Raw genomic sequence first — 115343 nt, 5'->3', positions numbered from 1 at the left:
GCAGAAATTTGCGGTGGAGCCAGTTTTTTGTCGCGCACGGACACCCATGCGTCGCCATTGTCGGCTTTGGAAATGGAGTAAGGCATCAGGCCGATGTCTTTCTGCACTTCTTTTTCTTCGAACTTGCGGCCGATCAAACGCTTGACCGCGAACAGTGTGTTTTTAGGGTTGGTCACAGCCTGGCGTTTGGCGGATGCGCCAACCAGGATTTCGCCGTCTTCTTGATAAGCAATAATGGAAGGCGTAGTACGTGCACCTTCTGCATTTTCTATCACTTTTGGCTGACCGCCTTCCATGATAGCAACGCAAGAATTGGTAGTACCCAAATCAATACCAATCATTTTTCCCATGATAATTCCCTCAGAATGTAGATTTTTTTGTCAATGTTGGTGAGCTGGCTGCATTTTTATGCGAAATCCTGCTCGTCTGTTTCGGATATAAGGTAAAAAAAGCGTTTTTCAAGCGAATTACGCGCTTTTTTTTACGTTTTTCTTACTTTCCTTGCGCTACTGTCACTAAAGCTGGGCGCAGCAGACGATCGGCAATGGTGTAACCTTTTTGCAATACAGTAACGACTGTATTAGCATCCTGCTCTGCAGGGACCATGGAGATAGCCTGATGCTTCATAGGATCCAACTTATCGCCCTGTACAGGATTGACTTCGGTCAAACGATTCTTCTCAAATGCAGAACTCAACTGTTTCAAGGTCATTTCCACGCCTTCTTTCAGCGCTTCTATGGAGGGTGTGTCAATCTTCAGGGCCATTTCCAGGCTATCCTTCACTGGCACCATGGCTTCAGCAAAGCCTTCGATCGCAAATTTGTGCGCCTTGCTGATATCTTCCTGGGCACGGCGGCGGATGTTTTCACCCTCCGCTTTGGCTCGCATGAAAGAATCTTGCAGTTCTTGCACTTTAGCTTCCAGCTTGGCAATTACTTCCTGCGCAGTCTCTTGCGCAGGCACGGCTGCCTCTGGCGCTGATGTCTGCACAGTTTCTGGTTGCGCAATATTCTCTGCCTGGATGTCCGGCGTGACGGCTTCTTTTATTTCTACTTTTTCCGCCTGCTGGCTTTCTTGCTCTTGCATTCTTACTCTCCCGATCAAAACATACATTACCCCTGCATCTGGGGATATATCCCTACTATTTCAAGGCTTAATCTTCAAAATTTTATGGAACTATCCACTTAAACTATTGTCAACTAAATAAAAATGCAACTCCCATTAATAATTTTGCTATAAACACAAACATTTCGTAACAAAACAGGAACAATTTAATACTGAAATCGCGGGAGGCCCATCCTAAACTAGATTTCAAGGAACACCGCCTAAAGGAGTTACCATCATGAAACTCTCACTTATCTCCCTCGCCCTGCTTGCGTATACTATTGTCACTGTCACCTTAATATGTCTGACACAAGGTGGAGTACTGGCATCCTGATCAAGGTTTTCAGATCGCCAATCGAAATTGCTTTTTTAATATAATCAGGACTTACGCAAAATTGTCCCAGCAAGGCTATCGCTTTAGGAAACATCCCTTGCAAGGGATGTTCGTTTCGTTGGCGGACAACATGTTGTCCGAAACCCCAACTACACCTATCGCTTTAAAAACCACCCTTGCAAGGGTGGTTCGTTGCGTCGGCAGACAATTTATTGTCTGAAACCCCGACTACACCGTAGCGACGAAGACAGTACTTTAGTACGGCTAGGAGCTAACAACGCAGCTGGGGCGGTTTTGCGTAAGCCTTAATAATTTAGCAAATTATTATCAACAACTTCCCTATAGTGCGTACGATGACTTGAAAGCCACTTTGTACGCTTTCGATTTTCTGGCTATTTCCCAGATATGGGTACATATCTGGGAATATCCAAGATAAAGCAGCAGATAAAGTCGTCGCAGCAACGAAATCACCCTCTTCTCAAGTAAAATCGCCTGTTCAAAGCAATTTAGCGATTATTTCAGGAGTGAGGCATGATTTTTGTCACAGGAGGTGCAGGTTTCATCGGCGCCAATTTTGTTCTCGACTGGCTGGCCCAGTCCGATGAGCCTGTCCTCAATTACGACAAGCTGACCTACGCCGGCAATCTGAACAATCTCACCAGTCTCAACCATGACAAGCGTCATGTGTTCATCAAAGGTGACATTAATGATAATGCCCAGTTATTAGCTTTGTTTTTTGAATACCAGCCAAGAGCGATATTGCATTTTGCCGCGGAAAGCCATGTAGACCGTTCCATCCATGGCCCGGCAGCTTTTGTCACCACCAATGTCAATGGCACCTTCAACCTGCTGGAAGCGGCGCGCAGTTACTGGATGACGCTTGAGGGCGAAGCCAAAACCGATTTCCGCTTTCTGCATGTATCAACGGATGAGGTGTATGGCACCCTGGAGAAGGATGATCCCGCCTTCAGCGAAACCACGGCCTACGCGCCGAACAGCCCGTACTCGGCCACCAAGGCCGCGTCGGACCACATGGTGCGCGCCTATCATCACACTTATGGCCTGCCGGTATTGACGACCAATTGCTCGAATAATTACGGCCCCTATCACTTCCCGGAAAAGCTGATCCCCCTGATCATTGCCAATGCCCGCGCCGGCAAAGACTTGCCCGTGTATGGCGATGGTTTGCAGGTGCGCGACTGGCTGTATGTCAAGGATCATTGCACGGCCATACGCCGCGTGCTGGAAGCCGGCAAACCCGGTGAAACCTATAATGTCGGCGGCTGGAACGAGCAAACCAATATCAGCGTCGTGCACACCCTGTGCGACCTGCTTGATGAATTGCAGCCCAAGGCGCAAGGCAGTTACCGGGACCAGATCAAGCACATTACCGACAGGCCGGGGCATGACCGCCGTTATGCCATTGACGCCAGGAAGATAGAAAAAGAACTGGGCTGGAAGCCGCAGGAGACCTTTAGCACGGGTTTAAGAAAAACCGTGGAATGGTATCTGGCCAACGATGCCTGGACCAAACAAGTGCAGTCCGGCGAATACCTGAAATGGGTCGCCATGCAATATGAAGATGAGGATGAAGTATGAGCCACGTACCGGCACGCAAGGGTATTATTCTGGCCGGGGGTTCAGGCACCCGCCTGTATCCGGTCACTCAAGCAATTTCCAAGCAGTTACTGCCTGTGTATGACAAACCCATGATTTATTACCCGCTAACGTCGCTGATGCTGGCGGGCATACGGGATATCCTGATCATATCCACACCGCAGGATACGCCGCGTTTTTCCGAGCTGCTCGGTGACGGCAGGCAATGGGGCATCAATCTCAGCTATGCCATACAACCCTCGCCAGACGGACTGGCGCAGGCCTTCATCATCGGCCGCAGCTTTGTCGGCAATGCCAATACGGCACTGATCCTGGGTGACAACATCTATTACGGCCATGATTTCGAGCCGCAATTGCGGGCAGCCGACGCCAAGCAGGAAGGCGCCACCGTCTTTGCCTACCATGTGCAGGACCCGGAACGGTATGGCGTCGTTGAATTCAATGAAGCGCGCCAGGCCATCAGCATAGAAGAAAAACCAAAGTCGCCGAAATCGAATTACGCGGTCACCGGCCTGTATTTCTATGACAGACAGGTCTGCGACATTGCCGCCAGTATCAAACCATCTGCCCGTGGCGAACTCGAAATTACCGATGTCAATAATGAATACCTGAAGCAGGGCACGCTCAACGTCGAACTGATGGGCCGTGGCATGGCCTGGCTCGATACCGGCACCCATGAATCCTTGCTCGATGCCGGCCAGTTCATTGCTACCATAGAAAAACGCCAGGGCCTGAAAGTCGCCTGTCCTGAAGAAATTGCCTATCGCCGCAACTATATCAGCGATGCCGACCTGGAAAAGCTGGCCCAGCCTTTAAAGAAAAATGAATATGGCCAGTATTTATTGCAACTCTTGAACAAGAAAGCGTATTGATCAATGAATGTATTGGAAACCAGTCTGGCAGATGTGTTGATACTGGAACCGAAAGTCTTCGGTGATGACCGTGGCTTTTTCTATGAAAGTTTCAATGCCCGCACTTTTGCCGGATTGACTGGCATGGATGTTCATTTTGTACAGGACAATCATTCCAAGTCAGCCAAAAATGTCTTGCGCGGCCTGCATTACCAGATACAGCAAAGCCAGGGCAAACTGGTCCGCGTCATCGCTGGCGAGGTATTTGATGTGGTCGTCGATCTGCGCAAGTCTTCGCCGACTTTTGGCAAATCTGCGGCTGTCGTCCTCTCTGGCGAAAACAAGCGCCAGTTGTGGATACCACCGGGCTTTGCCCATGGTTTCCTGGTCACCAGCGACAGTGCAGAATTTCTGTACAAGACCACGGATTACTGGGCGCCCGAGCATGAACGCTGCCTGTTGTGGAACGATCCTGCGCTAGACATTAACTGGCCCTTGCAGGACACACCTCTGTTGTCCGGCAAGGACCAGTTGGGCAAGCTGCTGGTGGATGCTGAGGTTTTTGCATGAGGATATTATTGACAGGCACGAACGGGCAATTAGGCAATGCCTTGTTGTCGCACTTGCCTGAAGCAGCCAAGATATATGCGCCGACCAGGGCAGAAATGGACCTGGGCAAGGCAGCAGAGATACGTCAGTGCATACAGCAATTCCGTCCCGACCTGATCATCAATCCGGCCGCCTACACGGCTGTCGACCTGGCCGAAAAAGAGATTGAGCAGGCGCAGGCCATCAATGCCACTGCGCCAGCCATCATGGCCGAAGAAGCATGCAAACTTGGCGCCGGGCTGATCCATTACTCAACCGATTATGTGTATGCCGGTGACAAGCAGGATAAAGATGGTGACTGGCAGGCATATGTCGAGAGCGATGCTACTGCTCCGCTGAATGTCTATGGCCAGACCAAGCTGGCGGGTGAGCAGGCGATTATTGTCAGCGGGTGCCGGCATCTGATCTTGCGCACCAGCTGGGTGTATTCGCTGCACGGCAAGAATTTTTTCCTGACCATGCTGAAACTCGCGCGTGAACGCGAGCAATTGCGTATCGTCAATGACCAGTGGGGCACGCCGAATGCTGCCGCATGGCTGGCCCGGGCCAGTGGCGACATCGTCGGACAATTGTTGCAAAACGGAAATAAGACTGACTGGTGGTCAACACTGGGCGGTATCTATCATCTGAGTGCAAGCGGTAAAACCAGCTGGTTTGAATTTGCTTCTGCCATTGTCAGACTGGCAGACCAGCAAGGCAAACTGGGCAAGCCGTCGCCAGAGATGCTTGGCATACCCGCCAGTGAATATCCGACACCGGCAAGAAGACCACATAACTCTTTGCTCAGCACACAAAAATTGCAAGCTGCCTTCGGCCTTGTCATACCGGACTGGCAAACCTGCCTGCAGGCGACCATGGATACTGTGCCACCCTGCACCAATCAACAAACTCAAGCTCAAGGTCAGACGAATTGAAACTGCAAATGATACCCTTGCGCGTACTCGGCGACGAACGCGGCAGCCTGGTTGCTGTTGAAGCCAATCAGGACATCCCTTTTGCGATAGCCAGGGTTTACTATATTTTCGGCACGAAGGAAGGCGTGGAACGCGGCTTTCATGCGCACAAGACCTTACAGCAGGTCGCCGTTGCCGTACGCGGTTCCTGCACCATGGTATTCGATGATGGCAAAGAGCGTGTAGAGCTGGAACTTGACGGCCCGTCCAAGGGTGTCTATATAGGCACAGGCATCTGGCATGAAATGAAAAATTTCACCGAGGATTGCGTGCTGCTGGTGTTTGCCGACCAGCATTATGATGAGGCCGATTATTTGCGCAAGTATGACGATTTTTTGAAGTTCATCGAAGCGGACTGACATCAGTCAATCCGGAAAAGACCTCTCACCACAGAGGCACAGAGACGCAGAGGCGATCAAGAGAAAACCTCATGAGAAAATAAGCAACGCCCCTGTGTCTCAGTGCCATCCTTCTGACACGTGAAATAAGTGAATGGAAAACATGAAACCTATACCTTACCTGGAACTCAAACCTCAGCATCAGGATTTGCGGGCGGAATTGACGCAGGCATTTACTGACGTACTCGACAGCGGCTGGTTCATCCAGGGCAAACAGCTCGAAGCCTTTGAAGCAGAATATGCAAGCTATTGCGGCAGCCAGCATTGCGTAGGCGTAGGCAATGGCATGGATGCCCTGCACCTGATCCTGCGTGCCTATGGCATAGGTGAAGGTGATGAAGTCATCGTGCCTTCCAATACCTATATCGCCAGCTGGCTGGCCGTGTCGTATGCAGGTGCTACACCCGTAGCGGTCGAACCTGACCTGCCTACCTATAATATAGACCCGCAAAAAATCGCCGCCGCCATCACACCGCGCACCAAGGCCATCATGGTGGTGCACCTGTATGGTCAGATGGTGGATATGGACCCGGTGCTAGCCATCGCCCGCGAGCATGGGCTGAAAGTCATCGAAGATGCAGCGCAATCGCATGGCGCAACATACAAGGGCCGTATCTCGGGCGGTATTGGTGACGCTGCCGGTCATAGTTTTTATCCTGGCAAAAACCTTGGTGCATTGGGTGATGCCGGTGCAGTGACCACCAATGATGCAGAGCTGGCGCAAAAGCTCAGGGTCTTGCGCAATTATGGCTCGCAAATCAAATACCACAATGAAGTCAAGGGCTATAACTCACGCCTTGATGAATTGCAGGCCGCACTGCTGCGCGTCAAGCTTGGCAGGCTCGATGGCTGGAATGTACAGCGTCGCGCCCTGGCGCAGCAATACCAGGAGGGTCTGAAGGATTTGCCCGGCCTGGTGCTGCCTTTTGTGCCTGAGTGGTCACAACCGGTCTGGCATATCTACCCGGTACGCCATGCGCAGCGTGACGCCTTGCAAAAACACCTGCAGCAGGCAGGCGTAGGTACCCTGGTGCACTACCCTATTCCGCCACATTTGCAGGCTGCCTATGCTGAGCTCAATTTGCCTGCCGGCAGCTTCCCGCTGTCGGAACAGATACACCGCGAAATCCTGAGCCTGCCGCTGGACCCATATCTGGCGACGGAAGATGTGAGCCGCGTCATTGCTGCCGTCCGCGACTTCATCGCGCAAACCGCCTGAGCATGACACTGGTACGTACCAGCCTGTTGAATGCCATTGCCGTCATGGTCAGGATGCTGACCATGCTGGGTTTGAACAAGTTGCTGGCCGTGTATGTTGGCCCCGGCGGCTATGCCGTGATAGGTCAGTTCCAGAATGCCATCACCATGATACTGTCATTTGCCAGCGGCGCCATCGGTACCGGTGTGACCAAGTACACGGCAGAACATGGTGATGATGAAGCACAGCAGCACAAGGTCTGGGCCAGTGCCGGCCGCATCTCGCTACTCTGTTCGCTGGCTGCTTCCCTGCTCATCGCTGCATTCCACCGGCAACTGGCTATCATCCTGTTGCAGGACATACAGTATGCCAGCGTGTTTTTATGGCTGGCCGGCAGCCTGCTGCTGTTTGTCCTGAACAGTCTGCTGCTGGCCATGCTCAATGGCAAAAAAGCCGTCGGCCTTTATGTCGCAGCCAATATTGCCACCAGCATCGTCGCTCTGCTGGCAACCTGGCTGCTGGCCAGCGCCTGGGGCCTGTATGGCGCGCTGGTGGCACTGGCGGTCAATCAATCGGTAGTGGCTTTTATCAGTCTGGCAATGTGCCTGCGTACCAGGTGGTTCAGGTTCGGCCTGTTGCTGGCAAAACCCGATGCCGTCATGCTGCGCAAGCTGGCAGCCTATGCATTGATGGCTATTGTCACCGCCGTCGTCGTGCCCTTGAGCCAGGTACTGATACGCAATCACCTGGTACAGGATTTTGGCTGGCAGCAAGCCGGCTACTGGCAAGCCGTCACCCGCATCAGTGATATTTACCTGATGCTGATCACCACCACACTGACAGTGTATTATCTGCCCCGCCTGGCCGAAATCAGGGAAGCAGCCGAACTGAAGCAGGAAATCAACCGGGTCTATCGCTTCGTACTGCCGCTGACCGCCGTCGGCGCCGTCATAGTCTACCTGTTACGCGACCTCATGCTGTGGCTGGTGTTCACCGAAGAATTCCGCCCCATGCTAGATTTGCTGGCCTGGCAACTGCTTGGCGACCTGATCAAGACCGGCAGCTGGGTACTGGGCTTCGTCATGCTGGGCCGCGCATTGACCAAACCCTATGTGATTACCGAAATTGTCTTCAGCCTGTCGCTGTATGCCCTGACGATGTGGCTGACGCCGCTATGCGGCCTCAAGGGTGCCGTGATCGCTTTCTGTATTAATTATGTGTTGTACTGGGCCTGCATTGCCTGGATACTGAAAAAATATGTCTACCGCTGATACCCAACAATTCATTCAACGCAGCATGGACCGCGTCCTGGCGGCCGGAGATCTTGACACCTGCATACGCCGCGCCCGTGTGCTGGGTGAATTGTTATGGAAGAATTGTGTAGGCCAGTACGCACTGACTGAGCTGGAACATACCCTGCTACAGCGCTTCCGGTACCTGTTTACCGCACCACGGACTGCGGGAAAAAAGGCCACTTACCTGCATGTGATGACGCAGTCCTACACCAGCGCCGGCCATACCCGCGTGGTGGAGCATTTGCTGGAAAGTACTGCATTACAGGACAGTGCCGTGCTGATTACTGAAAAAGCGCCGCCTGCAACCTGGGCAAAACTCAGCACGCCTGCCCACCCCTGCATCTGCCTGCCAAAGATTGCCAACCGTCAGCAAAAAATCCAGCAACTGCTCAATCTGTTCAGCCAGTACAAGATACTGGTCCTGCATATCCACCCCTATGACATTGATGCGGTGATTGCTGCCGGTCTGGCCAGAGAGCTTTGCGGCAATACCATCTATATGTACAACCATGCCGACCATGTATTTTCATACGGCCATGGCATGGCGGACGTAGTGCTGGAACTCAGCTGCTTTGGCTGGGAGCTGAGCAAACTACGCGGCACACATGAAAAATGCGTGTTTGCCGGCATCCCGCTGAAACTGCCAGCCACTGCGGCTGAACGCAGCGACAATGGCCGGGGCCATATCACCAGCGCCGGTTCAGCCTATAAATATAAACCAGGGGGTGACTATTCTTTCCCGGCCTTTGCCGTACGCCTGCAAAAACGCACAGGCCGCCACCTGATGATCATCGGCCCCAATATCAGGACCAACTGGTGGTGGTGGAAACCTGCCTTGCAAATGGGCAAGCAGGCGACATTCCATAAACGCATGGTGTACCAGGATTATCTGCAATGCATGCAACAGGCCAGCGTCTATGTAGACAGTTTCCCGCTGACCGGCGGCACTGCCTTCCCTGAAATGGCGATCAAGGGTTTGCCCAGCTTTGGCATATTGACCGGTGCGCACGGTTATTCACCGGCTGATCAGTTCAAATCCGCCAGCCAGGAAGCCCTGCTCGATGACCTCAGCAATTACCTGAAAGAAGGTACCAGACCTGCGCTGGACCAGGCCAGTATCCTGCAAGAGATACGCGATGCCCATGCTGTAGAGCAGGTGGCAAGCCGTATCAGCCATGCAGAAATAGCGAATGATCAAGAAAAACAGGTACCCTGGCATAATCCGGCACCTATAAACTGTGATTTCTATGAGAAAATCTGGAAGACAGGAAAATTGTTTACGCCCACACTCCATAATCTGCCAGACTGGAAACTGGGGATATTGTTTTTAAGATACTGGATACAAAGCCGCCAGGCTCCAACAGCCAGGCCAGGCACCTAATTTATGATACATGTCGCAATAGTCAGCCACGGCCACGAGAACCTGCTTATCGCAAGCGGTATGGGTGGTCTGCGCGACGCCGGCGCGAATATGCATGTCTGGATCAAGGACAACCGCCCTTCATCTCTCTTGAAGGCGTATTGCCTGCAACATGGTCTGTCCTACACCGACGAACAGCCGGGCCTGGGCTTTGGCGAAAACAATAACTACCTGTTTGACCTGATCAGCAATAGCGTCGGTTTTGATGAAGGCGACACCTTCATCGTGATGAACCCTGACATCACCACCACTCCGGCGACCATACTGACACTGGTTGAGAACATGCGGCGTGACGACTTCCCGATTGCGACCATCAACCTCTACCGCGACGAGCAGCACCAGCATATTGATGCCAACATAAGGCGCTTCCCGAATGTGATTTCCTTGCTGCGCATGGTGGCGGTGCGCTCACTGTCCGAGCCATATGACAAGAAGAACATGACTGAGGCCTGTCATGTGGACTGGGCGTCCGGTGCCTTTCTGGCTTTTGATGCAGCGCACTATCGAACACTGCAAGGCTTTGATACACGCTACTTCATGTATTTTGAAGATGTCGATATCTGCTACCGCTCTTACCAGTTGCTGGGCAAGGGCATACGCTTTTATCCGAAACTCGACGCCACCCATACGGCAGCCCACAAGAACCGTAACCTGGTGTCACGTCATGCCAGCTGGTTCTTCCGCAGCTTCCTCAAATTTTTGTCGCGCCGCTATTTTGTCTACGACAGGCGGACAAACCTGCCTGCATCCGATTAAACAATGAAACAACAGATTTTGTTGACGGGCGCCAGCGGCTTTGTCGGCCAGGCTTTGGCCCAGGCTTGCCTGGCCAGCCATGCCGATCTGATTTGTCCCACCCGCAAACCACTGAACTGGCAAGCCGCCCAGATGCACAATCCCCTGATCACCGGGCTGGATGCCGACACCGACTGGTCAGCATACTTGCCGGGGATTGATATCGTCATGCACTGTGCTGCCCGTGTCCATGTCATGCGAGAGACGGCAAGCGATCCCTTGCAACTGTTCCGTCAGGTGAATGTCGATGGCAGTCTGAACCTGGCACGCCAGGCCGCCGCCGCCGGCGTCAAGCAATTCATTTACCTGAGTTCGGTCAAGGTCAATGGTGAAGCAACAGAAAACGGTTATGCCTTTGCCGCCAATGATGTCGTGCTGCCGCAGGATGCCTATGGTATTTCCAAGCACGAAGCAGAAATGGCGCTACTCAAACTGGGCAAGGACAGCGGCATGAGCGTCACCATCATCCGTCCTCCGCTGGTGTACGGCCCCGGTGTCAAGGCCAACTTCCTGAGCATGCTGCGCGGTGTCCAGCGTGGCCTGCCCTTGCCGCTGGCCAGCATACGCAACCAGCGCAGCTTTGTGTACCTTGGTAACCTGGTCAGCCTGGTCATGCATGTACGCCTGATGGAAAAAGCCCGCAACCAGGTTTTCATGGTGTCGGACGGGCGCGACCTGTCGACACCGCAACTGCTGCGCCTGTGCGCCCAGGCCATGCAAGTCAGGGCCAGGTTGTGGCCATTTCCACCGGCCTTGCTGAACCTGGCGGCAAAACTGCTGGGCAGGCAAAGTGTTGCTGACCGGCTATGTCAGTCGCTGCAGGTCGATATCAGCAAGACCCGGAATATGCTGGGCTGGTCGCCCGCCTTTACCGTAGAGCAGGGCTTGCAGGCGACTGTTGACGCAATCAGCCACACGTTACAGCCATGAATAAGTCAGTAATCACTTCGTATTTTAGTAAGCGCCATGTTAAAACGCCTTTTTGATTTCAGCCTTGCCCTGTTCGCCAGCCTGATCCTGCTGCTGCCCCTGCTCATCGTCGCCATCTGTGTCAAGCTGACTTCACGCGGGCCTATCGTTTACTGGTCTGACCGCGTTGGCCGCAACAATGCCATTTTCAAGATGCCAAAGTTTCGCAGCATGCTGATCGAAACACCGGCAGTGGCCACTCACTTGCTGGCCAATCCGGATCAATACCTGACACCCATCGGTTCTTTTTTGCGCAAATCCAGTCTCGATGAATTACCGCAATTGTGGAGCATACTGACTGGCGACATGAGCTTTGTCGGCCCGCGTCCAGCCCTGTACAATCAGGATGACCTGATTGCCCTGCGCACTGAAAAGCAAGTGCATACTATTCCACCCGGCCTGACAGGCTGGGCCCAAATCAATGGCCGGGATGAATTACCGATACCGGTCAAGGTGGACCTTGATGCGTATTACCTGCAACACCAGTCTTTCATGCTGGACTTGCGCATCCTGTTCCTGACCTTTTACAAAGTAGTACGCCGTGACGGCATTACCCATTAAGCGAGGCGGGCAACCATGATGCAATCCCTGCTCAATCTGCCGCGCCTGCAAAAACAGGTGCTGGCTGCGGTGGCAGACCTGATCTGCCTGCCACTGACTTTTATCGTGGCGATCTGGCTGCGCTATGAAACCTTTAATGCCAGCCTGTTCAATCATTACTTCTGGCTCATCGTTTCTGTACCGTTGATAGCCATACCAGTATTCATACGCATAGGCCTGTACCGTGCCGTGATCCGCTTCATCGACCAGAAAATCATCAGCGTGGTCGTCTTTGGCGTCACCCTGTCCGTGCTGTTCATGGCTTTTGTCGCCGTGATGCTGCATATCACCCCGCTGTCGCGTGCGGTATTCGGCTTTTTCTGGGCAGGCTCCATCCTCTACGTTGGCGCCAGCCGCTTTTTGGCCAGGGCCTGGCTGTTGCAGGCCGACATGGCTGAGAATGCAATCCGTATCGCTATCTACGGAGCGGGCAAGGCCGGCGCGCAGCTGGCTACAGCCCTGCGTGCCGGTGGCGAATATGTCTGCATTGCCTTCATTGATGACAACAAATCAGTGCAGGGTTCGACCATAGGCGGCGTCAAGGTCTTTGCCCCTGAAGTGCTGAAAGACCTGGCTGAGCGACACGACATACGTGAAATCTTACTGGCCATGCCCAGCATCAGCAAGACCCGGCAAAAACAGGTACTCGATAACCTGGAACCCCTGAAACTCAGGATCAAGGTCACGCCTTCAATACAAAGCCTGGTCAATGGCGAATTGCGCGTGCAGGACATCCGCGAAGTCGAGATCGAAGATTTGCTCGGTCGCGACCAGGTAGAACCTGATACCCGCCTGCTGTCCATCTGCATCACCGGCAAACGCGTGATGGTAACTGGGGCAGGTGGCTCCATCGGTTCGGAGCTGTGCCGTCAGATTTTGCGCCAGCGCCCGGCCAGACTGGTCTTGCTGGAGATGTCGGAATACGCCCTGTATGCGATCGAACAGGAATTGTCCGGCTTGCGCCAGCAATTGAAACTCGAGGTGGAAATCCTGCCCTTCCTTGGTTCCATACTCGACAGCGCCAAGCTGGACCGCATCTTCAGCACCTGCGAAGTTGAAACCCTGTATCACGCCGCAGCCTACAAGCATGTACCGCTGGTCGAACACAATCCGGCAGAAGGCATACGCAATAATGTGTTTGGCACACTATCCGTCGCCCAGGCGGCGATGACTGCCAGGGTCAAGAATTTCGTACTGATTTCCACCGACAAGGCGGTTCGCCCGACCAATGTCATGGGCGCCACCAAGCGTCTGGCTGAACTGATCTTGCAGGCTTGTGCTCGCCGTCAGCAACATACCCGCTTTTGCATGGTGCGCTTTGGCAATGTGCTCGGCTCATCCGGCTCGGTCGTGCCGCTGTTCCGCAAGCAGATCATGGCAGGTGGGCCAATCACCCTGACCCACCCTGAAATCACCCGCTACTTCATGACCATCCCCGAAGCCGCGCAACTGGTCTTGCAGGCCGGGGCCATGGGCGAAGGTGGTGACGTATTCGTCCTGGACATGGGCGAGCCGGTTCGCATCATTGATCTGGCGCGCCGCATGGTGCATTTGAGCGGACTGGAAGTCAAATCAGAAACCACGCCCGACGGCACCATAGAAATCCAGCATGTAGGCCTGCGCCCCGGCGAAAAACTGTATGAAGAATTATTGATAGGCGACAATGTGGAAGGCACTTCCCACCCGCTCATCATGCGTGCCCAGGAAAGCGAATTACCCTGGGAGCAACTGCAAGCCCTGCTGCAAGACTTGCAGGCTGCCTGCACGGCCTTTGATTATCCGCAAATCCGTGCCCTGCTGCTGCAAATAGTGGCAGAATATGAGCCACAATGCGGCATAGAAGACCTGATCTGGCAAGCCCAGCAAGTCAACACAGAAAATCAGGCAGCCCCTGGCCTGCTCCATTAAGCATACGCATAAATCAGCAAGAATTATATTGAACTGGAAAAAACCATGTCCCTACTCTCCCCCAGCATATTCAAAGCCTACGACATACGCGGCATCATCGGCAAAACCCTGGACGCTGAAGTCGCCCACCTGATAGGCCAGGCATTTGGCAGCGCCGCAATCGCCAAAGGTGAAAAAGCCGTGGTCATCGGCCGTGACGGTCGCCTGTCCGGCCCCGACCTGATCAGCGCCCTGGCCAAGGGCTTGCAATCAACCGGCGTGGATGTCATCGACCTCGGCGTGGTGGTCACCCCCATGGTGTACTTCGGCACCAATGTGCTGGGCGCGGCATCCGGCATCATGGTGACCGGCAGTCACAATCCACCCGACTACAACGGCTTCAAGATGGTGCTGGCGGGTGAAGCGATTTATGGTGACGCCATCCAAGCGCTGTACCAGGCCATTTTGAACAAGGATTTCAAACAGGGTAGCGGCAGCTACCGCACACATGACATCAAGGCGACCTACCTTGAGCGCATCATCAGCGATGTCAAAATCGCCCGCCCGCTGAAAATTGCGGTCGATTGCGGCAATGGCGTAGCCGGCGCTTATGCGGCCGACCTCTACCGCGGCATGGGTTGCGAAGTCATAGAACTGTTCTGTGAAGTCGACGGTACCTTCCCCAACCATCACCCAGACCCTGCGCACCCGGAAAACCTGCAAGACCTGATACACTGCCTGCAAACCACCGATGCAGAGATAGGCCTGGCCTTTGATGGCGATGGTGACCGCCTTGGTGTCGTCACCAAGGACGGCAATATCATCTACCCTGACCGTCAGTTGATGCTGTTCGCCGAAGACGTATTGACACGCAACCCCGGCGCGCAGATTCTGTATGACGTCAAATGCACACGCCATATCGCCCCGTGGGTCAAGGCACGCGGCGGTGTGCCGCTGATGTGGAAAACCGGCCACTCCCTGGTCAAGGCCAAGCTGCGCGAAACCGGCTCACCACTCGGTGGCGAAATGAGCGGCCACATCTTCTTCAAAGACCGCTGGTATGGTTTTGATGACGGCCTGTACGCTGGTGCGCGACTGCTTGAAATCATCAGCCGCGTGGCCGACATGAGTGCCACCCTGAACAGCCTGCCTCAGTCAGCCTCAACGCCGGAACTGCAACTGCAACTGGCCGAAGGCGAAAACTTCAAGATCATCGCCGCCATGCAGGCTAATGCCAGCTTCCCAGGTTCTGACGAAATCATCACCATCGACGGCCTGCGTGTTGAATACCCGGACGGCTTTGGCCTGGCACGTTCATCGAACACTACCCCTGTCATCGTCATGCGCTTTGAAGCAGAAAACCCGGAAGCCCTGGCACGCATACAGGACGCGATGAAACAAGCCGTGCTGGCTGTCAAGCCAGATGCTGTCCTGCCATATTAAATTTAATTTAAACCCAAAACATAAAAGCTCACCACAGAAGCACGGAGACACAGAAGAGCACAGAGAAAAACTAAAAGCGTGAAGAGTGCTGACCAAGCACTTTCACTCCAAAAGATTTTCTCTTGCTTTTCTCTGTGACTCTGTGTCTCTGTGGTGAGATTTTCGGTCTTACTACTATCGTGAAAATCCTGCTAGTTCGTGTCTCGTCCCTGGGCGATGTTTTGCACAATATGCCCATCGTCGACGACTTGCGTCGTCACTTCCCTGATGCGCGCATAGACTGGGTCGTGGAAGAAGCCTATGTGCAGCTGGTGCGCCTCAATCCCGGTGTCAGCAACATCTACCCTTTCGCCCTGCGCCGCTGGCGCAAGAGCCTGGGGCAGGCATCCACACGACAAGAAATTAAAAACTTCTTCCGCCAGTTAAGGCAAGAGCAATACGACCTGATACTCGACACCCAGGGTTTGCTGAAAACCGGCATCATCATGGGACTGGCGCACAAGACCAGAAGTGGTAAAAAAGTCGGCCTGGCCAATGGCACCGAGGGTTCGGGTTATGAAGGCATTTCCAGAATATTCCACGACACCAGCGTACCGGTAGACAAGCGCACCCACGCCGTCCTGCGCGGCCGCCTGGTCGCCGCTGTTGCTGGCGGCTATACCGTCGATAGCCCTGCCAGCTTTGGCCTGCAGGCGCCGGACATACCGGCAGAACAGCGCACCTGGTTACCTGCAACACCCTACGCCGTATTCTTCCATGGCACCGCAGGCGCCGCCAAGAAATGGCCGCGCGAGCACTGGCAGGCGATTGCTGCCGAATTGAAAAACTACGGATTACCCATACTGCTGCCCTGGGGCAGTTCCGCAGAAAAAGCCGAAGCAGAAGCCATGGCCGCCGTCATGCCCAATGCCAGCGTCTTGCCTGCACTCTCCATGCAGGCAGCAACTTTGCTCGCACAAAAAGCACGCCTTGCCATCGGTGTCGATACCGGGCTGACCCACATAGCCGCTGCCTATGAAACCCCGACCATAGAAATCTATTGCGCTTCGCCGCGCTGGAAGACTGAGGGGAACTGGTCGGACAGGATTATTAATCTTGGAGATAGTGGGGTGCCTGCGACAGTGGATGAGGTTCGAGGGGCGATGAGAACCTTAATGAGAGCAACTGGCGCATAGCAACATGTCTAGTGGCTAAGTGTAACTCCGTGCCTTTAGCAACGTCATTCCAGCGTGGTGTTAGCTGGAATCCAGTGACGTTCGTATCATATCGCATAAAGTAGCAATTCATGCTCGTGCAAATTACGAACTAGATTTTCAAATACCTTCGTAAGTTATTTACGACCACAGGCCGGGGGTAGCCCGGCAGCTACATTCTTTTCTTGTCTCGCCAAGAAAAGAATGCAAAAGAAGGCGACCGAGGCGTCGCTGCCCCCTGCGGGTGTCCCCTTTGCTGCAAGTCAAAAAATGGGAAATGCCCGAAACTCGCTACGCTCAAACAACGGTCATTTCTTAATCCATTTTCTGCCTCGCAGCAAAGGCATCGACACATCGGAACAGCAAAAAGCCAACAACAATGCAGCCAAGATTCATGCTTTCAAAGCATACTCAGTAACAACGTCCAGGCGCAGTACATTAATTTAATGTCTGGCAAATTTAGCTTGGTGCCGCAAAAGAATTGGCCGTATGAAAGGGCTGATCGAAAACATATAATCAGGGTTTTCAATATCAGCTTCAGACTTTTCAACGCTGGACCAATACCAGACAAGATAAATATGTATCTCTATATCTTGTTCAATCAAATCCAGAAAATGCTTCCAGCCTGCACTATTCAAAAAAGTCTGGCCTTCATCCAGTGCATTCCAAAATGACTGGAAAAGCATGGCTGCAAGCGTGAATTTTTCATCGTCGCTCAATTCCCCACTATCATACGCCGCAAGAAATTCATTGATTCTATTTGCATCAGCAACCTGATATTCCCAATCCTGCATGTCCCTGGTATTGGGTAAATTGAAGCGACTGGCGAGAGCATCAATGGCCGCTCTGGTAGGGAAGCGGTAAAGATGATTGAGATCGTCGTACATAGATTTAATCTGACCTAATCATTTGCAGACTGGATTGCCTACGTCGTCCAGTCTGATCAGGATTGTTGTCTCAAACCACTTCCTCAAATCTCCAACTTCCCAAACGACTTCACCAAATCATCCAGTGCCTTCAGTTGTGCCAAAAATGGTTCCAGTTTGTCCAGCGGCAAGGCGCTAGGGCCATCGCATTTAGCTTGCGCCGGATCAGGATGCGCTTCGAGGAACAGGCCTGCCAGACCAGTCGCCATGCCGGCGCGGGCCAGTTCGACGATCTGTTCGCGGCGGCCGCCGGATGCGGCTGCGCCTGATTCGCGTTGCTGCAGGGCATGGGTGACGTCAAAGATGACGGGGATGTCGTTGGTAACTTTTTTCATCACGGCAAAACCGAGCATGTCGACGACCAGGTTGTCGTAGCCAAAGCAGGTGCCGCGATCACAGAGTATCAGTTGCTTGTTGCCTGCTTCATGGAATTTTTCGACGATATTCTGTACCTGTGAAGGGCTCAGGAACTGTGGCTTCTTGATATTGATCACGCGACCGGTTTTAGCCAGTGCCACTACCAGGTCAGTCTGGCGCGCCAGAAAGGCCGGCAGTTGCAGCACATCGACGATTTCCGCCACTTGCGCGGCTTGCCATGGCTCGTGCACGTCTGTGATCAGCGGTACACCGAATTCAGTCTTGACGGCTTCAAAAATCTTCAAACCTTCTTCCAGGCCAGGGCCACGGTAGGAATGAATGGACGAACGGTTAGCCTTGTCAAAGCTGGCCTTGAACACATAGGGTATGCCCAGCTTGCTGGTGACGCGTACATATTCTTCGGCGACACGCAAGGCCATGTCTTTGGATTCAAGTACATTCATGCCACCAAACAAGACGAAAGGCTTGTGGTTGTCGACATGAATTTGCGGGGTGATGGATACGGTATTCAAGGGTATTCCTGTTCAGTAAAAATGAGGTCGTGTCTGTGTTCAAAGTGATCCTGGACTCATGCAACCCAGCGCAAATAATCTTGCCACTGCGGGTCAAATTCTGAGCTGATCTCAAATTCAATTTGCGAAAAACTGTCTGCCAGTTTTTGCGCCTTGCCAAGGGCAGCCGGGCTGTCGCTGACTTGCCAGCTCATGCTGCGCAGATTGCCGTGCAGGGTGATCTGGGTCGATATACCCTCCTGGGTTTGTGTCAGCAGGGTTTCCAGCTGGTCTTCGAATTCCCTGACCTTTTCCAGTTCATCGCTGTTGCTTATTTCTGCCTGCACTTCGAGTCGCCACAGCATGTCGGCACGGCCAACCAGGGCCATGGCTGATTCATTGCGCTGTACGAACAGCTTGTCGTCCGGGTCGGTATTGCTGACCAGTTCAAAACCTGCCCATTCATTGTCGCCGGTAGGGAAAATGGCGGTATGTTTAAGATCCTCACGCCAGAATGCGTCAAGCACCGCCGGGAACTGCGTCAGGCTGGTCGTCTGTTGACCTGTCTCTTCCTCCATGAATTCCACAGGGCCTATCTTGATGGCAAAGTCATATTCGCCGATGGCATGGTCCAGTAGTATGAAGGACATGTGTTTGGCATGATCTACAAAATCCTGAGGTATCGGTTTGCCAAACCAGAGTTGCAGGCCCACCCGGCCAGCATCGGCATAATGAGCAACCAGGATGTCTGCCGTACCCAGTGAGAAATCACCCATGGTCATGGAAAAACCTTCAGTATCGGTACGCGCCCTGAAAGCGACAACTTGTGCAAACAAATCCAGTTTGGGTGCGCTTTGCACCAGTTCCATGACCTCCTGAAAATGTTCAACAGAGCCATGTGCGGTAATGATCAGGTCATAGCGACCAGCATTCCCTTCGCTATGGTGTTGCAGCAACTCTGCAGCCACGTCGGGAAAATGCGGCTGCAGAATAGCGTTGATACCCTCCATCGCATCGTGGACTTCCTGCTTTGCCAGTTGCGGCTCAGCCTTGCTGAGTTCTTGCCAGAATATACTGGTGCTCATGAGTGTGCTTTCATGGTTGACTGTGCTCTATTGACAGATTGACATGGAATTGAAGGCGTAAATTTACCTAGCATAGCATTTTAAGAGGAATTTCTTGCGTAATAGACCTTAAGCTGCCCTTAAGTAGCCCTTAATTAGCCCTTAAGAAACATGCGCGCTGATATTGAAATTGCAAATACCTGCCCTGTCAATCAAGCCTGTTGATTCGGAAAGCATGCATGGGAAAATATTAAATTAACACCACAAATGTTATATTGATATTATTCTGCACATTTTAACCGCAAAAGCCCCCTAAAACCGTATGGTCTGCAAGCTGGCTTTGGTAAAATAGCGGGCTGAGAACTTATGCAGTAAATACGTAGTAAATTTCCTGGCGGAAAGTCGTTGCCCGACTCTCGCAGGCAAACGCGCCACCCTTCAACCTTGCCAATTCCATATCACGATGCAATTCAACCGACTCAGTGACCTGATCGCAGCAAACCAGCTCCAGGGCAAACGTGTTTTCATCCGCGCCGACTTGAACGTTCCCCAGGACGATGACGGCAATATCACCGAAGATACCCGTATCCGCGCCTCGGTGCCAGCGATACAGCAGGCTTTGCAGGCAGGTGCTGCGGTGATGGTCACTTCACATCTGGGCCGCCCGACTGAAGGTGAATTCAAGGCAGAAGACAGCCTGGCACCAGTTGCCAAGCGTTTGTCCGAACTGTTGGGTGTTGCGGTAGAACTGAAACAGAACTGGGTCGATGGCGTAGAAGTGGCGGCTGGCCAGGTGGTCTTGCTGGAAAACTGCCGCGTCAACAAGGGCGAAAAGAAAAACGATGATGCGCTGGCGCAAAAAATGGCAGCGCTGTGCGACGTGTATGTGAATGACGCCTTTGGTACTGCCCACCGTGCAGAAGCAACGACCCACGGCATCGCCAAGTTTGCTTCTGTGGCATGCGCTGGCCCGCTGTTGTCGGCTGAGCTGGATGCACTCGGCAAGGCGCTGGGCCAGCCTGCGCGCCCGCTGGTGGCGATTGTTGCCGGTTCCAAGGTATCAAGCAAACTGACTATTTTGAAATCACTGGCAGACAAGGTCGATAACCTCATCGTTGGCGGCGGCATTGCCAATACTTTCATGCTGGCATCTGGCCTCAAGATAGGCAAGTCCCTGGCAGAAGCTGACCTGGTGGAAGAAGCCAAAGCCATTATCGACATGATGGCCAAGCGTGGTGCGTCTGTACCTATCCCTACTGATGTAGTCTGCGCCAAGGAATTCGCACCAACCGCAGTGGCTACTGTCAAGGCCGTGGTTGATGTGCAGGACGATGACATGATTTTGGACATTGGCCCGGCGACAGCAGCCTTGCTGGCAGAGCAGATCAAGCAGTCTGGCACCATCGTCTGGAATGGCCCTGTCGGCGTATTTGAGTTCGACCAGTTCGGCAACGGCACCAAGGTGCTGGCGCAGGCGATTGCTGATTCAGCAGGCTTCTCGATTGCTGGCGGTGGCGATACTTTGGCCGCAATTGCCAAGTACAACATCGCCGACAAGGTAGGTTATATCTCCACAGGCGGCGGCGCTTTCCTCGAATTTTTGGAAGGCAAAACCCTGCCAGCAGTAGAAATTCTGTTGCAACGCGCAGTGAAGTAAATCAAGGCTTTTCATTTGCAGAGCTAAGAATTACAAAGTAAGTTTGAGTGGCAACGATTATTTTTGCTTGAGTTTTGCGTTGATACTTTGACGAATAATAAAACCAAACATGTGAGCGTTGCATAAGTGTAGCGAGCGACACTAGTTTGACGAATTTGAACTGCGGAAGCGCAGTCGTACTTGAGTACGACGAGCATCGCAGGCTCAAAATTGTGTCGCGCAGTAGCTTAGGCAACGCTCGCAAATAATATCTATTTTCAGGAGACCAGATGTCACGTGCCACCAAGATTGTTGCTACCATAGGCCCCGCTTCCAATGACCTGGCTACGCTCAAGCGTATGATCCATGCCGGGGTGAATGTGGTGAGGTTGAACTTTTCGCATGGCAAGGCGCAGGATCATATAGACCGGGCCACCATGGTGCGCCAGGCAGCAGCAGAGTGTGGCCGCGAAATCGCCATCATGGCTGATTTGCAGGGCCCTAAAATCCGCATCGGCAAATTTGAAAATTCCCGCATCAATCTCGACAACGGTGACAAGTTCATTCTCGATGCAGACTGCACGCTGGGCAACCAGGAACGTGTCGGACTTGATTACAAAGCCTTGCCACGTGATGTTAAAACTGGCGATCTGCTGTTGTTGAATGACGGCCTCATCGTGCTCGTCGTTGAAAAAGTCGTCGGCAATGAAATCCATACTGTCACAAAAATAGGTGGCGAACTCTCGAACAACAAGGGCATCAATCGCCAGGGCGGTGGCCTGACAGCACCGGCGCTGACCGGCAAGGACATGGAAGATATCAAGACCGCGATGTCTTTTCAGGCCGATTATGTGGCCGTGTCTTTCCCCAAAAATGCAACTGACATGGAAATGGCAAGGCAACTCTCGAATATCGCGGGTGAGCCTTATAACCACAAGCCCATGATGATCGCCAAGATAGAACGTGCAGAGGCGATACCGCTGCTGCAAGAGATACTGGATGCATCCGACGGTATCATGGTTGCCCGTGGCGATCTGGCTGTGGAAGTTGGCAATGCTGCCGTACCTGCCCTGCAAAAACGCATGATCAAGATGGCGCGTGCTTCCAACAAGGTCGCCATTACAGCCACCCAGATGATGGAATCCATGATCGTCAATGCCGTGCCTACCCGTGCTGAAGTGTCCGACGTGGCCAATGCGGTACTTGACGGCACGGATGCCGTCATGACTTCGGCAGAAACGGCATCCGGCAAATACCCGATAGAAACCGTGGAAGCGATGTCGCTGATCTGCCTGGAAGCTGAAAAATTCCAGGAAAACAAGCTCGATGCCGACTTCTTGAATATGACCTTTACCCGTATCGACCAGTCCATCGCCTATGGCGCGCTGTTCACAGCCCACCATCTGGGTGTGAAAGCCATCGTGGCCCTGACAGAATCGGGTTCCACTGCCTTGTGGATGAGCCGCCACAGTGTTGATGTGCCCCTGTTTGCACTGACACCGAGTGTGGCTACCCAGCGCAAGGCGGCGCTGTACCGCAATGTCCAGACCTTCAACCTGCCTTACTCCGCCGACCGCGAAGTGGTGTTGAAGGCTGCTGAAACCGTCTTGCTGGAACATGATGTCGTTGACAAAGGTGACATGATCGTCGTCACCTGGGGTGAACCCATGGGCCAGGTGGGCGGCACCAATGCCATGAAGATTGTCAGAGTAGGTGAAAACTGAACATGGCAAGGACAAAGATTTTTTTATAAAGCAATCTGGAGTTAATTATGCCACTCGTATCCATGCGTCAATTGCTGGACCACGCCGCCGAAAACGGCTACGGTCTGCCAGCTTTCAACGTCAACAACCTGGAGCAAGTCACCGCCATCATGCAGGCCGCCGATGAAGTGGGCGCACCTGTCATCATGCAGGCGTCTGCCGGTGCCCGCAAATATGCTGGCGAAGCCTTCCTGCGTCACCTGATCGAAGCGGCGGTAGAAGCTTACCCGCATATTCCTGTCGTCATGCATCAGGACCATGGCCAGTCGCCTGCAGTCTGTATGGCAGCCATCAAATCCGGCTTCACTTCGGTGATGATGGATGGTTCTTTGATGGAGGATGGCAAGAGCGTCGCCAGCTATGAATACAATGTCGAAGTGTCACGTGAAGTGGTCAAGTTTGCCCACTCCATCGGCGTCACGGTAGAAGCGGAACTGGGCGTACTCGGTTCCCTCGAAACCATGATGGGCGACAAGGAAGACGGCCACGGTGCCGACGGTAAAATGACGCGCGAACAATTGCTGACTGACGTGCAGCAGGCTGCCGACTTCGTCAAGCAGACACAGTGCGACGCATTGGCGATTGCGATTGGTACTTCCCACGGTGCCTACAAGTTCTCACGCAAGCCTACCGGTGACATCCTGGCAATCGACCGCATCAAAGAGATTCATCAACGTATACCTAACACACACCTGGTGATGCACGGTTCGTCTTCTGTACCGCAAGAACTGCTGGATGAAATCCGTCAGTTCGGTGGCGACATGAAAGAAACCTATGGCGTGCCTGTGGAAGAAATCGTCATCGGCATCCAGAACGGCGTGCGCAAGATCAACATCGACACCGACATCCGTCTGGCGATGACAGGCGCGATCCGTCGCTACATGTTTGAGAACCCATCCAAGTTTGATCCACGCGATTATTTGAAACCAGCACGCGAAGCAGCGAAGCTGGTCTGCAAGGCACGTTATCTGTCCTTCGGCTGCGAAGGACAGGCAGGCAAAATCAAGCCTATGCCTTTGGAAAAAGTGGCAGAGCAATACAAGAAAGGCGCTTTGGCGCAGATCGTAAATTAATGTAGTTTGTGCCGTCATTCTGGCGTTTGCCAGAATGACGGATTGCAGGGTTTAGACAAAATTGTTTTGTGCGTGTCCGGTGAGTCACCGTGATATTCCCTCCCCTTCAAGGGGAAGGGGCAAACAAGCAACTCATCAACAATTTTGTGTAAACCCTATCTGACGAAATAAAGAAATCCCTCATGACTACGCAAATCAATTCCACTCTGCATTCCCTGCCTTTGCTGGGCCGTGGCAAGGTACGTGACAATTACGCTGTCGGCGACGACAAATTGCTCATCGTCACCAGCGACCGCCTGTCCGCCTTCGATGTCATCATGAATGAACCGATACCTGACAAAGGCCGCGTGCTGAACCAGATGGCAAACTTCTGGTTTGAAAAACTCGGCCACATCGTGCCTAACCACCTGACCGGCATCGCGCCAGAATCCGTGGTGGCAGCAGATGAAGTGGCACAAGTCAAAGGCCGTGCAGTTGTCGCCAAACGCCTGAAACCCATCATGGTTGAAGCCGTGGTACGTGGCTACATCATCGGCTCTGGCTGGAAAGATTATCAAGAGACAGGCGCAATCTGCGGCATACAATTGCCAGCAGGCTTGCCACAGGCAGCCAAGTTGCCAGCGCCTATCTTCACCCCTGCTGCCAAGGCAGAAATGGGTGAGCATGACGAAAACATCAGCTATGCAGAAACCGAACAACGCATAGGCGCAGAACTGGCCGCCAAAATCCGCGACATCAGCATACAGCTCTACACCGAAGCCGCAGAATACGCCGCCACCCGCGGCATCATCATCGCCGACACCAAGTTTGAATTTGGCCTCGATGACAATGGCGTACTGCATTTGATGGATGAAGTGTTGACTGCCGATTCTTCCCGCTTCTGGCCTGCGGATTCTTATGCTACCGGCATCTCGCCACCGTCTTTTGACAAACAGTTTGTGCGTGATTACCTAGAAACCATCACCAGCTGGAAAAAGACGGCACCAGCACCAGCCCTGCCGGATGAAGTCGTGCAAAAAACTGCCGCCAAATACCGCGAAGCGCTGGAACGCCTGACTGGTGAAAGCCTGAAGGACTGATGATGACTACGAATAATAAAGTTGTCGTCGGCGTCGTCATGGGCTCATCCTCAGACTGGGATGTCATGCAAAACGCCGTCGCCATCCTCAAGGAATTTGGCATAGGCTTTGAAGCCAAGGTTGTCTCTGCCCACCGCATGCCCGATGAAATGTTTAGCTATGCAGAAACCGCCCGCGAGCGTGGCCTGCGCGCCATCATCGCCGGTGCCGGTGGTGCCGCCCATTTGCCAGGCATGATCGCCGCCAAGACTATCGTGCCGGTACTGGGTGTGCCTGTGCCATCCAAATATCTGCGTGGCGAAGATTCATTGCTGTCCATCGTGCAAATGCCCAAGGGCATACCGGTATCGACCTTTGCAATAGGCGAGGCAGGCGCAGCCAATGCAGCGCTGGCCGCGATTGCGATGTTGGCGACGACCGATAATGCATTGGCAGCCAGATTGATCGAGTTCCGCGAAAAGCAAACGCAAGTTGCACGCGATATGGTGTTGCCGGTTTAGTTTTCGTTATTTGAGGCAGGCTTCGCAGGTTGGGTTAATCTCGTAGGTTGGGCTACGCCTTATCAGCCCAACACTCGACGTTTAAATAAGGTATACGCTTATTGAGGTCCGGCCCAATCTACGCTCAGCTTCAACCTACAAGATAAGCCACATCAACACCCGTACCACCTTTGCCTCACCCACCCGGCAAAAACAAGCCAAGTTTGAACACATTCACTACCATGAACAATCATCCACAGCCACGCCAGCCATTGCTACCCAACACCCCCGCCAGTTGCCTCGGCATCATGGGTGGTGGCCAACTGGGCCGCATGTTTGCACAAGCCGCGCAAGCCATGGGTTACCAGGTTGCCGTGCTGGAGCCAGAAGCCGGCTGCCCCACTGCGCAAGTTGTGGGCCAGCATATCCAGGCCGGCTATGAAAACCACCCCGGCCTGATGGCACTGGCAAAGGCCAGCAAAGCCATCACCACCGAGTTTGAAAACGTCCCGGCAGAAAGTTTAAAGCTGCTGGCGCAAACCAGTTTTGTCGCTCCGGCTGCTGCCTGCGTCTCCATTGCGCAAGACCGCCTTGCAGAAAAACATTTCTTCACCCGCTGTGGCGCGACCACGCATGTGTACCCGGCACCGCATTGGGGTATCACCAGTCAGGATGATGTGGCCAAGGTCAGCGACGATCTCTTGCCCGGCATTTTGAAAACCGTGCGCATGGGTTATGACGGCAAAGGCCAGGTCCGTGTGCGTGACCGCGCAGAACTTGCCGCTGCCTTTGCAGGAATGAACGGCCAGACCTGCGTGCTCGAAAAAATGCTGTCACTGGCCTACGAAGTGTCCGTCCTCGTTGCCCGTGGTGTTGATGGTGAAGCAGTCGTTTACCCGATTGCAGAAAACGTCCACCGTGACGGCATCCTGTTTACCACCATCGCCCCCAGCACCCATGTGTCGGCAGATGTCGCCAGCAAGGCGCAGGCGGCTGCACTGCACATCATTGCCGAGATGGGCTATGTAGGCGTGCTGTGCATAGAATTTTTTGTGTTGAAAGACGGTAGCCTGGTCGTCAATGAAATGGCGCCGCGCCCGCACAATAGCGGCCATTACACGATAGACGCCTGCATCACCAGCCAGTTTGAGCAGCAGGTGCGTGCGCTGGCGCAATTGCCGCTGGGCGACGTGCGCCAGCATTCACCAGCCGCCATGCTCAATATCCTCGGCGACATCTGGTATGAAGGCGACACCGACACCATGCGCGAACCCGCATGGGACAAGGTACTGGCCCTGCCGGGCGCCCACCTGCACCTGTACGGCAAGGCAGAAGCCCGCCGCGCCCGCAAGATGGGCCACGTTACTTTCACTGCGCCGACCATGGCAGAAGCCCAGAGCAATCTCGGCAAAGCCTGCTCCATCCTCGGCATTGCTGCACCGGAGTGGGCATGAAGCCAGTCGCCTGTACCCCCTGCGCCATTGCCGAAGCGGCAGAAGCACTGGAACGCGGGCTGCTGGTCGCCTTCCCGACTGAGACCGTCTATGGTCTCGGTGCTGATGCCGAGAACCCTAAGGCAGTCGCCAACATCTACGCCGCCAAGGGCAGACCATCGAATCATCCCGTCATCGTCCACGTCGCCCCTGGTGCTGACATAAGCTATTGGGCCAAGGACATCCCGGCAGAGGCGCAGCAGCTCATAGATGCCTTCTGGCCTGGCCCACTGACCCTGATCTTGAAGCGTGCTGACCATATCCCAGATGCAGTCTCAGGCGGGCAAGACACCGTGGGCATACGCTGCCCATCGCACCCCGTCGCACAAGAACTCTTGCGCGCCTTCAAAGGCGGCAAAGGTGGTGTCGCTGCACCATCAGCCAACAAATTCGGCCACGTCAGCCCCACCATGGCAGCGCATGTGGAAGAAGAATTCGAGCAAGAGATACAACCCGGCGGCCTCATTGCCCACATACTCGACGGCGGCCAGAGCGATGTCGGCATAGAATCGACGATTGTTGACCTCAGCCGCCTCGCCACCAACGGCCCCGTGCTGCTGCGCCCCGGCCATATCACGGTCGCCCAAATGGCCGCCGTGCTGGGCACAACACCCGCAGCACCAGACGCCGCCGCCCCACGCGCTTCCGGCACGCTGGATGCTCACTATGCACCGCATACACCAGTGATTTTGGTTGAAGCCGCCGAGCTCGACGACACCGTCAACCGCCTGCACGCCAAAAACAAAAAGCTCGCCCTCATGAGCTACCAGGCCCATCCTGCCATCCATGCAGAAGCTTGGCGCCACCTGCCCGCCGACCCGGTAGGCTACGCCCACGACCTCTATGCAGGCCTGCGTGAACTCGACCATGCCAACGCTGATCTGATCCTGGTAGAAGCCCTGCCACAAGACAAAGACTGGCAAGGCGTGAACGACCGCCTGCGCCGCGCGGCGTTTGATTCGCGGGATATATTACAAGCCTTACTTGACAATGCCTGATCAGAAAAAAGCCAGCCAGCTAGCCCAGGAAGGCCTGGCTCATTGGGAAAAAGCCGAGCTGGGACTTGCAACACAAAAAACAGAAGAAGCCATCGCTGTTGCTGACCAAAATCATTGGGCCACGTCTGATTATCATGGTCAGTTGGCAGGCATTTATGCTCAGGCAGGCCGAAACGACAAAGCGCGGCTCCACTATGAAAAAGCACTATTCCTTCAATTGCGTGCTGGTGAACAAGAAGGCGGTATTGCCATCATCGTAGGCAGATATTTTCTGGCAATGCACTTGCTGAAAATGGGGCTCGAAAATGAAGCATTGGACGCACTACAGCCTTCATTACGCGCCGCTCCTACCCATTGGCTGAACGGCGTTGCCAATGCTCACATTCTATACACACTGCGTAGATTTACAGAGGCAAAAGCAGCAGCACAATTGGCCATAGCGCATGCACCTTCGCCAGAAAAAGTGGAGCAATTGAGGGACGATTTGAATGCGATGCTTGAAGATACTTCATGCGCAGCAGGCGGCTAGGTAGACAGCAGGGTGCGTTTTAACGCACCGATTTAGTATTGCTACTTTTTTCGTTTTACCATCACAACTGGTGCGTTACAACGCACACTACAACTTTTATGGTTGATGCAATCGCTCACGTCTTTCTTCGTCTTCTGGTGTCTATCCTTACTGGAGCGGCTGCAATGGCATTCGTCATGTTGTCCGGCTTTTTTGGAGGTGGTGGTGGCGGAGGCATTTTCTTTGCGTGCTCACTGACGCTTATTTTGCTGGGTTGGTCACTATTACCCGCGATCAGGGTAGCTCGTGTATTGGCGATTCTGATGGGCCTTGCCTGGATATGCCTGGGTGTATCCTTTGCTTTTTTTGGCGCTCCGTCCGTCAAGGGCTGGTTGTTGGCACCGTGGCTGCTGGCAACGCTTTGCAATCTGGCCTGGCTGAAAAAAGACCCGCCCAAATATTGGAAGGACAGCCAGCAGTGTGCGTCATAACGCGTCGATTTTTGCATTGCCACTTTTTTCGTTTTACTATCACAACTGGTGCGTTGCATCGCATACGTGCTGCACAGACTATTCGCGGCTGAAGCCGCTCCTACAGCCAGTAGGGTGCGTTTTAACGCACCGATTTTTTGTCACCACTATCTTCGTTTTACCATCAAAACTGGTGCGTTGTAACGCACCCTACTTGCTGATTTTACCGTGGCAGAGCAAGTCGTCAATGCCTTTGTTGCACGCGTCAAAACCCGTTCTGTTCTGGCCATGTCTCCCATCATTGTCATGCATCCGCTCGGTAAGCCTGAAAGCGGCTTTACCCAGGTCGAGGGACGGGCTTTTCGTGAACTGGCGTTTGGCGCTGGTGCGTACAAAGTCGTACTCTGGTACGGCGGCGAACTGACTGATCAGGAAATACTGTCCGGCCAATATCCTTCCCATGGGCGCGTTCTTGAGTGATGTGATTGGTCATGCAAGCCATTGCGATTAACCTGTGCAAAAAAATCTACACCACTCATCCCACTCATCCATTCACCATGCCAGCGCTATTCCCTTGCACGCGATTTTCCAATTGCAATTGCATGTCCCCAATCACAAATTGATGCATGGTCTTGATCACTTTTTCTATGAAGTAGGATGAAATGCGCCTGGGGAATATGCGGTTTTCATAATAGGTCACCATATTGACGATGCTGTGCTCACCGTCAAGCTGTTCCACTTCTATATAGCCGCCCCGCAGCTTGATGGTGTGCTGGTAGCGTATGCTTTGTTCGATAATCTCAAACTCTATGCGGTGTTGATCGACAATGTTCGTGATCCTTTTGGTGAGGTAACCGCCATCGCTGTATTTGCAGCGGCAGGTATCACCAACTGCTGCGTACTTGCCTTCGACCTCCTGCGGCACAGGCAGGCTTAATCTGAGCAGCCACGAAGCCTGTTTTTTGACGTGCTCATAAAAGCCGACTTTTTGCCAGACATCGGCCTTGCTTGCAGCGATGCGTATGCTGGTCACTGCGCTGCTGGTGGTTTGCTGTGTCATGATCTATCTCGCTTTATGTTGAATAGCTACTGTTGAACTTCAAAATCACTGCTTCATTTACACGGGGGAATGGGCGGCAAATAATGCTATGCAGCCCACAGTCCTTACTTCGACGACCTTGTATCGTTTGCTCAGTTCTGTCTTCAACTGCTGCGCCGAATCCTGAGCACCATTGATGACCCTGAGTTGATGCAGAAGAAAATAGACGAGGCGGCTCAGCATGGTTTTGTGAATGCCCTGGTTTAATATGGTGTAGCCAAATACCTTTGCACCAGGCTTCATCAGTGGTTTGATAGAGTCAAACACCACTCCTTTTTGCGTCATGTCGCCAGGTATGCAATGCAAGAGTCCCCCGAGCGCAATTGAATCAAATTGGGCAGCGGTAGTCTTGATTGGCTCAAGCGCATTGCAGCGGTAAGTTTCTGGTTCAAAGCGGTCTATCCTCGCGGCGGTGTAATCGAGGCAGTTTTGCTGCAGATCAAATAAGCCTATGCGCACCTCGCCGGGCAGGTAGCCGCAGCGGTCAAGAAAGTAGCCGGTGCCAACTCCTATATCCGCATGATTTGGCGACATCATGAGGCTGTACAGATCGGCGAAGTGCTCGCCACCGCAGCGCCAGACATAAGGTGCCAGCACCTTGTAAATCAAGAAGTCGTAGCACCGTAGAAAAAAAACGCTATAAATTCGTGCGCCGTCCTCCGGTGTTCTACTGGAAATGATGCTACTGTTCATGGGCCGCCTCTGATATGGATGGTATGGGTAAAGGTGATATAGGCTGTATGCCGCTGAGTGCATCGACATCCCGGAATCACCATCCATACTTTGCAATTGGCGTGCCACGGCAGTGACTTTTTTAAGTCGCTGTTTTTAAAGGGTATTTGTTTTTTTGACTGAGGCTTGACTGTAAAGTATCTGTACACTGAGGATGGAATCCCTATCAAGTAGCTTTACATCTGGGTGGAAATCTTTTTCCTGAACGGTTTTGGTCAGTGGTCGGGTGCTTTATAACGCACCTACATGCTGAACCACTGCTCAACTGCCTGCAAGGCGTGAGTATTCGAAGGGATAAATGCATGGCTAGCCGGAACAGGTATCGCTTGTGCCTGCGGCGATGGCACCGCCTCATCCGCCGCAACCATGCCATCATGCGGAAAGCCAAATCCAAAGAACACAGCAAAAGCACCCAGCCATGGCCAGGTGCCATAGATGTGCGCACAGGGAATATCGAGCAAGGGGACTTTGCTCATGCGCTCGTCATCCGCCGCAAACTGGCCGCATTCACCCGTCATGACCTGGTAGATTTTCCAGTCACGCAATCTGCTGGCGAGCCGCATGGCGCGCAAGGGGGAGGCGAGCAAGACCGCGCGTGCTGGCTGCAACTGATGCTCTCTTAACTGCGCATTGAGACTGCGCAGCAGTACACCGCCAAAGGAATAGCCTATTGCGTGATAGGCTCCCTTGCCACCTACGGCTGACAGAAAGACATACAGGTCCTTCTTGATGTCATCAAGGGATTGTGATGCAACCTTGTAGTCAAAGCAGAATACGGTGTAGCCGCGCTGTTCAAAATAGCGGACAAACTTGCCACGCATGTAGCGCTTGCCGCCAACGCCATCGATAAAGACAATCTGACGGGTACCGCTATGCATAAAAACACTCCAACAAGACTGAAAATACACTTCACCAGCAGCATCCTGGGTACTGATGCCGTCTGCGTAGCCTGAACCTGATGCAGCGTAATAGTACGCTCGTCACTTAACACCAGACACCTTGATCAAAGTTGTTGCTCGTCACTGTACTAAAATTTTAAGGCAGTCTCCGCCATCTTTACCGTGCATAATACAAAACAGTTTTGCAGTCTGAATAAAAAGTAAAGCACCTTAACACCAGCCCATATGCCCGTCACCCCTTTTCACTTCGGCCTTGGTGCTGCCTTGAAGGCAGCAGCGCCACGGCACATCAGTTTTTTGTCTTTTGCAGCCGTCAATGTATTCATTGATGTGGAATCTTTTTATAACCTGATGCATGCGCGTTTTCCTGTGCATGCTTTCTTTCATACTTATATAGGTGCGCCCCTGATGGCGATGCTGACGATCCTGCTGTTTTTGCTGGCGCGCTGGTGTGCCAGACGTTTTTCGTTAATCAATTTCTATCACTGGCAGCAGTTGAGTTTATTGCAGGTCAGTCTTGGCGCCTTGCTTGGTGCATGGTCACATGTGCTGCTTGACAGCATCATGCATGCTGATATCCGGCCTTTGCATCCGTTCAGCAATGAGAATATGCTGTATGAAATCATTCCGCTGCTGCATCTGCATCTCATTTGCGTACTGCTCGGCGTGCTGGGTTTGCTGGGTGTTTATGTGCGACGGGCCGATGAAGTGTGACCTGCCGTTATGGCCAGATGCTGGCATGGTTTTCCACCATGAACAGGCAATGGCAAGGTCTTAAGAAGAGCGCCAGCTTATTGGTAAATCCATGTCAGAGCCTGCTAACGATCTTACCTTGCACTGCGTTTTATATTGGGACTTACGCAAAATCGCCCCAACAAGGCGCTGCGACGAAGACATTACTTTATTAGTACGGCTAGGAGCTGCAACGCAGCTGGGGCGATTTTGCCTAAGTCCTATATATTAATACGTCCCCGATGACGCTCACTCGCGACTGATCGAGAACAGGCCCTTACAACAAGGCAATATTTTTATCACAACAAAAGTAAAATATTTATTGTAGAATAAATATCCATATCTCCATCAACTCTTGTGCATGGGCGAAATATGAGGAATAAACCGCAGTTTGGCATTGTCCATTTGTTGACCGTGGCCAGCATTCTGATAAGTCTTTCCCTGTTATCGGCCTCTGCCAACGCACAAGAAGCTGCCGAGGAAGCGGCCTATATCACCCAGGCCAACCTGCATTGCGAAGAACTTGATGTCAGCGTCGAGACTTATTGCAAGCCGGACGAACGCCTTGATGCAGCCTGTTTTTTGCAAAAAGTCAGGCTACGCCTGACCAGCACGGGCAAGTTCACCGAAAAGTTGTATTTGTACGAAGACTATCTGAAAGACCGTTCGCTGATTACACAACTGGCCTGTGTAAAGGGAAAAAGCAAAAACAAGGTAGTCCTGAGTTCAACCAACCTCGGTAACTGCAAGGTTTGCGAATGGGCGGATTATTTTTCTGAGACTGGTGTTTTTCTCGGATCTGACCGCGAAAAATTCGGGGCGACAAACTTCAAACCCAGGGCACTGCCCGGCAATTTCTATCAGAAATACGGTTTTGTGCTGGATGACAATGGACGTTTCACTGAAATTGAAAAAGTATCGGTAAAGCGCACGCAGCGCGAGGGGAAATGACATGACAGGCAAACCCAGGAAACCGCACAACTTCAGCCATAATGGCGACCCCTTGACGGCTACGTCCCTTGGTGACAGCCGTGCCTGGGGCGATGCAAATGAGCATGTGAAGTTTGAAGTACAGAAAGAAATCGTACAGCAGGCTGGCAAGGCTAATCTGTCACAGAAGGATACAGCCAACCTGCTGGCGCTCGCTGAAGTGGAATCCGGCTTTAATCCTGATGCAGCGACGACTTCGCGCAAGTCTTCAGCATCCGGTGTGTTTGCCATCACCGACAGCACGGCAAAAGATACAGCAGAAAGGTTGAGCGGCAGCAAGCGCATAGGTGGTTATGAGGTCGCAGGTACTTATGACAGATTCAATACTGCATCCAATGTTTCTTATGGCATTGCCGTCTACCTGGATAAAAAGAAGGTCGCCGGTTCTGACGATGTCGGTGATATCTACAAGGCCTGGAATACCAATCCTGCTGAATACAATAAATTGCTGACCCGTCTGGACAAGCATGCGACGCAATATGAGAAAGACCTGACAAACAAGGTCTGGGATGGTCCGGGACCTGCTGCACCACCGGATAAAGCCAGCAAACCTGCCGCAACGGATACACCGGCAAAGACAGGCCCTGCTGCCATAAAACCCATGACTGAGCCCCCAAAAACTGTGGCTGATATTTTGTCCGCCCTGTCTGCACTCAAAGCACCGACTTCAGAAGGTGCGACTGTTTTGGGACCATTGACGGGCAGCGATTCACCGTCGAGCCGCGTGTTGAACCGGGCGCAAGAACCTGTGGTGAAAACGGCAAATAAACCACTATAAAGACGGTCTTATTGCCGCACCACCAGCGGCTTGATTGATGTCAGTGAGAGTGTTTCGCCAGAAAACTTGCTCTAGCTGCCCAGATCGACTTCGAACGCGGGTACACCTGGGCGTATATTATTCTTAAGAGCCCACAAACCTTCAAAGTAGTGATGGTCTTCGTCTTTCAAATGCGCATATGCCTGTCTGTGCAGTGACCATAATATTTCAGCATTCGACAATTGATGTGATCCGTCACCAATGGCAACTACCGCCTTGACATCCAGCCAGTTTGAGTCTGGCTGTTGTACCGAATATTGATAAACGATGTCAAGTTGCCTGTAAGGCGTGATGTCTGTCAGAAAATGTCGCTCAAATGCAAAGTGAATATCTTTACTGTACTGCCCGACAGCTTCAACCAGTAACTCAGGAGAGGAAGGTGGCGGTTCTGAGAATGACCACGCAATATTACTCATCAGGTGTTTGTGTACTTGCATTTCCGTGGGGCGCAAATAGTTGAAACAGACCACAATAATAAACACGGAAGTAACCAGGCCCCACAAGGCCAGCCTGGCAATTGTGGGGTAAGCTTTATGCTTTGTGAGATTCAACTTATGCCTGGAATCAGTTGACTGAAGACTCATCAAGATTCAATCAGGCTATTGGCGTACTTGACGGCCATCATTTATAAACCACCTTCATCACCAGAATAAAACTCGCCAGCACCAGGGTAATCAGGTTGGCGATAATGATGGGGGCGGCGTTGAGCATCAGGCCATAGATCAGCCAGAGCAGCACGCCAGTGACCAGGATGATGTACATGACCAGGGAGACGCCTTCTGCGCGTTTGCGGCGCCAGGTCAGCCAGGCCTGGGGAATGAAGGCGGTTGTCGTCAGGCAGGCGGCAAGATAGCCGATCAGGTCTACAGTCAGTGGAAAACTCATCGCAGGCAATTATTTATTGGGTGGCAGCAGGAACTGGCCAGAGTGAAAGACCAAAGGCGGCTGCGGGGTGAACTCACAATGCTCCACTTCGCCGACAAAGATGACGTGATCGCCTTCCGGGTAACGGCTGCGGTTATGGCATTCAAACCAGGCCGAGGCGCCCGTCAGTATGGGGTGACCGGTGCGCGAAAGTGTATAGTCCACACCTTCAAAACGGTTGGTCTTGCGGCTGGCAAATTGTTCTGCCAGCCAGGCTTGCTCACTTGATAGTACGTTGACAACATAGTGCGAATTGCCGGTGAAAACGGGCAGGCTGTTGGCCCTGGTGCCCAGGCTCCAGAGTATCAGGGGCGGGTCCAGCGAGACAGAGTTGAAGGAGGAGGCAGTCAAACCCAGGAACGTGCCGCTCTCCAGCCGGGTGGTAATGACGGTGACGCCGGTAGCAAATTGTGACAGGGCGTCCCGGAAGTGGCGGGTATCAAAATCGCGCTGTTCAGAGCGGGGTGAGCGGGTGTGCATTGGTTTCCATCGTTCTTTTTTTGTCATTATCCCAGATTTTGCTGCATTCCGGCTTGTCCGGCCTAGTTTCACTGCTATGCTTTAGCAAGACGCTGACTGTGTTAAACTTGCGGGCTTGCCGGTTTTTGGTATATCAACGGTAAGTAGTTGATTTCCTTGAATTTAATTGTGTAAAGGTATGTCTATGCTGCTGGCTTTACGCCGTGTGACGCTGCTGCTTGTGTTGACCATGCTGGCAACGACAAGTTTGCCTGGTTTTGCGCAAATCCCGTCGGAACGTAATTTCCCGCCTAATACCAAGCGCGGAGTCCTGAACATGTCGCAATATCCGGACGTACTGATTGATGGCAAAGCCAGAAATGTCGCGCCCGGCCTGCGCATTTACGATGATGAAAATCTGTTCGTCCTGCCAACTTACATTACTGGCAACTACGTCATCATCAACTATGTGGAAGACAGTTTTGGTGATGTATCTAAAATCTGGATTTTGACTGACGCTGAACGTAAAAAGGTATTACCACCGGTTGAAGAGTGGAAACCACAGAAGTTCAAGAATTCGACACCGTAAGTGATATACCTATAGGTAGAACTTACGCAAAATTGTCCCGGCAAGGCGATGCGACGAAGACCGTACTTTAGCACGCGGCTCCTAGGAGAGGAGTTGCAACGCAGCTGGGGCGATTTTGCGTAAGTTCTAATAGAAAGCACTTGCTCAGGGCTACTGAAGCAAGAGTAGCTGCAGTCCCCTTAGCAAGTAGAAGATTATGCAAAAAAAAGTATTTATCAAAACCTTTGGTTGCCAGATGAACGAGTACGACTCGGACAAGATGGCTGATGTCTTGAATGCCAATGAAGGCATGATCAAGACGGACACACCTGAAGATGCAGACGTGATCCTGCTCAACACCTGCAGTGTGCGAGAGAAGGCGTCTGAAAAAGTATTCTCTGACCTGGGCCGCCTGCGTGAATTGAAGCGTAACAAGCCTGATCTGCTGATCGGTGTCGGCGGCTGCGTGGCATCGCAGGAAGGCGAAGCCATCATCAAGCGTGCGCCCTATGTGGATGTGGTATTTGGCCCGCAAACCCTGCACCGCTTGCCGCAACTGATCAATGCACGACGTGATTCAGGCCGTTCGCAAGTCGATATCAGCTTCCCTGAAATCGAGAAGTTTGACCATATGCCACCCGCCCGTGTCGAAGGTGCGAGCGCCTATGTATCCATCATGGAAGGTTGCAGCAAGTATTGCAGTTATTGCGTGGTGCCTTACACCCGTGGCGAAGAAGTGTCGCGCCGGTTTGAAGATGTGCTGGCCGAAGTGGCAGGCCTGGCTGAACAGGGTGTCAAGGAAATCACGCTATTGGGACAGAACGTCAATGCCTACCGCGGCCTGATGGAAGATGGCGAAATCGCCGACTTTGCCCTGCTGATCGAATATATTGCCGAATTCCCGCAGATAGAGCGCATACGCTTTGTCACCAGCCACCCAAAAGAATTTACCCAGCGCCTGATCGACTGCTATGCCAAGGTGCCCAAGCTGGTCAATCACCTGTACCTGCCGGCGCAACACGGTTCTGACCGCATCCTGTCGGCGATGAAGCGCGGCTATACCGCCATCGAATACAAGTCGGTGCTGCGCCGCCTGAAGCAGGTGCGTCCGGATATTGCGGTATCATCAGACTTTATCGTCGGCTTCCCTGGTGAAACCGATGAAGACTTCAATGCACTGATGAAACTGATCGATGACATCGGCTTTGATAACAGTTTCAGCTTCATCTTCAGCCCGCGCCCTGGCACACCAGCGGCCAACCTGGAAGACGACACCCCGGCAGAATTGAAGCTGCGCCGTTTGCAGCATTTGCAGGCTGTCATCGACGCCAATACCAAAAAGTACAGTAACGCCATGATAGGTACTGTGCAACGCATCCTGGTGGATGGCCCATCAGTCAAGAACCCGGCGGAATTGCAGGGTCGTACAGAAAACAATCGCGTCGTCAATTTTGCAGGCCCCAAAGAGCTGATCGGTACCCTGGTCGATACCCGTATTACCGAATCCTATAACTATTCCTTGCGCGGCGAACTAGTCGAAGAGGCAGTGACAGCATAATGGCAAAAACACCGGTGCCGGTGGCACACTTCATCCCTCAGCCCTTGGACAACACCCGCCTGGCGCACCTGTGCGGGCCACTGGATGAGAACCTGCGGCAGATTTCGTCAGCACTCGATGTGACGATATTCCGCCGTGGTGAGAAATTTATTGTCAGCGGCCACAATGCCGACAAGGCGATAGAGATACTTGAGCATTTTTATGGCCTGGCAAAAAAAGTCATTTCCATCGATGAAGTGCAACTGGCCCTGGTGGAGCAACGTACCAGCAAAAACCTGAAGTCAGGCAAGGCCGAGATCGATGAACTGGCTGGTGCTGTCGCCATCGATGCAGAACTGCCGGAAGATGCCGACATAGAAAGCCCGCTGCTGAAAACCCGCCGCAGCGACCTGCGCGGGCGTACGCCGCATCAAAACCATTACATCAAGGCCATACTTGAGCATGACATCAGCTTTGGCATAGGTCCTGCCGGTACCGGCAAGACTTACCTCGCCGTCGCCTGCGCCGTTGATGCACTGGAGCGTGACGCCGTCAAACGCATTGTGCTGACACGCCCGGCCGTGGAAGCGGGGGAACGCCTGGGCTTTTTGCCTGGCGACCTGACGCAAAAGGTAGATCCTTACCTGCGTCCCCTGTATGACGCCCTGTATGACCTGCTCGGCTTTGACCGCACACAAAAGATGTTCGAAAAGCAGATCATCGAAATCGCACCACTGGCATATATGCGTGGCCGGACATTGAACCATGCCTTTGTGATTCTTGATGAAGCGCAGAACACGACACCAGAGCAGATGAAGATGTTCCTGACGCGCATTGGTTTTGGCAGCAAGGCGGTCATCACGGGCGATGTTACCCAGATTGACTTGCAGCGCAACCAGAAGAGTGGCCTGGTCGACGCCTGCCAGGTGCTGGAAGGCGTACGCGGCATTGCCTTTGCCCGCTTTGGCAGCGTTGACGTAGTACGTCACCCGCTGGTGGCGCGTATTGTCGACGCCTATGAAACCGCCAACGCCAATGCAACTGCCAATAGTGCAGCGATCGGCCTGTTAAAACCTGCAACTCCCTTAAGCACTGCTCATCATGGCCGTAAAAAGTAAGTCTGAACCCAAACACAAACTGACGCTGTCAGTGCAATATGCAGATAAACGCCTGCAGGAATTGCTGACCCGGCCGCTGATACGCAAAACCGTGCAGGCTGCGCTGTTCTTCCCTGCTGAAATCACCTTGCGCTTTGTCGATGCAGAAGAGGGGCAGGTACTCAACCACGACTACCGTGGCAAGGACTACGCCACCAATGTGCTGACCTTTGCCTATACCGAAGATGAAGATGCCGAAGTGACCCAGGCAGACATCATCCTGTGTACCGATGTACTGGAAAAAGAAGCGGCAGAACAGAAGAAAACCGTACTCGAGCACGCACAGCACCTGATCGTGCATGGCGTTTTGCATGCGCAAGGTTATGATCATGAAGAAGATGATGAAGCCGAAGAGATGGAAGCGCTGGAGATAGAGATACTGGCAGGCTTGGGGCTGGAAAATCCTTACCGGGAAACCTGATTGCAATCCAGCTCAGCATCAAGAGCGCCCCATCGGTGATAGTGGTTACGCAAATTTGATCACGCATCAATTTACCCCATACCTGTACCGATCTCCAACATGCCCTTCCGCTTGAAGAGGAAGGGGTATAAACCCTGGATAGATAACGATACCAGAGATTGACCATGGCCAAAATCGAAACACGTGGCAGACGTATTACCATGGGTGGACGCACCGTCATTGCGCACGGCTTGCATACCCATTTCGTGCAGGACATTTACTATTATGCGATGACCTCTACCTGGCCGGTTTTCTTTGCCGGTGTGGGCGCGGTTTTTCTGGCGCTGAATGTCTGTTTTGCCAGCCTGTTCATGCTCGGTGCCAATCCCATTGGCAACTTGCAACCGAACAGTTTTCTTGGTGCTTTTTTCTTCAGCGTAGAAACGCTGGCCACGGTTGGCTATGGTGACATGCATCCGCAAACCGTATATGGGCACAGCGTGGCAACGCTGGAAATTTTTGTCGGCATGGCCAGTGTCGCCCTGATTACCGGTGTCATGTTTGCCCGCTTTTCACGACCACGTTCCAGCATCGTTTTTGCACAGCATCCGGTCAGTCACATCGCGGATGGCAAGCGTGTATTGCTGATACGCATGGCCAATGCCCGCATGAATATCATCAGCGAAGCCTCAGCCAGACTCAGACTGATGCGTGATGAAAATTCAGCCACCCTGGGCAATTTCCGCAAGATCGTCGACATGAAGCTGGAGAGGGATCAGCACCCCCTCTTCGTCCTGGGCTGGACCGTCATCCATGTGATCGATGAAAGCAGCCCCTTGTTTGGTCTGGACAGTGAGGCATTAAAAAAAATCAATGCCTCACTGATACTGAGCATAGAAGGTGTCGACGAGACCACCAACCAGCCGCAAAGGGCGCGCCAGTATTACCCTTGCAGCGAAATACACTGGAACCACCGCTACGTCGACGTGTTTGAAAACGAGCTGGATGAACAGCAAATTCAGCACATTCACTATTCTCGCTTCCATGAATCAGAAGAAATCAAGGACGTGGCTATCGACCAGGTGAATAAAGCAGTTGCATGAAGATGATCATGCAGACGCAATCAGGCAAGGACAACATCCCTCATGACAGCAGACACTACCGCCATCAACCAGATGATGGATCAGTTTGATGGTCACCACAGCGTCTGGCTGTTCGGTTACGGCTCCCTGATTTACAAAACCGACTTCCCCTACCTGGAACGCCGTCCAGCCAGTATCGCCGACTGGACGCGCCGTTTCTGGCAGGGTTCGCACGACCACCGTGGTACACCGGAAGCACCGGGCCGCGTGGTAACCCTTATTGCAGAGCCCGGCGCCACCTGCCATGGCATGGCTTATCTGGTGACGCCGGAGGTATTCTCTCATCTGGATCACAGGGAGAAGAATGGTTATCTGCGGCTGGCCATTCCCATCATGTTTGAAGATGGTGACAGTGTAGAAGGTTTGGTCTACATCGCCACACCGGACAACACGGCTTTCCTGGGGCCCGCCTCCGAACAGGAAATCGCACGCCACATTGCCCGTTCAACCGGTCCCAGCGGATCCAATAGTGATTACCTCAACCATCTGGCCAGCGCCCTGCGTGAACGAGGCTGGCATGACCAGCATGTGTTCGACATCGAACGCCATCTGGCAGCATTGCGCCGTCACACCTGATGACGGTGATGGGATGGGCGAGGAAACCTGTTATCCGACATCATTGTCATCGCCGCGCCATCTACAATCACAGACGAGTTGCACAACCTGACCAGCATGGCCCGCACCCGCACAGCGTGCGGGGTGAATGGATCAGAAGTGCAGCAGGACCAGGGCGGCCAGAGCCGGCGCTGCCTGTACGTATAGGATGCGGCGGCTGACAGAATAAGCGCCATAGGCGCCGGCCACGATGACGCAGGTGAGGAAAAAAATCTTTACGTGAAAGCCCTCGTACCCTCCCATCAGCAAGCCCCAGACAAGGCCGGCCGCCAGGAAACCGTTATACAGCCCCTGGTTGGCCGCCAGTACCTTGGTGATTTCTGCTTTTTCCGGCGTGTTGCGGAAGGTGCGCAAGCCCATGGGTTTGTCCCAGAGGAACATCTCCAGTACCAGAAAGTAGATATGCAGGGCGGCGACGATGCCGGTGATGATATTGGCGACGAGTAGCATGATTCCCCTTGTTGTGTTTGTTGTGTTTGTTGTGTTTGTTGTGTTTGTTGTGTTTGTTGTGTTTGTTGTGTTTGTTGTGTTTGTTGCATTGGCCCTGCCCAACCATTACAGGCAGGGACTACACCATACTGTAAGTGACATCGAGGTCTTTTTACAGTGTTGAAAGTGACACATTTGTCACTTTCAACGGGGCAAGCCAGGATCGACAGCAATCCCCCTCACCAGTGGGCCTTAACATGGGTCCATGACAGGGTAATGACCTACACTACAATATTGCAAAAACAATCACATTCCCTTGTTGCGGTGCTGCTATTTTTACAAAGCCCTCTTCAAAATTTGGGCAACGCAGCACATTTGTTGTATTCTGTAGGATTGAAACAACGGCGTTACGCCCATTATGCAAGAGCACTCTAGTAAGGTCAGGCCAACTGACCTTAAACCCCACAGGTCATTGTTTGAACGCTTGACCGCCCTGATTTCACCCGAACCTGAAAACCGCGCAGAACTGCTCGAAGTTCTGCACGAAGCACAAGAACGCAACCTGATCGATGCCGATGCACTGGCGATGATAGAGGGAGTGTTCCAGGTATCTGACCTTTGCGCACGCGATATCATGGTGCCGCGCGCGCAAATGGACGTCATTGATATTTCCAACCCCATAGAAGAATGGATGCCGGAAGTGCTGGAAACAGCGCACTCACGCTTCCCTGCCGTTGATGGTGACCGTGACAAGGTGGTGGGTATCTTGCTGGCCAAGGATTTGCTTCGTTATTACGCATCCGAGGCCTTTGATGTGCGCGAAATGCTGCGTCCCGTCATTTATATCCCGGAATCAAAACGCCTCAACATCCTGCTGCGCGATTTCCGTGCCAACCGCAACCATATCGCCATGGTGGTTGATGAATACGGCGGCGTGTCCGGCCTGATCACGATAGAAGACGTGCTTGAGCAGATTGTCGGCGACATCGAAGATGAATATGACTTCGAGGAAGAAGAAGACAATATCCTCCCGCTGGAAAGCAAGGGTAATGGCAAGCGCTGGCGCATCAAGGGCCAGACTGATCTTGAACAGTTCAACAACACCCTGGGCACCACCCTGGCGTCCGACCATGCAGAAACCATAGGCGCCTATGTGGCCGACTATATGGGTGAGCTGCCACATATGGGCGACGAGTTCTCGATAGGCAATCTGTACTTTGAAGTCTTGCGTGCCGATGCGCGCGAGGTGCAAATGCTGCTGCTGGAACAAAGACCGACTGTGCGTGCCGATGAATAAGGCAGCTGGTTTGCTGTCGTCCCTGTCCTTTCGTTCTTCCCTGCTGCTGATGCTGGTGGCAGGGGGATTGAACTTTCTTTCTTTTGCCCCTTTTCAATTCTGGCCGGTACAAGTCATCGGCATGGCCTTGTTGTTCACCCTGTTGCTGCGTGAAGGCAATACCTCTTTCAGCCGCAGGCAATCGGGCTGGCTGGCCTGGACGTATAGCCTGGGCTGGTTAAGCGGCTGCGTCAGCTGGCTGGTGTATGCGATGTCAGTATTTGGTGGCCTGCCCTGGATATTGTCTGCGCTGGCATTGCTGTTTTTGACGGGTGCCCTGTCCCTGTATTTTGCGGTAGCTGCCTATATAACGCACAGTTTGCGTCAGCGCTGGAAGCTGTCCGCCACGATGACCGGTTTGCTGCTCTTGCCGGCACTGTTCACCGTGGCAGAGTGGTTGCGCATCTGGCTGCTGACCGGTTTTCCCTGGTCGATATCAGGTTATGCCCATACGCACAGCACACTGGCTGGCTATGCCCCAGTCATCGGTGTGCTGGGCCTGTGCTGGATCAGCGCCCTGCTTTCGGTCGCGCTGGCCCTGCTGCCACACCCTACGGTTAATCGCCAAAAAAAAATCAGCCTGGCCGTGTTGCTGCTGGCGGTCTTTCTTGGCGGGCTAGCCCTGCAACAGGTGGAATGGACCAGACCGCAAGGTGAAGCCATACAGGTGCGGCTCTTGCAAGGCAATGTGGCTCAGGACATGAAGTTTGACCAGGATCACCTGAATGACTCGCTGGCGCTGTATCACGACATGGTGATGGCAGCACCGGCTGACTTGATCGTGACACCGGAGACAGCCTTGCCCATGCTGTCATCGCAATTGCCGCCCGACTACCTGCCTGCGCTCAACACCTACATGATGGACAATAACAGCACCCTGATACTGGGTCTGGGTGTGCATGATGGGGGCGACCGGTATTCCAACAGCGTGCTCGGTTTTTCACGCCAGTATGGCAATCAACCCTATCGCTATGACAAGCACCATCTGGTACCTTTTGGTGAATTCATCCCCCCCGGGTTTCGCTGGTTTGTGAAGCTGATGTCCATCCCCATGGGTGAATTTTCTACCAGTGGACCCATACAGCCAGCGATGAAAGTGGCGGGCCAGTGGGTGATGCCGAATATCTGTTATGAAGATTTGTTCGGCGAAGAAATTGCTGCACAATTGTCGGCACAGCATGCGGCCGGCCAGCCGGTCGCCAGCATTTTGCTGAATGTGTCCAACCTGGCCTGGTACGGCAATTCTTTCGCCATACCTCAGCACTTGCAAATCTCGCAGATGCGGGTAATGGAAACCGGCAGGCCCATGCTGCGTTCCACCAATACCGGTGCAACAGCTTACATAATCCCCGGTGGCAAGGTCGAAGCACTGCTGCCAGAAAACAGACGCGATACCCTGAGCGTGAAAGTACAGGGCCGCACTGGTCTGACGCCTTACATACTGGTTGGTAACTGGGGCGTGCTGGGCCTCATAGGCCTGAGCCTGATGCTGGCGTTTTTTCGCGGACGTACACAAAACCGGCCGGAACGCATCTAGTCTGCAAGCAGAATGACTTTTGCCAGCTGCCTGATACGCTCATCCATCAATGCGGCATCGACCTGGGCATAGCCGAGTATCAAACCATTGCCAGCAGCTTTGCCAGACTCTGCGGCATGGGCGCTCAATGCCTGGGCAACTATGCCCAGTTCATGTGCTCTGGTACTGATCAGGCTGTCTGGTACCTCTGACGTCAGTGCCAGGCTCAGGTGCATGCCGGTGCTGGCCCCCTGTATCTGGCCTGCAGACCCCGCATGCCGTTCCAGTGCTGCCACCATCGCATCACGTCTTTGCCTGTACAGTCTGCGCATGCGGCGCAAGTGGCTGGCGAACTGGCCATTGCGGATGAATTCTGCCAGGGCCAGTTGATCCACAGCGCGGCCACGCGGTGCCGCCCGCTCCAGAAAATCATGCAATGCTGCCACCAGGTTTCTGGGCACCACCATAAAGCCAATACGCAAAGCAGGGAACATGGTCTTGCTGAAAGTACCCAGGTACAGCACAGGTGCATCCGCTGCCAGGCCCTGCATGGCGGGCAAAGGCGGGCCGTCATGCCTGAATTCGCTGTCGTAGTCATCTTCTATGATCAGTGCACCACAAGCCCTGGCCTGCTCTATCAGGGTCATACGCCGTACCAGGCTGAGCACATGGCCCAGCGGATACTGGTGAGAAGGAGTGACATAAATCAGCCTGGGCGGGTAGTCTTGCCAGTCGCTGGCAGCCGTGGCAATGCCATCCTGATCCACATGGATGCCGCGTATCCGTAGTTGGGCAGCAGTAAACGCCGTCCTGGCGCCGTGATAGCCGGGGTTTTCCATCCAGACCTGCTGGCCGGCATCGGCGAATACCTGGGTGCATATGCCCAGGCTGGCCTGGGTGCCATCGGTAATGAAGACCTGTTCAACATCGCAGAGTACACCACGTGACACACGCAGGTAATCTGCGATAGCGGCACGCAGAGGCAGTTCTCCTGCCGATTCGCCATAGTTGAGCTGCTGCGCCCCCATCCTGCGCCAGGCCCTGGCCTGCAAATGCCGCCATGGCCCAAGCGGAAATGCATCGAGTGCCGGCACACCCGGTGCAAAGGCATGCATCGACGTCGTGTCGAGCAAGGGCGCATTAATACGGCTGCGCTGCGACAGCAGCGGTGTAGTTGCCACGACTGGCGCTCCGGTCTTTGCTCGCTTCAGCTCCACCTGCGCTACGACGGTGCCGCGCTTGTCGGCGTCGACATAGCCCTCCGTAGCCAGTTGTTCGTAGGCATACAGTACAGTATTGCGTGCCAGCGTCAATTCAGCAGCAAGCAGGCGGCTTGCCGGCAGGCGCGTGCCGGCAGCCAGTTTTCCACTCCTGATGGCAGTACGCAGGCATTCATGCAACAGACGTTGGCGTGACCATGCCAGTCGTTTGTGCTCATCAGAAAAATGTTCAAACAATAATGCGTAATCCATCATGCACAGTTTATTTTTGGCCCTAAAATAATTGATGATCCTGGATCTTTCTAAAGAGCCAGTCATCAATTATAGTCCGCCTCGCTATCACTTTCGAGGACCAGGAACATGAATACCAGGAGCGCACCCAGCGACCGTACCCGCATTCGCCGGCTGGCGGAGCTTGCCAGCTATGAGCAGGCCAGCCTGCATGCAGTCATCGACGCTGCCCATCTTTGCCACATTGCCTTTGATGATGGCAAGGGCACGCATTGCATACCGACCGCCTGCTGGCGACAAGACGATTATCTGTATATCCACGGCTCTAATGGCGGTCGTCTGACCAGGTTATTGACCAGCGGTGTGCAAGCCTGTATCACCATCACTCATCTCGATGGCCTAGTGCTGGCCCGTTCAGCTTTCAACCATGCCATGAATTATCGTTCGGCCATGATCTATGGCTGCTTTGAGCGGGTCACGGATGAAGCTGACAAGCATCAGGCCCTGGCCCTGTTCATGGAAAAACTGGCCCCTGGCAGGCAGACTCAGGTCAGACCCGGCAGCATCAAGGAAATGGCAGCCACCACTGTCATGCGTATCGCCCTGGATGAGGCTGCTGTCAAAATACGTACTGGCGGCCCGGTTGATGATGCCGAGGACATGGATATCCCCGCCTGGGCCGGGGTCCTGCCCCTGGTGTTGACGCCTGCCACACCAGTCGCTGACGAGTATTGCCGTGTAGAAGCACCGGATTACGTGCGTAACTGGGCGCGCTGACTTTGCATGGAAAAAAGAGCCTTCACTCCAGCTACAAACCCAACCTGATATAGGTGAATACGGCCATGCCAAAAAATATGGTCTGCAACATGTTCTTGCGTACCAAAAAGAAAGCCGTTGCCAGCAAACCCGCCAGCAGGCGCGGGTTGTCCAGGCTGACTTCCACCTGGCCGTTGGCAAGCAGCAGATCAGGTACGATGATCGCCGCCAGGGCGCAGGCGGGGGCATAGCGCAATGCTTCCTGCGCCCGCTTGGGCAGGTTGATATGATGGCCGACCAGCCAGAAGCCGCTACGGGCAATGAAGGTAGCAAGGGTCAGCAGGATGATGACGAGCCAGATTTCCCAATCGCTCATGATGGCTCCCTTTCCTGGCATTTGCCGGATGTGGCTGGTTCCGTTTTTACTGCAGTTTTTTTACCTTCCAAAAACTCTTCCAGCATCATGGCCGTACCCATGCCCAGCAAGACCGCCAGCAGCAGTCCGAGTTTGTAGGGCAGGTTAACTGCGAGCAAGGCACAGATGCCCGCCACCACTACACCGGCAAAAGCAGCACGATTGATGATCAGTGGCAGCATGATGCACAGGATGGCCAGGGTACCGGCAAAGCCCAGCCCCCAGCTGGTCGGTACCTGGCTGCCAAGCAGGATGCCAATCACAGAACCGCTTTGCCAGGCTACCCAGTTAGGGAAGACCAGGGCCTTGAGGTACGCCAGCTTGCCTTTTTCTTCAGCAAACTCTGGGTAACGCTGCATGAACAGGCCGACCGAGATATCACCAGTCAAAAAACCGAGCCAGGCGCGGGTACGCCAGGGCAGATGCGAAAAATGCGGCGCCAGGATGGCGGAAAAAATCAGGAAGCGCAGGTTCACCACCAATGCCGTGGCAAAAATCACCCAGGCCGGTGCATGTGCAGCAATCAGGGGAAGCGAAGCCAGTTGGGCTGATCCGGCAAACACCAGCAGGGTCATGCCGAGGGCCTGCGTCAGTGTCAGGCCGGCCTTGATCATGGCGATACCTACCACCAGTCCCCAGGCGCCCACACCAAACCAGGTGGGTGCACCTACTCTCAAACCTTCCTTGAACGCGGCCTTGTCTGATTCAAATGACATGAGAGTGTGGAGAGAGCGGGAAAGTGCACTATTGTAACTGGGAAAGGAAAAATCTGCCCGCGCTGCCTGTTTCATGGGCAGTTTGACAAATGTATTGCGCCCTGTCCGGCATCGACAAGATGCTTATAGAGGGCTAAAACAGCCCAGCCACCCGAGAATCCGTTAAAATCTCGAAGGCAATTATTCATTGGAAGGACTGTACCGGCCAGAACCCTGCCCGCACCGCTTCCAGCACCAACTTTTTTACCGGAGTCAGCATGTCTACACCCGCCAGCACCACCAATAACGTCGTCGAACTGCAAGCCAAGGATTTGCCCGCACACTGCCCTAACCCGGCCATGCCCCTGTGGTCTTCGCACCCGCGCGTTTATCTGGACCTGTCCCATGGCGGTTCAGCCACCTGCTCGTATTGCGGCACCCAATACAAGCTCGCACCCGGCGTCGAGCTCAAAGCGCATTAATTTTTACTGACACCATCATGCCCGCCAAAAAGCAATTGATAGGCAGTGCCGACGAAGTCGAGGCTGCCTTTTACGATGCCATGAGCCGTGCCGACCTGGACGGCATGATGGCCCTGTGGGCTGAAGACGAAGAAATCGTCTGCATACACCCTGGTGCCGCCAGGCTGATCGGCCACGCAGCCATACGCAGCTCATGGGAAAGCATTTTTGAGCGCGGCAGTGTCAACATCCGGCCAGTGCAATTGCATGCCACCCACAATATGCTGACGGCAGTCCATAGCGTCATCGAAGAATTCCAGCGCACGGCAGATGGCAAGCAGGATGTGCATATCCTCGCTACCAATGTCTATGTAAAAACACCGCATGGCTGGCGCATTACCATGCACCATACTTCTGTAGCATCAGGCAAGGCGCCGCTGGACATGTTTAAAGCCAGCGTTTTGCACTGAACCTGCACTGACGAAGAGTCAATGAAATACATTTCACCACGCTGGTTGCCCGGCGGCCATCTGCAAACCATCTACCCGGCGCTGTTCATCGACAAGCCGCTGACACCATTGCGGCGGGAACGCTGGACCACACCGGATGCAGACTTTGTTGACGTTGATTTTCTCGATGGTGAAACTGGTAAACCCTTTGTCGTACTCTTCCATGGCCTGGAAGGTTCCAGCGACAGCCACTATGCGCGCGCCATGATGGCGGCCCTGCGTGAACGTGGCTGGTCAGGCGCGATACCGCATTTTCGCGGCTGCTCCGGCGAACTCAACCAGGCGCCGCGCTTTTACCATTCTGGCGACGCGCAGGAAATAGGCTGGATCATCGCCCGCCTGCATGCAGCTCACCAGCAAAAAAATCCGGGCAGTAAATTCTACGCAGCCGGTGTTTCTCTTGGCGGCAACGCCCTGCTGCGCTGGCTCGGTGAATCACAACACCAGGCAGAAATTATCAACGCGGCCTGTGCGGTATCCGCACCACTGGACCTGGCACAGGGCGGTGCGTCGCTGGGCAGCGGTTTCAACATGATCTACACGCGCATGTTTCTGAAGACGCTGAAGCCCAAGTGCCTGCAAAAACTCGACCAGTTCCCCGGCCTGTTCAATCGTGATGCCATGCTCAATGCCAGGGATTTGTACGAATTCGATAATGTCGTCACCGCACCACTGCATGGTTATCTCGATACCGATGATTACTGGCATCGCGCCAGCGCCAAGCATATACTGCACGATATCACGGTACCAACCCTAGTATTGAATGCCAGGAACGACCCTTTCCTGCCCGGCCGGCATCTGCCGGCACAAGCAGCCGATTGCGTCACACTGGAATACCCGGAACACGGTGGCCACGTCGGCTTTGCCACTGGCGGCATACCTGGCAAGCTGGACTGGCTGCCGCAAAAGATACTGCACTTTTTCGAGGCGAATAGCTGATGGATGAGATCGTCAAGGCAGCCATGGCCAAATGGCCAAATGTGCCACATTGCTATGGCTGGCTGGCGCTTGATGCCCGTGGAAACTGGCGCATGCGCGACGAACGCTGTCAGGCCCTGGGGCTGACAGGCGATATCATCCGCCACCCCACCCTGCTGGCCTTCATTGCCCGCAACTATACCTGCAGCGACGATGGCTGCTGGTATTTCCAGAATGGCCCGCAGCGCGTCTATGTCGACCTGGCAGCCACGCCATTCATCGCCCATACAACTGCCACTGGCAGCTTTGCCCTGCATCACACAGAACAGGACTTTGTCCCGGAACTGGTTTTTATGGACCGGCAAGGACACCTGCTTCTCAGCAGTGGCAACACTCTAGCCCAACTCGATGACCGAGACCTGACAGAATGCCTGACCTGGCTCAGCCTCGATCACGTTACTGCCAGTGCAGAAGACCTGCTGATGTGGCTGGACGATACCAACAATACTGGCAAACTGCAACTGCAACCACCTGGTACACATGGCTTATGCCTGGATGTACAGCGTTGTGAAGAACATCAACTGATGCATGAGTTCGGCTATGTCGCAAGGCCGCGACTGGAAACAGTGAAGCAGTAATCAACAGGCTGCCCCCCATGCGCAGGTCGCCAGACTGTTCCACTGATACAGAGGTTCTTTTCGCCGTAAGAATGTCACTTAGATAAACTCCGCATCGCTTGTCGTCCGAAGGCCACATCCCGTCACTTGAACATCGCCACATCACCATTTATCTTTCATATGGGATATGCTGTAAGCCAATGATGCCACATTGAATATAGATAGTCAGGCCATGGAAAATATCCTGCTTGTTGATGACGACCCACTAACACTGGCTCTACTGGCAACTACCCTGCGACAGGCAGGCTACACTGTTGTCACAGCGGTATCCGGCCTGGAGGCCCTGGTTGCGGCAGAAAGGGAAGCACCAGATCTTGCCATGCTTGATATTGACCTGCCTGATATGTCCGGCCTGGAGCTGGCCATCAAGCTCAGAGACTTGCAGGGCTTGCCATTCATGTTCCTCTCAGCAATCAGTGACGCTCATATTGTGGAAACAGCGGTCGAATATGGTGCCGTAGGCTACATGGTCAAACCAGTAGACATTTCCAGCCTCATGGCAACATTAAAAGCCAGTCTGGCCCGTGCGGAAGAGATCAAAAGACTGAGGAAAACCGAATCCCATCTGACCAATGCGCTCGCAACCGGCAGGGAAATCAGCATAGCTACTGGTGTCTTGATGGCACACTATCGAACTGACAGGCACACTGCATTTGACATCATGCGCAGCCAGGCAAGGTCGCAACGTAAAACCATCAGGGAAATTGCCAATGCTGTACTGAGTGCGGAAGAAACTATCAATCAGTTTCACACAGCGATTCAAGCCAAAAAGAAAAACGTTTGAGGATATTTCTCAATTGGCGCTACTGCGGCAAACACGCCGATGACGGAAATCTTTGAGAGCGAGCACAAACGCAAACATGCCATGCAGCCTGGCATGTCAATGTCATATTGACACAGTAAATAGAAAATGTTCTGGCTATCGTTAAATCTTGTCTCATGTTTCCACATGGCAATAAAGGTCAGGTAAAATCAAACCTGAAGTAATACGCTGCCACAACAGCATCACTGACAACCTCCTGCTCTGTTGTCCCTGATTTTCTTCGCTCTCCTGGAAGGCTGCCTTTACGCTGCATTTTCACGGTTCTCGTGGCCATTACCCGCCATATTCGTATTCTTTTTGAAATCCATTCTCATTTCAAGCGATCAGCTAATGCCTTGTGCAACTGGTCAAAGGAGCAAATATGAAAATTTCTGACATTACACAAACTACAAACCTCCCACATGGCGTACCAAATCTCGTTTATGGTGATTTCCTGATCTTCATGCTCGCCAGCGAAGCTTATGCTATCAATATCAAGTCCGTCAGAGAATTACGCGGAGAAGTATCACTGACCCAGATCGCAGGTTCACCGGACTATGTGCGCGGCGTTGCCAGCTTACGCGGCAGCGTTATTCCGTTTGTCGATTTGTGTCACTGCTTTAAGCTTGCAGGTGATTCAACACCCAGAACAGCCATTATTCTCGATACAGAACAGGGTCCAATGGGACTCTTGGCAGGCCAAATCCACGAAGTTGTACAAATCATGCGAGCCGATGTGCTCCCCTTCGCATGTAAAACAGATACTCAGCACATTCTGGGACTAGTCACGATGCAAGACAGGCTGGTCACGATACTGGATCTGAATACCCTTCTTGCTAGTCTTGAATACGAGAAATGCTACCAGACCGCAGGTTTATTAAATTAGTAGAAGGCACACCACACTAACACCAAAACAGTGCACGCCGACACCCAAAAGCATAAGAATCCAGATGGCGATCATGACAGGAAACTGCCGCGAACAGCCACAAGCAATCAGGTCATTAGCTTGCCGGCAAAGTCGGCTGCTTTGGCAAGGCAAGCAGTTTTCTTGCTCATGTCCAAGTATGACTCACTGGTTTGATCATCCATTTTCACCTATAGTTAAAATTGAAAATTAAGCAATTTTTCAGCACAAGGAGAAGCCATGACTACCAATATACTGATTGTGGACGACAGCGCGCTCAATCTCGTCCTGCTAACTTCACTTGCAGAATCTTTGCCAGATAGCACAGTCAGTGCATTTGAAGATCCGGTACTGGCATTGGCAGCCTGCCGTGACCGCGAGCATGACCTGATACTGGTTGACTATATGATGCCTGAAATCAACGGCCACGATTTTATTGAATTGGTCAGAAAACTGCCAGGTTACCAGGACATCCCTATCATCATGGTAACAACAGAAGATGAAAAAGATGTCCGGACCCGCGCTTTGCAGTTGGGGGCGACTGAATTCCTGGCCAAGCCAATTGATGTTACCGAATGTCGCATTCGCATGCGCAATCTGCTCAACCTGCGTCATGCCCAGGTCCTGCTTAAGGACAAAGCCAAATTGCTAGAGTATGAAGTCGAGCAGGCAACTGGCGCCCTGATAGACAGAGAGCATGAACTCATCGCCCGGCTTTCGCGGGCTGCAGAGTTCCGCGACCCGGAAACAGGCGGTCACATCAATCGTATGGCCCATTACTCCAGGCTGATAGCCGAGCAACTGGGTCTGGACAAACACTTTCAGGAACTGCTGCTTGAGGCGGCCCCCATGCATGACATTGGAAAAATCGGCATACCTGACCATATCCTGCTCAAGCCTGGCAAATTGACAGCAGAAGAACTCGCCATCATGCGTCGACATCCTGTAATCGGCGCCAGCATACTGGCAGGCAGTAATGCACCCGTCATCAAACTGGGGGAAGAGATCGCCCTCACTCATCATGAAAAGTTTGATGGCAATGGTTACCCTAACGGTTTGCGTGGTAAAGATATTCCCTGGTCTGGCCGTATTGTCGCAGTGGCCGATGTTTTCGACGCACTGTCGACGGAAAGGCCTTACAAGCATGCTTGGCCCATGGAGGACGCAAAGGCATTCCTACTGCAAAATGCGGGGACGCATTTTTGCCCCGACTGCGTGCGTGCGTTTGTCTCAGCCTGGGACCAGGTGCTCGACATACATCTCCGTTTCAACGACGATGTGATCATCCAGGAAGAGAGCACGTTGACAAAAGCCTGAACCCACTGGCTATGTTTTGTTTCGGGGAGTTATGATGGAGCAAGCACAAAAACGCATACGTCGTCAGTTAATCGTCCTGTTCACTTTTATCATCGCTCTGATCTGGGGTCTGGCGTTGTATGAAGTGGAACGCAATTATCGAAGCCAGGTCAATGATGTCAAATTCAGCACCAATGCGCAGGCCCAGCTTTTTGCTGAATATGCGCTGTCGACCATCAAACGCATTGATGAACTGTTGCTGGACATCCGGGATGACTGGGATGGTGACTGGCAACAGTTTGCCGATGTGGTCAACAAGCGCCAAGGCATCGTTCAGGACATCAGTTTTCAGATTGCCATCATCAATCAGGATGGCATCATGGAGTTTTCTAATCTGGCCAAACCCAATGACAGGGTTGATCTAAGCAAACGTGAACATTTCCTTGTACACCAGCGCCAGCCTGAACTTGACCGGCTTTATATCAGCAATCCGGTCTTGGGCAAGGTATCGCGCAAATGGTCTTTACAGTTTACACGTCCCATCCAGCGTTCAGGAAAATTTGCCGGTGTGATCGTGCTATCGATCGACCCTAATCTGCTCACAGCCATAACACTTAAATTCAACAATCCGCCAGGCAGTGTCGTTACTGTCTTGCGCGATAGCGGCGTGATCATGGCTCGTTCGCCGGACTCGTTACAATACTTGGGAAAAACCATCGACACCCAGCAATTATTTACCTCGCCAGAAGCAAGCACCGGCAACATTCAACGTATCGCCCAGACTGATGGCACTGAGCGCATGTATGGCTACAGAAGGCTAAAGGAGTACCAATTAACCTTCCTGGTCGGCGAACCGATTGGCGTAGTGACCGCTGCATTTCGCACCCACAGAAATAATGTATTTTTACTGGCACTTGTTGTCAGCCTGAGCATCATGTTGCTGTTCTGGTTGTTATTCAGAGCGCAGAATAAAGTAATAACGACCCAGGTCAAGCTCAAGGAAAGAGAAAAAACCCTGCGTAACTCGCAGGAAGTTGGCCGCATTGGCAGTTATGCGCTGGATTTGCAGTCCCACCGATTTACCTGCTCAGACATGCTCCTCTCGCTCTTTGGTTTGTCTCATAACCCTGAAATAAACATGAGGACCTGGCTGCGCCTGCTTTCCAAACAACAAAGAAAAGAAGTGTATCAAAGAATTTTAGATAAACTGGCAACAGAGTACAGATTCGATCAGGAATTCAAGATTGTCCGGCCCAGCGACGGATCGACGTGCTGGATCGCCGCTTTTGGCCAGCTCGACAAGGGGGCGACAGGGAAACCTTCTCGTATTGTCGGTGTAGTCCAGGACATTACCGAACGCAAACAGCATGAAAAAGAGTTGCTGCAAGCCAAGGAAATGGCTGAGTCGGCCAATGTCGCAAAAAGTCTCTTTCTGGCTTCCATGTCACATGAAATACGGACCCCCATGAATGGCATTATCGGCATGACCGATCTGACCCTGGAAACCGAGCTCGATACAGAGCAACAACGTTATCTCGGTCTGATCAAATCGTCCGCTAATTCCTTGATGACCATCATTGATGACATCCTGGATTCTTCCAAGATAGAAGCTGGCAAACTGTCACTGGAACATATCGATTTTGATTTGCGTGCAGTGCTCGCCGAGGCGATCAAGACTTTGGCAATCCAGGCAGAGAAAAAAGGGCTTGAACTGATAGCTGACATTGAATGCGGTCTCGATAAGAAACTGAATGGAGACCCAATCAGGTTGCGTCAGATACTCTTCAATATCGTAGGTAATGCGATCAAGTTCACCAGCGCAGGCGAAATCGTCATCAAGGTCAGTTATGAGAAAATTTCCGGTCAGGACATCAATCTGCATTTCAAGGTGACTGATACCGGCATAGGCATACCAGAAAACAAGCAGCAAAGTATTTTTGAATTGTTTTCACAAGCTGACAACTCTGTCACCCGCAAATTCGGTGGTACAGGTCTTGGTTTGTCAATTTCTTCACGCCTCGTTGAAATGATGGAGGGGAAGATATGGGTAGAAAGTCAGATTGGTCGCGGTAGCACCTTTCATTTTACAGTCAAGATGATTGTCAGCGACACGCCTGCTGCCATTCTCCCTGTCATGCCGCTTACCATCATCCCCAAAACCATCGTGATCGATGACAATATCGCCAACCTACAGTTCCTGGCTGATATTCTGATGAATTGGGGATTTGCCCCTCATTGCGTAGAGAACGCCGAACAAGGCCTGGCTGAGATACAAAATGCGTCAGCCATAGGCCAGCCTTACGGCCTGCTGATCATTGATGCCCACATGCCGGGCCTAAATGGTTATGATTTCGTACAGGCCTTAAAAAATAGAGACAACATTCGCATACCCTCCACATTGCTGCTGACCAGGGCCTCAGTACCTGGCGAGTCAGAGCGCTGCATGCAGCTAGGTATCAGGCACAGTTTGCCGAAACCCGTCACTCCCATTGAATTGCGACAGGCTATACGGCAGGCAACCGGGGAAAGCCAGGAACCAGATCAGGATGTTGTCAGGCAGGCTGGACTACAGAGATCAAATCGATCCCTGAGCCTGATGCTGGTTGAGGACAATGTCATCAATCAGCAAGTAGCAATGCGCTGGCTGAATGCCGCGGGACATGCAGTGCTACTATGTGAGAATGGACGCCAGGCTATTGATGCACTCAAAACCAACGAGGTAGACATCATATTAATGGACATGCAGATGCCCGTCATGGACGGTATAGAAGCGACCAAATTGATTCGTGCAAAAGAAGCGGGAACAGGGAAGCATGTACCCATCATTGCGATGACTGCCAATGTCATGCCCGGAGACAAGGAAAAATGTCTGCAGGCCGGCATGGATGCCTACATCTCCAAGCCAATACAACGTGAAACCCTGTTCACTACCCTGGCAGAGGTAATGGGCAAGTACGCTACAGAAGCAACAACAGCACTGACTACCGATGGCAATGAGCTCGTTCAGTCATCGCAATTCGACTATGCGCATGCCCTGAAAAAAACGGATGAAGAAATCATGAATATTATTGGCAAGCTTGCACTAAGCAATATTCCCGAGCATATCAAAGGATTAAGAGCCGCCCTGGCATCTGGTGAGCATAAAACAGCGTTGAGAACCGCACATACATTGAGGGGAATGGTCGGTTATTTTGGCGCCAAGCCATTAGTAGACCAAATTATGTCGATTGAATTTCTGTTGAAAGAAGATAAAAGAGAAATGGCTAGTGCCCAGTTGCCTTTGCTACTGGTTGAAGAACATCATTTCATTGCCGCCTTGAAATCAAGTCTGGATGCTTGAACAAGTGCGCAAATAGGCATATACCAGATGGACCAGTTCCTGCTTGCGCGCCAGGGCCTCCATTTCCCCCTGCCTTGCAGCATCATGAACGGCGCCCTCGATGGCGGCCGCCAGCGTACGTGCGATGATTTCATTTCTTCCCGGCTTTTCGCCTTTATTCACTGAAGCGATGAAACTGGTATAGAGTCCCAGATACTCTGCCAGAAAAGCAGCGTCGGCAGATTGTGATTCTGCCCGTAGTGGCGCATCTTCCAGCAAAGCCCGGTGCAGGGCCGGTTGGGAAGCATGTACGGCAAACATGCCATCGACAAGTTGCTCTATGCGCTTCTTGAGTGAGACACGTCCGCTGGTCAGTGCACGCAACACGTCAAGCACTTCGTCAAAATGCTTCTGCCTGATGGCCTCGATCAGTGAAAACTTGTCCGGGAAGTATTGATACAAAGACCCTATGCTGACCCCGGCCACTTCGGCAACATGGTTGGTGGTGAAACCCTGCCACCCCAACCGTCCCAGAACATGAGCACCGGCTGTGACGATGGCTTCTACAGTCGCACGCGAACGCGCCTGCCGCGGGGCTCTGCGTCTGACAGCAGGCCTGGCCTGAACGCGAGTAGACATGACCATGTACAGAATCCAGAATATGAGCTTATTACTCATATTTTACAGAGAAAGCCATATGTCGTCATTACCTGTGTTTTCCCGCGAAGTCCGCCTCAAAAGCAGGCCTGTCGGCTTGCCGCTGGCGGGACATTTTGAAGTAATTGATACCCCAGTACCTGTACCCGCCCAGGGCGAAGTCCTGATACGCAATCTGTATTCCAGAGTATCAGCCTCGCTACGCATGATGATCAGCGAAGGCGCAAGCGATGTGGAAGGTGTGCCCTTCCCTTGCCTGCAAGACGGTGCCACCCTGGCAGAGGAAGCACTGGGAGAAGTCGTCTCTGCCCCGCCTGACTGCGGCTTGCTGCCAGGGCATCTGGTCCTGCATTTTGCCGGATGGCGTGACTACAGCGTGCTGTCGCCAACAGCCTGTACGCTGATCAGGCAAAACTTGCCGGACCCGGCCGCCCACCTGAGCCATGGTTGGACAGCCTATGCAGCATTGACACGTGGAGTACAAATTCGCGCTGGCGACACAGTACTGATCACCAGTGCAGCAGGGGCAATCGGTTCCATGGCCGGGCAGATCGCCAGGGCCCTGGGCGCTGGCCGGGTCATCGGCAGTACCAGTTCGGCAGACAAGGCAAAACGCCTGACAGGCGAATTAGGCTACGATGCCATAGTCTTGCGTGGAGCAAGAGAATCATTTCTTACCCAACTGGGCAAGGCTGCCCCGGATGGTATCGATGTCGTCCTCGACAGCGTCGGTGGCGAGCAGCTACAGGCTGCTCTTGCCCTTGCCAATCCGGGTGCGCACATCCTGGTTACAGGAGCCTTGTCAGGGCAACTGGCCAGTCAGGGTAGCGGCAGGGTCGCCCCGGTAGAACTCGATTCATTCCAGATACTGCTCAAGAAAATCAGGCTGCAAGGCTATAGCGCAGACGATGATGTCGATGCCCGCACTGACTGGAACAGGCATTTTGTGGCCTGGCAAAAAGAAGATCGTATCTGCTTCCCGCATGTACTCATTGCAGGCTTGCAGAATGGCCCCCTGGCCATACAGAACATCGCAGACGGGAAATATTTTGGCACCGTGCTGATCAGGCACTAGGCGATCAGGGTTACTGATGTTATTGGCTGCGGCAATCTGCAAGGCCCTGCTCTACTTCTGTGTCACCCGCTTGCTCATACCTTCGAATGAATCATGTGACGCCCATTCCATCTATCACTGCTCAGACCAAACCCCGTCATCCCACCAGCCCAAAGCCAGTAACGTCGGAATGTCATAGCTATCATCTTCATTTCCCAGATACAACCTCAGTCCCAGTGATTCTGCCATGGCAAGATTATAAGCTTTAAACGCTGCCAGCAAATCCTCATGTACACTTTGCGGATACACACTGAAACAGACGAGTTGCTCTGCCTCGTCAATCGCCAGCAATTGCCGTGCCACGACTTTGCCTTTGGCATTGCGGGCATACAATACCTGCTTGTTGGCGTCGAGCAGGCAAGCAACAGCAGAATAAGCGCACAGGCCGCCAGCACCCAGGCAACTGCCGACATAACTGCCCAGCATTAGTATCTCGAAGGGATCATGCTCAAACGCCAGCGTCAGTTCGTCATTGCCCAGTTGCACCGTATGACGCAAACCTGTACTCCACAATGAAGCGGCCACACGCGGATGTGCGGCATACCATGCCTGGTTCAATGGATGATCAAGATAAGATAAGGACTGACCTTTGCCGGCTTGCTTCAGGAATTTTCTCAAACCCTTGCGATTACTGTCTGTCTGGCTATCCAGCCCTGCCAGCAGGCGCAGGGCATGGCGGGCAGAGACAGAGTAGTCGCGCAACTGAAAAGGTGCATCAATCGTTTTCCATATGGCGTTTTCAAATGCCTGCAAACGTACAGCAGGCAGGCGTGACAACGCCAGCTTGCAGTGTCGCCTTATCTGCACTGCTGACAAATGTTCACTGCCTTCAAAATAGGCGCGCAAGCGGCGTGGCAAAGGACTGTCAAGACCGGCTTCGCTACTCATGCGCAATAAAAGGCGACATGCCTCTTCCACTTGCATACCCTGCCAGTCCAGCGTGAACCAGTCCGTCTTTAGCTGACCTGCCATGAATTGTCTGCGCCTTTCATAGCTCAGGCAACCAAGCAACTGTACGCTGTGCCACAGGCGATCAGTTGCCAGTTGCATGGCCTCAAAAGCAATTGCTGGCGCTGCTGTACTGAATATGCAAAAACCGTAGACCAGGAGCCCGGTATCATCCTGACGTCGACAGGCGCGTTCAAGCGAGAGCCAGATACGTAAATCCAGGTCAGGCAATTGTGCTCGATGCGCCGGCGAAAGCGGCTCTATCATATTGATAAGAGTATAGCTGTAGTCGGCCGTGGCAGAAAACGGTGGCCGGCACAACCTGACCATCAACGGCAAGACATCCTGAAGCGCCGACTCCAGCTGGGCAAAATCATCCCAGCCATCAATGAAATGTTTCCACATTCCAGCCATTTTTTCTTGCCAATCCGCCTGAAGGGTAATCAGGATGGCATGGAATGCCGGAAAGACTTTCAGGTACACTCGCCAGTTATCCAGCAATCTGATTTTTTCATCTTCGTAGGAAAAGAAATGATAACTGAGATTAATCAGGGTATCTGCAGCCTGATTGCTTAAAGCTTCCCAGCTGATTTCACGGAGGAAACCGGCAAACCCGGGGAGTTCACCGCAAAACTGCCATAGCGTGACAGCGGTGCCTCCACCAGCCAGATCGCTTGCGCGCATGATGATATCTATTGGCACATCATCTGCATCAAAGCTGGTTCTCAGCCGCCACTCGTCTCGTTCAATACTACCCCGCATTTCGGCGACCTCGCAACCATGCAAGCTGTAGGCTGCGCTGACCTGACGCCCCAGATTATCCAGCACGATGTCTACATACAGAGCAAAGCGTTCGTCATTTTCTGTCAGTGCATCGAGTCTTTGCATCTGTTCTGCAGAGAACAGTGACGGTGCGTGCAGATAGCAGCGACGCTTGAGCAAGGCGCGCAAGTACGCAAGTTGCCGTGCCGGTCGTAATTGCATGAGCAGGTTCGCCCAGGGAAATTGCTGCGTGGCGACAGCGCATAGTCTGGCCAACAAGCACTGTTTCTCTGGACTTCCGTCCCACTCCAGAGCGCGCCAAAGCGTCAACCAGTCTAGCATCAGCGTATAAGGTTGATGCCGCAAATGCCATAAAAAATAACGACGGAATCCCACAGGAAAAGCTGGCAGGTCCTGCTCTGTCACCTGCCAGGCATGCGCCAGAAAAGCGGCTGTCGTCCTCGCCTTGCAATGCAAGAGCGGAGCACCATTCTGATCTAATGCGGGCAATGTGGAAAAGTCATGACGGACAAAAAAACTATCCAGCAGGCGCTGATCCAATAGCAGAGCACACAGATCCAGTTCGGCTTGTGCCGGTTTCGGTGGCTGGAATTTTGTCCCTCTGAAAGCACGCGGGTGCGCAGCAGTGGCAACTGGCCTCTTTGCAGGCGCCCGCCGTGGCGTGGCGAGAGCAACACCTGTACTGGCGATATCCGGTATGCTGCACCAGAACACACGCCAGAATGCGGGCCAGGCTGCTTTCAGGTCCCGGGCGTTGCGCAGGGTTTGCCAATCTGCCTGCAAGCCCCTTGCAAGGGCAAAAACCGTGCAATCAAGATCAGGCAGACTCACTCGTCTGAGTGTGGACTCAATCCCTGTGTCCCGCTCATCCGCTAGCAAGGCAATGATGCCGTCAACCTGACGTATCAGGCCGACCAATACAGCGTTTGACGGGTTAATTGTGGGTGATGGAAATCTATCTTTCTTTGTCTGATTCATTCTGTTTCACGATACGGCTTAATGTACCGGGCAACTTACCGGTACAAGAATGAAAGCAGTTGCTCAATGCTTCCGCGTATTTTTCGTACCAATGAAACAGCGCTTATTTCTTGTGTTCTTTATACACGCGCAACAATTCGCTGACGAGGATACCATCTATGGTCATGCCTTCGACATCAAGATTCTGCATTCTTGCATGCCTGAAAGAGACTGTATCGAATCTGCTTCCCTGGAAGTCGACATTGGAAAAATCGCAGGCTGCCAGCATTACTTCATTGAAATTGGAACGTGACAGGTCTTCCCGGTTGAAATTCCTGCCCAACAGTGTTTTGTTCTCTTCCATGAAGGTCCCCTGCTTTCATGATTTAGCAATGTGAACCCCATTATAAATCGGCAAAGGGTAGTCAGCCATGAATGAGCGTCCTTCGAAGTTCACTCTTCTTGAAGAGCCAGGGCATGCCAGTTTCTTTCCGGAAGCAGATCAATTGACCAGCATTCATTACTTACCTTTTGGTGCCGACGCTTTTTTCCTGACCAGGCTTACCCAGTCTCTCTCGTCATGCATCCCCAGGACATTGACTGTTTTTGCCAGCATGTCATAGATAGCCCAAGGCGGAGCACGCCTGTTCTGTGGCCATTCCACTTGTGCACATTGAAAACATACATCAAGCTTGCTCGTCAGCTTACCTGCGTGATAAAAACTGAAGCTGTGATGGGGATCGGAGATGCATGCAGAAAAAGCGTCCTGTGTTTCATCAGCCATGGCAAGGGCATCTGTCAGGAATTTCTCTTTTTCTTGCGCAGTCAAAGCATGCTTGTGATAAATGATTTCAGTATGCTGTGCTGATGCAGGTGAATCAGGATATGCCTGTATGAAATCCATCTCAGACGAATGTTCGGTCACAATGATTTTATCCGATTGCTCTATCGCACGGATCAAATCGGCCTTATAAGCAGCGCCCGATTTAGCCTCTGTTTCTTTTCGGAAGCAGGCAGTCAATGAACTGGTAGCGAACAGCAGAACAAGCAGTAAAGTCAATTGCCTGAATTTGCCTGCCAATAACAAGGTACTCGCCATCAACGCCGCTTCTTCTCTTCTGCCAGCTGTTCCTTGTGCTTTTCTTTCCATTCGCGCTCACGGGCGTCAATCTGCGCCAGTTCGAAATACTGGGCGTCTTTTTCGCGGCGGGCGATGTCAAGCTGTTGCAGAGCAGCGGCCAGGTTGCCCTGTATGCCATAGGCTTCGGCCAGGGCCAGGTGCTGGGCAGCCTGCTTGCCCTGAGCGTCGTAGACTTTGGCCAGCAGGTTGTACAGTTGTGGCTCCTGACGGTACATGACGATCTGGTCACGCAAGAACACCCCGGCTTTTTCTTCTTTCTTGTCGGCCAGCAGGGCTTCGGCATATTGCAGGGCGACACCGCGTGACAGGGGCAGGTCACGCATGGCTTTTTCTGCCTCTTTGACAGCAGCATCGGTTTGTTTGTCACCAATCAGGATGTCGATGGACAGGTCTGCATACATATTGCTATAGCCGAGCAGACCACGGTAGGCAGTCGATTGCTCAAGTTGTTTGCGCGATTGCTCGAGCAGACTGCGTGCTTTTGCAAAATCAAGGCGTTTATAGGCGATAAAGGCCTGACCATATTTTGCAGTGATCTGGTCTTCGAGCTTGCCTGTCCTGGCCTGATTGTCAAAGAAGGTCGTTGCATCCATCAGGCCTTGCACTGTGCTGTCCTGCAAAACCCTGACCCTGGCTTTGGTCAGCAAAAATTCTATACTGTCGGCATGCTGGCGATAGCGCTCATCAACCAGGCGCGACTGGATATCGGCTATCCTTTCACTGGTCAGTGGATGGCTGCGCAAATATGGGGGCAGGTTATCAGTGTAGTTGCGGGTGGAATTTTGCAGGCGGCCAAAAAAACTGACCATGCCATTGGGATCAAAGCCTGAATCACGCAGAATCTGGAAGCCGACACGATCTGCTTCGCGCTCTGCATCGCGACCAAAATTCAGTTGCTTCTGTATCGCCAGACCTTGCCCGCCCGTTGCCAGCGCCATTGCTGCATCAGGGCTGGAGCGTGCTGCCAGCACGGCCAGTGCCAGGGCAGCCAGCGGAATGAAGGCATCATTCTTTTGATTGCTCAAGGCGCGGGCGATATGACGCTGGGCAACATGGCCTATCTCATGGCCCATGACCGAGGCCAGTTCGGATTCAGACTGGGCTGCCAGGATCAAGCCTGAATGAAAGCCAATAAAACCACCGGGAAAAGCAAAGGCATTGAGCACCGGGTCGCGCACGGCAAAAAATTCAAAGTTGTAACTGGCTTCACCACGTGCATCAGGACGGGTTTCCAGCATCTTGTTGCCCAGACGGTTCAGGTATTCGGAAACTGGGGCATCATCCATGTAATCAGGATCTCGCCTTACCACGCTCATGATCTGCTCACCGAGCTTGCGCTCAGCCAGCGGTGACAAGTCTTCCCTGGAAGTATCGCCCAGAGTGGGCAGATTCTGCGCCAGTACCTGGCCAGACGACAGTTGCGCACTCCCCAAACCGGCCAGCAGGGCTACCGCCAGACGAACAGTGTGCAGCCGAAAAGTACGACGCAGCGGATTCACAATGCTATGATACTTGGACACGGATAGCTTCCTTATTTCTATACTTTTCGTCTTTGCAGACTGGTCTTTTCAGACAAGTCTTTTTACACCTGATTTTCACTATGATTTTTACTTCACAATGAGCACAGATACTAGCAGGCCAGACCCGGCAACAGGCCTTAGCCATTTTGACGCAGGTGGCCAGGCACATATGGTGGATGTAGGCACAAAAAACAATAGCCATCGCACCGCCGTCGCCCGTGGCCACATCCGCATGCAACCATCCACCCTGGCCATCATCGAGCAGGGTACTGCAAAAAAAGGCGACGTCATCGGCATAGCCCGCGTTGCCGCCATCATGGCGGCCAAACGCACCAGCGACCTGATCCCGCTCTGTCACCCGCTGGCACTGACCCGTGTTACTGTTGATTTTAGCACCGATGCCACCAGCAATACGGTTACTTGCCAGGCCCAGGTTGAAACAGTCGGTAAAACCGGTGTCGAGATGGAAGCCCTTACCGCAGTGCAAGTTGGCCTATTGACCATTTACGACATGTGCAAGGCAGTAGACCGCGGCATGGTGATGACAGATATCCGTGTCATGGAAAAACATGGCGGCAAGTCAGGCGACTGGGTGGCAGATATTGATAAGGCACAGGCGTGATACTAACGGACGGTAACAGCAATACATCAGCCATATCTCCCCTATAGCAGGATATGGTTCAGATGAATTCTATAGACGTGAATTGCCTTGCATCATGCAATTTCTGACAGAACATCATTTACAGCCTGGTATCTGATTGATGGCTATGTCTATCCGGATGGTGATAGCGGGCTCGGCCCGGGCCTGCATCTGTGTCATGACTGGATGCTGGAGTCGCCATGCCAAACAGTCGAATCAACAGGCATGCTAAGGCGCATCACGCGGCGGCATGGTCAAAAAGATAGTTTTATAGCGTTCATCCTGTGCGGCCTTGGCTTTCCAGTAATCATAGTATTCCGGATAAAAGATGGGGTGCAGTCTTTGCAGGGTCAGCATAGTGTGTTCGGCTTTTTGGGACTGGCCATTGAGGACATAGATTTCAGCCTGGGCATTGAGGATGTGGACAAAGCCAAAACGCTTGCTCCAGGTTTCCACATAAGCAATGTCTTCTGCCGACATTCCTTCAACCGGCTTGATACGTGTCAGTTTGAAGTATTCAAAAAATTGCGGGAACAGGGTGTACTCTGGCTTTTGCAAGAGTTCTTCCATTGGCCGGTAACCTTGCTGGACATTACGCAAGATCTTGAAGCCAACAATGACGCGCTGGTAATCCAGTGTGACTGCTGCAATTAGTGCACATACCAGGGCAAACCCGGCAAGTACGGCAGCAGGGTTGACAACAGTGCCCGTTGACGGCCAGCGCATCTGATGCACCATGCCCATCAGGACACCCACAGGCAGCAGAACAAAACCATACCAGAGCGGGAACTCCACCATACTATGTACGCCAACAGCAAAAAAACTCAGTGTGGCAAATTGCAGCACCAGTTTTTTTTGCGGCTTGAAGCAGGTCTGGTAGAACCACCAGGCCAGACCGCCCATGATGAGCAGAGCTGCTGGAATGCCAAGTTCTGCAGCCAGGTTCAATGGCAGATTATGAGCATGTTCAGCATAGGTGCTCGAAGCAAATTGAGCAGCGATACCAACCTGCCCGACGCCGTAACCAAACCAGCCAACACCAAACAGGGGGTGATCCTTCGCCAGTTGCCAAGCGGTTTGCCACAATACAGTGCGCTCTGACCGGCCACCAATATGATCAGCAACAGAACCGCCAGAAAAACCAATGGCCTGACTGATCTGCGGCAAGAATATAGTAAGCAGGGCATACAGTATGACCAGGCCAACCATGATCAGCGCACCGCTACGTTTATAGTGCCCGAGCTTGCTCACGGTATAAAGGAAAAACAACGGCACCAGTATCCAGCCTATGCGCGACTGTGTCAGCACAATGCCCCATAACAGCAGTGCCGCCAGGCCGATACAAAACCAGCTTGGCATTCTCTTGCTACGATAAAAAAACCAAACTGATGACAGAGCAAAAAAATACAGTAAAGCCAACTGATTCGGTTGCGCCACATTGGCATAAGGGCGCATGGCGGCATGTGGGTCTTTCGCGATGTACATGACCAGCGGTGTCGCATTCAGTCCCAGTATCTGTACATGCTGGAAGAGCAATGAAGTGACGGCCGCCAGCAGATTGGCCAGGGCAAATGCGTTCACCGCTCGTTCAGGCCCATCCCTGGTCAGAGCCAGGCTGGCGCCAAACACGATCGCCACGCCAAACATCAACAGATACATGACAGGGAAAGCTGTCATCATCGCTGGTTGTATCAAACCTGCCAGCGTCTGGGCCACGATCATGAGCACAATACCCAACGGCAGGAGCAGTAAAACCGGAAAACTCAGACGGGCTTCACTCGATGAGGTAATCGTATCTTGCACGAGCACCTGCGGATGCTGTGCTGGGCGGCTCACGACAAAATAAGCCAGCGCTGCAGCCAGACCCAGGAAAACGATTAATTCGTGATAAAAAGTCCTGTAAGGATGAATGTGATAAGGATGCACATAGCTGAAAAAAATCGCTACAGCAAAAATGATTAACGCCAGCTTGCCTTCCTTGTCGGATGCCATTCGGGTACATTTCAAAAAAATGCCTGAGTCAGTTTAACTAACATGCTCAGGCTGGTAAGCTTACATCTTCAGGTTAAGCGGCATGATGCCTATATAGGCAGCCGTTTTTGCATCGATGACGACAGGGAAGATGGACACACGTATTTTTATAGGTTGGTATTTGCATTTCTTCTCATCACAATCGTGTGACTTCAGCCATTCCTGGATGGCGGATTTCTGGTTTTCGTTGTCTTTTTCGAGAGCGTCAAAATCCTGGGCTTTTTTCAATAATTGCTCACGCATGTCTTCATAGGGAATGTGCAAGGACGGCATGTGCCCTTTGCCTCCACCAACTGTTGCCATACCGGCCACCATACTGATATCAGCTTGCTCTGTTGGCTCTTTGGTGCCAACCAATTTTGGCCCCCACCAAGGCAGGGTAGTCTTGCCTTTAGCCAGATTACCATCAGTAATTTCAGATGCCTGCACGACCTGGAAAGAGTCACCCAAAGCTGCGATATAGGCTGGACGCGCTTCAAGCAAAGTACTGCAACCGTAGATGAATGCCGATACCTGGACTATGGCGATAACAGCCAGATCCAGCACCAGGTATTTCTTTTTGGGGTTGAACACCACCAGCGTCAACGCCGGACCAAGGACAACATCGATACCAACAATGAGGAAAAAGATTTCATAACCGCCGATTGCGCTTAGCATGGGCGTTGGATACCACATATACCAGCACAACAGCAGCAAAATCAAGCCAACCGTACAACTGAGTAAAAAATGGGTTGCACTGGCGCGATAGCGTGATATTGTTGTTTTCATAGCGTTGACAAATGATAAGAAAGAAAAAAACGAAAAACCTGATATGCAGCTTTCACCACAGGAGAAACATTCGCCACTTGGTCTGGCGATTCTGTAGATACCACTACACCAAGTGTTTTTCAACCCAATCAAAGAAATTCACACGTATTTTAATAAGCTTCGCCTGCTTGATCAAGATAGCAAGTTTTTGCTTCCCCTGATTCTGGAGCGGTCAAAATCAGGTTTTGTCACAATATTAACGATACAACATATTATCATTTACGTACACATTGCTTACACCGAGCAAAACAACATTTTAAAAACAAGCCGTCATGAACTGGGTATAAAAAACACTGAACGCTATCTTCAAAACCGCACCTCGTCTTAATGACAACCTAATGACTCGGCTGCCTGTGCCTGCCTGAAATAACGGGCGTAGCCACAGGCATCTTCGCCATAAAGATCTTTCTTTCCCTGATCAACCCCGGACTGCAACAGGAAACTGATCACCTGCAACTGGTTATACTGAGCAGCCAACATCAAAGGCGTAGAACCGCGCCCGCCGGCAAAACCTTCATTCATTTCCAGTCCGCGCTGCTGGAAGTAGCGCAGTGATTTGAGAGAGCCTTTATATGCCGCGTAGTGCACTGGTGTCCACACCTGGTTAGCGGCCTTGTGCAAGTCAGCATCGGCATCGGCCAACGCCTGCACAATGTCGACTGCATCATGATTGATGGCGGCAAACAACGCCGTTCTGCCGCCATTGCCATCTGTACCCACCGGCGTGGCAGCATTGATGCTTGCCCCTTTTTCTATCAACAGTCTGACCTTGGCCAGGTTAGGTTCGTCAGCTGCCTGTATCAATAAACTACTTCCTCCCTCATCGACGGCGTTGACGTCGTCGCCCTTATCGAGCCGGGCGCGCAATTGTTCTATGGACTCCATGGCCTGAGCCGATGTACCGGCATATTCAGCAGCCTGTTTGTCGTGCTCCATAGAACCACTTGCAGCATCAAAAACAAAGTAAGCCCCAACGGCGATCAGCGCAAAGAAAAAAACATATGAAAAAAACAGCCGTCGTCTTTGCCCTGCCTTATTTACCGGCACTTGCGGCAAGGCATAAATGGACTTTTCAGCAGATGGCCGCCGTGACAGCGCATCCACATCAACCTGCTCACCAAGACCCTGTTGTACCGGCAGATGGAATTCTCTTTCTACCCCCAGTGCCTTGATGACCAGCCGCCAGACGATTTCGAGCTTGGGGTCATCCAGCGGACCTGCGCCAGGTAATTTCCCGGGAAGGTCAATGCTCAAATCAAGCTGCCTGCTACCCTGCGGTATCAGTTTGTCCAGCAAGACATGGGACCACAGAGTCTTGGTGCTGGTGTCTTCTCCACGTCGGTCTTCATGCTGGCAAATCATCTCTACATGGACGGGATAGGATTCTTCCCTGGTTTGCATATGCTCACCCAGCGGCAAGGCAAAACGCAATCGTACAGCCAGTCCCTGCATGCCGGTCTTTGGCGGCCTTGCCATCCACAATGCAAGCCCGCCCAGACGTTTGTTCAGATAGGCCGTATGTAAGGCGAGCCCTATTAGCAACACCCCGACTGCCGGGAAGAGCAAGATCAACAATGTCAAAGGAATGCCTTTGCTTGCATTACCGGTCAGCACAACATAGGCCATGGGAAAGCACAGAAGGTTCCAGACCAAAGCAAATCCGCCCAGTGCCATACTGGCGCTGCTTATCGGTTTGAACTCCAGCCAACCCTCCGCATTGATCTGTTGGCGCAACATGGCGTCCACATCTTCCTTTTTTTGAGGCCGCCAGATAAACCAGAGTGCAGCAAACCCGCCTATGCCCACCAATGGGAACAAGGTCGCGAAAGGGATAAGGAAAATGAGACGATTCAAGCGCACCTGCCTGTCATAGACGGCATACGCAGGTTCCTGCGGGTCCATCCATACAGTGACACTTTGCTGACTGGATCTTGCCTGCATCAGTGCACGATGAATCTGCTGATGATAGTCACTGAGATTATCACTACTGTCACCCGCAATATTGATGCGCTTGCTGCGGTAGGATTTGCCCTTGTATTGATAGCTGAATTCAGCTTCCGCTTGCCAGGTGGTGCTGTCATCATGATGTTCGTGCAGTTCCAGCTTGTCGACTGTGGCCTGTACTGCCACCAGTTCACCAGAACGCCACCAGCCGTAAACCGCCTTGCACATGGGTCTGACACCACCTGCGTAGCCGGCAAGACTGAAACCTATTGCAAACACCAGGGCAAACAGGCTGGCACCAATTTTAGAACTTATATTTTTTATTTTTGTCATGGCTGCAATGTAGCAAACGATTTTGTGCAACGCAACATATCTTGATCAGCGACACTCCAAAAATACAACAGCTTGATGTACGCATCATGACAAAAAAAGCCAGCCCTTGCATGCAGGAACTGGTCGCATCCTGAAACATGATTTTACTACCTGCCTTTGACTGCTGCCTGATCAGCCAGGCTGATCCTGCTTCTGACGGTTACCGTTCACAGAGCATCAGCCTGGGCGGCATTGGTCTTAAGTATCTTTTGGGAAATGCCATGCAATAACAGGAGCAGACAGGGCTAAAAACAGGTAATGACATGCCACAATTGACAGAGCCGCCTGCCTGTCAGACCGGGGACAGACAAACGGCTATCATTCAGTTTTCAATGCAGATACCTACACGATCAGGCAAATGCCTGGCTCAAGATGCCCAGACCAGGTAATCAATACCATTCTGTATCTCTCCGATGACCTGTGCCTGGTTTTCCTGGCTTTCACAAAAACTGGCCAATGCCCCTGCGGGTGATATCAGGCCCTTGTTAAGCTGATTCGACCAGTATTCAAAACCTGCCTGATCGGGCAAGCGATGCAAGACATTCTGGTAAAAATTGGTGATCAGGGTCGTGGTGCCGGGATTGCGTCCATACAGGTTCTGGAACTCTGCCGACTGGAAAAATCCGGCTGCTACCGTCGTCAGGCTGGAACCATTGTCCATGTCATGTATCCAGTAGCCCAAACCTGCCAGGTCAGGCTTGCGCCCAAATGCTGCCTGGTACAGGCGGTAAGCCTGGCCCGCTACGCCATCGATGTCAAAAGCTACCGCACCGTCGCTGAATATCAGGCGCTCTACCTGCACCACGTTATCCGTACCATCGATGCCATCGAGGTCCTTGAGCACAAAATTATTTGTCGTACCATTGATGGTGTAGTCATTGACCTTGCCGGACAATATCAGGGTATCAAGACCGCTACCGCCATTGATCACATCATTGCCACCGCCACCAACGATCGTATCGCGGCCGGCGCCACCATTGATCGTATCATTACCAGTACTGCCTTTGAGGTAATCATTGGCGCCGGTGCCAATCAGGTTCAAACCGGCAGCAGAATTACTCAGGCCGATGATATAGTCGTTGGCGGCATAGGCGAGGTTGCTGATCTTGACAAAAAAATCACCATGCGAATACCCGCCAGCATAGTTGAAGTTGATCGTGCCATCACCCTTGTTATTGGCGACCGCCGTATCAATGCCGGTCAAAGGGTTACCACTGCGATCAGTAATCTCGATGGTGATACCACTGAAAGATGTACCCCAGGCATTGGTGGCGCTGTAATTATTGACAGAATCCGTGGACACAACCAGCGTATACGAACCAGGGCCATCCAGATTCAATTGATACCAGTCAGTCAGATCGGTAGGAGACAATTTACCAAAGGACACAAAACCGAGGTTGACCTGGAAATTTGACGACAACGAAGCAGAATCGTAACCCAGCGTGCGCTCATCATAGATAGAGTCGCTACCATAAACGTATGCCATAAATCACACTCTCACAATAAACATTGAACGTGATGGAAATGATCATGGCCTCCAGCATGGCTTTCAGTTCATGCAAACTCAGCTCTCACCGGTTTTCTGCATGACAGACCCAAAGCCACACCTTCCCAGGCCTGCTCATCCATCCTTGCTTGTTACTGAGAGACAATCCGCGGTTACCTCTTGCTGCTTTAACGCAGACAGGGCAAAATCGGATGACAGCATTGTCAAAAAAGTTTAAAACCGCCACGATGAACTCTGTCAACCCTCTTGATATCACCATTGCCACCTTCGACAAGCTGGCACAGCGTTACCAGGACAAATACATGGACCTGGCTGACTATGACGATACCTATGATATTTTTTGCAATCACTTGTCCAGACCTGACGCGCAAGTGCTGGAGCTGGCCTGCGGTCCCGGCAATGTCACACGGGCATTGCTGCGCAGATGTCCAGAACTGAAGGTATTGGCTACCGATCTGGCACCACAGATGGTGGAACTGGCGCGCATCAACAATCCCGCAGCCAGAGTAAAACTGATGGACAGCCGTGACTTCATCAGCCTGCAACAGCAGTTTGACGCCATTGTCTGCGCCTTTGGTTTGCCCTATCTGTCCGCAGATGAAGCAGCAAAGCTGATCGCTGACGCCTCCCAGGTACTGACGGCGGGCGGGTTGCTCTATCTGAGCACCATGGAAGGTGATCCATCGCAATCAGCCTACCAGACATCAAGCAGCGGGGACCAGGTCTACATTCACTACCATAGCGCCCCCTATCTGCTCGCTGCACTGGCGCAGCATGGTTTTACCTTGCTGGACCTGCGCCACAAACCTGGCCCGGTCAATGCCAGCATGCCAAGCGCAGACCTGTTTCTGATTGCCCGCCGTGCGGCCTGATACCAGCCACGGGGCGAGCCATTACTGAAAAATTACTTCAAAAAATTTTTCACCTCTGCCTGGAACTGCTCAGGCTGGTCCCACATGATGAAGTGAGCGCTGGCTGGAATGCGTTTCAGACTGACCGTTTTAACGGTGGAGTAGGCGCCCTGGTAATAAGCATCCATCTGCGCATCCGTAACTGGCACACCTTCAGCACGTACATACACTACCGCTACCGGTACGCTGATGTTTTTCAGCTCCGGCGTCAGGTCAGTGATGATCAGTTCGTGATACGCACGCGCTGTCACGTCAGGGTCACTCTTTTGCGCGTCGTCCATGGCCATCGGGCGCATGGCCAGATTATTGATCATGCCATTGAGTGTTGTTTCTGTCCTCTTTGCGCGGGCAGCGGGATCTGCCTTGCGCATGGTGTCCAGTATATTGTCAGCCACCGGCTTGACGCTTTGCGCCGTCGTACCTGGCGGACCAAACATCGCACCGAGGAAAGGGAACATATCGACCACCATCAGCTTTGACAAGGCTTGCGGATGTCGCGCTGCCACCATCATGCCGATGGATCCGCCCATGGAATGTCCGATCAAAACAGGTTTGTTCAAACCCTGTTGCGCAATGTAACGGACAATTTCTTCTGCCACCGGCGCTGATACCGCACCCTCAGCATTCGCACCGGCAGCCTGACCGGCAAAACCCGACACCTGCACCAGGTGATAGCGATAACCAGGCAAAGCCTTGACCAGTTCTGCCCACACCTTCGGTGAAGAACTGAGGCCGGGTACAAGGATGACATCAGCTCCGCTACCTTCAGTTTTGACGCTGATGCGTTCTGACGTAAAACCAGTTGCCCAGCTGACAGCAGGTAACAGGCCTGCAACAGACAGGGTCAGCATAGCAGTGAGGAATTGACGACGCAACTTCATAAATCGACTCCAATAGCAAAGTAAGGATGGGCAGTGTAGCAGAAGCACAGCTGAATCCATGCACTATTCTGTTTTTTCAAACTGGACATCTGTCATCATCAAAAACACAAACCCTTCTTCAAACGGTATGCGATATATACCCTTTGCCTTCAGCAGGTAATTGGCAATCGTTGCCATTTGCCAGGCATCGTCGAGTGTGGCAGACCAGGCCCGGTCTGTCAGTCTAGGGAAATGGTGTTTTTCACCGAAGTCTCTGAGTACCGTCATTCTTTTTGACAGTGCAGGTAAAACACTGGCATTGCCCCAGCTCCACAGCCAGGTCTTGCTGCGTTCTGAATAAGAACCAACAAACTGGAACCTGGTCAGCAGCTTGTGCCCGCTCTTGTCTGAGAACGTCAACTCCCCAGTCTCCTGATTGACATCCCAGCGTTCAAAACTCAGTACCCGGTAATTCATGTTCAGTGACTGCTGGGATGTGTCCGTATACGCTGCACTGTTCCTGACAAGCTGGTCCCAGTCCGCCTGCCTGGCATATGAACAGCTAACAAACATGACCAGCATCACTGTCAGCATGAGTGACTTCAAGTTGCGATTGCTGCAGATGGACATCATCAACTCCTTCGCCTTTACGTCAGTCAACTGACAAATTTATATTTTATTGAAAAAACCACTTTGGGCAAAGCACTACGGCAATAAATCCAGGGGCGCATAACCCTGTCAATTCTTCACTTGACCTCAAGTTAACTTGAAGTTCTACACTGCACTACCTTCAATTACTTTGGGAATAATGATGACTGCGAGCCTGGCCGAACAAAACAAGCAAATCGTCCGTTGCCTGTATGAAGACTGTTTTAACACCGGCAACCTGGACCTGGTGCAAGTACTGATAGCCGGGGATTTTGTCAGCAACCGGGGGGAGCATGGTCAGGCTGAATTTGCTGACAATATCAGCAGCTTGCGCAAGGCTTTCCCTGACGTGCAGTTCAGGATAGAAGATTTATTTGGCGAAGGTGATCGCATCGCTGTCAGATGGACATTCCATGCCACTCACGGCGGGCCGTTTGCCGGCGTCGCTGCAACCCACAAGGCGGTAGTGCAGAATGGCACTGTCATCTACCAGCTCAGCAATGGCAAGATCAGCCATGCCTGGGTGCAGGTAGACAGGCTGGGCCTGATGCAGCAGATTGGTGCAGTATCAGCACCCGCCTCGGCAAAAAGCTGAAAGTTTCAGTCAAACAGGTCCATGTTGCGCGGTACGATGACGGACTCTTTCTTTGGCTTGATGACTCTGGGTGGCTTCTCTGCCTTGGGCAGGGGAGCTGCCTCGGCAAACATCTGTTCTGGCGGGAAAGGCTGCAAGAAGGCGCGGGCAAACTCCGGATCACGACATGACAGCCAGTCGTCAAAGTCTTCGCGTGCAAGTATCACCAGCGAACGTTTTTCTTCACCCGGCTTGTGGAAGCGCTTCATCAATGGATGATCATCTGCGTTGATGGTGATCTGGGTGAAAGAATAGCTGACGCTGCCGTCGGCTTCTGGCCATTCCTTGTACAGGCCGGCGACGGCAAAATCGGGCTGCTCATGCAAGCCAATTCGCCAGCGTTCAGCCTGGCCGCTTTCATAATTGGGTTCAAAGAAATGCTGCATGGGTACCAGGCAGAGCTTACCTGTCTGCCACGATGGTGCATAACTGCGCAGTGCACCCAAGGTTTCTGCCCGTGCATTCATGGTGGAGAATCGTTTGACGCCCGGTGGCATTTTGTCCCTGGGTACCATGCTGTATTTTCCCAGCAGGGCCTGACGGTTGCCTTGCCGGTCGTGGCAAATGATAGGGGCTTCATAGTCTTGCCAGACTTCTTCATCCCAGGGTTTGTCAGGCTCCTTCATGGCCTGGAAATGCTTCAGTTGCTCTTTTCGCGTGGGGGCAAAGTTAATGCACATGATATCTGCTCAAGGGACAAAACACTTGCCAGTGTAAACGAGGTGGCTTGCACCTGCATGGTTCTGTCCATTATCAACAGGCAGGGTGGTAAAAGTCGCGGTCGATTACCGCCGCCAGACACTTGCGCTGATCATAACTATCTGTCTATAGTTCTGCCTGAACCCGGTCCATAACAGACTTGCAAGATGACTGGCAAATCAATAGAAGCCCGACAGGAGACCATATGGGTAGTCATCACGAAGTTTCTGCCATACATGCCGGGTTGCCCAAGGTTTTCGCCGCGCTGGCCCTGTTGAGCCTGTCGTTTCTGTCGACTCATGCACAAGCCGACGCCCGCTTCAGCATGCAAGCCCCCAATCCGGCGCTGTCAGGTGATCCTCTGGGCATCAGCCTGACTGGCCTGCAGCCTGACCAGATTGTCACCATCGTTGCAGAGCGCCGTTTTGCGCCCACGGCGCCCATCCATATGGCAAGTGCAGAAATGCGCGCCGATGCACAAGGCAATATCACTCTGGCCGGCACCGCGTCGCTGGCTGGCAGTTATACCGGCGTCGATGCAGCGGGTCTGTTCTGGTCCATGGAAACCAGCAACAAGGTCGACACGGAATGGCAAAAAGCCGAAGTACGTCTGAGCGCCGTCAAAGGTGAGAAAATCCTGACGCAAATGACATTTGCCCTGCGTAGCGCCAATGTCAATATCAAGACCGAAGCGATCGCCGGACACACGGGCGCCAAAATCTACCTGCCTGCCGATGTCCCCAAAGACGGCAAATTGCCAGTCGTGATCTTGCTGAGTGGCTCTGAGGGTGGTGATGCAGCCGGCCGCCGCTTTGGCCCCAAACTGGCCGCGCGCGGCTTTGCCGCCGTCAGTTACCCCTATTATTCACCGAATACCCCGCGCGGGCAGGAAGTGCCGGGCTTACCCAAAGACTTTATTGACATCCCCATTGATGGACTGGACGCCTTGTACCAGACACTCGCCAAACGTGACGACATAGACAGCAAGCGCATTGCCCTGATGGGTGGTTCAAAAGGGGCGGAAATGGCCCTGCTATCGGCCAGTCTGCTCCCATGGGTCAAGTCTGTCGTAGCCATTGCCCCCAGCGATGTGGTATGGGAAGGTTTTGCCATGGACAGGCTGCTTGAGGCGGGGCGCTACGGCAGCTTCAGCTATCAGGGCAAGTCCCTGCCCTTTACCCCTAATGCTGGACTGGACAAAGCTTTTGCCACAGACAAGCCAGTACTGGCCCACATCTACATAGAAGGCCGCAAGGCCTATCCAGAGCGCACCAAAGCTGCCCGCATCGCGGTAGAAAACTTCAAGGGCAAACTCTTGCTCGTCGCTGGCGGCGACGACCAGATGTGGCCCTCTGCCGGGATGGCCAGTAACATCGTCGCCAGCCGCAAGGCTGCCGGGCTTGATACCGAGTTGCTGTCTTTTCCCAAAGCCGGGCATCTGGTTGGTGGCGACGGATATAGCCCAAACGACTACTATAGCTCGCCGTTTGCCATGGGTGGCAATGCCAGGGAAGACGGCCAGGCGCAGACTATCGCCTGGCCTGCGACCGTGGCATTCCTGAAGAAGTCGCTGGAGGGTGGGAAACAGTGACAGTTGTAACAGCGATGGTCCGTCATATCAGTCATGCACATGACGTCCGGAATCAGCTTTCGGCATCTCATCCAGGCGTTCTGCGTTTATGTCTTCCAGTCTGAAAGCCTTGTTCATTCTTCTTGTTGTGGGTGCTGGCGTCTTCCTGATCGACAGCCTGCTCCCGGTGGAAGAATTGACAACCACCGTCGCCCGCAGCGACGCCGGAAGCCTGACTTATAACTTGCCGGATAGTGGCGGAGAAGAAGTTGTCTGCTCGCCGCGAGAAAGAGACTTTCGTCCCTTGCCTGCCCAGACTTTGGCTGTCATACAGAAAACAGCACTATTCGGTTTCTGCATCAGTGCCAAACCTGTCCCGGACGAAGTGCTGGCCTGTCGCAACAAACAGGCAGAAAATATCTACTGGCAAGCTGTAGAATTTGAAAAACAGCACGCACTGGCGCAAGCACATGATCACTTTGCCGCAGTCTGTGCTTTGCGTGGAACGCAAGCCGGGCAGGAAGATCCCTGCCAGGCAAGCCTGAGACTCTACAAAAAAGCGCATGAGGCCCATGCTGCCGTACTGGCCGCACTGGAAAAATTCAAAGCAAGAACAGGACATTATCCTGATTCACTGTCTGCAGTACAGGCAGACTTGACGCCAGCCACGCAAGAAGTGGCGCAAGACTTCAGCTACTGTAAAAAAGCCCGCCCCGACGACCGGACTGCGCCATGTTCTGATGGCGCCCTTTCCTTTGCTGATAGCGAAGTCACCGTTGCCACCGGCCTTGACAAATATCTTCGCCAGCTTGAAAAAAGCTTGTCCATATCGCAGTTTCATCATTGCATGAATCCTGATACTGCAAAATAATATCTAGCACATTTTTTCAAAAATATAGCCAATTGAGGTAACTATGGATGCAAAGTATTGGATTCGATCTGAGCTCTTTAAAATCCAGCCAGATGAAGATAAAGAGACCAATCCGGGACGATACGGAAAAGAGCTGGGTCAATGGCTCTGCCGCAAACTCAAAACACAGGGCTACGAAGATGCAGAACTGATTGCAGAAGACTGGGGCTGGTGCGTCATGTGCAAGCGGGAAAACTATTTGCTTTGGGTAGGCTGCGGTTCCATACTCCCCGAGATATCATCTGAAAATCTCACCCCTGCCATCCCCCAGGGTAATCCAGAAATAGTCTGGCATGTCTTTACAGAAGTGGAAGTGCCTTTTTTCTTTTTCAAATCAAACTTTTTAAAATTTCTGGGTAAGCTCGATACGAGAACAGTCTATGAAAAATTAAATCGCGACTTGAAGCAAATTTTAGAGCAGGAACCAGGCATACGTTTTTGCGAAGGGACATAGATTACTTCAGGCCCCTGGCATTGAGCACCTGTGTTACAGGTGGTGCTGATACATGACCGACTTCATACGTCTGTACATCCACAGACAGGTGCACCGCCTGCGCAGCCGCCGCATCGCGCCATAAACTAAAACACACCAGAGTCCAGGCATTAGGGTCAAAGGCCAGCACGCTTGCCAGCAAGCCGTCTTGCCATATTTGTTTCTTTGCGGTTTCGGTTTCATGTTTGCGCAAAGCGGCAAGATCTGTATAAGCCTCAATCTTTCTTATCTGACGCGTGGCAAATTTCGCGCTGCGTACCTGCTCATCCACATGGCTATGCCATACCGACCACTGCTGCACAGCAGGCCAGCCAAAGGCTTGCGAAACGGCTTTAAAACCATCGCCACAAATGAAATTATTCATGCCCTCGTTGTCATTCCAGAGGTAAAAAGGCGCATACACATTGTGGCTAGATGCCGTGGGTTCGTGGCCCTTGCTGGCATGTAAATAAGCCTTGAAAGCCAGGCCAGGAAAGCTATCCAGCATATGTCCCTTGCTGGCAATGCGCTGGCGCACGATGCCCATGTCGTAGTCGGCGGGGAGGATGAAGTTGTATTGCATGGCAAGCATTTTTGGGTGTCCTATGGCAATTACCTTGATGGAGGATCTTTCTTATGAATTGCAAAGATCGTAGGGTTGGCTGCGCGTTTTTAGCCCTGGCTACTTCATTTCATCTGCCTTGCTGTACTGCGCCACCCCGTCATACATCACACCACCACTAAACGACCAGTCTTCTGCTGCCGCAGTATTGATGATGATCATGACATCTTCCGCCCACAGCCCTGGCGACTCTGCCAGCAAGCTCACCAGACGCCGGTAAAACGCCGCCTTGGTAGCAGCACTGCGCTCACGGCCAGCGGTAATCTGTATCACTACAAAATCATCCGATCTTGGCTTGCCCTGGTGACTGAGATAATTACGGTCAAACACCAGTTCATTGGCTTCATGCTGCTGTATAAGCTGGAAGCGGTCATAAAGCGGCACTTCAAACGCATCCACCAGCGCCTGGTGCAAACTATCAGACAAAGCCCGCAGGTAAGCAGGTGATTTACCCTTTAACAGGGATACGCGGCTTATGGGCATGACTTACTCCTTCACTATGGTTTGATTGGGCGCCAGTTGACGTAATGCGGTTACAGCAGAGGCTGCCGTTGGCCAGCCCGCATAAAACGCCAGGTGAGTCATGACTTCCACCAGTTCTGCATGGGTGACGCCGTTGTCCAGTGCCCGCTGCAGGTGGAAGGGTAATTGCTCGCTGCGGTTCAAAGCGATCAGAGAGGCGACAGTGATCAGGCTACGTTCACGGGTGGCCAGGCCTGGCCTTTGCCAGATATCATCGAATAAAACAGTGTCGGTCAGCTCGGCAAACTTGGGGGCGATGTCACCCATCAGTTCGCGGGCGATGGTGCTCGGCTTGGTACTGACTACAGTGTTGGCGGGCATGTGGTAACTCCAGAAAAATGCTTGACAGTCACAAGATACCCGACTATCTTCATCCGCAAAATCAGATAATTTAAAACCAATCATTCCAAAAAATGGAATGGACAAAAAAGAAACAAGCAATGGAACCTGTCCAGTGAGCAAGCTCACCTTTGACCTTGATGTCATGCGTACCTTTGTGACTGGCATAGAGCTGGGCAGCTTTGCCAAGGCTGCCGACAGGCTGGGGCGCTCTACCTCTGCAGTCAGTGCCCAGCTCAAGAAGCTGGAAGAGCAAGTCGGCAGCCCCATCTTGCGCAAGTCAGGTCGCGGCTTGCTGCCGACGGCAGCGGGTGAAACCTTGCTGGCGTATGGTCGCCGCCTGCTTGAACTCAATGACGAAGCCGCTGCCGCCGTGCGCGGCGTTGACCTGGAAGGCTGGATCAGGCTGGGCATACCTGAAGACTTTGGCGAACGCATACTCACCGACGTGCTGGGCCGCTTTGCCCGTGCCCACCCCAGAGTCAGGATAGAAGCAAAAATCGCCCGTAACGCTACGCTGCTTGAGCTCATCACCGGCGGCCAGCTTGATCTGGCGCTGACCTGGGATGGCGGCATCGCCACCCCGCACAGCGAATACCTGCGCAGCTTTGCCATGCACTGGATAGGCCCGGCAGACCCGCAACTACAACCCGTTTATTCCAGGGACGAACCTCTGCCCCTGGTCGCCTTTGAAGCGCCCTGCCTCATGCGCGGCTGCGCCACCAGCGCACTCGACCATGCCCACATCCCCTGGCGCTTATCCTTCACCAGCCCCAGCCTGTCCGGCATCTGGGCGGCAGTTGCCGCAGGCCTGGGCATCACCGTGCGCACCGCCGTCGGCCTGCCCACACACCTCTGCATCATCGACACCCCTGCCCTGCCAGACTTGCCCACGCTGGGTTTGAGCCTGCACCGTCTTGAGGCAGAGCCAGACATGGCAGTGCAAAGGCTGCGCGAGATTATTGTGGAGACGCTGACGGAAAAGGATGTGGGGCTGGTGCTAAAGGCGGCGTGAAGACTGAACTGGCCCGAACGCTAGCTATCGCGGCACGGCTCCTTGACGCAACACTGCCAAGTTATGAATTCAATCAACTTTCAAATGTACAGCACCATGCTCACAGAAATTGAACTCGTCACAATGATACGATCTGCCTGGGAAAATGCGACACCACCTCTGCCTGGCAATATCTCCCAGCCTACTTACGACGACGAAGGCGTGACCGACTACTTCACCGGCAAGTCATGGCAAGGCCACAATGCGGCACAACTGCGGCGTCTGACTCATGCGCTCACATTTTTTACGGATGAGGCATTTGCCTACTATCTGTCATCCTACATGATTGCCGACATCGAAGAGCCTGATGTATCGGATATTAATGCTGAGGGAATGTTGTACAGGCTCGATCGCTATCAGGCTCAATCTATCGTTACCATGCTGAACGCCAGACAGAGAAACGCATTGCGTGCTTATGTAGCCTTTGTTAAGGCACGGGAGCTTGGCATGCTAAGCAGGGAATGTTCAACCATTCTGAGTTTCCTGGATGAAGCGGATAGACATGATTAGCTTGCGATCCAATATTGCTTCATTTTGAGTTTATCGCTTTGGGCAATCAGGCACCCTGACCCCATGTGGCGTATGTAAGGCTTTCGCGACACAGACCACTCTCGGTTTGCACTATGCAAGAGGGACATGTACTATCTTGATTGGATAAATGGGCAGGCAAACCAGATCCATTACAAAACCCATCCTCAGGAGACATGATGAAACGAGTAGTCGGCATAGGTGGAGTGTTTTTCAAGGCAAAAGACCCGCAAGCGTTGAGTGCCTGGTACCGGGATCATCTCGGTTTTGAACTCAGCCCCTGGGGTGGCGCAGTCTTCAAGTCCAGTGGCGACAGCACAGAAAAGACTGCCTGGTCATTGTTCCCGGCAGACTCCACCTACTTTTCCCCCAGCAACCAGCCCTTCATGATCAACTATCGCGTCGATGATTTGCACGCCCTGCTTGCAGCCTTGCGCGCCGAGGGTTGCGATGTCGATGCCAAAGTAGATGAGTCAGAATACGGCAAGTTCGGCTGGGTGATGGACCCTGAAGGTAACCGGGTAGAGCTGTGGGAGCCGCCGGCAAGCTGATGTGTAATCTGTTTTGTTGATTTATGTCTTGCATGGCGGTGCGCGCAACGCACTCTACACATGATCGCACCCTACAGAGGGTGCCATGCGCACCGGCACATTACAATGCGCCTTGTCTTCCAGCCATTTTGCGCTTTGGTGAATTACAGCGCGAGACAGAATTTTCCAGTGCGACTGATGAAGACCATGCGCTCGAAACTTTCATGAACACCTTGCTTACGGATGAGCGCGTAGACTTGCCTGCTGCCTGTGTCATTGACGCCGGCATGCTTGCCAGCGGCAAGTGGGCATGCGTGGAGCAGAATGCTGCCTGGGGAGCAGGTATTTATGGTTGTGATCCTGCAGGGGTACTGGAAGTACTAAGGCATGCATCAGTCAAGACATGAACTTTTGCATCAAATTCACTTCATACAACAAATGGATGGCTCAACCATCTTTTCAGGCTTGTACAACAAGGATCAATCCATGTTCGATCAACTCAAAACTCTGCTGCAAACCCACAATGCCCGCTTCCGTGTGGTAGAACATCCTGCCGAGGGCCAGTCTGAAAAAGTCGCCGCCATACGCGGCACGGAAGTTGGCCAGGGTGCAAAAGCCATGCTGTGCCAGAGCAAGGATGAAGCGGCAAAGCTGATCCTGGCAATCTTGCCGGGTGACCAGAAGATAGACTTCAAGAAACTGGCTGCCGCCGTACAGGTAAAAAAGACCAGCTTTGCCGCACCCGAAGCAGCCATGGAAAAAACCGGCTGCGTTATCGGCGCGATACCACCTTTTGTGTTTTCTGATGACATCACTCTGGTGCTTGACCCTTCGCTGGTGGCACGTTATGCCGAAATCGCTTTCAACGCCGGGCGGCTCGACACTTCCATCATCCTGAATACTGAAGATTATCTGCGCATTGCCAGGCCCATGTTACATGATATTTGTGCAGTTTGACGAAGCAATAAATGAAGCAATATGCACCATTATCGAGACTGGTACACCGCTATTCCTGGCTGATTATTACCTGGACAGTTATCACTCTCATTTGCAGCGCAGAGCACGCAGGTTTCATGATTTACGTGCTGGCTGTGCCTTGCCTCTTATATGCCGCCATCCGCTATTTATGCAACTTGCGATCGCCAGAAAAACGGGATAAATACCTGCATTTCACTTGCATCATCTTGTTATCATCTTCCTTCGTAGCCGGTGTGCACATATGGCGCCATCATCAGGCGCGTACCTATGCGGATCATATCGTTGCAAAATTATTTGAGTATCAGGCCACTCACGGAAACTTGCCCGCCAAACTCGATGACATACCAGAGCTGGCAAGCGATGGAAAACATCCGCACATGCTCTTTTATAGCAACGACAAAGAAGCACCTTTTCTACTCTATGCGGCCACCTTTGTTCCCTTTGAAGCCTGGCACTATGATTTCAAGGAAAAACTTTGGATTTATGACTATGACTGAATGCCACTTACACATGAAACATATCCGGCACTGAGAGAAATTTTCCCACTTTACACAAGGACATCCCATGCAACAAACCACCTGGACCGCAGTTGATGATTACTTTTGTGAACGCCTGATTCCTGCTGACCCGGTGCTGACCGCAGCACTGCAGGACAGCGATGCCGGTGATTTGCCGCCACACAATGTCGCCCCCAACCAGGGAAAGTTCTTACACCTGCTGGCGAAGCTACAAGGCGCAAAAACAGTGCTGGAGTTTGGCACCCTTGGCGGTTACAGCACGATCTGGCTGGCGCGCGCCCTGCCGGAAAATGGACGTGTCGTGTCGCTGGAATTCAGTCCGCACAATGCGGCGATTGCACAAAAAAATATTGAGCGTGCCGGGCTGGCACACAAAGTAGATATCCGCATTGGCAAAGCACTCGATACCCTGCCCCAGTTAGAGGCGGAAGGCATACACCCGTTTGACCTCATCTTCATTGATGCCGATAAACCGAACAATCCGCATTACCTCGAATGGTCTCTGAAGCTATCGCGTCCCGGCACCCTCATCATTGGCGATAATGTGGTGCGCAATGGTGCCGTGGCTGATCCTGCCAGCACAGATGCCAATGTACAGGGCGTGCGCAGTTTTTTTGATTTGATGGCGAATAACCCGCGCCTGTCTGCAACGGCCTTGCAGACTGTAGGGAGCAAAGGGTACGATGGCTTCTCAATGGCGTTGGTGATTGCCTGAGCGTTTGTAATGTGCGCCGTGCGCACCGCCTTTAGCTTTCCGTAGATTGCGAAGATGGTGGCACAGCGCGCCCTACCAAACGCTATCAGTATCTTCACTTAACATCACCTCGCATGAAACACATTTTCGCAATGTCACTCCCGCTCATCGTCGTCTTTGCAGTCTGTATGGGCTTTAAGCTTATGCCCATCGCTCCTGTCGCCTAACAGGCAACTGTGTACCAGAGCTACACTGGTGCGCATGCCGTCAGCAACAAACTGCAAGCCGTGCAGAACATTGATTGTATGGTCAAGTAGAACAGGATGGCCGCACACAGGAAATGTCCTGTAATACCAGCAGGCCGCGGGACATGATCTTTGATGCCAGCGGCAAGCTGATTTTTCCCGATGCCTACAAGGGTTTGTTATCCGTCGCTGTCGAAGCAGCATCACTGGCCTGCATGAGTGGAAAAGAGTAAGCCCGCTGGATGTGTTTCAATACTCTGGCTTATCCCGCAATATCAATCCATCTATGCAGGAAAATTCACACCTGGACCGGCAAGCCATCGATCAACAGGTTGCCGTGTATTGAAAGCGCATGAACAAAAAATGGAATTTTGTCCTATACTCGCAATCGGCTAACAGAATGGCTACAGTTGACCAATGTTAAATCAGGCTTGAAAACTCCTCTGTCAGGATGTGAAAGGAAAGCAGATGTTGAATGACATTTTTTTCCAGGAATTTGTCGGACGCTGGCTGACAGACTGGAACTCACACGACCTTGAACGCATCCTTTCACATTATGATGATCACTTTGAGTTTTCTTCCCCCGTACTGGCTCGTGTCAGCCCGGCGTCGGATGGCAGACTCAAGGGCAAAGAAGCAGCGCGCATGTACTGGTCACGCGGCCTCGTAGCCAGACCTGACCTGCATTTTGAACTGATTGCCCTGCTCAAGGGGGTGAATACAGCCATCATTCATTATCGCGGCCTGGATAACAAACTCTGCGCAGAATTTTTTGTCTTCAATAGTCAGGGGAAAATCGTGATTTCACATGCTCATGGCGAATAATTCAGTGATGCATACCATCACCAGTTTGGTTGCAGGCTGCCTTTTGTTCCTGCAGCCTATTGCCAGTCTTGCTGATGACTTACCGCCTGTTTCCGCACAGTTCCAGCAGCTTGTCAGCCAACATCAGGTTTGCTCAGCCGCCCTCATCATGATCAAAGCCAGACAGCTACAGGAACCGCTGTTTGCCACAGGCTGCCCGGATGCGGTCATGCCTGATGCCGACAGTATTTTCCAGGCCGCGTCTCTTGGCAAGCCGGTGTTTGCATATGCCGTACTGGGCCTGGTCGCACAAGGCAAGCTTGATCTTGACAAGTCTTTGCTGCACTACCTGCCACAAGGCTATCTGCACGCCAGCCGGGCTCATGATATCAACAGTCCCAAAGACCTGGTGACTGACCCGCGCCTGCAAAAAATAACCGCACGCATGGTCTTGCAGCATCGTTCAGGCTTGCCCAACTGGGCCAATGGCAAGTTGGAACTGGTGTCTGATCCCGATACTCGCTGGCAATACTCCGGAGAGGGGTATGCACTGTTGCAGCGTGTCGTTGAAACCATCAGCGGCCTGCCTCTGGATACATTCATGCAGCAGCAGGTATTTACGCCGCTGGGTATGACCCATAGCAGCTATTTGCCGCCTGCAGACTGGCGCAGCAACATACTGGCTGGCAGTGATCAGGGTAAACCCCTGCCGCCGTGGCGCCCCAAACAAGCGATAGCCGCATCAACGCTGCATACCAGCATCAGGGACTATGGCAATTTTGTTGCCGCCGTACTAAAGAACGAAACCCTGCTCAGGCAGATAACTGAAAAGCCCGTGATGGCAGACCAGCGCAGCGCCGTACAATGGGGTCTGGGATGGGCGCTCAGCCAGACACAGGCGCAAACCAGTCTGCTATGGCATTGGGGTAATAACCCCGGTTATCGCGTTTTTGTGATTATTGCCCCAGGTTCCGGTGATGGCATGGTCTTGTTGACGAATGCAAATCGTGGCCTGGCCCTGGCAGAACCACTGGTCGGCCGCATCCTGCCAGAGTCATCACCACTGTTTCGCTTTCCCCTCCTTGACGGTGCACCGTCGGGTTTTCTATGCCGCAACCTCGGTATATGCTGATCCTGTGACATTTGCCTGAGGACCAGCAGACCTTGCCGTACTGACCGTAAAATCGGCTTCAAATCACTTCACCAATAACAAGCTCAAGCAGGCTGTCTTCATGCAAACACTATTGCCAGATCCATTCAGCAACAAAGACCTGGACCGCCTGCTCAGTGCCTGGGTGCATGGCTGGACCATTTCGCGCGGAACCGCTGCGCCCATCCCCCTGGTCTGCTTTGGTCATCGAGTACAGGTAGGTTTGCCTGGTCACCTGGAACGTTATATCTTGCAAGGCCACATACCCACTACCATACAAAGACTGGCGCAGGAACTGGATACACCCGACACCTGGCTGAAAATCTGCGCCCCGCAGGCCGCGATAGCCGGCTTGCTACCCGGTCGCTGGCAAATCAAGGCGCCGGAATACCTGATGGTAAAAGCCCTGCAAACTGGCAATGCAGCGCCAGGTCACGGATACACCATCAAACTGAAGGAAGATGGCGCGCTGGCGACTGCGCGCGCCTGCAATGCTGAAGGTCAAGTCGCCGCTACTGGCCGTGTGGCATTGAGTGGCCAGCACGCCATCTTTGACCAGATTGTCACTGAACCTGCACACCGGCGTCGTGGGCTGGGGAATGCCATCATGCAGACCCTCTGCAATCATGCGCTGGACAGGCAAGCCAATACCGGGGTATTGGTCGCCACTGCGGATGGTTTTGCTTTGTACAAAGCCATGGGCTGGACCCTGTGTTCTGAAATGACGGCGGCCATACTGGTCGGTTAAGCCTGGTCTGAGGCATCTTGCCGCAGCCACAAAAATTACAGATAAGCCACTTCATCTGGCGGCGTATCCCAATTGTCATTCACGCCGTCTACATAAGTGACGGGCACATTCGCCAGCGCTGCAATGTCGATCTCATCAAGGCAGTTGACACTCACACCATAGAATTTACCGCGCCGTGGTGAATGGGTGATACCAAACGGGCGCACGCCACAATGCCTGCAAAAGAAGTGCTGCTCATTCCCTGCGCCAAAACGGTATTCTGCAAGATCTGCCTCACCCGCCAGCAAGCGGAAAAATTCTGGTTTCACCGGAGTAGACCAGCAACGTACCTTCAGACAAAAACTGCAGTTACAACGCATGCTGCCATCGGCAAGATTGATGTCAGCTTCAAAGCGTATGGCTTTGCAATGGCAACTGCCTTGACAGGTTTTCATGATGCTCCATTCATCTATGTGACCTGCCATTGTATACAGACTTCCATGCAGCACAGTATTACCCTGCGCGGTTATAATCGTCTCATTATTCGTCGCCAGGGAGCTTGAACATGCCCGCCTTTGACCAAGTCACCATAGACACCCCGCGCCTGCACCTGCGCCCACTTTGCATGGACGATGCCACAGCCATCCTGCGCATGCGTGCAAACCCGGACGTGATGCGATACATGACCACAGCGCCATGGACAGACATTGCCCAGGCAACGGCAATGGTGGAACGCGACCAGGCCGCCATGGCCAGAGGTGACCTGTTACGCCTGGGCATGATACGCAAATCAGACCAGACCTTCATTGGCAGCTGTATCCTATTTCATTTCGATGAAGAATGCCGTCGTGCCGAAATCGGCTATGACATGGACAAGACATACTGGGGCCAGGGCTATATGCACGAAGCACTGGTACACCTGCTCAATTACGGCTTCAACGACTTGAATATCAATCGTGTTGAAGCTGATATCCACCCTGACAATGTGAACTCTGCCCGCTCGCTGGAAAGACTGGGCTTTATCCGTGAAGGCTATTTGCGTGAACGCTGGATCATTGATGGCATCACATCAGATTCGGCCTGGTATGGATTATTGCGCAGTGACTGGGCCAAGCGTAGTGAAGCGCAACAACTGTAAATTCCAACTGGCAAGCCAATACCCGGACGCCGTTGCGAAGTGAATTGATTCTTCCATTCGCCATGAATAAAAGCGAATACTGCAGAAGCCACGACAATATTTGCAACAAAATGCAAGGTTTATAGGGAAAACAAATGCTTTATTGGAGTATGTAGCCAATGAACATAACCTAGTTTACCGGAGAAACCCATGAACAAAGACTTGTCGCGCGCCCTGGTCATACTCGGTGTTTTACTGGCACTTGGCATGTCGGCAGCCGCCTTCATCTTTGGCATGCAGGCCAGGCACATCGGCGCTGGCCGGCAAAATATTTCGGTCAAGGGTCTGGCAGAAAAGAATGTGCAGGCCAATTATGCAGAATGGAAGATAGGCGTACAGATCGTCGCTCCCAGTTTTGCCGAGGCACTATCCAGGCTGCGCAAGGCCAGGCCGGTACTCGATGATTTTTTGGCGAAGCACGGGTTTGACAAATCAGCCCTGAAAATATCTGAAGAAGCCGTGGCGGCAAACATGGTGGAAGAAGAGCTGCCAGAGGGACGCAGCCGCCATGTGCAGCGTGGTTATCGTGCCACCCAGAGCATCATGGTCACCAGCAAGGACCTCGACAAGGTCACCAAGGTAAGCCGTGCCGCGCTGGAGCTTGAAGCAGACGGCCAGCCAGTGTTTTACAGCAGCCCGCTATTCCTCGTGTCAAATCTGGAGGACATCAAGATGTCACTGATCGGTGCGGCGACAGAAAACGCCAGCAAGCGCGCCTCGGAATTCGCCAAATACGGTGGCGCAAAAGTCGGCACCATGCGCTCAGCCTCGCAAGGCGCTTTCTATATCCTCCCAGTGGGCACAGAAGCCAGTGCTGACGAATATGGCGGCACCTATGACAAGTCCACAATCGACAAGGTGGCACGGGTCGTGGTGACGATAGAATACAATATTGAACATTGATGCCAGACTTGTAATCCAGCCACATTGGGGTAATCCCAGGTGCCGCCAGGCGGCATTGAATACCCCGACCATTCACCCCTCCGCAGTCGCCGTTCGCCCCCTGTTTTTTGCAATCTATCCTGTTGCCACTGGCAGCCAGGTAATGATGCCAATACAGTAAGGCCACGTTTGCCAAACGGCAACGAAATGGTGGCGACACCGTGGCCATTTCAAGTGGTCTACGGACTATTGTCTGCCCCTGCCAACCTCACACCATCAGGAAGAAAAATGAACAAGCACAACCCAAAGAATATATCGGTATCACTGTTGACCCGTTCGGCCGCCGCCCTGCTCGCCGCCTTTGTCATGGTGCCGGCGGCCCATGCAGATGCGACTGATGACTATGTGCGCAGCGTCATGCAGAAACGGCATATCCCCGGCATGTCGATTGCCGTCATGCGAGATGACCAGGTCATCAAGGAAGCTAGCTATGGTCTGGCCAGCATAGAGCACAATGCCGCCGTCAAACCTGACACGATATTCTCGCTGGCGTCGATGACCAAGACCTTTACCGCCACCGCCATCATGCTGCTGGTGCAGGATGGCCGTATCACGCTTGACGATACTGTCATCAAGATACTGCCACAACTGCCGCCCGCCTGGGCTGGCGTCACCTTGCGCCACTGCCTGTCACACACTTCTGGACTGCCAGACGCCATCACCGATGACATCAACATCATCACCATCAATGGTGACCGCGATGTATTGCTGCAGGAACTGGCGAAACTGCCCCTGAAACCGGCCGGTGAAAAATCAGTGTATAACCAGACCGGCTACATGTTGCTGGGTATGGTGATAGAAAAAACCAGCGGCATGTCTTATGAACAGTTTTTGCAAACCCGCCTGTTCCGGCCCGCAGGCCTGAAAGCGGCAGAGTTTGGTGATGCCTGGTCCATCATTCCTGGTCGCAGTGACTTGTATACCTCGCTGGGCATCACCAAAGACCACAGCAAACTTGAAGTCAAAGAGGGTCGCCCCACCGTCATGCAAGACAGAATTTATCACTACGGCGCCAAGTTCATGCCTGATTACCTGATGCCGGCCGGCCTGCTCAATGCATCGATTGACGACATGGTCAAATTTGAACAAACCCTGATCAGCGGCAAAATCCTGAGCCCGGCCAGCCTGAAACAGATGACAACGCCTTTCAAGCTGCACAATGGCCAGGACGGAGACTTTGGCCTGGGTTTCATGTTCATGCCTTTCGGCAAGCAGGTTGCCATTGCCTATGGTGGCGGCGCAGCGGCATGGCGGCTGTCGCTGCCTGAACAACACCTGACTGTTGTCGTGCTAACCAATTTGCAAGGTTCGCAGCCGCATGCACTGGCCGCTGACATCGCCAAACTCTATGTCAATGCAGCGCAGTAATTCGTGAAATGCGCAGGCCAAGCTGTTACACTGTCACGGTCAACTAGCAACTTGGCCTATTCGCAAAACACTGCATTACTGCGTCTACATGAACAAAGCTGCATCGCTCAAACTGCTCCTGATCATCGTCATTCTGGCTGCTGCCAGCGTGGTCGTCCATGTATTGCGTGCAGAAAGAACGGATGGCACCGTAACAACCGTAGGCAGTAGCGTCACAGAAACCGTACCCGAAGAGACTACGGAAACCCGTGCAGCACCGGCAGGCGATGTCTTTGATGAACACCGCCTCAGTATCAGCAACGAGCTGGACAAGGCGGTGGGACAATCTCTGGCACAAAATCTGCGCAACATACTGCGAAAAAACAACTGTACGAACGAACATGTACAGTTGCATTCAAAATCAGGTATCCCGGAAAAACTGCTGGTTACAGAATGCTTTCGCCTGATCACGGCCGGCTCAAAGGACACGGAAGCAGTACGTGAAGTGGAATACCCCATCATGTTTGCCTTGATGGGCGGACAATTGCATGAACTGGTCAGACTCAATGACTATGCCTTCATGTATGAATCCGGCACCCTGATGGCAGTAACCAGCCTGAACCAGGATGGTAATCTGCAACTGTGGCTGGACGGTTATGTCTGCGAAAATGACGGCGAATCAGAAGCCGTCCTGCCTGGCAGCAAGCCCGAACCAGTATCTGACTGTCGAGGTACACGCGTAGTGGAAATCATCAACGGTGAACTGCGAGAATACCAGCCATAAATAATGATCAGTCCGACGACCGGTCCCGGATGTCAGCAACAAGATAGCAGCATCGCACCTATGCCCATAGTCAATAATACCCTCCCCATCAAAGCCCTGTTTGTCTGTAGCCGCAACCAGTGGCGCAGCCCGACAGCAGAGCAGGTCTGGCGCAGACACCCGCAAGTCCAGGCGCGATCCGGAGGCACCAGCCCCAATGCACGTCATCCGGTATCCGCCGACGATCTCAACTGGGCCGATGTCATCTTCGTCATGGAAGAAAAACACAAGTCGCGCCTGCAGGCCAGCTATCGCAACCTGATGAGCAACAAGACAGTATACGTGCTCGACATACCGGATGAATACAAATACATGGACCCTGAGCTGATGGAGATAGTGCGCGAAGCTGTGGGTGGTATTTTGGGGTTGGATTGAGTCCCTGCCTGTCACCATGAACACCCGACATATCCAAACGAAGAAGTGCACACTTGACGCCCCCACCACAAGCTGGCACACTCCCTATTCCCATCAACCACCACAGGAGACAAAAACATGCGAACCATAGATATTGCCATCCTGTCGGCTGCCTGATCTGTCTGCTGATCTGTGTACGTTAGCTGCGTGACCTGATTACAACCCTGGTTTTACCTGTTTCTTTCGTTTGACCACGCCAGTGTGGTGAGGCTTTGCCTTGCTGATTTATTGCCGCCTGCTCTCTAAGAGTGCGACCTGAATTTGCCAGCGGATCGAGTGCCGACTTCCCTGCTCTTCCAGCCCCTGCTCGCCCTGCGTGCAGGAAGGATGTGTGCATGCCTGCGGGCGGCGCACCACTCTATGATTTGGGAAACACATTTATCATGTTTACGATCGACTTCGCATCGCTACGCCTGATTGGCCTGACACCGGCTATCGCCAATCAACTTTACGCCCTGTCCGAACAACAGCATGGCGAACATTTACAGGCCGGCCGCATTACCGAAGTACAGCGCGACTGGATCACCGTCCATCATGGCGACAGCAGCAATCGCGTCCGCGTACCAATGCGTCTGCTTCATGAACTTGAAGCCGAAGACAGCCAGCTTGCTGTCGGCGACTGGGTGCTGACGGACAACAGCCAGGGCGGCCATTGTATCGTCGTCCGCATGCCGCCCGTAAGCCATCTGGCACGTCGCAACAATGATGGCCGCAAGCAAGCCCTGGCGAGCAATGTTGACACCGCCCTGCTGGTGATGGGGCTCGACAGCGATTTCAACCTGCGACGCCTGGAACGGTATCTGGCGCTGACCCGTGCTGCCTGCGTTGTTACGGTAATCGTATTGACCAAGGCCGATATCAGTGTCGGCGCAGAATTGCGGCTGACTGAAGTGCGGCAACGTATTTCTGCCAGCGTGCCGGTATTTGCCATCAATGGCCAAAGTGCAGAGACAGCAACAACATTGCTGCCATGGATGGACGCTGGCCAAACCTTGATTTTGCTTGGTTCATCCGGCGCTGGCAAATCGACACTGACCAATACCCTGGCAGCCAGCCACCAGGATACCGGCGTGGTACGCGCCAGTGATGGCCGTGGCCAGCACACGACCACAGCACGTTCGCTGCATTTATGCCCAGGCGGCGCCTGCATCATCGACACTCCAGGCCTGCGCAGCCTGCAGCTGGATATCAACGAAGCCGCCATCACCGCCAGCTTTGACGATATAGAAGCACTGGCACAGCAATGTCAGTTCCGTGACTGCAGCCATCAGTCAGAGCCAGGCTGCGCAGTCAATACCCGGATTGATGCGGACAGATTGCGCAACTACCAAAAGCTCTTGCGCGAAGCCAGGCGCAACCATCAGACGCCGCTGGACAGGATTGCTGACAGAGCCAAATGGAAGGTGCTGATGCGCAGTGTAAAAGAAAGGGACAGGCAAAAGCGGGGCTAGGTGGAGGGCTGGATTTCAGCTGGACAAAACGCGGGTTTTTCATACGCATGGACTGCTTTACGGGCTCGTCCATGCGTAACCGCAGCCATTTCAATCCAGGTTGACTATCGTAGTCTGTCAACTGCTACAACCCAGCATTAATAATGCACATTTGTGGCATCACAACGGTTCTTATTTTTTCATATTCAATAACTCGGGTTGCAACACTTTCTTGCCAAGGTGGAACTTTTCTCTGGCGCAATCCACCCATGAGCACAAAAACTCATGGATGACAGTAATGAAAACCCCCATTATCCCGCTACTGCTCGGATCAGCTTATCTCACCAAAGGTGTATTGTCGACAAACGAGTCAACCCTCAACACAAATTTGCTGAATCAAGCAGATAATCCTTCGAGTGCAAATAAAAATTTACCCCCTTTCGTGCCAAGAAACGAATTTGCCAGCTTCATGCGCAAGAATGGTTTTAGCCCGCGCCAGGAAGTAAAAGCAACAGGTAACGATGTCCATTACAACCCTGACGTCCCAGGGCAAAATAACAAGCAGCCCGCTGGCACAGCCGCCCGGTTATTCCAGAGCACATGGGAAGAAAGTGTGCTTGCAAATCCCGGCAGCATACATCTGACAAGGGAACAACTGGGCTTCAAAGAGAATCAGATCGCCATGGTCGATGTCGGAGGTGAAGGGGAAAAGACGGAAAACCAGTTCAAGAGTGGCAATGCGAATGCCATTAATCTGAATGCGGAGTGCAAAATTTCACCAGGAAATTTTGCACTACAATTTGAAACGGGCGGTGAACCTCCCGTTTCGATCACAAAAGGGTTCATCCCCAATCTGATCCGGCCAGGCCGGGCGTGGCCGGATGGAAAATCTTCTATTGATTTTTACCCTTTTTCTGACGGCTTTGCGAACATCACACTCATGGAAGGCGCTCCATTATTCGATAATAATGTCAAAGAAATTGCAAGAACGACCAACAAGCAGGGCTGGATTTTTCTTAATATTGATGATGCTTTTTCTGATGCAGTCGAAAAACTAGCGAAGGAACATAATGGCGGAACAACTTGGGCAATGGGAAATGGGGGCGTTTTTTCATTGCGAGTGATACCACCAAAGTCATTTGAAAATCGGGATGATATAAAGTCAAAGTTTGACTATGCCAGCTCACATCAGCTATATGACATTGTCGAACATATCAATCATGAAGAACAGGCGCAATCCGGTGCCCCTCAAGGTACCGGACATACTGAATTATAAGTCATATTACATGAGCTGACCGAAACGACTGTGTTGCGAACATTCACTTATATTTAAAATTAAACTAAGTTAGTTTATTTTTTTAAATAAGTGAGCTATAGTCATGAAAGCTAACCAATACAGAAGCCCTAATAGATTAACTCCATGGACACCATCACTCTCTACCGCCCTACAGGCCCGCAAGAACTTGCCCTGGTGCGTGACAGTGGCTATAGGAAATGGCCACCGCGACTGCCTGAACAGCCTATCTTCTACCCTGTCACCAATGTCGACTATGCCATACAGATTGCAAGGGATTGGAATGTCCCTGCTAGCGGCTCAGGTTATGTGACGCGCTTTGAAGTAAGGAAGGATTTCATGGACAAGTATCAGGTCCAGAATGTAGGCGGTGCCATTCATACGGAATGGTGGATACCGGCAGAGGATGTCGATCTGATGAATGACAACATCGTTGGTCTGATCGAGGTCTTGCATACATTCGGGATCTGAATCGTCACAGATACTTGCGGAAATTTGATTGTGATATGAATAGGGATGAAGCACCTGCTTTTTACCAAATGTAACTTTACTTTGGATGGACAAGGCAAACTGTATACTGCCGCGTGTCGACATCAAACCCACTCTTCCCAAGCCAGATCAGTGTCAGCTTGTTTATCCATGAAATCCAGATTTGTTCATCTTTTGTTTTTCTTTGCCCTGCCCTTGTCAGGCAATAATGCCTGGGCACAGAGTGGTCCTGTGGAAGTGCACAATCGCCTGGCACCGCAAGCCAGCGCGCAAAAGAAAGTGGCGTTGACGCTGGATGCCTGCTCGGGCAAGTTTGATGAAGACATTACCGACTTCCTGATACGTAACCGCATTCCCGCCACTATTTTTGTCACCAAGAAATGGCTGGATAAAAATCCGCGCGGTGTGGCCGTGCTGAAGGCAAACCTGGATTTGTTCGATGTGGAAGACCATGGTGAAAATCATATCCCTGCTGTCATCGGTCCCGGCAAAAAGGTTTATGGCCTGACCGGCGAACCCGATGTCGACCATTTGCAGCGTGAGGTCAGCGAAGGCGCCCGGGCCATCAACAGGGCCATAGGCGTCACACCACAATGGTATCGCGGTGCCAGCGCCAAATATGACCCCAAGGCGATGGAGGTGATCAACAAGATGGGTTACAAGATCGCCGGTTTTTCTTTGAATGCTGATGCTGGTGCCACACTGAGCAAGAAAGCCATCATCACCAAAATAAGACAATTGCAGGCCGGCGATGTCATTATCGCTCACATGAACAAGCCTGCCTCGGATTCTGCCGAAGGTTTGTCAACCGCATTGCTGGAATCGTTGAAACAGGGTTTTGTCTTTGTGCGCCTGGATCAGGTGGAGTTGCAAAGGGTACAGCAACGCAAAATACCAAATGACAGACCCAAGTCCGGCCTGCCCGCACAATCAGGCTAACCTGGCGCCGCATTGAACGGCAACAAAAGCCCAAAACAATCCAACTGTGGATAAGACATGACTGATAACGGGTACAAATGTGAAAACTGCAGTGCGGCTTTAACTGCAGCAAATACTGTTTGTCAGCATTGTGATACCGGGCTCAGCATATCAGACCGTGATCCCCGGGTTGGCAAGTACAAATGTCCGGCATGCAACACACGGTTTAATAAGACCGCTGCAAATTTATGGCCGGTTCGTGTCAAGTGGTATATGCCGCAAGCCTACAAGCCGCAATGTCCGCATTGCCATACTTTTCTGCGCGACATGACAGTCGCAAGACAAAGATTCAAGATCAGGGTCATGGCAGTACTTATCTACTTCATGGCATTTCTGTCACCCTGGCCCCGGCCTGCGCGATATACAGCTATCGCACTCATCATTGCACTGTATCTGTATGAGTATGTTTGCACCAGAAAGGCAAAAGCCGCGATTGCCCGTGAGGAAGAACGTTATGACATCGACAGTACTGAGTGAGCACTTGATGAAACCTCAATCCTGGATGACTTATTCATCCGCTGAACTTATGCCAGATTCTTTCATGCCAGATTCTTCCTTTACATCAGCCTGCAATATGACATGTCTCCATTGATCTCCATAGCCAATGGGCCTGGCTCGCCATTCAGGCTGGGTCGCACTGCCATCGATATGAAGTCAGGTCCGGTGCCTGTGCTGGCACAGCTCAGTACAACAGAATCCGGATATCTGCATGTATGGAAAGAGGTGATCAACAACACCTGTGGTTTTATCATGCAGGAGCAAGCCGTCGTCATCCCTGCTGGCGAATTGACGTCCATGCACATCTGTTTCATGCGGCGAGCAAAAGGTAGTGGTAATGTTTCACTGGAGGCAAACTTGGAACAAGGCCGGCAGTCAGTCACCTTGCTGGAAACCGGCTGCTACGATGAAGTCGCACTGAACTGGCTACAAGACAAGAGAGGCATTCTGGAAGAGGTATTTGAGCTGACGATTGAACTCACTGATGACGGCTATGACTGCTGATGTGACAGCATGGCTGACGTACTGACACTTTGTCAGTTAATCAAACAAGACTTCCCATCCGCCCGGTGTCCACTTCAAGATCGCTTCCGACAGGGGATAGACAGAGCCGGACATGAAATCACGTGCAGTTTCGCGTAATTTACTGATGGCTTTGGGGTTGGATTCAGAGATGTAGAGCAAACGGCTGGCACTCGGCGCACAAACCAGCAATACACCGTTTTGCGCCTTGGCCAGTTCTGCCCAATCATTGAAATATAGCAGGCGGCTGGCGGCGTAAGGATCGAAGCCCGTTGTTTCAATTTTGCCCGCCATGGCAGGTCTGGCGACCTCAGCCATCGGTGGCAAGACAGCCTGGGTATTGCTGCTGGCAAGTGCATACAAGTCAGCAGCACTCATGTTGAAACCGGCCAGGTCTGCACTATTGACTGGCCGCATGGACCCGCCAGCATCACTCACCACCAGAACAGTAAAGCCATCGAGAAAAGAACGTTGTTGCAGATATGTTGCCGCTGGCCCAAGCTGGCTCATATACAGAGATGACCGCAGGGTCAGGCGCAAATCCTTTTTTCTTGCCTCAGCGGCTTTTGTGTTCACGGTATCAGCCACGGCATTGATAAAATGCCCCAGCTGGGCGGTGCATTTGCTGGCGTCTTGCCGGCACAACTGGTATAGCCGGTCCAGACTGATACGATAACTATCCAGCGTCAGGATCAAAGGTGCCTCTTCGGTCCTGATGCTGACGCCATCAAGTTTTTGGCGTAACTGCTTTTCTACCTGTGTAGTAAAGGCCCGTTTTTCAGCTGAAACGTCAGCTGGAATGTCAGCTGGAATGTCAGGTGCTTGCGCCAGTGCGGGCAAGGTCATGTAACCGGATAACAGGCAAAACAGATATACTGAACAAATCAGCATGTGCAAAAACCACCTTGCCCGGCACGACATGTCCGCAGTCCCTGCAGTCACCCTTCCTGTGCGCCTTAGACACCGCCAAAGAAACGTACCCATTTGGACACTTCATCATCTGGCCCGACGCTGCGCTTGTTGCAGATATTGTTGCGGCCTGATCCATTGGTCTTGAGCGTGCCGTCATCAGCGATGTAATAGGCTGTGCTATACCATTCTTTTTCTTCCTTGAAATTGGGCTTGTGAATGGTGATGGGCTGCAGCATGGTGGGCATGCTTTTACCCTCCTTGGTTTTGCAGTCCCATTTGACGGCAGAACCCGTATCATCGGCACGTATGCCGCCTATGTGATTACTCTTGAACTGCTCCCATCTGATCTGATAGGTGACATACGGTAACTTATCAGCCACAGCCTTGAACTGAGCATTATTCTGGTCTGCCGGTACGGTATCAACCACAATCAGCGCCAGATAGGCATTGCGCTTAAAGGGCATGGTACGGAAATTGGGGCTTTCCTTGACCCAGTAACTGACATAGAAATTGCCGGCGCGACTTTCATTGACCTTGCGCAAATCATTTTCCTTGAACAGGGCGGCGCGGGATTCCAGCACCAGTTCATAATGCAGTTGCTCGCCCTTTACATTGATGGCGTCATGGGCAAACTCACGGAACTTCTTGTCACTCGCCATGCGACTATAAATAGGACTGTCAGCACGCTGTGTGATGACATCGGCCTTCGGGTCCTGCGCAGGCAGGTCCGTCCAGACTTGCGCATGACTGAGTTGTGCCAGGCCGAGCAAGGCGAAAGTACAGGCAAGGCGATGGTTAATGCTGGTTATCTTCATGATACGCCGGTAAATAGTGTCTAAGAATGTCAAAGAATTTTCAGGCCATTCGCCATGGAAAAATGCTGCAACTGTTCAATGATCTTGTTATTCGACACATACACACTGATGATGGTGTGCTCAGCATCATTGACCCAGAATTTGACGTGGCCGATATCGTTGCGCCGGTTCAGCCAGCGCCCCAGCAGGGTGAATATGCCAAACCCGATTGCCGCACCAATCACGGCCTGACCGGCAGCAGAACCAGGATTGCCGCCAATGACAAAGGCGCCTGCGCTCTCACCGTCGTTGTAGCTCATTTCCCAGCGCAGGATATCAGCACTGGAAACAGCTTTACGTTTTTTGTCATCAATCAGGTAGATCATCTTCTGCTCGTAATTGAGCGCCAGCGCACTGCCCTCACAGGTATCAAAATAACCTGGGTTGCTGACCTGTGAAAATTCCTTGATATCCGCCAGCAATTGCAGGCGTTCACGTTTGGCCTGCCTGAGGGCGGCAAAGATGCTGTACACCGTCCAGATGACGATGGGCAAGCCGAGGATATTGTTGAGGTATTGCGGCAGGTGTAACTGGTTGAGCAGGTAGCACAGCACCCAGGCAATCAGCAAGATACGGATAATTGGACGTTTCACAAAATTGATGAAGTTCTTGATCATCGCAGACAGCCTTCTTGATGAATTCCTGGTACGAAACACTGTGCCAGTCGGTATTAACTGCGGGTGCATTCCCGCAGCTGAACATTATAGGTGTGAGTCCGAGTGATTTTATCAATTAAACATGGTAATTGTGTAATCAAAAGTTACAAGGAACAGTGCAAAGATCCAGGCCAGGAAGGCAAACACAGGCAGACATGCGCTTGACAAACAGATTATAATCCTCACGACAATTACATAAATAACAATAATTAATCAGCAAAGCAGTATTCCATTTCCGGATTGCTCACCCCCCTCACAGATCACAAACAGATTGAAGGGAAGTCAAACGGATATGCAAGCTGCACTTATCTGGACTGGTATCTGGGCAGCGCAAAAAATTGGGTGCCTTGCCAGGCCACGGTTAATCCTGCATGTTGTCCTGCACTGGATTCAATACTTTATTCGGCATGTAAATGAATGGAGATTCAAGATGTGTGCATTCGATATTTCCTGGGTCAGCAAGTCCCTTGATGATCAGCAACAGCAACTGGCTCCGCTTTTGGCTTTGCTCAACGCAATGAAAGCCTTGCGCGCTGATCCATCTGCCAATGCCCAGGAATGGTTTGAAGCTTCTGATGTGCTGGTCAAGGCACTCGACAGCAATATCAAACCAGGGAGTGTCGATACGCAGGACTGGGCTCTCTTGCAGGCTAACTGGCAAGATCTGAAAACTGCCATCAATAACAAACTCAGCCCCGGTTTGCGGCCATTTGCCTACAAGTTACCGGAGTTTCTTCTCAGTACGACGCCTCCGGCAACCGCGCCCGGCCTGCTACTGTATCCCTTGTTCTCAGGTCAGCGGCAAACTGCGGCAAACGGTGCTGTCAGGAACCTGCCCATACAAACGACGGCAAGCGCCAGCATTGCAGCCAGCCTCAGCGTCGAAGCCAGTCAGGCGGCACCAGCCTGGGCCAGCGCCATCGGTTACGTCCATCCTGAACCTGAATATTTTTTCCGACTGGGTTTGTCTGGTACGACAGGCGGCGCACTTGGCGCAGATGCCAGCCCGGCCTGGGGCAGTATCGGCGGTTCTGCTGCGGCCAGTGGTACGGTACACCTGGACCAGTGCTTCAATTATCCACCCAGCCGCTACCTGGCTCAGGTTATGTATGACAGCCTGAAGACCTCACCCTTGCCTGGCGACCTGTCCCGCATGTTCGATGCCTGCCAGGGCGATGACTTTGCCATGACCAGCATGGACATATCGGGGACCGCCAGCCTCAGCGGCAAAATCAATGCCGGTACGGTACTGATCAATACCGTGGCCAGCGCTGGCGCCAAGCCTTCCTGGAGCCCTGTCGTCCTAAATAACCCGATCACAGCGACGGCCAATATCTCTGCCTCGTTTGGCGCATCCTGGGATATGAACGGCGACCATCACCTGACCATACGTCAGGAGGACCACAAGCCCGTCGTGCGGCTCGAAAGAAAAATCAACCGCAGCACAGGAGCCTCATTCGATGTTGCGGCCAGGATAGGCATAGACGGTATCCAGGCGGCACTGGACCCGGTATTGAACCAGATACTGCCATCAGCGCAACCCCTGATAGACCGTCTTGGCGAATTTTCTGATATCAGGGGCTTGGCCCTGAATGCACTTAAAAAACAACTCCAGCTCACTACCAACGATGACTGGGCTGCGACCACCCAGGCTCTGTTAAACGTGGTGACAGGTGGCGGCACCCAGGCCAGCCAGGCCTTTGCCGACAGCGTGAAGAACGTACTCGATGGCTATGTCAGAAATTACCTGAACCAGGGCAGCAGCAGCCTTGATACGGCAAAGACTGCGCTGGAAAACCGTATCAAGGCTGAGCTGGCGAACGTTCCCAATGCAGCCTTGCAAACCAGGATCAGCGACACCGTCACAAAGACCCTGCAAGCAGTGGAAACAAAAGTCACTGATCAGATCACGGCACTTTGCAACAAACTGACCCAGGCAGATGCAGACATTACTACCAAGATAGCTCAGGCACTGGCAATACCGGCAGAAAAACTGGCTGAGTTTGCCAGCCAGCTACAAAACAGGGTAACCGCAGCCACCAGCAAGCTGGCCGGCTGGCTGCAGTCGTATGAAGCCGCCAAGGCACGTATCGCCAGTATCATCGCCCAAATCCAGAGCAACAAGCTGGGACTGGAACTGGCTTATAGTTACCAGAATAACAATGCAAGCGCCGTCCTGATCGAGGTCAGCTTCAGCACGCTCACAGACCATAGCAGGATACTGTATGAAGCTTTCTGGTCCGGCCATCTGGAGCGCTATGCGAGCCTGATCGAAGCGTGCGAAAAAGAAGGCAGCGCCAGGGAACTCCAGAGCCTGTTTGGCCGCAACCAGGACAGGAAAATCCAGTCTGGCATGACACTCAATGCCTTTGATTTTGTCACGGCGCAAAGCACGACCAGTGTGCTTGACAGCATACAGGTCAGCGCAGACCGGAATGGCAGGATACTGGTGGCCAAAGACGCCATCAGCATCTCCAGCAAGACCACGCTCAATGGCGCGGTCAGCGAAACTTCATTGAGCCTGAATCTGGAAATGCTGGCGGTCAAAGACGGTGTGCCGCCACTCAATGCGCAATTCAAGGGCAGTGGCGACAATATCAACAGCGCACAGATAGACAGCTTCTTCGCACTGCTGGAAAAGAGCAATGCCGTCAGATCAGGCAATGGCAAGCTCGTCAACGACTTTTTGTATGGCGGCCCGGCAGGGACGGCAACACGCGTAGTCCAGGCCAGTATCACCGGCACCCAGGTGCTTGATCTTGATGCCTGGAAAACCTTGCTACAAACAACACCGGACCGCTTGCGTGCAGAGGTGCAGCGATGCTGCATGATCAGCCTGACTGATGCAATTGCCGCCAATGCCGAACGTGCTCTGATGGATGGCACACCGGCGCAATGGGTATCCGCCTGGCTGGACTATACCGGCTGGACGGAAGAACAGTTCTGGTCCAATGCCGCAAGCTCACCCAACAGCAAGTCCTGGTCAGACTCGGTATTTCTGGCAGCGGCTTCAGGCCGGACACCGATACCCGTCAGTAATCCACAGACTCCTTTGGCGGAGCGTACATCCCTGCGCAGACTATGGGAAATCAAACGCATATCGGCGGGTGCAGCGACAGCCTGGATTGCCGTCACCGCTGAAGCCCAGTTACTGGCGCAACTGCCCAATGTACCGCCAGAAATTGGCGCCACCGTGTATGACAGGCTGTCACAATTGTCATCCACGATCAGCCAGGGCTTTGCCAGGGCATTTGCGTTTGACGTTCCCGACTGGGAGCAACCGATCAAGGTCAGCTGGCGCTTCCTGGGTTTGATGCAGGCGATGGGCAACCTCGCCAGGCCTGGTCAGACCAGTAATTTCATTATCAAGGTCGAAGCCACAGAACAGGGGAGCCCGGTAGCCAGACTGTTTGCCTGATTTCTCTCCCGGGGGGTATTACTGTTCTGGATATCTGGCCCTGGTCTTGGCAATACTCTCCTCTATCAGAGCGTGCAAGACTTTCTCGTCCACATCTGCCAATGATTTCAGGTACAGGCAACCCTTGCCTGTCTTGTGTTTGCCCAATCTGGCCAGCAGTGCCTCATGCGCTGCCACGCCAGACATCAGGTAAATCGTCAGCGCCGCCTTGCGTGAGGCAAAGCCAACCAGGAACCAGTCACCGCCACGGCCGCTGTCATACAGGTAATATGATTTACCAAAACCGACGATACCTGTTCCCCACATTTGCGGCGGGCTGGCTGTCAGGCTTTGCATGATGTCGATGATGCGCAGGCAATCGGCGCGCCGCCTTTCATCATCAATTGCTGCGATGAAGGCAGCTAGCGGTGCATCATTGGGCTTGGTCTTCAGTTCTGCCACATCCCCCTCCTGTCGTCCTGACAATGCAAACCCATATAGGGTGCAACAAAACCCTGCACACTGCCAAAACTTCAGGGCCTGACCCAGCCCTTGCTGATCGGTAGCGCCATCAGCCAGCCATGCACAGCCGTCAAGGCATGCATCAGGGCTGTGCCTTTCCTGCTCCACAATAACCGCAGGATCACATAGGCCAGCAATGAAACGGCAACAGCGCCCAGCATGTCGAAGGGGAAGTGTACCCCCAGGAAAATGCGTGACCATGCAACGGCTATGCCGACCACTGCCAGCAGCAACCCCGGCAACAGTTTTCGGGTTAATAACAGGGTTAGCGCCATGCTGGCAAACACGATGCCATGGTCACTGGGGAAGGAAGCGTCAGCGGCGTGTGCCAGCCATGTATGGCCAAGGCCAATCATAAAAGGCCGGGGATGCTGCCAGAACAGGGTAATAACCTGCCCCAGACCCAGCGCAATGGCACAGGTCAGGCTCGCCTTAACCGCCAGCTCACGCTGTGCGGGCAGCCATAGCCAGGCAACCAGCAATGCCAGCGGGATCAGGTAAATCAGCGCAACAGCTATAAACATTGCAATACTGATCAGTACCGGACTGGTTTCAGCGCCTGCGTTGATCTGCAAAAACAAGGCTTGATTCAGTGCTTCCGAGATTTCCATCTTTTCTACCATTTATACCATTTCTATCCAAAACGCCACATACTAAAACAGACGCAGTCAACAGTATCAACAAAATAGCATCAACATGCGATGACGCAGCATTGCAACAAATCCGTATCAAATTGTTAAAATTAGAAAATTAATGATATCAATATTGCACTCATACTATTAATTGAATAATATGAAAGCAAATTCAATAATAGCTTTATGGCATGGCTATTGGGAACAGGCTTGGCACCCCGACCGGAACTATCAGATGCATGAGTCACCTCCGGAAAAACAATGATTGTTACAAATTCCGGATTGTAAAAATGTTGCCCTAGGGTATTATTTAAGGATCAGTGCAGGCAAAAGGTGTCCAATGAATGATGTCATTCCGCAGACCAAGCCAGTTACCATTCTTGTCGTCGATGATGATGACGTTGACGTGCTGGGTATAGAACGTGCACTGAAAAAACTCAAGATCGCCAATCCTATCATACGTGCCAGGGACGGTATAGAAGCACTTGATATCCTGCGCAGTCCTGAAGGACTTCCACGTCCCTATCTGATCCTGATGGACATCAATATGCCGCGCATGAATGGCCTTGAAATGCTGGCTGAATTGCGCAACGACAAACACCTGTCTTCTGCTGTGGTATTCGTCCTCACGACTTCACAGGACGATCAGGACAAACTGCAGGCATATTCCCAGCATGTAGCTGGTTATATTGTCAAACAGCATGTCGGTGATGGTTTTATGCGTGTGACAGAAATGCTGGACCATTACTGGCGCGTGGTAGAACTGCCCGCCGCCTGAGGATGCACACATGATTTCCATTGCCGCCCTGCCAACAACAACTCTTCGCATCCTGATCATCGACGATGACGAACTGGACCGCCGTTCTGTCATACGCGCCATGAAACAGGTATCTGTCAGCGTCAGCATCGTTGAAGCCAATAATGCCCTTGACGGCCTGCTGCTGGCAAAAGAAACACAGTATGACGTTATCCTTCTTGACTACCGCCTGCCTGATCGCGACGGCATAGAAGTGCTGAAAAGCCTGCGCCTGGACAAGACACACACCGCCATCATCATGCTGACCAATCAGGAGGACATCAGTCTGGCGGAACAGGCCATAGAGGCCGGAGCCCAAGATTTTTTGCTGAAAGAAGAAGTTAATGCCCGCCGCCTGATGCGCGCCCTGCACCAGGCCAGGCACCGTCACAAACTGGAGACCGAACTCAGCCGCAGCTATAACCAGTTACGTGAACTGGCCGAGCATGACGCCCTGACCGGCCTGGCCAACCGCTATGATTTTGAACGTGCCCTGGCTTTCGCCGTCAGTCGTGCCAAACGTGAAAGCCTGCATGGCAAGATGGCTGTATTGCTGCTTGACCTGGATCGCTTTAAAAACGTGAATGATACCTATGGTCATGCTATTGGCGACCAGTTACTGATCAAGGTGGCGCGCCGTCTGGGCACCACCACCCGTGGCAGTGACTTGCTGGCCCGACTTGGTGGTGATGAATTTGTCGTGCTGGTGCAGGACATGGAAAAAGTCGACCAGGCCATACTGCTGGCGAAACGCATCGTCGATGCGTTCAAAAAGCCCATCGTCCTCGATGGCATGGAGTGGCATGTCACCATGAGCATAGGTATTGCCGTGTTTGGTTCATGCGCCAATGATGCGACCGAACTGATGAAATGCGCCGACATTGCCATGTATCGCGCCAAGCAGGAAGGCCGAAATCAGAGCCATTTTTACTCTGATCAGTTGCACCAGGCCGTACGCCATCGCCTGTATCTTGAACGTGACCTGCGTCATGCCCTGCGCAATGAGCAGCTCAAGGTCTTTTACCAGGCCAAGATCAATGCCGTCGACGGCACCCTGGGCGGTGTCGAAGCCCTGCTGCGCTGGCAACATCCGGTGGAAGGCATATTGACACCTGGCGTATTCCTGCCCATGGCTGAAGAGATGGGGCTGATGTTTGAGATTGACCAATGGATGATGCGTACTGCCTGCACCCAACTGGAAGAATGGCGCGCCCTGCCCTTCTTTAAAACGGATGAACTGACTGTCGCTGTCAATGTATCGGCCATACAGTTGCAGGGAGACAATCTGATCTATACCGTAGATGAAGCCTTGCTCAGCAGCGGCTTGCCGCCGCATTACCTGGAACTGGAAATCACCGAAAACGCCCTGATACGCGACCCCAACCATGTCGCCGGCATCCTGCATAAACTGGCAGCGCGCGGTGTCAAATTGTCACTAGATGATTTTGGTACGGGTTATTCCTCTTTCGGGCACCTGAAAATGCTGCCCATTCAGGTTCTCAAGATAGACCAGAGCTTTGTCACCGGCGTAGGCAAAGGTGAGTCCCAGGAACGCCTGCTTGCAGCCATGATCGCCTTTGCCCAGACCATGGAATTGTCACTCGTGGTTGAGGGTATAGAAACGGCAGAACAGGCACGCTTCTGCGCCGATCTCGGCTGTGAGCTTTTGCAAGGCTATTACTATTCACAGGCAATCTCTTCGAGTGAATTTGAAGACCGATTTCTGACCGGGGCAATTCATCATGGCACTTCAGGACAATAATGGGCCAGTCTATTCTGAAATGCAAAATCACCTCAATGAGCAGCATGCCCTGCTGGCTGCCATTGTTGCCTCTGCTGATGATGCCATCATAGGGAGTGATCTTAACGGCAACATCATCAGCTGGAACCGCGCCGCCGAGATTTTGTTCGGTTACACGGCCGCGGCCATTTATCAACACCCATTCACCAATCTTTTTCCGGCAGGTCAGTTACCCGACCACCAATCCCTGATCAAACTACTGAAGCAAGGGGTCTCCATCGGCAATTTTGAGACCATGCGCCGCTGCAAGGATGGCGCAGAATTGCCTGTGGCGCTCAGTATCTCCGCCATTCATGACAGCAGGCACGAAGTGATCGGGCTCTCGCTGGTGGCGCGGGATTTCAGCGTTGGTCACCGCATAGCAGCCCGTCTGACACGCAGTGAAAGGCATTTCCGCCAATTGGTTGACTCTGCCCCGAATGCCATGGTGATGATAGACAGTCGTGGCCTGATAGAAATGGTCAATGCACAGGCCGAGCAGATCTTCGGCTACGGTCGCTCTGAACTCCTTGGCAAACCGATGGAGATCCTGATACCGGCCCGTTTTCACGGGCAACATCCCCGCTTGCGCGCCGGATACTTCAGCACCCCCAGCATACGCGCCATGGGTCGTGGCCGTGACTTGTTCGGCTTGCGCAAGGACGGCAGTGAATTCCCCGTAGAAATCGGCCTCAACCCCATAGAAACTGATGATGGCATCAAGGTTTTGTCCGCCATTGTTGATATCTCTGAACGCAAACGCCAGGAAGAACGTTTCCGTCTGGTCGTGGAAGCTGCGCCCAACGCCATGATAATGATAGACAGCCGTGGCATCATAGAGATGGTCAATACCCAGACCGAGCACATCTTTGGCTATGCCCGCTCAGAATTATTAGGCCAGCCCATGGAGATACTGATACCTGCACGCTTCCGCCCGCAACACCCTGATTTGCGCAACAACTATTTCACCGCACCTGCCACACGTTCAATGGGCTCGGGTCGTGACCTGTTTGGCTTGCACAAGGACGGTAGTGAATTCCCCGTAGAAATCGGTCTCAACCCCATCGAAACGGCCGATGGACTCAAGGTACTGTCTTCCATCGTCGACATCTCTGAGCGCAAACGCCAGGAAGAGCGCTTCCGCCTTGTCGTGGAAGCTGCGCCCAACGCCATGGTAATGATAGACAGCCGTGGCCTGATAGAAATGGTCAATTCCCAGACCGAACATATCTTTGGTTACGCCAGAAGCGATTTACTGGGTCAACCCATGGAAATGCTTATTCCAGCGCGCTTCCGCCCACAACATCCTGGTTTGCGTGACAGTTATTTTGCAACCCCCAGTACCCGTGCCATGGGCATGGGCCGCGACCTGTTTGGTTTGCGCAGGGACGGCAGTGAATTCCCCGTCGAGATCGGTCTCAACCCCATCGAAACAGCTGATGGACTAAAAGTCCTGTCAGCCATTGTCGACATTTCAGAACGCAAGCGCTTCACCGATGAACTGTCACGCCGGAACAAGGAATTAAACAACTTCGCCTACGTTGCTTCACATGACCTGAAATCACCACTGCGCGGCGTCGATCAACTGGCGACCTGGCTGACCGAAGATCTTGCCGACAAGATTGATGAAGAAAGCAATGAACATTTGCGCCTCATCCGTGTCAGGATAAAGCGCATGGAAAAACTGCTTGATGACCTGTTGCTTTATTTCCGTGCGGGCCAGTTAGGTGGTGCGGTAGAGATGGTTGACATGTCAGAACTGGTGAAAGATGTCTTTGAACTATGCTGCACCAACAGGAATTTTGAGTTGACGCTGGAAGGTGATTTTCCTAATAGCCCAACTCACAAAGTCGCGCTTGAACTGGTGTTTCGCAATCTCATCAATAATGCCATCAAGCACCATGACAAACCGTCTGGTCACCTCACGGTAAAGGCGAGTACAGAAGAAAATCATTTTGTCTTTGAGGTTGCCGATGACGGCGCCGGCATTGCAGAAGAACATCGCGAGCGTGTCTTTGGCATGTTCCAGACCCTGCGCCCGCGTGATGAAGTGGAAGGTAGTGGCATGGGCCTGGCCGTCATCAAAAAAACCATAGAATCCCTGGGCGGTGTAATCACGCTTGGGCCAAATCATCCCCGGGGGGCGACATTCCGGTTCACCTGGCCACGCAAACCTACGTTCAATGAATGACACATCATGGAAGACCAGCAGAACTTGATTGAACAGCAGGCCCTGCTGACGGCAATCGTCGCCTCAGCGAATGATGCAATCATCGGTAGTGATGTCAATGGCATCATCATCGTCTGGAACAATGCGGCCAGCCTGCTGTTTGGGCATACTGCCAGCGATGTACTGGGTCAGCCCTTCACGCTGCTCTTCCCCGAAGGGCAATTGCCCGAATGTCAGACCCTGATTAAGCTCTTGCAGCAAAGCAGTGTTTTGGGACAGTTTGAAACCACCATACTCTGCAAGGATGGAACAGAGTTGCCTGTATCACTGACCATTTCTGCCATCCATGATGAAACCGATGACAGTATCAAAGGCCTGTCTTTCATTGTCCGTGATTTCAGCAGTATGTATAAACTGGCGCAACGAATGACACAAAGCGAGCGCCGTTTTAAGCAAGTGGTGGAGGCCGCCCCCAACGCCATGATACTGACAGACAAGCTTGGTCACATAGAAATGGTGAACGAAAAGACCGAGCAGATTTTTGGCTATACCCGCTCGGAAATGATGGGAAAATCCATGGAAATGCTCATACCTCAACGATCTTTGGAGGGTTATCGCGGGTTACGCAATAATTATCTGCGTGATCAGGAAACACCTCTCGTTGTCGATCGCAATCCCGACTTGCTGGCAATAAAAAAAGATGGTTCTGAATTTCCCATAGAAATAGGCCTCAATCCCATTGATACCGATAGTGACATACACATACTGGCAGCAATCGTCGATATTTCAGAACGCCAGCGCTTTATTGATGAACTGTCACGCCGTAATCAGGAACTCGATAATTTCGTCTATGTTGCGTCCCATGACTTGAAATCCCCCTTGCGCGGCGTCGTCCAGCTCGCTAGCTGGATAGAGGAAGACCTGGCAGGTAAAATCGGCGAAGAGACCCGTGAACACCTGCATATGATGCGCGGCCGGGTTACCCGTATGGAGAAATTGCTCGACGACCTGCTCCTGTACTTCCGTGCCGATCGTCTTGGTGGTGTCATAGAATCGGTAGATTTTTCTGAACTGGTGCGTGATGTATTTGACCTCTGTTGCACTGACCGCTCTTTTGACCTTGAATTGCAAGGCAGTTTTCCCTATAGCGCCACCCAGAAGGTAGCACTGGAACTAGTGTTCCGCAACCTCATCAACAATGCCATCAAGCACCACGACAAGCGCAGCGGTCACATTGTCGTGCGCTCCCTGCCGGCAGAGCAAAGCTTCATTTTTGAAGTGGCCGACGACGGCAGAGGCATCGCCCCCGAACACCGCGAGCGCGTCTTCGGCATGTTCCAGACCCTGCGCCCCCGCGACGAAGTAGAGGGCAGCGGCATGGGCCTGGCCGTCATCAAGAAAACTATAGAGTCCCTGGGCGGCACCATCAGTCTTGGAGACAACCAGCCACGCGGGGCAGTGTTCAGATTTAGTTGGCCAAAAGTCAGTGAATAGATAGTAGACAGGAGGTTGAATAACTATTCGCTGATTCGCGCCCTGAGATGAAGAACGGACAAGACGCCGTTGCGTCAGAGACATTTACGCATTGGCTTTTCGCATAGGCAATTGCTTAAGGGCGACCGGGTTGAGGCTGATGTGGGACGAGCGACCAGGGAGCTGATGTACTGCGCTAGCCCTTCTGGCGGCGCGATTAAACTTGAAAACACTGATGGCTTGCTGCAAATACCTGGTCTCCTCTGCCAGACTGCTGGCAGAAGCTGCCGCTTCTTCTACCATGGCAGCATTTTTCTGGGTGATTTCATCCATTTGCGTAATGGCAAAATTGACCTGCTCCACACCATCACTTTGATCTCGGCTGGCATGACTGATTTCATCAATAATTCCCGCCACGCTATGCACTGACTGCATCAACTCTGACATGATGCGGCTGGATTGTTCAACCAGATCATTGCCAGCACTCACCTTACCCATCGAATCTGTAATGAGCGTCTTGATTTCTCTTGCTGCTGTAGCTGAACGCTGGGCAAGATTCCGCACTTCGCCGGCAACAACAGCAAATCCGCGGCCCTGCTCACCTGCGCGAGCAGCTTCAACCGCGGCATTCAGCGCCAGGATATTGGTCTGGAACGCGATGCCATCAATGAGACTGATGATGTTTTCTATACTCCGGGCAGAGTCGCTTATTTCGTGCATGGTGAATCCCAGTCTGTCAGTCATATTCACGCCTTGCTGCGCAATGTGAGATGCTGCCTGCGCCAGTTGCGCGGCCTGGGCTGCACTGTCCGAATTTTGCCTGATCGTAGAGGCAAATTCTTCCATGCTGGCAGCAGTCTGCTCAAGATTGGAAGCTTGCGACTCAGTACGGCTGGACAAGTCCATATTGCCCTCAGCTATTTCCTGACTGCCACGGTTGATAGAATCTGCATTGTCCCTGACGTCGCCTATAATGGCGACGAGGTTGATATTCATCTGACGCATAGCCTGCATCATTTGCCCCATTTCGTCATCTCCGCCACTGGGTGGCAAACTGGTCAGATCACCACCAGCCATGGTGCGTGCTGCCAGCATGGCGTGGCGCAACGGACAGATATACGTGCTCTGGATGAACCGCCACTGATATGCCAGCAAGACCAAGGCCAGGGTCAGCATTAGCGTGTCCGACAGTGAAAAACCAGTACGCAGGTACTGCGACATGCCTGTCGCCAGAACCAGCACCATGCAGGAAGCCATACCCAGTGCCAGTCTCATGGCAGCAGTAAACTGGAAAGCTTGCGCCAGCCTGCCACGCCAGCCCGCCCTTTGCAGTCTTCCGTGATGCAATCTGATTGAACGTCCCTCATCTCCACGCATGCGTTGGTAGAGTGTTTCAGCTTCGGTAATCTCAGCCCGGCTTGGCTTGGTCCTGACCGACATATAGCCAACCACCTGCCCGTTTTCCATAATAGGCGTTACATTGGCTCTGACCCAGTAATGGTCCCCATTCTTGCAACGATTCTTGACCAAGCCATTCCATTGCAATCCCTCCCGGATAGTGTTCCATAAATCAGCAAAAGCTTGCACGGGCATGTCGGGATGGCGCACCAGATTGTGCGGCGATCCGATCAGTTCGTGTTCATCGAAACCGCTTATTTCGATGAAAGCAGGATTGCAATAAACGATCTTGCCGCGAAGATCGGTTTTGGAGACAATGGATTGACCATCCATGACTTCAACTTCTTTTCCAGTGACGGGCTGATTGTTGCGCATGGGGATGATCCTTTCATGACATTCCTTTTAGGCTGAGCAAAAAATACTCATGCCGACAGAAATCCGAATCAAATGTGAATCCGGTGCAAAATCAAGTACAGCAAACCGCTCTCTTCACTTTTATGTCACACCGTCATAAACGGTGTTAATCAAAATCAATTTCCATTCAAAACCACGCGGCTTAACAGCAAAGCGTACAATTGAAGAGAGAATATTGGTTTATTTTACATTAATGTTTTTACATTATTAACTTCAGTATGTTTATTTTTGCAACGCTGCTGGATTTCCCCTGGTGGTGCCTTGTGCAAGATGAGGTTAATTCCTCACTCAAGTTATAGATGTAAAAACTGCGGTACAAAACATCGCTTTAATTGTGACTTTGGCGTAACAGGGATCAATTGCTGAGCAGGCGTACAGATGGATTTTTGCCAGCGTAGAGTTGACGAATCTGTGCTGCCCCAAATGATGACCATGTCGGCTTTCAGGCATATCGCTTTTCCAAATATCGCTTTTCCAATATTGATGCAGGGCCAGAAAAACCTGGATGAATTCCACAGAGCAAAAAAAAGCCAGGGTGCCTACCCTGGCTTTTCTCATCCTGCCAACCTGTCGGAAGAACAACAGGCGGATCAAACGACAACCCACCCACTATCCGCATGCGACAAGAATCATGCAAACGCGGCTTCTTCCACACTGCATGCTGCATGCCTTGCATAGATCGCGCTGGCGAAGGCGCGGCCCTGGGTCAGCGAGCGCAGGTCAGTGGTATGACCAAAGAGCTTGCTTAAAGGTACGTCGGCCACCACTTCAACACGGCCCGTGTTTTCTGTGATGCCCAGCACGCGGCCCGCACGTTTTTGCAAGTCGCCGATCACGTCGCCGGTGTTGACGGCGGGAGCATCGACAGTCACTTTCATGACGGGTTCAAGCAAGACCGGTTTGGCCTTGCGCAAACCTGCCAGCACGGCTTCTTTGGCGGCGATGATGAAGGCCATTTCGTTACTGTCAACGGCATGGAAATCACCATCAAGCAAAGTGACTTTGACGCCCGTCACTTTTTGCCCCAGCGGGCCTTGTTGCATGGCCTGCTGTACGCCTTTTTCAACGGCAGGGAAAAACGCCGTTGGTATCACGCCACCCTTGACCACATTGACAAAGGCAAATTCGCCTTCGTCTGCGCCCAGCAAATCAAGCCGCACGACAACGCGGGCATACATGCCCTTGCCGCCGTTTTGTTTGTCGAGCTTACCTTCTGCTTCGACAGTCGCCAGGCCCATGGTCTCTTTATAAGCCACATGGGGTGCACCTACCCGTATGTCCACCGCAGCTTCACGGCGGGCACGTTCGAGTACCACATCCAGATGCAGCTCACCCATGCCCCACAGGATGGTCTCGCCAGTTTCTGGATCACTCTCCAAGCGCAAAGACGGGTCTTCACGACGGAATTTATCCAGCGCCGCCAGCATCTTGGCCCTGTCAGTACCTGCACCGGGTTCCACAGCTAGCGCCACAACGGGCTCGCCAGCATGGATGGTTTCCAGCGTCCACGGCTGTGACTTGCCAGCCAGGGTCTGCCCGGTCAGCGCGTCTTTCAGGTTGGCGATGGCGATGATGCTGCCTGCCTTTGCCTCAGCCACGGGTGTGCGTTTGTCGGCATGCACGATGTACAGACGACCTATACGCACTGGTGCTTCCAGCGTTGCATTCCAGATGGTTTCACCTTCATGCATGCTGCCGCCATACAGGCGTACATAGGCCAGCGAACCGTGTTCATCATGCGTTACCTTGAACACCAGTGCGGCCAGGGCGTCATCACTACCGGTACCCACAGTCACGTCGTCCCCGTTCAGTCTGGCCACGGGGGCAGCGCGGTCATCGGGCGCTGGCAGCCAGGCTATCACGGCGTCGAGCAGCGGTTCTATGCCTGCATTTTTATACGCAGAACCACCGAGCATGGGCGTGGCTTTTCTGGCTAATGTCAGAGTACGCAAGCCTTGCAATATCTCTGAGTGGCTCAGCGTGTCGTTCGCCAGGTAGGCATCCGTCAATGCATCATTCGCTTCTGCCGCGACCGAGGCTGCATAGGCATAGGCCGCTTTGGCCTGGGCTTGCAATTCTGCGGGCAAGTCCAGCACGGTCATGTTGCCCTTGGCATCCCATTGCAGCAAACGCTGTTGCAAGACATCGATGACGCCACCAAACTCATCCGCCGCGCCGACGGGTATCGCCAGCGGCACAGGACGTGCGCCAAGCTGCTTGCGCACTTGTTCAGCAACACGGGCAAAGTCAGCACCAGTCTGGTCCATCTTGTTGACGAAGATGATCATGGGCACGCCATGTTTCTCGGCCTGATGCCAGACAGTCTCAGTTTGCGGCTGCACACCAGCGACGCCGGACAAGACAGTGATGGCACCGTCGAGCACGCGCAGCGAACGCTCAACTTCTATCGCAAAGTCGATATGGCCGGGCGTGTCGATCAGCGTGAATTCATGGCCGTTCCAGACGCAGCGAGTCGCTGCTGCACCGATAGTGATGCCGCGATCTCTTTCCAGTTGCATGGTGTCCATGGCGGTATTGCCTTCATGGACTTCGCCAGTGCGATGGATTTCGCCAGTTTTAAACAGGATGCGTTCAGACAACGTGGTCTTGCCAGCGTCTATGTGCGCGATAATGCCAAAGTTGCGCCAGGTGTTGCGCACGTTGTTGCGCGCAGAGTTAGCAGATGCCTTGTTGGAAGCGGCACGGGGGACAGTGTTCGTCATGATGGGTCTTTCCTGAACTCATTTCATCAATAGAGACGAGATGCGTTTGCCTCATAACGCGGGCTGGCAAGGCGGACGAGGCAGTCAATAGCTGTGCTATTGATAACGAGTCCAACGCAGTCCAGCACGCGTTATGAGGCAAACCCTCCGGGAACTGACGATTTGGGCGCATTGCAGCGTTGTGCCGCTTGCAAAGGCGGACGCCTTAGCTGCGCGTCACGCCTTGCACTGCATCCCAAATCGTCTTGTTCGCACTCATCTCTATTGATGAAATGAGTTCTGATAGCGAGCGGTCGTGGGGTTGTCTTGGTGACAGCGCCGCGGGGCCATGCGACCACCCTTATTTCAGTGGACCCGCGCGCGTTCTACATCTGCTGACTTCATGTTATATGGCTCCTCAATGAGAGAGTATGTTGGTTCAAAGTGCTGACTAAAGTGGTGCTGAGTTTTTGGATATCAAGGGCAAAAACAAAGCGCCTAAAACAAAGTACCAGAAAACAAAAAAGGCCCTTGTGGGCCTTTGTTTTTACTCTTTACAGAGCTTTCAACGGGCACACATCAGCGGCCCCGGGATGTCGCCTGACATGCCGGGAGGGCGGAGGTAAAAAAGAGTATGCTCAGTGTTTTCATCTTTATAGAATAATCCTGTTTTTGGGGATTGTCAAATGGGTCTGTGCTTGTCGCGTCACAAAAAATGCAGGCACAGAAATACCATTCTTATAGGTAAACTCCCTGCATTTTCCCTTGATGAGCGCGCCGATAATAAAATTCAATCGATCTGATATAAACTATCAATTACCATTCAGTATTGCTAATATCGGGCAAAAAGTCGGCCCCAAAAAACAGCAAACATGCATCCAATAACAATCGCAAACTATATGGCAAGTCATCCAGGAATGGACCATGGTTATGACCGTTTGATCGAAGCCGTCTATTACACACCGCATCTAGTGCGGCAGATGATTAACAGTGAACCGGATTTACTGAACTGCAAAAACTATGCAGGCGAAACTGTCATGCACTGGTTTGTCGTAGAAAATGATATAGAAATTATTGAACTGCTTGCCTCTTGCGGTGGCATGGTGTCCGGTTATGCCTTAGCCGAGGCATGCGGCCAGGGGCATGTGGATATGGTGTATTTGTTGCTGGGGATAGGTGTGCACCCGGACATGCGATCCTGCAAGACTATGATCAAGCTGAATTCTGACATGCCAAGAAAAACATTGATCAAACTCCGACGCGCATTCAACCGGTATGGATATCAGCTTGACTGGCCACTGTCTGGAA

Annotated in this window: 118 protein-coding genes (1 of these 118 running past the window's edge); 80 read left to right on the top strand and 38 right to left on the bottom strand. The window is 52.7% G+C overall.

The features are described from left to right. Positions 1 to 350: the 5' portion of a molecular chaperone DnaK gene (dnaK, locus tag LZ463_RS24725; protein ID WP_241458975.1), read on the bottom strand. It extends 1591 nt beyond the left edge of the window; only the first 350 of its 1941 coding nucleotides appear in the window; its start codon is at positions 348 to 350; the stop codon falls past the left edge of the window. 142 nt (positions 351 to 492) lie between these two features. Beyond that, positions 493 to 1086, bottom strand: a complete 594-nt coding sequence (gene grpE, locus LZ463_RS24720; protein WP_241458974.1) for a nucleotide exchange factor GrpE — start codon at positions 1084 to 1086, stop codon at positions 493 to 495. Positions 1087 to 1969: 883 nt separating this feature from the next. Here grpE and rfbB point away from each other — a divergent pair. The 15 genes from rfbB (at position 1970) to LZ463_RS24645 (ending at position 17113) form a co-directional block, all read left to right on the top strand. Further along, positions 1970 to 3037 carry a dTDP-glucose 4,6-dehydratase gene (rfbB, locus tag LZ463_RS24715; protein ID WP_241458973.1) on the top strand — a complete coding sequence of 356 codons (1068 nt, stop codon included), beginning with the start codon at positions 1970 to 1972 and terminating at the stop codon, positions 3035 to 3037. After that, positions 3034 to 3927: a glucose-1-phosphate thymidylyltransferase RfbA gene (gene rfbA, locus LZ463_RS24710; RefSeq protein ID WP_241458972.1), complete on the top strand. Its 894-nt coding sequence runs from the start codon at positions 3034 to 3036 to the stop codon at positions 3925 to 3927. The genes rfbB and rfbA overlap by 4 nt, the downstream gene beginning before the upstream one ends. Before the next feature lie 3 nt (positions 3928 to 3930). Then, positions 3931 to 4476 carry a dTDP-4-dehydrorhamnose 3,5-epimerase gene (gene rfbC, locus LZ463_RS24705; protein ID WP_241458971.1) on the top strand — a complete coding sequence of 182 codons (546 nt, stop codon included), beginning with the start codon at positions 3931 to 3933 and terminating at the stop codon, positions 4474 to 4476. Next, on the top strand, positions 4473 to 5429 hold the full coding sequence (gene rfbD, locus LZ463_RS24700) for a dTDP-4-dehydrorhamnose reductase (RefSeq protein ID WP_241458970.1): 957 nt from the start codon (positions 4473 to 4475) through the stop codon (positions 5427 to 5429). Before rfbC ends, rfbD begins: the two co-directional genes overlap by 4 nt. Beyond that, positions 5426 to 5827: a sugar 3,4-ketoisomerase gene (locus LZ463_RS24695; protein ID WP_241458969.1), complete on the top strand. Its 402-nt coding sequence runs from the start codon at positions 5426 to 5428 to the stop codon at positions 5825 to 5827. Before rfbD ends, LZ463_RS24695 begins: the two co-directional genes overlap by 4 nt. Before the next feature lie 142 nt (positions 5828 to 5969). Beyond that, positions 5970 to 7085 (top strand): DegT/DnrJ/EryC1/StrS family aminotransferase, encoded by a 1116-nt coding sequence (locus LZ463_RS24690; protein ID WP_241458968.1) that lies wholly within the window; start codon positions 5970 to 5972, stop codon positions 7083 to 7085. Between the two features lie 2 nt (positions 7086 to 7087). Continuing rightward, on the top strand, positions 7088 to 8335 hold the full coding sequence (locus tag LZ463_RS24685; RefSeq protein ID WP_241458967.1) for an O-antigen translocase: 1248 nt from the start codon (positions 7088 to 7090) through the stop codon (positions 8333 to 8335). Continuing rightward, entirely contained in the window at positions 8322 to 9740 is a 1419-nt protein-coding gene (locus LZ463_RS24680; protein ID WP_241458966.1) for a hypothetical protein, read from the top strand. The genes LZ463_RS24685 and LZ463_RS24680 overlap by 14 nt, the downstream gene beginning before the upstream one ends. A gap of 3 nt (positions 9741 to 9743) precedes the next feature. Beyond that, positions 9744 to 10535, top strand: coding sequence for a glycosyltransferase family protein (locus LZ463_RS24675; RefSeq protein ID WP_241458965.1), 792 nt, complete (start codon positions 9744 to 9746; stop codon positions 10533 to 10535). Between the two features lie 3 nt (positions 10536 to 10538). Next, positions 10539 to 11504, top strand: coding sequence for a UDP-glucose 4-epimerase family protein (locus LZ463_RS24670; RefSeq protein ID WP_241458964.1), 966 nt, complete (start codon positions 10539 to 10541; stop codon positions 11502 to 11504). Between the two features lie 36 nt (positions 11505 to 11540). Further along, positions 11541 to 12104, top strand: coding sequence for a sugar transferase (locus tag LZ463_RS24665; protein WP_241458963.1), 564 nt, complete (start codon positions 11541 to 11543; stop codon positions 12102 to 12104). Between the two features lie 18 nt (positions 12105 to 12122). Continuing rightward, positions 12123 to 14051, top strand: a complete 1929-nt coding sequence (locus LZ463_RS24660; protein ID WP_241459000.1) for a nucleoside-diphosphate sugar epimerase/dehydratase — start codon at positions 12123 to 12125, stop codon at positions 14049 to 14051. A gap of 45 nt (positions 14052 to 14096) precedes the next feature. Next, positions 14097 to 15473, top strand: coding sequence for a phosphomannomutase/phosphoglucomutase (locus LZ463_RS24655; protein ID WP_241458962.1), 1377 nt, complete (start codon positions 14097 to 14099; stop codon positions 15471 to 15473). 179 nt (positions 15474 to 15652) lie between these two features. Next, on the top strand, positions 15653 to 16648 hold the full coding sequence (gene waaC / locus LZ463_RS24650) for a lipopolysaccharide heptosyltransferase I (RefSeq protein WP_241458961.1): 996 nt from the start codon (positions 15653 to 15655) through the stop codon (positions 16646 to 16648). Positions 16649 to 16870: 222 nt separating this feature from the next. Continuing rightward, the gene (locus LZ463_RS24645; protein WP_241458960.1) at positions 16871 to 17113 is read left to right on the top strand and encodes a hypothetical protein; all 243 of its coding nucleotides are present in this window, start codon (positions 16871 to 16873) and stop codon (positions 17111 to 17113) included. Here the strand turns inward: LZ463_RS24645 and LZ463_RS24640 are convergent. The 3 genes from LZ463_RS24640 to LZ463_RS24630 form a co-directional block, all read right to left on the bottom strand. Next, a complete protein-coding gene (locus tag LZ463_RS24640) occupies positions 17110 to 17553 on the bottom strand; it encodes a hypothetical protein (RefSeq protein ID WP_241458959.1) in 444 nt (147 codons plus the stop codon). The genes LZ463_RS24645 and LZ463_RS24640 overlap by 4 nt on opposite strands. Positions 17554 to 17636: 83 nt before the next feature. Next, the gene (kdsA, locus tag LZ463_RS24635; RefSeq protein WP_277624168.1) at positions 17637 to 18482 is read right to left on the bottom strand and encodes a 3-deoxy-8-phosphooctulonate synthase; all 846 of its coding nucleotides are present in this window, start codon (positions 18480 to 18482) and stop codon (positions 17637 to 17639) included. 56 nt (positions 18483 to 18538) lie between these two features. Beyond that, the gene (locus LZ463_RS24630; protein WP_241458958.1) at positions 18539 to 19546 is read right to left on the bottom strand and encodes a hypothetical protein; all 1008 of its coding nucleotides are present in this window, start codon (positions 19544 to 19546) and stop codon (positions 18539 to 18541) included. A gap of 442 nt (positions 19547 to 19988) precedes the next feature. Here LZ463_RS24630 and LZ463_RS24625 point away from each other — a divergent pair, with 442 nt between their 5' ends. The 10 genes from LZ463_RS24625 (at position 19989) to LZ463_RS24580 (ending at position 29504) form a co-directional block, all read left to right on the top strand. Continuing rightward, on the top strand, positions 19989 to 21182 hold the full coding sequence (locus tag LZ463_RS24625; protein ID WP_241458957.1) for a phosphoglycerate kinase: 1194 nt from the start codon (positions 19989 to 19991) through the stop codon (positions 21180 to 21182). A 269-nt stretch (positions 21183 to 21451) separates the two neighbouring features. Continuing rightward, positions 21452 to 22885 (top strand): pyruvate kinase, encoded by a 1434-nt coding sequence (gene pyk, locus LZ463_RS24620; protein ID WP_241458956.1) that lies wholly within the window; start codon positions 21452 to 21454, stop codon positions 22883 to 22885. A 47-nt stretch (positions 22886 to 22932) separates the two neighbouring features. Then, positions 22933 to 23997 carry a class II fructose-bisphosphate aldolase gene (gene fba / locus LZ463_RS24615; protein ID WP_241458955.1) on the top strand — a complete coding sequence of 355 codons (1065 nt, stop codon included), beginning with the start codon at positions 22933 to 22935 and terminating at the stop codon, positions 23995 to 23997. A gap of 182 nt (positions 23998 to 24179) precedes the next feature. Next, the gene (locus tag LZ463_RS24610; protein WP_241458954.1) at positions 24180 to 25076 is read left to right on the top strand and encodes a phosphoribosylaminoimidazolesuccinocarboxamide synthase; all 897 of its coding nucleotides are present in this window, start codon (positions 24180 to 24182) and stop codon (positions 25074 to 25076) included. Positions 25077 to 25078: 2 nt separating this feature from the next. Further along, positions 25079 to 25576 carry a 5-(carboxyamino)imidazole ribonucleotide mutase gene (gene purE / locus LZ463_RS24605; RefSeq protein ID WP_241458998.1) on the top strand — a complete coding sequence of 166 codons (498 nt, stop codon included), beginning with the start codon at positions 25079 to 25081 and terminating at the stop codon, positions 25574 to 25576. A 221-nt stretch (positions 25577 to 25797) separates the two neighbouring features. Next, positions 25798 to 27009 carry a 5-(carboxyamino)imidazole ribonucleotide synthase gene (locus LZ463_RS24600; protein WP_241458953.1) on the top strand — a complete coding sequence of 404 codons (1212 nt, stop codon included), beginning with the start codon at positions 25798 to 25800 and terminating at the stop codon, positions 27007 to 27009. Next, on the top strand, positions 27006 to 28046 hold the full coding sequence (locus tag LZ463_RS24595) for an L-threonylcarbamoyladenylate synthase (protein ID WP_241458952.1): 1041 nt from the start codon (positions 27006 to 27008) through the stop codon (positions 28044 to 28046). The genes LZ463_RS24600 and LZ463_RS24595 overlap by 4 nt, the downstream gene beginning before the upstream one ends. Continuing rightward, positions 28039 to 28575 carry a tetratricopeptide repeat protein gene (locus LZ463_RS24590; RefSeq protein ID WP_241458951.1) on the top strand — a complete coding sequence of 179 codons (537 nt, stop codon included), beginning with the start codon at positions 28039 to 28041 and terminating at the stop codon, positions 28573 to 28575. The genes LZ463_RS24595 and LZ463_RS24590 overlap by 8 nt, the downstream gene beginning before the upstream one ends. 164 nt (positions 28576 to 28739) lie before the next feature. Continuing rightward, positions 28740 to 29045, top strand: a complete 306-nt coding sequence (locus tag LZ463_RS24585; RefSeq protein ID WP_241458950.1) for a hypothetical protein — start codon at positions 28740 to 28742, stop codon at positions 29043 to 29045. Between the two features lie 207 nt (positions 29046 to 29252). Further along, positions 29253 to 29504, top strand: coding sequence for a hypothetical protein (locus LZ463_RS24580; RefSeq protein WP_241458949.1), 252 nt, complete (start codon positions 29253 to 29255; stop codon positions 29502 to 29504). 64 nt (positions 29505 to 29568) lie between these two features. Here LZ463_RS24580 and LZ463_RS24575 read toward each other — a convergent pair whose 3' ends face one another. The 3 genes from LZ463_RS24575 to LZ463_RS24565 all read right to left on the bottom strand — a co-directional run bounded on the left by LZ463_RS24575 (position 29569) and on the right by LZ463_RS24565 (position 31733). Continuing rightward, positions 29569 to 30084, bottom strand: coding sequence for an SRPBCC family protein (locus LZ463_RS24575; RefSeq protein WP_241458948.1), 516 nt, complete (start codon positions 30082 to 30084; stop codon positions 29569 to 29571). Positions 30085 to 30141: 57 nt separating this feature from the next. Then, the gene (locus LZ463_RS24570; RefSeq protein WP_241458947.1) at positions 30142 to 30720 is read right to left on the bottom strand and encodes a class I SAM-dependent methyltransferase; all 579 of its coding nucleotides are present in this window, start codon (positions 30718 to 30720) and stop codon (positions 30142 to 30144) included. A gap of 377 nt (positions 30721 to 31097) precedes the next feature. After that, a complete protein-coding gene (locus LZ463_RS24565) occupies positions 31098 to 31733 on the bottom strand; it encodes an alpha/beta hydrolase family protein (RefSeq protein WP_241458946.1) in 636 nt (211 codons plus the stop codon). A 246-nt stretch (positions 31734 to 31979) separates the two neighbouring features. Here LZ463_RS24565 and LZ463_RS24560 point away from each other — a divergent pair, with 246 nt between their 5' ends. The 3 genes from LZ463_RS24560 (at position 31980) to LZ463_RS24550 (ending at position 34254) form a co-directional block, all read left to right on the top strand. After that, a complete protein-coding gene (locus LZ463_RS24560; RefSeq protein ID WP_241458945.1) occupies positions 31980 to 32468 on the top strand; it encodes a hypothetical protein in 489 nt (162 codons plus the stop codon). A 390-nt stretch (positions 32469 to 32858) separates the two neighbouring features. Beyond that, on the top strand, positions 32859 to 33437 hold the full coding sequence (locus LZ463_RS24555) for a hypothetical protein (RefSeq protein WP_241458944.1): 579 nt from the start codon (positions 32859 to 32861) through the stop codon (positions 33435 to 33437). 1 nt (position 33438) lies between these two features. Further along, the gene (locus LZ463_RS24550; RefSeq protein WP_241458943.1) at positions 33439 to 34254 is read left to right on the top strand and encodes a transglycosylase SLT domain-containing protein; all 816 of its coding nucleotides are present in this window, start codon (positions 33439 to 33441) and stop codon (positions 34252 to 34254) included. A 71-nt stretch (positions 34255 to 34325) separates the two neighbouring features. On the opposite strand, the gene LZ463_RS24545 is transcribed toward LZ463_RS24550, so the two are convergent. From LZ463_RS24545 to LZ463_RS24535, 3 genes are all read right to left on the bottom strand, one after another. Then, entirely contained in the window at positions 34326 to 34844 is a 519-nt protein-coding gene (locus LZ463_RS24545; RefSeq protein WP_241458942.1) for a hypothetical protein, read from the bottom strand. A gap of 70 nt (positions 34845 to 34914) precedes the next feature. Then, positions 34915 to 35178 (bottom strand): SemiSWEET transporter, encoded by a 264-nt coding sequence (locus LZ463_RS24540; RefSeq protein WP_241458941.1) that lies wholly within the window; start codon positions 35176 to 35178, stop codon positions 34915 to 34917. A 9-nt stretch (positions 35179 to 35187) separates the two neighbouring features. After that, the gene (locus LZ463_RS24535) at positions 35188 to 35697 is read right to left on the bottom strand and encodes a flavin reductase family protein (RefSeq protein ID WP_241458940.1); all 510 of its coding nucleotides are present in this window, start codon (positions 35695 to 35697) and stop codon (positions 35188 to 35190) included. A gap of 178 nt (positions 35698 to 35875) precedes the next feature. On the opposite strand from LZ463_RS24535, the gene LZ463_RS24530 reads away from it, so the two are divergent. From LZ463_RS24530 to LZ463_RS24505, 6 genes are all read left to right on the top strand, one after another. Continuing rightward, positions 35876 to 36265, top strand: a complete 390-nt coding sequence (locus LZ463_RS24530) for a hypothetical protein (RefSeq protein WP_241458939.1) — start codon at positions 35876 to 35878, stop codon at positions 36263 to 36265. Positions 36266 to 36461: 196 nt separating this feature from the next. Next, positions 36462 to 37802 (top strand): tRNA (N6-isopentenyl adenosine(37)-C2)-methylthiotransferase MiaB, encoded by a 1341-nt coding sequence (miaB, locus tag LZ463_RS24525; protein ID WP_241458938.1) that lies wholly within the window; start codon positions 36462 to 36464, stop codon positions 37800 to 37802. After that, a complete protein-coding gene (locus LZ463_RS24520; RefSeq protein WP_489686149.1) occupies positions 37799 to 38899 on the top strand; it encodes a PhoH family protein in 1101 nt (366 codons plus the stop codon). Before miaB ends, LZ463_RS24520 begins: the two co-directional genes overlap by 4 nt. Next, complete coding sequence (gene ybeY, locus LZ463_RS24515; protein ID WP_241458936.1) at positions 38883 to 39359, top strand: rRNA maturation RNase YbeY; 477 nt, start codon at positions 38883 to 38885, stop codon at positions 39357 to 39359. The genes LZ463_RS24520 and ybeY overlap by 17 nt, the downstream gene beginning before the upstream one ends. Before the next feature lie 164 nt (positions 39360 to 39523). Further along, on the top strand, positions 39524 to 40441 hold the full coding sequence (locus tag LZ463_RS24510) for an ion channel (protein WP_241458935.1): 918 nt from the start codon (positions 39524 to 39526) through the stop codon (positions 40439 to 40441). Between the two features lie 42 nt (positions 40442 to 40483). Next, complete coding sequence (locus tag LZ463_RS24505) at positions 40484 to 41056, top strand: gamma-glutamylcyclotransferase (RefSeq protein WP_241458934.1); 573 nt, start codon at positions 40484 to 40486, stop codon at positions 41054 to 41056. 132 nt (positions 41057 to 41188) lie between these two features. Here LZ463_RS24505 and LZ463_RS24500 read toward each other — a convergent pair whose 3' ends face one another. Continuing rightward, on the bottom strand, positions 41189 to 41545 hold the full coding sequence (locus LZ463_RS24500) for a DUF1304 domain-containing protein (protein ID WP_241458933.1): 357 nt from the start codon (positions 41543 to 41545) through the stop codon (positions 41189 to 41191). 397 nt (positions 41546 to 41942) lie between these two features. Here LZ463_RS24500 and LZ463_RS24495 point away from each other — a divergent pair, with 397 nt between their 5' ends. Next, entirely contained in the window at positions 41943 to 42821 is an 879-nt protein-coding gene (locus LZ463_RS24495; RefSeq protein WP_241458932.1) for a CorC family transporter, read from the top strand. Further along, entirely contained in the window at positions 42814 to 44397 is a 1584-nt protein-coding gene (gene lnt, locus LZ463_RS24490) for an apolipoprotein N-acyltransferase (protein ID WP_241458931.1), read from the top strand. The genes LZ463_RS24495 and lnt overlap by 8 nt, the downstream gene beginning before the upstream one ends. On the opposite strand, the gene pdxR is transcribed toward lnt, so the two are convergent. Beyond that, on the bottom strand, positions 44394 to 45848 hold the full coding sequence (pdxR, locus tag LZ463_RS24485) for a MocR-like pyridoxine biosynthesis transcription factor PdxR (protein WP_241458997.1): 1455 nt from the start codon (positions 45846 to 45848) through the stop codon (positions 44394 to 44396). The two genes, lnt and pdxR, sit on opposite strands and share 4 nt — an antisense overlap. Positions 45849 to 45956: 108 nt before the next feature. Here pdxR and LZ463_RS24480 point away from each other — a divergent pair, with 108 nt between their 5' ends. Further along, the gene (locus tag LZ463_RS24480) at positions 45957 to 46604 is read left to right on the top strand and encodes a pyridoxamine 5'-phosphate oxidase family protein (protein ID WP_241458930.1); all 648 of its coding nucleotides are present in this window, start codon (positions 45957 to 45959) and stop codon (positions 46602 to 46604) included. 31 nt (positions 46605 to 46635) lie between these two features. Here LZ463_RS24480 and LZ463_RS24475 read toward each other — a convergent pair whose 3' ends face one another. Further along, positions 46636 to 46959 (bottom strand): AzlD domain-containing protein, encoded by a 324-nt coding sequence (locus LZ463_RS24475; protein ID WP_241458929.1) that lies wholly within the window; start codon positions 46957 to 46959, stop codon positions 46636 to 46638. Further along, positions 46956 to 47714 (bottom strand): AzlC family ABC transporter permease, encoded by a 759-nt coding sequence (locus tag LZ463_RS24470; RefSeq protein WP_241458928.1) that lies wholly within the window; start codon positions 47712 to 47714, stop codon positions 46956 to 46958. Before LZ463_RS24470 ends, LZ463_RS24475 begins: the two co-directional genes overlap by 4 nt. A 257-nt stretch (positions 47715 to 47971) precedes the next feature. Between LZ463_RS24470 and LZ463_RS24465 the strand changes: the two genes are divergently transcribed. The 8 genes from LZ463_RS24465 to LZ463_RS24430 all read left to right on the top strand — a co-directional run bounded on the left by LZ463_RS24465 (position 47972) and on the right by LZ463_RS24430 (position 56600). Next, a complete protein-coding gene (locus LZ463_RS24465) occupies positions 47972 to 48175 on the top strand; it encodes a zinc-finger domain-containing protein (protein WP_241458927.1) in 204 nt (67 codons plus the stop codon). 17 nt (positions 48176 to 48192) lie between these two features. Beyond that, the gene (locus tag LZ463_RS24460; protein WP_241458926.1) at positions 48193 to 48624 is read left to right on the top strand and encodes a YybH family protein; all 432 of its coding nucleotides are present in this window, start codon (positions 48193 to 48195) and stop codon (positions 48622 to 48624) included. Between the two features lie 21 nt (positions 48625 to 48645). Further along, positions 48646 to 49602, top strand: coding sequence for a YheT family hydrolase (locus tag LZ463_RS24455; RefSeq protein WP_241458925.1), 957 nt, complete (start codon positions 48646 to 48648; stop codon positions 49600 to 49602). Next, positions 49602 to 50219: a DUF2946 family protein gene (locus LZ463_RS24450; protein WP_241458924.1), complete on the top strand. Its 618-nt coding sequence runs from the start codon at positions 49602 to 49604 to the stop codon at positions 50217 to 50219. The genes LZ463_RS24455 and LZ463_RS24450 overlap by 1 nt, the downstream gene beginning before the upstream one ends. Before the next feature lie 190 nt (positions 50220 to 50409). Next, the gene (locus tag LZ463_RS24445) at positions 50410 to 51042 is read left to right on the top strand and encodes an ANTAR domain-containing response regulator (protein WP_241458923.1); all 633 of its coding nucleotides are present in this window, start codon (positions 50410 to 50412) and stop codon (positions 51040 to 51042) included. A gap of 400 nt (positions 51043 to 51442) precedes the next feature. Beyond that, a complete protein-coding gene (locus LZ463_RS24440; protein ID WP_241458922.1) occupies positions 51443 to 51946 on the top strand; it encodes a chemotaxis protein CheW in 504 nt (167 codons plus the stop codon). Between the two features lie 258 nt (positions 51947 to 52204). After that, positions 52205 to 53281, top strand: a complete 1077-nt coding sequence (locus LZ463_RS24435) for an HD domain-containing phosphohydrolase (RefSeq protein ID WP_241458921.1) — start codon at positions 52205 to 52207, stop codon at positions 53279 to 53281. A 31-nt stretch (positions 53282 to 53312) separates the two neighbouring features. Continuing rightward, positions 53313 to 56600: a hybrid sensor histidine kinase/response regulator gene (locus LZ463_RS24430; RefSeq protein WP_241458920.1), complete on the top strand. Its 3288-nt coding sequence runs from the start codon at positions 53313 to 53315 to the stop codon at positions 56598 to 56600. On the opposite strand, the gene LZ463_RS24425 is transcribed toward LZ463_RS24430, so the two are convergent. Beyond that, complete coding sequence (locus LZ463_RS24425; protein ID WP_241458919.1) at positions 56583 to 57218, bottom strand: TetR/AcrR family transcriptional regulator; 636 nt, start codon at positions 57216 to 57218, stop codon at positions 56583 to 56585. The two genes, LZ463_RS24430 and LZ463_RS24425, sit on opposite strands and share 18 nt — an antisense overlap. 58 nt (positions 57219 to 57276) lie before the next feature. On the opposite strand from LZ463_RS24425, the gene LZ463_RS24420 reads away from it, so the two are divergent. Next, positions 57277 to 58311: an MDR family NADP-dependent oxidoreductase gene (locus LZ463_RS24420; protein ID WP_241458918.1), complete on the top strand. Its 1035-nt coding sequence runs from the start codon at positions 57277 to 57279 to the stop codon at positions 58309 to 58311. Positions 58312 to 58425: 114 nt separating this feature from the next. On the opposite strand, the gene LZ463_RS24415 is transcribed toward LZ463_RS24420, so the two are convergent. From LZ463_RS24415 to LZ463_RS24400, 4 genes are all read right to left on the bottom strand, one after another. Further along, on the bottom strand, positions 58426 to 61059 hold the full coding sequence (locus LZ463_RS24415; protein ID WP_241458917.1) for a hypothetical protein: 2634 nt from the start codon (positions 61057 to 61059) through the stop codon (positions 58426 to 58428). 103 nt (positions 61060 to 61162) lie between these two features. Continuing rightward, positions 61163 to 61402 (bottom strand): pentapeptide repeat-containing protein, encoded by a 240-nt coding sequence (locus LZ463_RS24410; protein ID WP_241458916.1) that lies wholly within the window; start codon positions 61400 to 61402, stop codon positions 61163 to 61165. 156 nt (positions 61403 to 61558) lie between these two features. After that, on the bottom strand, positions 61559 to 62137 hold the full coding sequence (locus LZ463_RS24405; protein ID WP_241458915.1) for a hypothetical protein: 579 nt from the start codon (positions 62135 to 62137) through the stop codon (positions 61559 to 61561). Next, entirely contained in the window at positions 62137 to 63699 is a 1563-nt protein-coding gene (locus tag LZ463_RS24400) for a beta-barrel assembly-enhancing protease (RefSeq protein ID WP_241458914.1), read from the bottom strand. Before LZ463_RS24400 ends, LZ463_RS24405 begins: the two co-directional genes overlap by 1 nt. 97 nt (positions 63700 to 63796) lie before the next feature. Between LZ463_RS24400 and moaC the strand changes: the two genes are divergently transcribed. Next, complete coding sequence (moaC, locus tag LZ463_RS24395) at positions 63797 to 64321, top strand: cyclic pyranopterin monophosphate synthase MoaC (RefSeq protein WP_241458913.1); 525 nt, start codon at positions 63797 to 63799, stop codon at positions 64319 to 64321. A gap of 246 nt (positions 64322 to 64567) precedes the next feature. Here the strand turns inward: moaC and LZ463_RS24390 are convergent, their stop codons facing one another. The 4 genes from LZ463_RS24390 to LZ463_RS24375 all read right to left on the bottom strand — a co-directional run bounded on the left by LZ463_RS24390 (position 64568) and on the right by LZ463_RS24375 (position 70979). Beyond that, the gene (locus LZ463_RS24390) at positions 64568 to 66331 is read right to left on the bottom strand and encodes a PglL family O-oligosaccharyltransferase (RefSeq protein WP_241458912.1); all 1764 of its coding nucleotides are present in this window, start codon (positions 66329 to 66331) and stop codon (positions 64568 to 64570) included. A gap of 60 nt (positions 66332 to 66391) precedes the next feature. Continuing rightward, the gene (gene tfpZ, locus LZ463_RS24385) at positions 66392 to 67138 is read right to left on the bottom strand and encodes a TfpX/TfpZ family type IV pilin accessory protein (protein WP_241458911.1); all 747 of its coding nucleotides are present in this window, start codon (positions 67136 to 67138) and stop codon (positions 66392 to 66394) included. Between the two features lie 363 nt (positions 67139 to 67501). Continuing rightward, positions 67502 to 69454 carry an ankyrin repeat domain-containing protein gene (locus LZ463_RS24380; RefSeq protein ID WP_241458910.1) on the bottom strand — a complete coding sequence of 651 codons (1953 nt, stop codon included), beginning with the start codon at positions 69452 to 69454 and terminating at the stop codon, positions 67502 to 67504. Between the two features lie 406 nt (positions 69455 to 69860). Continuing rightward, positions 69861 to 70979 carry a DUF4214 domain-containing protein gene (locus LZ463_RS24375; RefSeq protein WP_241458909.1) on the bottom strand — a complete coding sequence of 373 codons (1119 nt, stop codon included), beginning with the start codon at positions 70977 to 70979 and terminating at the stop codon, positions 69861 to 69863. A 221-nt stretch (positions 70980 to 71200) separates the two neighbouring features. Here LZ463_RS24375 and LZ463_RS24370 point away from each other — a divergent pair, with 221 nt between their 5' ends. Then, positions 71201 to 71872, top strand: a complete 672-nt coding sequence (locus tag LZ463_RS24370) for a class I SAM-dependent DNA methyltransferase (RefSeq protein ID WP_241458908.1) — start codon at positions 71201 to 71203, stop codon at positions 71870 to 71872. A gap of 32 nt (positions 71873 to 71904) precedes the next feature. On the opposite strand, the gene LZ463_RS24365 is transcribed toward LZ463_RS24370, so the two are convergent. Beyond that, positions 71905 to 72792 carry an alpha/beta fold hydrolase gene (locus LZ463_RS24365; protein ID WP_241458907.1) on the bottom strand — a complete coding sequence of 296 codons (888 nt, stop codon included), beginning with the start codon at positions 72790 to 72792 and terminating at the stop codon, positions 71905 to 71907. 63 nt (positions 72793 to 72855) lie between these two features. After that, a complete protein-coding gene (locus tag LZ463_RS24360; RefSeq protein ID WP_241458906.1) occupies positions 72856 to 73404 on the bottom strand; it encodes a DUF6882 domain-containing protein in 549 nt (182 codons plus the stop codon). A gap of 175 nt (positions 73405 to 73579) precedes the next feature. Here LZ463_RS24360 and LZ463_RS24355 point away from each other — a divergent pair, with 175 nt between their 5' ends. Continuing rightward, positions 73580 to 74014 carry an ester cyclase gene (locus tag LZ463_RS24355; protein WP_241458905.1) on the top strand — a complete coding sequence of 145 codons (435 nt, stop codon included), beginning with the start codon at positions 73580 to 73582 and terminating at the stop codon, positions 74012 to 74014. Between the two features lie 5 nt (positions 74015 to 74019). Here the strand turns inward: LZ463_RS24355 and LZ463_RS24350 are convergent, their stop codons facing one another. After that, positions 74020 to 74733, bottom strand: a complete 714-nt coding sequence (locus LZ463_RS24350; RefSeq protein WP_241458904.1) for an SOS response-associated peptidase — start codon at positions 74731 to 74733, stop codon at positions 74020 to 74022. Positions 74734 to 74957: 224 nt separating this feature from the next. Here LZ463_RS24350 and LZ463_RS24345 point away from each other — a divergent pair, with 224 nt between their 5' ends. The 3 genes from LZ463_RS24345 to LZ463_RS24335 all read left to right on the top strand — a co-directional run bounded on the left by LZ463_RS24345 (position 74958) and on the right by LZ463_RS24335 (position 77686). Next, positions 74958 to 76343, top strand: a complete 1386-nt coding sequence (locus LZ463_RS24345; protein ID WP_241458903.1) for an acyl-CoA thioester hydrolase/BAAT C-terminal domain-containing protein — start codon at positions 74958 to 74960, stop codon at positions 76341 to 76343. 88 nt (positions 76344 to 76431) lie between these two features. Further along, positions 76432 to 77193 (top strand): hypothetical protein, encoded by a 762-nt coding sequence (locus LZ463_RS24340; protein ID WP_241458902.1) that lies wholly within the window; start codon positions 76432 to 76434, stop codon positions 77191 to 77193. Positions 77194 to 77236: 43 nt separating this feature from the next. Next, complete coding sequence (locus LZ463_RS24335; RefSeq protein WP_241458901.1) at positions 77237 to 77686, top strand: hypothetical protein; 450 nt, start codon at positions 77237 to 77239, stop codon at positions 77684 to 77686. Position 77687: 1 nt separating this feature from the next. Here the strand turns inward: LZ463_RS24335 and LZ463_RS24330 are convergent, their stop codons facing one another. The 3 genes from LZ463_RS24330 to LZ463_RS24320 all read right to left on the bottom strand — a co-directional run bounded on the left by LZ463_RS24330 (position 77688) and on the right by LZ463_RS24320 (position 79169). Beyond that, positions 77688 to 78296, bottom strand: a complete 609-nt coding sequence (locus LZ463_RS24330; protein ID WP_241458900.1) for a DUF4865 family protein — start codon at positions 78294 to 78296, stop codon at positions 77688 to 77690. A gap of 90 nt (positions 78297 to 78386) precedes the next feature. Next, entirely contained in the window at positions 78387 to 78809 is a 423-nt protein-coding gene (locus LZ463_RS24325) for a tautomerase family protein (RefSeq protein ID WP_241458899.1), read from the bottom strand. A 3-nt stretch (positions 78810 to 78812) separates the two neighbouring features. Beyond that, positions 78813 to 79169 (bottom strand): carboxymuconolactone decarboxylase family protein, encoded by a 357-nt coding sequence (locus LZ463_RS24320; RefSeq protein ID WP_241458898.1) that lies wholly within the window; start codon positions 79167 to 79169, stop codon positions 78813 to 78815. Positions 79170 to 79302: 133 nt separating this feature from the next. Between LZ463_RS24320 and LZ463_RS24315 the strand changes: the two genes are divergently transcribed. The 11 genes from LZ463_RS24315 to LZ463_RS24265 all read left to right on the top strand — a co-directional run bounded on the left by LZ463_RS24315 (position 79303) and on the right by LZ463_RS24265 (position 86436). Further along, a complete protein-coding gene (locus tag LZ463_RS24315) occupies positions 79303 to 80202 on the top strand; it encodes a LysR substrate-binding domain-containing protein (protein ID WP_241458897.1) in 900 nt (299 codons plus the stop codon). A 96-nt stretch (positions 80203 to 80298) separates the two neighbouring features. Further along, positions 80299 to 80751, top strand: coding sequence for a DUF6714 family protein (locus LZ463_RS24310; RefSeq protein WP_241458896.1), 453 nt, complete (start codon positions 80299 to 80301; stop codon positions 80749 to 80751). Between the two features lie 194 nt (positions 80752 to 80945). Then, positions 80946 to 81320 (top strand): VOC family protein, encoded by a 375-nt coding sequence (locus tag LZ463_RS24305; RefSeq protein WP_347176292.1) that lies wholly within the window; start codon positions 80946 to 80948, stop codon positions 81318 to 81320. 32 nt (positions 81321 to 81352) lie between these two features. Next, a complete protein-coding gene (locus LZ463_RS24300) occupies positions 81353 to 81706 on the top strand; it encodes an ATP-grasp domain-containing protein (RefSeq protein ID WP_241458895.1) in 354 nt (117 codons plus the stop codon). 79 nt (positions 81707 to 81785) lie between these two features. Beyond that, on the top strand, positions 81786 to 82256 hold the full coding sequence (locus tag LZ463_RS24295; RefSeq protein WP_241458894.1) for a YbaK/prolyl-tRNA synthetase associated domain-containing protein: 471 nt from the start codon (positions 81786 to 81788) through the stop codon (positions 82254 to 82256). 11 nt (positions 82257 to 82267) lie between these two features. After that, positions 82268 to 82774, top strand: coding sequence for a hypothetical protein (locus LZ463_RS24290; protein WP_241458893.1), 507 nt, complete (start codon positions 82268 to 82270; stop codon positions 82772 to 82774). Positions 82775 to 82841: 67 nt separating this feature from the next. After that, positions 82842 to 83510, top strand: a complete 669-nt coding sequence (locus LZ463_RS24285; protein WP_241458892.1) for an O-methyltransferase — start codon at positions 82842 to 82844, stop codon at positions 83508 to 83510. A 280-nt stretch (positions 83511 to 83790) separates the two neighbouring features. Further along, the gene (locus LZ463_RS24280) at positions 83791 to 83967 is read left to right on the top strand and encodes a hypothetical protein (RefSeq protein ID WP_241458891.1); all 177 of its coding nucleotides are present in this window, start codon (positions 83791 to 83793) and stop codon (positions 83965 to 83967) included. A gap of 235 nt (positions 83968 to 84202) precedes the next feature. After that, positions 84203 to 84559, top strand: a complete 357-nt coding sequence (locus tag LZ463_RS24275; RefSeq protein WP_241458890.1) for a nuclear transport factor 2 family protein — start codon at positions 84203 to 84205, stop codon at positions 84557 to 84559. Then, positions 84549 to 85670: a serine hydrolase domain-containing protein gene (locus LZ463_RS24270; RefSeq protein ID WP_241458889.1), complete on the top strand. Its 1122-nt coding sequence runs from the start codon at positions 84549 to 84551 to the stop codon at positions 85668 to 85670. The genes LZ463_RS24275 and LZ463_RS24270 overlap by 11 nt, the downstream gene beginning before the upstream one ends. A gap of 100 nt (positions 85671 to 85770) precedes the next feature. Further along, positions 85771 to 86436, top strand: coding sequence for a GNAT family N-acetyltransferase (locus LZ463_RS24265; RefSeq protein ID WP_241458888.1), 666 nt, complete (start codon positions 85771 to 85773; stop codon positions 86434 to 86436). Between the two features lie 35 nt (positions 86437 to 86471). Here LZ463_RS24265 and LZ463_RS24260 read toward each other — a convergent pair whose 3' ends face one another. Next, positions 86472 to 86870 (bottom strand): GFA family protein, encoded by a 399-nt coding sequence (locus LZ463_RS24260; protein ID WP_241458887.1) that lies wholly within the window; start codon positions 86868 to 86870, stop codon positions 86472 to 86474. Between the two features lie 110 nt (positions 86871 to 86980). On the opposite strand from LZ463_RS24260, the gene LZ463_RS24255 reads away from it, so the two are divergent. The 11 genes from LZ463_RS24255 (at position 86981) to LZ463_RS24205 (ending at position 96311) form a co-directional block, all read left to right on the top strand. Then, positions 86981 to 87553: a GNAT family N-acetyltransferase gene (locus LZ463_RS24255; protein ID WP_241458886.1), complete on the top strand. Its 573-nt coding sequence runs from the start codon at positions 86981 to 86983 to the stop codon at positions 87551 to 87553. Between the two features lie 189 nt (positions 87554 to 87742). After that, entirely contained in the window at positions 87743 to 88495 is a 753-nt protein-coding gene (locus tag LZ463_RS24250; protein ID WP_241458885.1) for an SIMPL domain-containing protein, read from the top strand. Between the two features lie 267 nt (positions 88496 to 88762). Further along, positions 88763 to 89902, top strand: a complete 1140-nt coding sequence (locus LZ463_RS24245; protein WP_241458884.1) for a serine hydrolase domain-containing protein — start codon at positions 88763 to 88765, stop codon at positions 89900 to 89902. Positions 89903 to 89990: 88 nt separating this feature from the next. Further along, positions 89991 to 90665 carry a hypothetical protein gene (locus LZ463_RS24240; protein WP_241458883.1) on the top strand — a complete coding sequence of 225 codons (675 nt, stop codon included), beginning with the start codon at positions 89991 to 89993 and terminating at the stop codon, positions 90663 to 90665. Positions 90666 to 90725: 60 nt separating this feature from the next. Continuing rightward, positions 90726 to 91079, top strand: coding sequence for a low molecular weight protein tyrosine phosphatase family protein (locus LZ463_RS24235; protein ID WP_241458882.1), 354 nt, complete (start codon positions 90726 to 90728; stop codon positions 91077 to 91079). Positions 91080 to 91501: 422 nt separating this feature from the next. After that, positions 91502 to 92569, top strand: a complete 1068-nt coding sequence (rsgA, locus tag LZ463_RS24230; protein ID WP_241458881.1) for a ribosome small subunit-dependent GTPase A — start codon at positions 91502 to 91504, stop codon at positions 92567 to 92569. A 277-nt stretch (positions 92570 to 92846) separates the two neighbouring features. Then, positions 92847 to 93824, top strand: a complete 978-nt coding sequence (locus LZ463_RS24225) for a hypothetical protein (protein WP_241458880.1) — start codon at positions 92847 to 92849, stop codon at positions 93822 to 93824. Between the two features lie 144 nt (positions 93825 to 93968). Next, a complete protein-coding gene (locus tag LZ463_RS24220) occupies positions 93969 to 94313 on the top strand; it encodes a hypothetical protein (RefSeq protein ID WP_241458879.1) in 345 nt (114 codons plus the stop codon). Positions 94314 to 94481: 168 nt separating this feature from the next. Then, a complete protein-coding gene (locus tag LZ463_RS24215; RefSeq protein WP_241458878.1) occupies positions 94482 to 95270 on the top strand; it encodes a polysaccharide deacetylase family protein in 789 nt (262 codons plus the stop codon). Positions 95271 to 95612: 342 nt separating this feature from the next. Further along, entirely contained in the window at positions 95613 to 95786 is a 174-nt protein-coding gene (locus LZ463_RS24210) for a hypothetical protein (RefSeq protein WP_241458877.1), read from the top strand. Between the two features lie 102 nt (positions 95787 to 95888). Beyond that, on the top strand, positions 95889 to 96311 hold the full coding sequence (locus LZ463_RS24205; RefSeq protein WP_241458876.1) for a hypothetical protein: 423 nt from the start codon (positions 95889 to 95891) through the stop codon (positions 96309 to 96311). Between the two features lie 36 nt (positions 96312 to 96347). Here LZ463_RS24205 and LZ463_RS24200 read toward each other — a convergent pair whose 3' ends face one another. The 3 genes from LZ463_RS24200 to LZ463_RS24190 all read right to left on the bottom strand — a co-directional run bounded on the left by LZ463_RS24200 (position 96348) and on the right by LZ463_RS24190 (position 98781). After that, the gene (locus LZ463_RS24200; protein ID WP_241458875.1) at positions 96348 to 97220 is read right to left on the bottom strand and encodes a DUF1444 domain-containing protein; all 873 of its coding nucleotides are present in this window, start codon (positions 97218 to 97220) and stop codon (positions 96348 to 96350) included. A 65-nt stretch (positions 97221 to 97285) separates the two neighbouring features. Further along, positions 97286 to 98056 (bottom strand): hypothetical protein, encoded by a 771-nt coding sequence (locus LZ463_RS24195; RefSeq protein WP_241458874.1) that lies wholly within the window; start codon positions 98054 to 98056, stop codon positions 97286 to 97288. A gap of 29 nt (positions 98057 to 98085) precedes the next feature. Beyond that, positions 98086 to 98781, bottom strand: a complete 696-nt coding sequence (locus tag LZ463_RS24190) for a hypothetical protein (RefSeq protein WP_241458873.1) — start codon at positions 98779 to 98781, stop codon at positions 98086 to 98088. Positions 98782 to 99181: 400 nt separating this feature from the next. Between LZ463_RS24190 and LZ463_RS24185 the strand changes: the two genes are divergently transcribed. Beyond that, positions 99182 to 102169, top strand: coding sequence for a hypothetical protein (locus LZ463_RS24185; RefSeq protein ID WP_241458872.1), 2988 nt, complete (start codon positions 99182 to 99184; stop codon positions 102167 to 102169). An 18-nt stretch (positions 102170 to 102187) separates the two neighbouring features. Here LZ463_RS24185 and LZ463_RS24180 read toward each other — a convergent pair whose 3' ends face one another. Both LZ463_RS24180 and LZ463_RS24175 read right to left on the bottom strand, forming a co-directional pair. Continuing rightward, positions 102188 to 102610, bottom strand: coding sequence for a DUF1801 domain-containing protein (locus LZ463_RS24180; protein WP_241458871.1), 423 nt, complete (start codon positions 102608 to 102610; stop codon positions 102188 to 102190). 71 nt (positions 102611 to 102681) lie between these two features. Beyond that, positions 102682 to 103281: a phosphatase PAP2 family protein gene (locus LZ463_RS24175; RefSeq protein ID WP_241458870.1), complete on the bottom strand. Its 600-nt coding sequence runs from the start codon at positions 103279 to 103281 to the stop codon at positions 102682 to 102684. Positions 103282 to 103642: 361 nt separating this feature from the next. Between LZ463_RS24175 and LZ463_RS24170 the strand changes: the two genes are divergently transcribed. Genes LZ463_RS24170 through LZ463_RS24155 form a run of 4 tightly spaced genes read left to right on the top strand, consistent with a single transcriptional unit; the run spans position 103643 to position 109542 of the window. After that, the gene (locus tag LZ463_RS24170; RefSeq protein WP_241458869.1) at positions 103643 to 104080 is read left to right on the top strand and encodes a response regulator; all 438 of its coding nucleotides are present in this window, start codon (positions 103643 to 103645) and stop codon (positions 104078 to 104080) included. 10 nt (positions 104081 to 104090) lie between these two features. Continuing rightward, positions 104091 to 105860 carry a putative bifunctional diguanylate cyclase/phosphodiesterase gene (locus tag LZ463_RS24165; protein ID WP_241458868.1) on the top strand — a complete coding sequence of 590 codons (1770 nt, stop codon included), beginning with the start codon at positions 104091 to 104093 and terminating at the stop codon, positions 105858 to 105860. Next, on the top strand, positions 105841 to 108069 hold the full coding sequence (locus tag LZ463_RS24160) for a PAS domain-containing sensor histidine kinase (protein WP_241458867.1): 2229 nt from the start codon (positions 105841 to 105843) through the stop codon (positions 108067 to 108069). Before LZ463_RS24165 ends, LZ463_RS24160 begins: the two co-directional genes overlap by 20 nt. Positions 108070 to 108075: 6 nt before the next feature. Next, a complete protein-coding gene (locus tag LZ463_RS24155; RefSeq protein ID WP_241458866.1) occupies positions 108076 to 109542 on the top strand; it encodes a sensor histidine kinase in 1467 nt (488 codons plus the stop codon). Between the two features lie 84 nt (positions 109543 to 109626). Here LZ463_RS24155 and LZ463_RS24150 read toward each other — a convergent pair whose 3' ends face one another. Then, positions 109627 to 111294 (bottom strand): methyl-accepting chemotaxis protein, encoded by a 1668-nt coding sequence (locus LZ463_RS24150; protein WP_241458865.1) that lies wholly within the window; start codon positions 111292 to 111294, stop codon positions 109627 to 109629. 668 nt (positions 111295 to 111962) lie between these two features. Next, entirely contained in the window at positions 111963 to 114056 is a 2094-nt protein-coding gene (gene fusA / locus LZ463_RS24145) for an elongation factor G (protein WP_241458864.1), read from the bottom strand. 878 nt (positions 114057 to 114934) lie between these two features. On the opposite strand from fusA, the gene LZ463_RS24140 reads away from it, so the two are divergent. Further along, positions 114935 to 115343 (top strand): ankyrin repeat domain-containing protein (locus LZ463_RS24140; protein ID WP_241458863.1); only part of this gene is annotated, 409 nt, incomplete at its 3' end.

It is taken from the genome of Undibacterium paludis (assembly GCF_022568815.1).
Lineage (GTDB): Bacteria > Pseudomonadota > Gammaproteobacteria > Burkholderiales > Burkholderiaceae_D > Undibacterium.
The sequence above is the reverse complement of the archived record's forward strand: the minus strand, read 5'-3'. Positions and strand labels throughout refer to the sequence as shown.

Bases quoted from the DNA above. Each gene is read 5' to 3' on its own strand.
- LZ463_RS24555 (WP_241458944.1), top strand. From the start codon at position 32,859: ATGAGGAATAAACCGCAGTTTGGCATTGTCCATTTGTTGACCGTGGCC.
- lnt (WP_241458931.1), top strand. From the start codon at position 42,814: ATGAATAAGGCAGCTGGTTTGCTGTCGTCCCTGTCCTTTCGTTCTTCC.
- LZ463_RS24685 (WP_241458967.1), top strand. From the start codon at position 7,088: ATGACACTGGTACGTACCAGCCTGTTGAATGCCATTGCCGTCATGGTC.
- ybeY (WP_241458936.1), top strand. From the start codon at position 38,883: ATGGCCGTAAAAAGTAAGTCTGAACCCAAACACAAACTGACGCTGTCA.
- LZ463_RS24155 (WP_241458866.1), top strand. From the start codon at position 108,076: ATGGAAGACCAGCAGAACTTGATTGAACAGCAGGCCCTGCTGACGGCA.
- purE (WP_241458998.1), top strand. From the start codon at position 25,079: ATGACTACGAATAATAAAGTTGTCGTCGGCGTCGTCATGGGCTCATCC.
- LZ463_RS24225 (WP_241458880.1), top strand. From the start codon at position 92,847: ATGAAAACCCCCATTATCCCGCTACTGCTCGGATCAGCTTATCTCACC.
- LZ463_RS24645 (WP_241458960.1), top strand. From the start codon at position 16,871: ATGCAAAAGAAGGCGACCGAGGCGTCGCTGCCCCCTGCGGGTGTCCCC.
- LZ463_RS24320 (WP_241458898.1), bottom strand. From the start codon at position 79,169: ATGCCCGCCAACACTGTAGTCAGTACCAAGCCGAGCACCATCGCCCGC.
- LZ463_RS24535 (WP_241458940.1), bottom strand. From the start codon at position 35,697: ATGCACACCCGCTCACCCCGCTCTGAACAGCGCGATTTTGATACCCGC.
- pdxR (WP_241458997.1), bottom strand. From the start codon at position 45,848: ATGGATTACGCATTATTGTTTGAACATTTTTCTGATGAGCACAAACGA.
- LZ463_RS24200 (WP_241458875.1), bottom strand. From the start codon at position 97,220: ATGCTGATTTGTTCAGTATATCTGTTTTGCCTGTTATCCGGTTACATG.
- LZ463_RS24510 (WP_241458935.1), top strand. From the start codon at position 39,524: ATGGCCAAAATCGAAACACGTGGCAGACGTATTACCATGGGTGGACGC.
- LZ463_RS24665 (WP_241458963.1), top strand. From the start codon at position 11,541: ATGTTAAAACGCCTTTTTGATTTCAGCCTTGCCCTGTTCGCCAGCCTG.
- LZ463_RS24415 (WP_241458917.1), bottom strand. From the start codon at position 61,059: ATGAATCAGACAAAGAAAGATAGATTTCCATCACCCACAATTAACCCG.
- LZ463_RS24470 (WP_241458928.1), bottom strand. From the start codon at position 47,714: ATGTCATTTGAATCAGACAAGGCCGCGTTCAAGGAAGGTTTGAGAGTA.
- grpE (WP_241458974.1), bottom strand. From the start codon at position 1,086: ATGCAAGAGCAAGAAAGCCAGCAGGCGGAAAAAGTAGAAATAAAAGAA.
- LZ463_RS24375 (WP_241458909.1), bottom strand. From the start codon at position 70,979: ATGGCATACGTTTATGGTAGCGACTCTATCTATGATGAGCGCACGCTG.
- LZ463_RS24495 (WP_241458932.1), top strand. From the start codon at position 41,943: ATGCAAGAGCACTCTAGTAAGGTCAGGCCAACTGACCTTAAACCCCAC.
- LZ463_RS24235 (WP_241458882.1), top strand. From the start codon at position 90,726: ATGCCCATAGTCAATAATACCCTCCCCATCAAAGCCCTGTTTGTCTGT.
- LZ463_RS24675 (WP_241458965.1), top strand. From the start codon at position 9,744: ATGATACATGTCGCAATAGTCAGCCACGGCCACGAGAACCTGCTTATC.
- LZ463_RS24600 (WP_241458953.1), top strand. From the start codon at position 25,798: ATGAACAATCATCCACAGCCACGCCAGCCATTGCTACCCAACACCCCC.
- LZ463_RS24390 (WP_241458912.1), bottom strand. From the start codon at position 66,331: ATGGCATCCGACAAGGAAGGCAAGCTGGCGTTAATCATTTTTGCTGTA.
- LZ463_RS24355 (WP_241458905.1), top strand. From the start codon at position 73,580: ATGATGACTGCGAGCCTGGCCGAACAAAACAAGCAAATCGTCCGTTGC.
- LZ463_RS24530 (WP_241458939.1), top strand. From the start codon at position 35,876: ATGTCTATGCTGCTGGCTTTACGCCGTGTGACGCTGCTGCTTGTGTTG.
- LZ463_RS24240 (WP_241458883.1), top strand. From the start codon at position 89,991: ATGAACAAAGCTGCATCGCTCAAACTGCTCCTGATCATCGTCATTCTG.
- LZ463_RS24660 (WP_241459000.1), top strand. From the start codon at position 12,123: ATGCAATCCCTGCTCAATCTGCCGCGCCTGCAAAAACAGGTGCTGGCT.
- LZ463_RS24540 (WP_241458941.1), bottom strand. From the start codon at position 35,178: ATGAGTTTTCCACTGACTGTAGACCTGATCGGCTATCTTGCCGCCTGC.
- pyk (WP_241458956.1), top strand. From the start codon at position 21,452: ATGTCACGTGCCACCAAGATTGTTGCTACCATAGGCCCCGCTTCCAAT.
- LZ463_RS24610 (WP_241458954.1), top strand. From the start codon at position 24,180: ATGACTACGCAAATCAATTCCACTCTGCATTCCCTGCCTTTGCTGGGC.
- LZ463_RS24325 (WP_241458899.1), bottom strand. From the start codon at position 78,809: ATGCCCATAAGCCGCGTATCCCTGTTAAAGGGTAAATCACCTGCTTAC.
- LZ463_RS24255 (WP_241458886.1), top strand. From the start codon at position 86,981: ATGCCCGCCTTTGACCAAGTCACCATAGACACCCCGCGCCTGCACCTG.
- LZ463_RS24435 (WP_241458921.1), top strand. From the start codon at position 52,205: ATGACTACCAATATACTGATTGTGGACGACAGCGCGCTCAATCTCGTC.
- LZ463_RS24160 (WP_241458867.1), top strand. From the start codon at position 105,841: ATGGCACTTCAGGACAATAATGGGCCAGTCTATTCTGAAATGCAAAAT.
- LZ463_RS24205 (WP_241458876.1), top strand. From the start codon at position 95,889: ATGTCTCCATTGATCTCCATAGCCAATGGGCCTGGCTCGCCATTCAGG.
- LZ463_RS24360 (WP_241458906.1), bottom strand. From the start codon at position 73,404: ATGATGTCCATCTGCAGCAATCGCAACTTGAAGTCACTCATGCTGACA.
- LZ463_RS24455 (WP_241458925.1), top strand. From the start codon at position 48,646: ATGAAATACATTTCACCACGCTGGTTGCCCGGCGGCCATCTGCAAACC.
- LZ463_RS24345 (WP_241458903.1), top strand. From the start codon at position 74,958: ATGGGTAGTCATCACGAAGTTTCTGCCATACATGCCGGGTTGCCCAAG.
- LZ463_RS24165 (WP_241458868.1), top strand. From the start codon at position 104,091: ATGATTTCCATTGCCGCCCTGCCAACAACAACTCTTCGCATCCTGATC.
- LZ463_RS24560 (WP_241458945.1), top strand. From the start codon at position 31,980: ATGCCCGTCACCCCTTTTCACTTCGGCCTTGGTGCTGCCTTGAAGGCA.
- LZ463_RS24405 (WP_241458915.1), bottom strand. From the start codon at position 62,137: ATGGCGAGTACCTTGTTATTGGCAGGCAAATTCAGGCAATTGACTTTA.
- LZ463_RS24170 (WP_241458869.1), top strand. From the start codon at position 103,643: ATGAATGATGTCATTCCGCAGACCAAGCCAGTTACCATTCTTGTCGTC.
- LZ463_RS24430 (WP_241458920.1), top strand. From the start codon at position 53,313: ATGATGGAGCAAGCACAAAAACGCATACGTCGTCAGTTAATCGTCCTG.
- LZ463_RS24310 (WP_241458896.1), top strand. From the start codon at position 80,299: ATGCTCACAGAAATTGAACTCGTCACAATGATACGATCTGCCTGGGAA.
- LZ463_RS24300 (WP_241458895.1), top strand. From the start codon at position 81,353: ATGGCGGTGCGCGCAACGCACTCTACACATGATCGCACCCTACAGAGG.
- LZ463_RS24410 (WP_241458916.1), bottom strand. From the start codon at position 61,402: ATGGAAGAGAACAAAACACTGTTGGGCAGGAATTTCAACCGGGAAGAC.
- LZ463_RS24505 (WP_241458934.1), top strand. From the start codon at position 40,484: ATGACAGCAGACACTACCGCCATCAACCAGATGATGGATCAGTTTGAT.
- LZ463_RS24440 (WP_241458922.1), top strand. From the start codon at position 51,443: ATGAAAATTTCTGACATTACACAAACTACAAACCTCCCACATGGCGTA.
- rfbB (WP_241458973.1), top strand. From the start codon at position 1,970: ATGATTTTTGTCACAGGAGGTGCAGGTTTCATCGGCGCCAATTTTGTT.
- LZ463_RS24305 (WP_347176292.1), top strand. From the start codon at position 80,946: ATGATGAAACGAGTAGTCGGCATAGGTGGAGTGTTTTTCAAGGCAAAA.
- rfbD (WP_241458970.1), top strand. From the start codon at position 4,473: ATGAGGATATTATTGACAGGCACGAACGGGCAATTAGGCAATGCCTTG.
- LZ463_RS24590 (WP_241458951.1), top strand. From the start codon at position 28,039: ATGCCTGATCAGAAAAAAGCCAGCCAGCTAGCCCAGGAAGGCCTGGCT.
- rfbC (WP_241458971.1), top strand. From the start codon at position 3,931: ATGAATGTATTGGAAACCAGTCTGGCAGATGTGTTGATACTGGAACCG.
- LZ463_RS24350 (WP_241458904.1), bottom strand. From the start codon at position 74,733: ATGTGCATTAACTTTGCCCCCACGCGAAAAGAGCAACTGAAGCATTTC.
- LZ463_RS24585 (WP_241458950.1), top strand. From the start codon at position 28,740: ATGGCATTCGTCATGTTGTCCGGCTTTTTTGGAGGTGGTGGTGGCGGA.
- LZ463_RS24275 (WP_241458890.1), top strand. From the start codon at position 84,203: ATGTTGAATGACATTTTTTTCCAGGAATTTGTCGGACGCTGGCTGACA.
- LZ463_RS24210 (WP_241458877.1), top strand. From the start codon at position 95,613: ATGGCAGTACTTATCTACTTCATGGCATTTCTGTCACCCTGGCCCCGG.
- LZ463_RS24150 (WP_241458865.1), bottom strand. From the start codon at position 111,294: ATGCGCAACAATCAGCCCGTCACTGGAAAAGAAGTTGAAGTCATGGAT.
- LZ463_RS24285 (WP_241458892.1), top strand. From the start codon at position 82,842: ATGCAACAAACCACCTGGACCGCAGTTGATGATTACTTTTGTGAACGC.
- LZ463_RS24680 (WP_241458966.1), top strand. From the start codon at position 8,322: ATGTCTACCGCTGATACCCAACAATTCATTCAACGCAGCATGGACCGC.
- LZ463_RS24625 (WP_241458957.1), top strand. From the start codon at position 19,989: ATGCAATTCAACCGACTCAGTGACCTGATCGCAGCAAACCAGCTCCAG.
- LZ463_RS24630 (WP_241458958.1), bottom strand. From the start codon at position 19,546: ATGAGCACCAGTATATTCTGGCAAGAACTCAGCAAGGCTGAGCCGCAA.
- LZ463_RS24340 (WP_241458902.1), top strand. From the start codon at position 76,432: ATGTCTTCCAGTCTGAAAGCCTTGTTCATTCTTCTTGTTGTGGGTGCT.
- LZ463_RS24175 (WP_241458870.1), bottom strand. From the start codon at position 103,281: ATGGAAATCTCGGAAGCACTGAATCAAGCCTTGTTTTTGCAGATCAAC.
- LZ463_RS24450 (WP_241458924.1), top strand. From the start codon at position 49,602: ATGGATGAGATCGTCAAGGCAGCCATGGCCAAATGGCCAAATGTGCCA.
- LZ463_RS24460 (WP_241458926.1), top strand. From the start codon at position 48,193: ATGCCCGCCAAAAAGCAATTGATAGGCAGTGCCGACGAAGTCGAGGCT.
- fba (WP_241458955.1), top strand. From the start codon at position 22,933: ATGCCACTCGTATCCATGCGTCAATTGCTGGACCACGCCGCCGAAAAC.
- LZ463_RS24500 (WP_241458933.1), bottom strand. From the start codon at position 41,545: ATGCTACTCGTCGCCAATATCATCACCGGCATCGTCGCCGCCCTGCAT.
- LZ463_RS24475 (WP_241458929.1), bottom strand. From the start codon at position 46,959: ATGAGCGATTGGGAAATCTGGCTCGTCATCATCCTGCTGACCCTTGCT.
- LZ463_RS24295 (WP_241458894.1), top strand. From the start codon at position 81,786: ATGTTCGATCAACTCAAAACTCTGCTGCAAACCCACAATGCCCGCTTC.
- LZ463_RS24185 (WP_241458872.1), top strand. From the start codon at position 99,182: ATGTGTGCATTCGATATTTCCTGGGTCAGCAAGTCCCTTGATGATCAG.
- LZ463_RS24265 (WP_241458888.1), top strand. From the start codon at position 85,771: ATGCAAACACTATTGCCAGATCCATTCAGCAACAAAGACCTGGACCGC.
- LZ463_RS24260 (WP_241458887.1), bottom strand. From the start codon at position 86,870: ATGAAAACCTGTCAAGGCAGTTGCCATTGCAAAGCCATACGCTTTGAA.
- moaC (WP_241458913.1), top strand. From the start codon at position 63,797: ATGAGCACAGATACTAGCAGGCCAGACCCGGCAACAGGCCTTAGCCAT.
- LZ463_RS24690 (WP_241458968.1), top strand. From the start codon at position 5,970: ATGAAACCTATACCTTACCTGGAACTCAAACCTCAGCATCAGGATTTG.
- fusA (WP_241458864.1), bottom strand. From the start codon at position 114,056: ATGACGAACACTGTCCCCCGTGCCGCTTCCAACAAGGCATCTGCTAAC.
- miaB (WP_241458938.1), top strand. From the start codon at position 36,462: ATGCAAAAAAAAGTATTTATCAAAACCTTTGGTTGCCAGATGAACGAG.
- LZ463_RS24335 (WP_241458901.1), top strand. From the start codon at position 77,237: ATGGATGCAAAGTATTGGATTCGATCTGAGCTCTTTAAAATCCAGCCA.
- LZ463_RS24270 (WP_241458889.1), top strand. From the start codon at position 84,549: ATGGCGAATAATTCAGTGATGCATACCATCACCAGTTTGGTTGCAGGC.
- LZ463_RS24245 (WP_241458884.1), top strand. From the start codon at position 88,763: ATGAACAAGCACAACCCAAAGAATATATCGGTATCACTGTTGACCCGT.
- tfpZ (WP_241458911.1), bottom strand. From the start codon at position 67,138: ATGAAAACAACAATATCACGCTATCGCGCCAGTGCAACCCATTTTTTA.
- LZ463_RS24550 (WP_241458943.1), top strand. From the start codon at position 33,439: ATGACAGGCAAACCCAGGAAACCGCACAACTTCAGCCATAATGGCGAC.
- LZ463_RS24220 (WP_241458879.1), top strand. From the start codon at position 93,969: ATGGACACCATCACTCTCTACCGCCCTACAGGCCCGCAAGAACTTGCC.
- LZ463_RS24190 (WP_241458873.1), bottom strand. From the start codon at position 98,781: ATGCACCCGCAGTTAATACCGACTGGCACAGTGTTTCGTACCAGGAAT.
- LZ463_RS24195 (WP_241458874.1), bottom strand. From the start codon at position 98,056: ATGAAGATAACCAGCATTAACCATCGCCTTGCCTGTACTTTCGCCTTG.
- LZ463_RS24290 (WP_241458893.1), top strand. From the start codon at position 82,268: ATGAAGCAATATGCACCATTATCGAGACTGGTACACCGCTATTCCTGG.
- LZ463_RS24330 (WP_241458900.1), bottom strand. From the start codon at position 78,296: ATGCTTGCCATGCAATACAACTTCATCCTCCCCGCCGACTACGACATG.
- LZ463_RS24425 (WP_241458919.1), bottom strand. From the start codon at position 57,218: ATGTCTACTCGCGTTCAGGCCAGGCCTGCTGTCAGACGCAGAGCCCCG.
- LZ463_RS24565 (WP_241458946.1), bottom strand. From the start codon at position 31,733: ATGCATAGCGGTACCCGTCAGATTGTCTTTATCGATGGCGTTGGCGGC.
- LZ463_RS24640 (WP_241458959.1), bottom strand. From the start codon at position 17,553: ATGTACGACGATCTCAATCATCTTTACCGCTTCCCTACCAGAGCGGCC.
- LZ463_RS24595 (WP_241458952.1), top strand. From the start codon at position 27,006: ATGAAGCCAGTCGCCTGTACCCCCTGCGCCATTGCCGAAGCGGCAGAA.
- LZ463_RS24365 (WP_241458907.1), bottom strand. From the start codon at position 72,792: ATGAAGTTGCGTCGTCAATTCCTCACTGCTATGCTGACCCTGTCTGTT.
- rfbA (WP_241458972.1), top strand. From the start codon at position 3,034: ATGAGCCACGTACCGGCACGCAAGGGTATTATTCTGGCCGGGGGTTCA.
- LZ463_RS24575 (WP_241458948.1), bottom strand. From the start codon at position 30,084: ATGACACAGCAAACCACCAGCAGCGCAGTGACCAGCATACGCATCGCT.
- rsgA (WP_241458881.1), top strand. From the start codon at position 91,502: ATGTTTACGATCGACTTCGCATCGCTACGCCTGATTGGCCTGACACCG.
- LZ463_RS24215 (WP_241458878.1), top strand. From the start codon at position 94,482: ATGAAATCCAGATTTGTTCATCTTTTGTTTTTCTTTGCCCTGCCCTTG.
- LZ463_RS24480 (WP_241458930.1), top strand. From the start codon at position 45,957: ATGAATACCAGGAGCGCACCCAGCGACCGTACCCGCATTCGCCGGCTG.
- LZ463_RS24655 (WP_241458962.1), top strand. From the start codon at position 14,097: ATGTCCCTACTCTCCCCCAGCATATTCAAAGCCTACGACATACGCGGC.
- LZ463_RS24465 (WP_241458927.1), top strand. From the start codon at position 47,972: ATGTCTACACCCGCCAGCACCACCAATAACGTCGTCGAACTGCAAGCC.
- LZ463_RS24420 (WP_241458918.1), top strand. From the start codon at position 57,277: ATGTCGTCATTACCTGTGTTTTCCCGCGAAGTCCGCCTCAAAAGCAGG.
- LZ463_RS24250 (WP_241458885.1), top strand. From the start codon at position 87,743: ATGAACAAAGACTTGTCGCGCGCCCTGGTCATACTCGGTGTTTTACTG.
- LZ463_RS24670 (WP_241458964.1), top strand. From the start codon at position 10,539: ATGAAACAACAGATTTTGTTGACGGGCGCCAGCGGCTTTGTCGGCCAG.
- LZ463_RS24380 (WP_241458910.1), bottom strand. From the start codon at position 69,454: ATGACAAAAATAAAAAATATAAGTTCTAAAATTGGTGCCAGCCTGTTT.